Raw genomic sequence first — 115343 nt, forward strand, 5'->3', positions numbered from 1 at the left:
TTGCCGCTGGCCACGCGCCCCGACCCGAAGCTCGCCAAACTGGAGGGCTACACCTTCGAGGGCTATCGCAACGCAGACGGCACGGTGGGCACGAAGAACGTGCTGGGCATCATGACCAGCGTGCAGTGCGTGGCAGGCGTGACGGATTACGTGGTCGGCCGCATCAAGCGCGAGCTGTTGCCGCGCTTCCCCAACGTCGATGATGTGGTCGCGCTCAACCATGTGTACGGCTGCGGTGTCGCCATCAACGCGCCTGCCGCCATCGTGCCGATCCGCACGCTGCAGAACCTTGCGCTCAATCCGAACTTTGGCGGCGAGATCATGGTGATCGGCCTGGGCTGCGAAAAGCTCGTTCCGGAACGCCTTGTGCCGGAGAAGCTTGCGCCGGGCGGCCGCATTCCGATCGAAGTGGCTGGCACCGCAGATTCGCCGGTGCTGCGTCTGCAGGACGAAGCCTTCGACGGCTTCATCGGCATGACCGACGCCATCATGGAGATGGCCGAGCGCCGCCTGGAGCATCTCAACAAGCGCCAGCGGGAAACCTGCCCGGCATCCGACCTCGTGGTCGGGGTGCAGTGCGGCGGCAGCGATGCGTTCTCGGGCGTGACGGCCAATCCGGCGGTCGGCTTTGCGGCGGACCTGATCGTCCGTGCAGGCGGCACCGTGATGTTCTCGGAAGTGACCGAGGTGCGCGACGCCATCCATCTGCTCACGCCGCGCGCCATCGATGAAGACGTCGGCCGCGCGCTGCTGCGCGAGATGGCCTGGTACGACAACTATCTCAGCGGCGGCCAGACTGACCGCAGCGCCAACCCGTCGCCCGGCAACAAGAAGGGCGGGCTCTCCAACGTGGTGGAAAAAGCGCTGGGTTCGATCGTGAAGTCGGGCAGCACGCCCATCGTTGATGTGCTCGGCCCCGGTGAGAAAGTGCGTCGCAAGGGCCTAATCTTTGCGGCGACGCCCGCGAGCGATTTCGTATGCGGCACGTTGCAGCTGGCCTCCGGCATGAACCTGCAGGTGTTCACGACCGGCCGAGGCACGCCGTATGGCCTGGCCATGGCGCCGGTCATCAAGGTGTCGACACGCAAGGCGCTGTCCGAGCGCTGGCATGACCTGATCGACCTTGACGCAGGCCGCATCGCCACCGGCGAAGCGACTATTGCCGACATCGGCTGGGAACTGTTCCACCTGATTCTTGACGTGGCGAGCGGCCGCAAACAAGTCTGCGCCGACAAGCTCGGTTTGCATAACGCGCTGGCCCTGTTCAACCCCGCCCCGGTGACCTGATATGACCACTGAAATGAACCTTCAAAACGATCCGCTCGACGGCGTGACAACACGCTGCCACCGCCTGCTGCTGACTGGCGCTGCCGGCAACCTCGGCAAGGTGCTGCGCGAGCGCCTGCCCAAGTACGCCGATTCTTTGCGCTTGTCTGATATATCAAATCTCGGCGAGGCGCGAACCGGCGAGGAGATCGTGCCGTGCAACCTGGCTGATGCGAAGGCCGTCGATGCGCTCGTCGCCGGCACCGACGCCATCGTGCATTTGGGAGGCGTGTCGGTCGAGCGGCCGTTTGAAGAGATCCTGCCGGCCAACATCGCAGGCACCTACAACTTGTACGAAGCCGCGCGTCGTCATGGCGTGCGCCGCATCGTCTTCGCCAGCTCGAACCACACCATCGGTTTCTACAAGCAGGGCGAGGTGATCGACAGCACCGTGCCCACCAAGCCCGATGGCTACTACGGGCTCAGCAAGGTATTCGGCGAACAGCTCGCCAGCTTCTATTTCGATCGCTACGGCATCGAGACGGTCGCCATCCGCATCGGCTCTTCGTTTGCCGAAGCCAAGGACCGCCGCATGCTCGTCACCTGGCTCGGCTACGACGACCTGGAGCAACTCATTCGCCGCGCGTTGTTCGTGCCAAGCGTGGGTTTTACGGTTGTCTACGGCATGTCGAACAACCGCGACCATTGGTGGGACAACCGCCACGCCGCGCACCTCGGCTACCAGCCTACGCAGACGAGCGAGATCTTCCGCGCGCAAGTCGAAGCGCAACCGCCGCTGCCTGCCGATGACCCGGCAGCGCTGTACCAGGGCGGCGCGTTCGTCAAAGCCGGCCCGTTCGGAGACTGAAGCAATGGCAGTCAACGTAGAACCGGTTGTCGAGCGGATTGGCAACATGCAATGCGGTGTCGGCGAGAGCCCCGTCTGGCACGCCGGTGAGCAGGCGCTGTACTGGACGGACATCCCTGACCGCAAGCTGTGGTGCTGGAACGTCTTCTCGGGCCAGACCAACAGCTGGCCGCTGCCCGAGATGGCCGGCTGTATAGCCATGGCGCCCAACGGTTGGGCGATGGCGATGGAAACGGGCATCTTTCTCGCGCCACCGCCCAGTGCCGGCATCGCGGTTGGGCCCCTCCAGCGCCTCGCTACGGTGGCGCATGCTCGCCCCGACATGCGTTTCAACGACGGTCGCTGCGATCGCCAAGGCCGGTTTTGGGCCGGCACGATGGTGCTCGACACTTCGCTTGGTTTGCCGCTCGGCAAGCTGTATCGCTTTGATGCAGATGCCGAGCGCACTGGGCGCGTCGATGCCGTCATCGATGACCTGATCGTCCCGAACGGCCTGGCGTTCAGCCCCGATGGCAAGACGATGTATCTGTCGGATTCGCATGCAAGCCGTCAGACGGTCTGGGCTTTCGATTACGACGTTGACACCGGCACCCCGCACAACCGCCGCGTCTTCATCGACATGAACGCGCACCCCGGTCGCCCCGATGGCGCCGCCGTGGATGCAGACGGCTGCTACTGGATTTGCGGCAACGATGCGGGGTTCGTGCACCGCTTCACGCCGCACGGCCGCCTTGATCGAAGCATCGCCATTCCTACGTCCAAACCGGCCATGTGTGCATTCGGCGGCCCCGGGCTGGACACCCTGTTCGTGACGTCGATCCGCATCGGCGACGACCCGCTCTCGGGCGCCACGTTTGCAGTGCGCCCGGGCGTGACTGGATTACCAGAACCCGTCCTGCACCTCTGAAACCGAGTACGCCCCGCCCACAAAAACAACCGGGGGCTTTAGGAGACAACACATGAAACCCATCAAAGGCTTGCGCTGGTGGATCATCGGCCTCGTCCTCAGCGGCCTGATCATGAACTACCTGGCGCGCAATGCGCTGGCGGTGGCGGCGCCTGAAGTGAACAAGGTGCTGAACATCAGCACACAGCAGTACGGCTACATCGTCGCGGCATTCCAGGCGGCCTACATGGTGATGCAACCGGTGGCGGGCTACGTGCTCGACGTGTTGGGCACCAAGCTGGGTTTTGCGCTGTTTGCGGCGGCGTGGTCGGTGGTCTGTCTGCTGCACAGCACGGCGGGCGGTTGGCTGTCGCTGGCGGCGTTTCGCGCCATGCTGGGGATGACCGAGGCGGCAGGCTTCCCATCGGCGCTGCGGGCAACGGCGGAGTGGTTCCCGGCCAAGGAGCGGTCGATTGCCACGGGCTGGTTCAACATCGGCTCGTCCGTGGGCGCGGTGGTGGCGCCGCCACTGGTGGTCTGGTGCATCCTGCACGGCAACTGGCGTTTTGCCTTTGCCGTGATCGGCGGGATGGGACTGGTGTGGAGCGTGCTCTGGTTCCTGCTGTATCGCGTGCCGGCCAAGCACCATCGCTTGTCGGCGGAGGAGCGCGAGTACATCCGTGCAGGCCAGGAAACGCCCGACGACAACGCGGATGCGCCCAAGCCGTCGTGGGGCAAGATCGTCAGCGGCCGCCGCTTCTGGGGCATCGCCATCCCGCGCTTTCTCTCGGAGCCGGCGTGGCAGACGTTCAATTATTGGATTCCGCTCTACATGGCCACCGAGCGCCATATGAACCTGAAGGAGATCGCGCTGTTTGCGTGGCTGCCGTTCCTGGCGGCGGACGTTGGATGCGTGCTTGGCGGCTATCTCGCGCCGTGGTTCCAGAAGCGCTTCTCGGTGTCGCTGGTGACATCACGCAAGCTTGTGATGGTGACGGGCTGCCTGTGCATGATCGGCCCGGCCTGTATCGGTCTGGCGACGAGTCCCTACACGGCGATTGCGCTGTTCTGCGTGGGCGGCTTCGCGCACCAGACGCTTTCTGGCGCGCTGTACACGCTCACCTCCGACATGTTCGGCAAGCACGAAGTCGGCACAGCTGTCGGGCTGGCCGGCATGTCGGGCTACATGGGCGGCATGCTCTTCTCGCTGGCCGTCGGCACGCTGGCCACGACCATCGGCTACAACCCGCTGTTCGTGGCGCTGGCGGTGTTCGACATCGTGGCGGCCATCCTCGTGTGGACGATGCTCAACGATAAGCAGGCGCGCCCCGTGCCGATGCAGCCGGGTGGAACGGCACCGAGCACGGCGACTTGATTCTGCGTTTGCAGACGTGGGTCAGGCGGCCTGCTGGGCAACCTTCGGATTGAGCTTGGCCGGGCTGAGCGGGTCGAAGTCGACCCACTCGCCATTGCGCCAGCGGCCGGCGGCTTCTTCGACGTCCATGCCGCCGGCACCGGCCAGGATGCGCGCGGCTTCGGCTTCCCGGTCGGGCGTCACGCGCACCGCCAGCAGCACGCCGGAATGGCGTGTGCGCAGCGTGGCATCGGGCGGTTGAGCGGGCTGGGGCGCGTCGCGTGTGGCGACCATGGCACCCGCCAGCGAGCCGATATAGGCGCCCACCCCGGCCGCCACCACCGAAAACAGCACGGCCACGTGCAGCGCAATCAGCACCACCACACCGGCAACGGCGCCGATGGCCGCGCCAATCGCCATCCCCTTGCCGGCGCCCGCATGTGCGCGGACGGCGCCAGGGTCGGCATTGCGGTCCCCGCCAATCGGAAACGCTGCGTGCTGGCCGGACGGGTTGACGAAGAAGACGTTCACATCGTCCTCGGAAAAACGCTGGGCAAACAGCGCACGCGCGGCGTCTTCGGCGCGTTCAAACGTGTCGAAACGGGCTGCGACGATGAGCGACATGGGGCCTCCTGAGAAACGCATTTCCCATAGCGCAAGCAAGCGGGGGGCCTGCGGCCAAAGTCGACCCGAAGTTACCTAAAGCAGGTGATTGGCTGGGCAATCACGCGTCGCCATACTTGCGTCCCAAAGGCCCACTCGAGGCCGTTCCATTGCCAGACAGACGATAACGAAAACGTGGCCGCCCAGAGCAAAGGGCGGCCAGCCGATACCGCCCGGCAATCCGGCGGTCTTTTGGTACTACAACGGGAGGGTGTCATGTTCTACGGCTTTTCTGCGGTGCCGGGCGCGATCGTGCCCTATGCATACGACTGGCTGCTGGTGGGGCTGTCGTATCTCATCTCGGTGGCGGGGGCGTATGTGGGCTTGCGATGGTCAAGACGCGTGCGCAACAAGAACGGCACCCTCGACATGGACCGGCTGATCTGCGCCAGCGTGGCGCTTGGCGGCGGGGCGGTCTGGTCGATGCACTTCATCGGCATGGCGGCCTACCGGACGCCCGTCCGGATCGAGTTCGATCTCTTCATGACCATGTTGTCGCTGGTGGTGGTGATGGTCTTTGCCGCGGGCGGCCTTGTCATTGCGTCGCGCACCACGGGCAACCGCCTGCGCAACATTGCCGAGGGCGGCGTGCTGACCGGCCTGGGCGTGGCGGTGATGCATTACACCGGCATGGCCGCCGTGCACACCAACAGCAACTTCGACTGGGACATCTCCATCATCGGCGTCTCGGCGTTGATCGCGGTGGTGGTGTCGATGGTTGCGCTGTGGCTCGCCACAACCGTCAAGACACGCGGCCAGCAGTTCGGCGCGGCGCTCATCATGGGCGTGGCCGTCTGCGGCATGCACTACACGGGCATGACGGCCGGCACGATGATCTGCACGGGGCAGAGCTATTCGCCGTCGCTGTTCGCCATTGAAGGCAGCAACATCGGCTATGCCGTGTTTGCGCTGGCGGGCACCATCCTGATGATCATCCTGCTGATCGAGGCGTCGCGCAGCGCCAGCAGCGCACGCGCCACTGCCTCGGGCACGTTGCGCTGAAACGTGTTGCCAGAGCGCCCGGCTGCGTGTTTTTCGGCCGGGCGATTCTCATGGCGCTGGCGCGCCCCGCTACAATCGCGGCCTGGCATTTGTAGATGGCGTTTGAAATGGTGCTTGGCTGGTTTGGCATTTCCACCGTGTGGCTGCTGCCGCTGGTGTGGCGGTATGTGACGCGCACGCTGGCGGGGGAGCGGGACTTCCTCAAAGGCCGGGGCACCGTGCGGCTCTGGCTGGTGACGCTCGTCGCGCTGAGCGCCAGCGCCGCGCTTGAAGCCCTGACTTCTGGCGCCGATCCGCAGGACAAGGCCGGCGGTGCTGCCGGGCGCGCATTGTCGTCGCTGTTCTCTCACATGCTGGGCTGGACGGGCGCGTTCCTCCTGATGCTCGGCGTGCTGATCTGGGTCGCCCCCATGGTGTTCGGACGATCGTGGGGCCAGGTGTTCAAGCGCCGTCGCGTCGCTGATGCCGAGGCGTCTTCCGACCCGGACACCCGCCACGACGAAACCGTTGACGACGGCTTGAAGCCGACTGCGCTCGGCCTCGGCGGGGCAGGGGAGACGCGCTGGAGCGCTAATGCCGGTGCTGCACAACCGACGGTGCGTCACCGTGGCATCGAAGCGGTGTCTGCCCGCCGCCAGCCCGCATGGCAGCCACCCCCGCGCACGCGCCCCTCGCCGCCGCAGCCGGGCGAAATCTGGCCCCTGCTTGACGCAAAGAAGGGCGCACCGGCTGAAGCGCCGGCCACTGTGAAGACGCCGCCCGCACCTCCGCCCACTCCACCGCAGACGCCTGCGGCACGCCCAAAACCGCGTGCCACCATCGTCAGCAGCCCGTTCCATCAGCCGCAACTTGGTCTGCAAACGCAGGCGCCAGCGCCAGCCCCGGCACCGGCCCCGGCGGCCCCGCCGCACGCCATGCCCGCTGCCGAGCCGGTTGTCCTGCCGGAAACGACGGTGCCGGAGTTGGTGGAGGCGAAAGCCGCCGTCGCAGAAACTGCAACTGTCGACCTCGACGCCGTACGCCAAGAAGCCGAGGCGCTCCTGGCCGAACTGCGCGGCCTGATGGCGCCCGCCGTAACGCCGACGCCCGCGCAGGAGGTTGCCGAGCCGAGCGGGGAAGCGGAAGCCGAAGCCGCCCCGATTGTCGAAGCACTGCCCGAGGCGGAAGCACCGCCCGTTGCGCCGTCGATCGAGCCGGCCGCGCAGCCGGAAGTCGCGCCTGCCGTGCCTGCGCCCAAGCCGCGCATCGTCTTGCCCGCCGTGGTGGGGGAGGTGGTGTCACGCGCGGCGCCGGCCGTTGCCGCAGCGTCCGTGCCGGCGCCCGCACCCGTGCCGGCTGCGGCACCTGCCGTACCGCGCATCGTCGACTATCGCCTGCCGGGCGCCGCATTGCTGACCGCTGCAACCCCCAGCGCGGAAGCCGTCTCCGCCGAGCACCTGGAAGAGACCAGCAACCTGATCGCCCAGCGCCTGGCCGAGTTCAAGGTGCCAGTCACGGTCGTTGGCGCGTCGGCCGGGCCAGTCATCACGCGGTTCGAGGTTGACCCGGCGATTGGCGTGCGCGGCGCGCAGGTCGTCGGGCTGATGAAAGACCTGGCGCGCGCGCTGGGCGTGACGTCCATCCGCGTTGTCGAAACCATCCCCGGCAAGACGTGCATGGGCCTGGAGCTGCCCAACGCCCGCCGCGAAATGATCCGCCTGTCGGAAGTCGTGAACGCGGCGGATTTCCAGTCGCACGCGTCGCACCTCGTGCTGGCCATGGGCAAAGACATCACCGGCAACCCGGTGGTGACGGATCTCGCACGCGCCCCGCACCTGCTGGTGGCCGGCACGACGGGCTCCGGCAAGTCGGTCGCCGTCAACGCGATGATCCTGTCGATGCTGTACAAGGCCACGCCCGACGACGTGCGCATGATCATGATCGACCCGAAGATGCTGGAACTCTCGGTGTACGAGGGCATTCCGCATCTGCTCGCACCCGTGGTGACCGACATGAAGCAGGCCGCGCACGCGCTCAACTGGTGCGTGGGCGAGATGGAGAAGCGCTATCGGCTGATGTCGGCGCTGGGCGTGCGCAACCTGGCCGGCTACAACCAGAAGATCCGCGCGGCAGAACAGGCCGGCCGCAAGGTGCCGAATCCGTTCTCGCTGACGCCCGATGCGCCCGAGCCCCTCTCGACGCTGCCGATGATCGTGGTCGTCATCGACGAACTGGCCGACCTGATGATGGTGGCCGGCAAGAAGATCGAAGAGCTGATCGCGCGCCTCGCACAAAAGGCCCGTGCCGCCGGCATTCATTTGATTCTGGCGACGCAGCGGCCGTCGGTGGATGTCATCACCGGCCTGATCAAGGCGAACATTCCGACGCGCGTGGCGTTCCAGGTGTCCTCCAAGATCGACTCGCGCACGATTCTCGACCAGATGGGCGCCGAATCTCTGCTCGGCCAGGGCGACATGCTGTTCCTGCCGCCGGGGACTGGCTATCCGCAGCGCGTGCACGGCGCGTTCGTCGCCGATGAGGAAGTGCACCGCGTGGTCGAACACTGGAAGCAGTTTGGCGAGCCCGAATACGACGAAGCCATCCTCGCCGGTGATCCGGGTGAAGCCGCCGCGAGCGGCGATTTGTTCGGTGGCGAGAGCGGCGATGCAGAAGCCGATCCGCTCTACGACGAGGCCGCGGCGTTTGTGCTCAACACGCGCCGCGCGTCGATTTCCTCTGTGCAGCGGCAACTGCGCATCGGCTACAACCGTGCCGCGCGGCTCATCGAACAGATGGAAGCGGCGGGGCTGGTGTCGCCGATGGGGCGGAATGGGCAGCGTGAGGTGTTGGCGCCGGGTGGTGGGGAGTGATAGGCGGGTGTCTGCCACTCCTGAGCGGTGCGGCGCGACCGATTCATTGCGTCTTGCGGCGGACCTGAAGACCTTGGCCGACTGGCGGTTTCCCAGAAGTCCAGTCGGATATCAACGGCCGGCGCAGCTCAACTTTCGGCGGTGACGTTCAACGATTGCAGCCACGCCCCGAGCTGCACCTCGCCTTCCTCATCCAACTGTCCCGACAACACGCCATACCACTGAGCGACCGCCTCGGCCGGCAGGGTGGCCTTGAGAATCGGCAGGCTGTTTTCCAGAAAGCTCGGGAAAAACGGGATGCCGCGCATGTACAGGAAGTGCGAATCGGTGATGCGAACGTGCGCGTAGACATCGCGCAGCCAATCCAGATACGGCAATGCCTCGGCCATGTGCCCGCTCTGCGTGAGCGACGAGATGAACTGCGTGCGAGCCGTGACGCTGGACATCTCGTGCGTCTGCTTGTTGATCTCGTCGAACTTCATCAACCACGCTTCGCCGCGCTTCAGTTCGCCGCACATGACGGACGTCGTCGCCAGCTGCAGCGCGTTGTGCGCGCTGGGTTCCTGTTCGAACAACGCAAGCCAGTAAGGAAAGGCCTCGGGATAGCGGCGCATGTCCGAATAGGCGAGCGCGCATAGGCGGTTGGCGTCGGCGTGGCGATTCGCGTGGGGTGCTGCCGCGGTGATGGCCGCTTCGTACTGGCCTTGTTGGTAGGCTTCCAAGGCTGGGGCGAGTTCGGGGACGATGTCGGACGAGGTGTCGTCGTCTTTCGGCGGTGGGGGCGGGTTGGCGACTTGGTCTTTGGTGTTTCGGCCGAATAGTTTTTTTAGTATGCCCATGGTGTCTTCTCGTTGTTCGTCAGTTTGACCGCGCACTTTGATGCGACATGAGAAGCGACCTGCGCTCCCGCGTAGACGGGCAGGGCCAAGTAAAGAAGCCAGAACATCGATGACCTGCTCAGTTGCCGAGGACGAATTAACAGTGGGGTTCGACTCTATTCGTGTTCACAAAGGGGCTGCCGAGTAAATCGCCACTGATTCGTCGGAACTGTTTCCTCGGCTTGCAAGACGACGCTGGCTTGCAAGTCATGCTCGCCCGGCTCACGGCTTGTGTGCCGGAGGCGGTCGGCCACCCTTGGCGAGATGAGTCATCATGGAGCGAGCCGATGTGTTCTCCGCCACTTCGGAAAAACGTAAGTACTTCCGACTCGCTGTATCCAGGCTTTCAGATTACGGGGTAGAGAATCGCCTTCATTGTTTGCGTATAGGGCACGCCTTCTTCAATTGTTCGACCGCTGCGGCGGCTCCATTCAAACCGAAGGCGATCTTCTGCCCGTCTACCTCGGCTATCAGTTGGCCTGAAGCTTGGAACAGTGCATAGAAATGCGCCAAGTTCTTAACTTCGCCAGTTGCATACCAATCCATGTCTGACACCTCGCGGTGTGCATGCACCGTCAAGTGGCTACGGCTAGACGAGAACTTGACTTTGACGGGCTGCCCTTCCTTCTGCTGTTCTGCGTAGGTAGCAACAGTTGCTTTGAGGCGCCCGGATTCGCAGCTGACATATAGGGGCAGTCCGTCAGTTTCAGCGCCACCATAAGTGAGTGTCCCTCCTACGTAGTGCCATTCGGATAAGGCCTCGTCAGTTGCCGCAGTGGCGTTGTTGGTGAGAAGGAGCGCGGTGCAGACCAAGGTGGCCGCTGCCGTCAGTAAGGGCTTCAAATCAACTCCAATTTATGAGAATTGCCTGATTCATCTATATAGAGCGGAGCAGTCCCGTTGCCACATTGGATCCGTGCTGCAAGAACCAAAGCGACTATCTGTCTTCGCTTGATCAAGGTTGCTCGCGCCCCACACTGACGTGAACGTGGTGAATGTGAATTGAATCAGTCTTGATGAACGTCGTATTGCCTTGCATGCCAACGTTGGCATAGGTGAGTTCCCAAGGGCCGCCTAACCAACCTAATGCACCCGTTTGTCGCTGTTCGGCGAGATATCGATGAAATCTCCGTGAGAAGTCGCGTCGCAGTACTTTAGTCGGGGTATTGGTTTCCGCATCAGACGCAGTTGGTTTTGCGTCAGTTCCCTCTATCCGATGCAAGTGAATCTCGACAGTGACATCATTACCATCGCTCCCGGTAGCAACAGTTCGTAGGTGGGTGATGTCAAGTGCCAATGAGTAGCGATGCCGCGTTGAGCCAGTATGCGGTCTCCAAGCTCCAGTGCTACGGGCGTAAGTTATGTTTAGGGCCTGCATTGCCGAAAGCCACCAATCGAGTACCGACGGGTGCGTCTTTCTAAGGCACTCGTCGGCCGTCATCAGATTTGCGTCAGCGAATCCTTGCGTTTGCCGCCCCCCTTGGGTCGACATTGCCTCGAATCGGACAATTCTGTTGGTCAACTGTAGTTCGCGCGTGGCTGTTTGTCCGTCCGGGACCAGATGTTCTCCATATATTTGCTCTAGCGCGGCTCGGTTGACGCTGCCGGTAATAGAAGGGTGCGATGTTCCATAGCAAGTACTGATATCGCTCCAGAGTTGATTTTTTATGCGGTACTCACCGAGGTTCAAGGCATGCGCTGCCGAAGCGTGCGTGTTGTTTAGCGGCCCCAGACTATTGGCAGCCGCTGGATAAAGATTGGCAGGACGACCGAGCGTGTTGGGGTGCACTTGCGCCACATTGAAAGTCTGCGGTGCTCCGGACTCTGTCACCACCAATTCCATCCAAGGTTGTACTTCCCGTTGGCTCGCTTGACCGCTAGGGAGTTGGTGATACGGGATGGGAAATGTATTGCCGGCCGGTATCGTTACGTTTGGCTCCTTAACGTACAGTCGATAGCGTCCCGCACCGGGGATGGCAAATTTTGCTTCCCCGCTGGAGATATGTGTGATGCTGTTGCTGAGAACAATCCAATTCGCGTTGTTTTGCGCGTCCTGCTGTGTCAGTGTGTACGGAAGATTGGCGGCGGGCCTAGTCCCCGTTCCTTCCTGCATCTGTACGGTTACGCGCAGCCAATACCTCTGCACCAACTGCACCGTCGTTTGCAGAATATTGTTTCCGTTTGTCGCGTTCTGGACCTGCTGAGCAGGAATTTGCTGTTGCGCAGTAGCCATGTGGCGAAATCCTTAAGCCGCACCGTGCATTGCCAGCGGCATGGGGCTGGCAGTGCTATTTGCAGAAACGATCACACGCTTGCGTTGACCGTCCTCGAGATTGAAGGCGCCGATATTTTTCCAGGAGCCGTCGCCCTTCTGGATTTCAATAGAGACGCGTTGCGGTGGGCTTGCTGAAACGACCCAATCACCATGGTTATGCGTTGGTGCAGCATCGGGCGGTCGGATGCGCAGTGTGGGCAACAAGCCGTGCTCGTCGGTTGTACCGGAGAATGACTTGCTGCCTGCGGTGATACGCACGGACAAGCCTGCGATAGCTTGGCCAAAGCCGTGTTCGAAATAGAGCTCGGCACTGCCGCCGATATGGTCATGATCGTGATGATCGTCGGTTGTCATCGTGGGTGTCTTGCGTGGGCGTTAGGTGGCTAGCAACCACAACCGCTTTCTTCGATAGTCTCTTCAGAGATCGTCCAACCGCCTCGACCAATGTAAACGGTGGCATTGGCTTTGTCGCTTGTGACGACGGGGCTCTTACCGGACCGGTCTGTAATGCCTTCGGCCAGCACGGTGCCGTCTGCTCCAACGATCTTGTACGGGATGTCAGGCATGGCCTTCTCTCCGTGATCAACGAGCTGCAATTGACCTTTGAAGGGCCCTAGTTGTTGAGCAGGCAATGCCACCATCTGCGCCGCCTGCCCCCCCGGCCCCTCAAACGGATGCCCAGCCCCCTTCACCGACAGCAGCCCCGACGTCTCAAACGTCACTGCATTCCCTTCCAGTCGGATCAACGAATCCCCGCCATGCAGCACGATGTTCTGCTGCGCGAGGATCTCGACCGAATCGGCCGACGAGGTAACGGTAACGGCCTTATCTGCCAGCACAGCCAACGCATCGGTATGCGCCTGGATCGACACGGGCCCGCCTTCGGCAATCGCGCGGATGCCGTTGCGTTGCGCGAACAGGCTCACGCCCTTTGCAGCCGCGGCGGCGATGACATTGCCAGCGGCAAGGTGCCAGTCGGCCTGCGCGGTGCCGTGCAAATGCCGCCCCGCGTAGACAGTGGTCGTGGCCTGCGAAGCGAGCGCGATGCTGGAGGGCGATTCGGTCACCAGCAACGGCTGGCCGAATTTATCGACGGGCTGCTGTGAATCCTGACCGTTGACGTTGCTGGGGTACTTGCCGTCCTGCGCAGGGTCGAGCGCCTTGTCGATCGGCTCAAACGCTTCGTTGGCCGCCAAGGGCAGCGCTTGCTGGCTCGCGGCGGCATCCGACAAGCGCTGTGCCGTCTTCTGCGCGGCGGTGAGCTGCCCGCGCGCTTCATGGGCGTCGAGCAGCGTGCCGACGGCTTGCGCACGCGCGGTGGTCGAAAGCAGCAGGCCTCCGCCAGCGCGGACCACCGCCCAGGCGTCGGTGCGCAGTTCGGCGCCGGTGCCGCGCCACGTGCCGCGGTCTCCGCCCGTGGCGCCGTGCGAGGTGACATAGCCGAGGTTGAGCTGGCTGTTGGCGGTCGAACTGGCCAGGCGCGTGCGCAACTGGCCGGGATGATCGTCGACGACCCACTGGTTGTAGCCGTCACCGCCAAGACCTTGTGAATGCCAGCCGGACAGGGCTTGCCCAAGCGGCGCATCGGCAGGGGCCCACGGCAGGGCGTCCTGCGTGTTGTGCAGCTGCATGGCGATCATCGGCCGGTCGATGTCGCCGTCGATGAACGTCAGCAGGACCTGCGTGCCAGCGCGCGGCAGGTGATTGCCGCCCCAGTTCGGGCCCGCGCTGGCACTGGCCACGCGCACCCAGGCGGTGACTTGCGACCGGTCGCTGTTGGACGGATCGGAAAACGCATTGACCTCCGGCGCGCGCAGCCACGGGAAGCGCACGCGCACGCGATGGTCGCGGTCGGTTGTGAGCGGCGCGCCGTCGTCGGCAATGACCACGGCAGCCTGGCCTTCAGGCGCCGTCGGGCGGCGTCGGTAGGGCGGCACGATGGGCGCCTCGGCCGGCACGGCGACGAAACGATTGCGGTAGCTGCCCGATTCGATCTCCGTGGTGGAGAGCAACCGTGCGATGTCGGCGCCGAGGTTGTTGGCGGCTTCGTGTTCCACCTGCAGCGTGACGAACTCGCTGTGCTTGCTGTCGAAATGCTGCGCGAGCGTGAAGCGCTGGCCGGCGCCCAATTGGCGCACGCTGCCTTGGCCCTCGTAGCGCAGGTAGGCGCCTTCGTGTGCCTGCATGCGCAGTTGCGCGGCGCGGCTGGCTTCTTGCGCATTCGAATATTGATACGAGCCCGAGGCTTCAAAGCGTTCCAGCGTGGGCAGTTCGCCGCCGGGGTCGCTGGCGCTGGCTTGGGCGCTGGTCGCAGCCAGTGCCTTGTAGTCCCACGAGGCGAGCGTCACTGCATTGGTGCCCACGCTGTGCGCGTGCGAGAAACGCTCGATCGCGTCTTCGCTTTCGGTGGCGTCAACGCGATGGAAGCGGATCTGCGGCTGCGGGCAAGCCGGACGTTGCGCATCGTTGTCGAAGATGACGACGGTGTGACGCGACTGCGTGCTGCCTTGTTGTTGCTTGTCGTCGCTTTGCTCGTGCTCGATGCGGAACGACAGGCCTTCCTCGGCCAGCAGGCGCATCACGAACGCATAGTCGGTTTCGCGGTATTGGCAGCAGATCGATCGTTTGGCGCACGGCTGCGTTGTCGCAATCTTGTAATGCGCGCTGGGGTATTCGCCGAAGACGTCTTCGATGATCTCGAGTGCGGTCTTGTCCTGGTAGACGAAGCAGTCGCTGCGTGTGCGCAGGCGGTCAAGCCAGGGCACGACGCGCAGCCGGTAGCGTGCGAGGCCGCCGTCGCCGCCAAGCGATGCGCAATCCGCCACGTAACCGTGCCAAGCGCGTCGCTTGCCGTCGGCTTGCACCAGGCGCAGCGTGACTTCCTGCGAGGCCAGCTTGGCCGTGTCCAGATGCGCCGACGGGCTCAGGCAATCGATATGCAGGACGAATGAGGCCGACACCGCCTCGGTGGCGGTAAAGCGCTCCACGACGAGGTTGTCGGAAGCAAGCGCCGTCTCCAGCGTGATCTGGCGGGTCTGCTGCCCGAGCAGCGCGCCCAGGACGGCTTGTGGCACGGCGGCCGGCAGGTTGGACAAAGGCTTCATCGGAACAGCGTCGCGCTGGGGTTCGTGTTGCGGTTCAGCAGAAGGATGGGCACGCGGCCCATCGTGGCCATCACGGCAGCGAAATCGTCAGGTGCGAGAAGCGCGGCCCGAGCTTGATGACCTGCGAATAGCCTTCCAGCGTTTCGTTGGTCTTGGCGTTCAGCGTGTGCGACAGCCCGAGGAAGCCCAGCAGCCCGATCAACGCAAACACGGCGCCGAAAATCCACAGCGGCGTTTCGCGCTTGAGCATGTGCGCGACCTTGTCGGGCAGCGGCCAGTGGGGCGCAAACGCGGCGCGCTTGCCTTTGATGGCGGAAATCTCGTCGCCCAGGCGTGCAGTGAGGTAAGCCAGCTTCTCGGGCCCTTCGAGGATGTACTTGCCGCGAAAGCCCAGCAGCAGGCACATGTGGAAGACTTCCAGCGCCTGCAGGCGCGGTGCACCGTGCGCACGCAGTTCTTCGAGCTTGACGAAGAAGGTCTCGCCGGCGAGCTGTTCGCCAAACAGCACGAGCTGCAGCGGGCGGCGCTCCCAGGCCGGGCGGATCGCAAAGTTGGACGACAGGATGGTTTCGTCCACCGCGGCGCAGAACGCGTACTTGGCGTCGAACACGTCTTCGGCGGATACGTTCAGGCGCTTGGCGCCGCGGTCGAAATCGTCGAGAAAGGCGCGCACGCGCGAGAGGAAATCTTCTGCGCTGGTCGGCTGCTGGGCGTTGCGCAACTGGAACAGCATGAAGAAGCCGTCATACAGCAAGTCGAGCAGCGTGCGCGCGTGCGTGTTGGATTCACGTGCATCCGCCGCAGCGGTTGCCGGTGCCGAACCGCCAAACAGCGAAGGGGTGGAGGTAGCGCTCATGAAGTCACCGCGATCAGTTCAAGTTTGAGTTCCCGGATGCCGGCCGGGGCATAGATGGTGAGGGTCTGGGCCTGCAGCATGCGTTCGTACAGCATGCCGCGCGCTTCCACGGCGAAGTAGCACGCGCCCGGGCGCACCGGAATGGCGGGCGGCACCTGCGGCGTATAGGTGAGCGGCACGCCCGGCATGGACGACAGCACGAGCTTTTCGACGTCGTCGGGGGCGCCGACCTTGAAGCGCGCCGGAATGGCTTCCACCAGCTCGGCGGCGGGCATGTCTGCCGACACCGACAGGTAGAAGCTGGTCTGGTCGTCGATCTTGCCGGAGTCGATGCGGCCGAGGTGGAACGACGGGCGCGTCTCCTCCAGCGCAATCGCAAAGTAGCGCGTGGAGATGACGGTATCGAGCAGCTCGCGCACGATCGTGTCGAGCTTGGCAAACACGGGGCCCGGGTTGTCGTGATCGTAGGCGGGCAGGTCGGCCAGCGTGTAGCTCTTGGTGAACGTCATGAGCGCGCCGGCCAGGCGCAGCATTTCCTGGAACAGGCGCTCCGGGTGCAGGTCTGGGTGGTGATACAGATGCGACAGCGCCGCAAACGCTGCATTGGCCGTATGCAGCAGCCAGAACGACGCAATGTCGCCGGAGCGGAATTCGATGATGTTCTTGGTCGGCTCGCGGTGGAAACCGTACAGCGCGTTGACCTTGGCCTGCAGGGCGTCCAGCAGCCGGCGCAGGCGCTGATACAGCACGGCCGAGGCGTTGATTGCCATGCTGGGCGCGACAAAGTTTTCGTCCAGCTCAAAGCCGCCGGTGCCGGTGCGCCGCACGCGCACCACGGGCAGCGAGATGAACTGCTCGCGCGGTTCCGTCTCGGCAATCAGCTTGACCGACTTCTTCAGATACGTGATGGCGGCGGGCTCGGCCTCTGTATACAGGTCTGCCGTTTCCTCTTCCGTGCCGACAAAGCGCGATACCGATGCGCCTTCGATCTGCTCGCGGTAGTTGCCACCGTTGTCTTGCAGCGGATACAGCGCGATATGGAAGGTCAGCTCCGATACGCCGGCAGGGATGGCGTCAAGCACCAGCGGAGGGGGCAGCGCATCGGCCTGCGGCGCGAAGTACAGCTCGCCGTCGGGAAAGAACAGCGACAGCTCGATCACGCGCAGCACGCCGCTGGCCAGCGCATCGGTATCGAAGCGCGCATGGCGGATGCCCCACGCATACGGCTGGATGACTTGCGCAGTCGCATGCAGGCGCGACTCGTGATACGCATCCTGACGCTGGAAGTGCTGCGGGCGCAGGAATAGCCCTTCGCCCCAGAGAATCTTTGCGGAGTAACTCACGTTGGCCCTTGTTGTTCAGCTACCGCAAACCGCGGGGGAGAGCAGGTTGAGATCGGTCAGCGGTGTGGCGCCAGCCGGCGTGGTCAGCGTGCCGGAGGTCACCGTCATGGCGCAGGCGTGCAGCCCGATCACGATGCCCGACTTCTCGTTCTTCTCGGTGTTGAAGGCAAACTTCCAGCGCTGCGACGCGGGGCTGCGGAACAGCGCCACGACGCCCAGCGTGGTGGCTTCGCGCGAGACTTTCTCGGTGAAGTCGTAACGCTGGCCCGGGATCAGCGTCATCTCACGCACGTTGACGAGATCGGCGCCCAGCGTCTGCTTCTCGCGCGCCGGGTCGATGAAGGTGTCATACGGCGCCTGCAGGAAGCTGGTCGGGTCCTTCAATGAATACAGCCGCACCACCACCGCTACCGGGCGACGGTCGTTGGCGGCGTTCAGGTTGTTGCCCGCCGTCATCTTGAGCGGCACTTCGCGCGGCGGCTTCTGCGCATCGGGCACGTTCGACGATTTGAGCCCCATCGCTTCCAGCGCGCCGTTGGCCGCACCGGCCAGCACGCTTGCGCCGGTGGAGCAGGCTGCCAGCGCGACCACGCTCACGCTCACCAGCATCAGCTTGAGCGCCCCCGCGAGATGGTGCTTCAGAGACCGCTTCAGAAGGCGGCCGCAGCCCGGCTGCCTCGCCGCTTGCTCCCAAGCGGCATCGAATTTCATCATCTTCATGCCTGATTTCTGAATTACTTAATTCTCTTTGTTTGACTGCCGCTGCGCCCGTTCAGCTAAAGGAAACCGGTGAATTGTTTCGATTCCTTAATAAAGCAAATCGGAAGAATGTTTCGGTTTCTTAATAATCGAAGATCGTTGCCGGATGCGGCTCTAAGGTACTGAATACAAAGGATGTTTCGGTTCCTTAATAATCCGTTTTTGGTTGTCAACGGCAACGAGCGGAGTGTACTATTTCGCGCCAGTCGAGACCAACATTTAAGTCGCCAATTCCGGCGAATTTGATTGGGTATCGACACACCGCTTTGAAACTTTGAAGAGTCTCGCCGTGGCCAAATCCTCGTCTATTTCCGTTCTCCGTTCCTTCATCGTGCTGTCTGCTGCCGCCGCGCTGTTTGCAGGCTGCTCGACCACCAACCCCGGACCCCAAACCGACGAGGCCTTCGGCCAGAGCATGTCGGAGGCGGAAGCTGCGGCCAAGGGCGGCCAGCAGGACAAGGCGATTGATCTGTACCAGCAGATCGCCAAGCAGAACCCGACGCGCGACGAGCCGTGGGTGCGCATTGCGCAGCTCCAGTTCGGCGCAGAGAAATATCCGCAGGCCATCCTGGCTGCAGAAGAAGCCCTGCAGCGTGACAACGCCGATCGTCAGGCAAAGAGCATCCTGGCTGTGAGCGGCTTGCGCGTGGCGCGCCGTTCGCTGCAGGAGCTGCGTGCCGACAGCGCGCTGGCCGGTGACGTCAAGACCGACGCGCAGGTGCTTGCCAAGATGCTGCGCGACACGCTGGGCGAACAGGTCCTGTTCCCGGGCGAGCAGACGGCCAAGCAGCCGGTGCGCCGCCCCGCGCGTGTTGTCCGCCGTGCAGCGCCGGCCGCCGAGCACGGCACCACTGCAGCACCGGCAGCTGCTACCGGTGCTGCCAGCGGCAGCGCAGACCCGTTCGGCGCACTGCGTTAAGCACAGCGCTGGTTCGCATTCCTGGAGGAACGTGATGGCCAAGAAAGAAAGCGTACAGAAGCGTCTGCAGAAGGTGCGTCCGCCGCGCGTGCAGCTGACGTATGACGTCGAAATCGGCGACGCAATCGAGACGAAGGAACTGCCATTCGTGGTGGGCGTGGTGGCTGACCTGTCGGGCCAATCCGAAGTGCAGCAGCCCAAGCTGCGCGACCGCAAGTTCGTCAACATCGACCGCGACAACTTTGACGAAGTGATGAAGGGCGTGGAGCCGCGCGCGGCGTTCCAGGTGCCGAACACGCTGACGGAAGACGGTGGCCGCTTTGGTGTCGACCTGAAGTTCCGTTCGCTTGAGGACTTCAGCCCCGAAGCCGTTGTCGAGCAGGTCGAGCCGCTGCGCAAGCTGCTCGAAGCGCGCTCCAAGCTGGCTGACCTGCGCAACAAGATGGCGGGTAACGACAAGCTGGAAGACCTGCTGTCGGAAGTGCTGAAGAACACCGAAAACGCGAAGAAGCTGGGCGCCAAGCAAAACGGGGGCGAGGATGCTTGAGAACCAATCCGCTGCGCAAGGCGCCTCGGTTGCGGAAGAGGTGAGCCTGCTCGACAGCATCGTCGAGCAAAGCCGCGTCGCCAAGTCCGACTCCGAGCGTGAACGTGCGAAAGACATCATCGGCGAGCTGGCAAGCCAGGTGCTGAGCGGCACCGTGGTGGTGTCCGACAACCTATCGGCCACGCTCGATGCACGTGTGGCCGAGCTGGACCGGCTGATCTCGCAGCAGCTGAGCGCGATCATGCACGCGCCGGAATTCCAGAAGTTGGAATCCACCTGGCGCGGTCTGCACTACCTCGTCAAGGAAACGAGCACCGGCCAGACGATCAAGATCAAGGCGCTCAACGCGACCAAGCGCGATCTGACGAAGGACTTCAAGACCGCCATCGAGTTTGACCAGAGCGCGCTGTTCAAGAAGGTCTACGAAGAAGAATTCGGCACCTTCGGCGGGGCCCCGTTCGGCGCGCTGATCGGCGACTACGAAATCACGCGTCAGCCCGAAGACATGTACTTCATCGAGCAGATGGCGCACGTGGCTGCGGCTTCGCACGCACCGTTCATCGCCTCGTCGTCGCCGGAGCTGCTGGGCCTGGAATCGTTTGCCGACCTGGGCAAGCCGCGCGACCTGGCAAAGGTGTTCGACACGGTCGAATACGCCAAGTGGAAGTCGTTCCGTGATTCGGAAGATTCGCGCTACGTCGGTCTGACGCTGCCGCGCTTCCTGGGCCGTCTGCCGTACAACCCGAAGGACGGCACCGTGGTCGAGAGCTTCAACTTTGTTGAAGACGTCGACGGCACCGATCACAGCAAGTACCTGTGGTGCAACGCCGCCTGGGCGTTCGGCGCGCGCCTGACGGCAGCGTTTGACGACTTCGGCTGGTGCGCTGCCATCCGCGGTGTGGAAGGCGGCGGCCTGGTCGAAGACCTGCCGACGCACACCTTCAAGACCGACGACGGCGAAATCGCACTCAAGTGCCCGACCGAAATCGCCATCACCGACCGCCGCGAGAAGGAACTGAGCGACCTCGGCTTCATCCCGCTCGTGCATTGCAAGAACACGGATTACGCCGCGTTCTTCGCTGCACAGTCGGCGCAGAAGGCAAAGAAGTACGACTCCGACAGCGCAAACGCCAATGCGGTGCTGTCTGCGCAGCTGCAGTACATCTTCTCGGTATCGCGCGTGGCGCATTACCTGAAGGCGATGATGCGCGACAAGATCGGCAGCTTTGCCTCGGCCAAGAACGTTGAGACGTTCCTGAACCGCTGGATCTCGCAGTACGTGCTGCTGGACGACAACGCCACGCAAGAACAGAAGGCGCAATTCCCGCTGCGCGAGGCGTCTATCCAGGTGGCGGAAGTGCCGGGCAAGCCGGGCACGTATCGCTCGGTGGCGTTCCTGCGGCCGCACTTCCAGCTCGACGAACTGTCGATCTCGCTGCGCCTCGTGGCGGATCTGCCCAAGTCGGCCAACTCGTAATTCCTGACCGGACTCTCCCCGGGGGGGAATGTTCGGGCATAACCACCCGTTACGCTCGTTACCCGTTGCAGTACCAACAACCAATCTATTGAAGAGGGTCTCTGTATGAAGGATATCTACGTCAAGTTCGACAGCCCGGCAATCAAGGGGGAGTCGCAAGACAAGGATCACAAGGACTGGATCGAAATCAACAGCTGGTCGCAGGCCATCAGCCAACCGCGTTCGGCCACGGCTTCGACCGCCGGCGGCCACACGGCTGAGCGTTGCGAACACCGCGACATGGTCTTCACGAAGGATCTGGACGTCGTCAGCCCGCTGCTGTACCAGCACGCTTCGGGCGGCACGACCTTCGGTGAAGTGACCATCGAATTCTTCCGCGCAGATGGCGAAGGCAACCGCGTGAAGTACCTCGAAGTCAAGCTGAAGAACGCCATCCTGAGCGAAGTCGATTCGCAAGTGGTCGCGCAAGGCATCCCGACCGACACGTTCAGCCTGCGCTACGCCGCTGTGCAGTGGAAGTACACGCAGCAGAAGAGCGCCGGCGGCCAAGGCGGCAACTCGCAAGGCGCCTGGAGCCTCACCAAGAACGACAAGACCTACTCGGTTTAACGTTTGGTGTTCTCCTGATGACAAGAGCCGCAGCCGCCGTGCTGCGGCATCTTGTTTTCTAGCAGCATATGAAAGGCTTCGAACCCAGCCTGCTCGACAAGCTCTTCGACGACGAGCCGCACGCGCCCATGCCCACGGCATTGCGCCAGCTCTCGCTGGAAGAACTCAAGAGCACCGTGGCACGCGATATTGAATCCTTGCTCAACACGCGCATCGTGTTGGAAGAAGAGGATTTGCACGGCTTGCCCGAATGCAAGCGGTCGCTGCTCACGTATGGCCTGAACGATTTTTCTGGCCTGAGCCTGGCCAGTTTCTACGACCGCAACTACATCTGCCAGTCGCTCACCAAGGCGATCGAGCGGCATGAGCCGCGACTGCAGCATGTGAATGTGTCGCTGGAAATCAATGAACGCGCGACCAATGCCTTGTGCTTTGGGATCAGCGCAGTGCTGCTGGTGGGGCCCGCACGCGAGCCCGTGAGTTTTGACGCCATGCTGCAACCGTCGACGCTGCGGTATTCCGTGTCACGCGGACGCGGCTGAGACTGCACGGACCTGCACAACGCACCACCCGCAACACACTGAAGCACCCGCAGGACCGCCACCGGACCGCCACGAAGAATGGAAGAGCTGCTGCCTTATTACGAACGAGAACTGGCCTTCCTGCGCCGGTACTCGCGCGACTTCGCCGAGCGGTATCCGAAGATCGCCGGCCGCCTCGCCATGTCGGGCGACGGCTGCGACGATCCGCATGTCGAGCGGATGATCGAATCGTTTGCCTTCCTGACCGCACGTGTCAGCAAGAAGCTCGACGACGACTACCCCGAATTTACCGAGGCGCTGCTGGAGGTGCTGTATCCGCACTACCTGCGGCCCTTTCCGTCGTGCTCGGTGGCGCATTTCGATGTGCGCGGCGTGGCTGCGCAACTGAGCGCGCCGGTCACGATTGCGCGCGGCACGTTCCTCACCACACGCATGGTGCGCAAGGTCGAATGCCGCTTCCGCACCGCATACGACGTCACGTTTGCGCCGGTGCGCGTGGCCGGCGCGACGTTCGAGCGCGCAGTATCGGCGCCGGCCGCCGTGCAATTGCCCAAAGGTGCAACGGGCGCCATTGCGATCACGCTCGAATACGTGGGGGAGCGCGGCGGTTTCGAATCGCTGTCGATGGACAAGCTGCGCGTCTACATGGACGGCGAGCCATCGTTCGTGGCGGCGCTGGGCGATGCGCTGTTCCTGCACACCGCAGCCGGATACGTGGAAGCCGAGCGCGCCGGCGTCTGGAAGCGCCTGATTTCCGTGCCCTTGCACGAAGTCGGCTTTAGCGAAGACGAATCCCTGATCGATTGCCCGGCACGCTCGCATCCGGCCTATCGGCTGTTGACCGAGCACTTCAGCTTTGCCGAGAAATTCAACTTCTTCGACATCGACCTGGCCGCATTGCGACGCGGCCTGACGCCGGGTGTGCCGGTGCGCCGTCTGACGCTGCATCTGGTGCTGAAAGACGTGCGCAGCGATTCGCACGCCGCGCGCCTGCTCGAGAACCTGCAGCCTGAGCACTTGCGCCTGCATTGCACGCCCGTGGTCAATCTGTTCCAGCAGAAGGCCGATCCGATCCGCATCGAACATACGGCGAGCGCTTATCCGGTCGTGGCAGACAGCCGGCGCGCGCACGGCTTTGACATCTACTCGATCGACAACGTGCAGCTGGTGCGTGAAACCACGGCGCACGAGAAGGTCACGGAGTTCCGGCCGTTCTACTCGCTGCATCACGGCGAGGAGCCCGGCCGCGCGGGCCATTACTGGCTGGCACGCCGCAACGAGCTGATCGCGCAGCGCAGCCCGGGCTTCGAAACGGAAATCTCCATCGTCGATACGCAGTTCGACCCCGCCAGCCCGCAGACCGACACACTCAGCCTGACCGTCACCTGCACGAACCGGGACTTGCCTTCGACGCTGGCGTTTGGCCAGCCCGATGGCGATCTGTCGATGGAAGGCAGTTCCATCGCCCGCAACATCACCTTCCTGCGCAAGCCGACGCCGTCGATGCGGTTTGGAGGCGGGCGCGCGGCGCAATGGCGATTGATCTCGCTGCTGGCGCTGAACCATCTGTCGCTCGTGCAGAACGGTCTGCCGACGTTGAAAGAGATGCTGCGTCTGCACGATCTACCGCGCAACGCGATCTCTGCTCGGCAGATCGAAGGCATCGTCGCGCTCGATTACCAACCGGCGACGCAGTGGCTGGCCGGCAAGCCGTTCGCCACCTTCGTGCGCGGCCTGGAGGTTCGCCTCACGCTGGATGAAGACGCCTTTGTGGGCACCGGCATGCACCGGTTCATCCGTGTGCTGGACCACTTCTTTGGCCTGTACGTCCACATGAACAGCTTTGTGCAGTTGATTGCGGTCTCGCGCCGCACCGGCAAGGAATTGGTCAAATGCGCACCCCGCAGCGGCGAATCGATCCTGGTGTAATCCGGCGGCTGCTCCAGCAGCCGCACCGGTACCAGTTCTTCCAGGCCGTGCGTCTGCTGGAGCAGGTGTTCGCGCGCGAAGGCGGCACGGCGCCCGAGCAGGCGCTGGCCACGCGCCTGAGCTTTCGCAACACGCTGTCGCTGTCGTTCCCGCCCAGCGAACTGCAGCACATCGAGGCCGAGGGCATCACCGCCGAGATGCTTGAAACCGACGCCGCATTCATTGCCGCGCTGGAAGAGGGCGCGCTCGATTCGCTGGCGATCACGCCCACGTTCTTCGGCATGCTGGGCGGGCAGGGCGCCTTGCCCTTGCGCTACACCGAAATCGTGGCCGAGCGCGAAAGCCTCTGGCGCGACCGCGCTGCACGTGCGTTCTTCGACATCTTCTCGAACCGGGCAACGGCGCTGTTCTACCTGGCGTGGAAGAAATACCGCCTGCCGTTCCAGTACGAAGTCGACAGCAACAAGCATTACCTGCCGCTGCTGCTATCGCTGGCGGGGGCGGCAGACAAGACGCTGCGCCGCGATCTCTCCACCACGCCGGGGCCGATCCTCGACGAAGCGCTGGCCGGTTATGCCACGGCGATCCGGCATCGGCCGGTGTCTGCGGCGTACCTGCAGCGCGTGCTGTCGGATTACTTCCAGGCGCCGATGCGGGTGGAGCAGTTTGTCGGCGGGTGGTATCGCGTGCCGGCGTCGCAGTACACGCGGCTGGGCAGCACCAACAACGTGCTGGGCGCCACGGCGCTGGCCGGCGCGCGGGTGTGGCAGCGCGACCTGCGCGTGCGCCTGTGGGTCGGGCCGCTCAAGCGTGCGCAATACCGCAATTTCCTGCCGGGTGCTTCCGGCGCGCTGGCGCTGCGCAAGATGCTGACCATCCTGTGCGGCACCACGCTGGAGTTTGAAATCAAGCTGATCCTGCGCCAGCAGGACGTGACCGGCAGCACGCTGGACAACAGCAACGACGGGCGCCTGGGCTGGGACACCTTCCTGTGTTCCCGCCCCGCGCAGCAGGACCGCAGCGATGCGCAATACACCCTCGCGCCGCTGCATTGATACCGACACATTCATCGATTCTTCCGGAGCGCTGCCGCCATGGCCATCCCACTCAAAACCCTGATCGCCAAGCTGAATGCGACGAGCCGGCAAGCCGCCGAGCGCGCTGCGTCGCTGTGCATGGCGCGCGGCAATTACGAGGTCGATCTCGAACACCTGTTCCTGGCGCTGCTGGAAAACCGCCGCAGCGACTTTGCCGTGGCTGCCCGCGCCAGCGGCATCGACCTGGTCGCGCTGCAACGTGACCTGGAAGCCGAGATCGGCCGCTTCCAGACCGGCAATACGCGCACGCCGGCGTTCTCGCCGTACCTGCCGAAGCTGTTCGAGCACGGCTGGCTGATTGCGTCGCTCGACTCGCAAATCACGCGCATCCGCTCTGGCCATCTGCTGCTGGCGCTGCTGACGGAGCCCAGCCTGTCGGCGCTCGCGCAACGGGGCTCGCGCCTGTTCGGGCAGATTGAAGCCGACCGCCTGAAGCACGACTTCGATCGGCTCACCGCCGGTTCCGACGAGCAAGAGCAGGCCGTGGACATTGCCGACGACGGCGCAGACGCGACGCAAGGCGAAGGCGGCAAGCCCGCCGCGGCGCTGACGTCCACACCGGCGCTGGATCAGTTCACCGTAGACCTGACGCAATCCGCACGCGATGGCCGCATCGACCCAGTCATCGGCCGCGATGCCGAGATCCGCCAGGTGATCGACATCCTGATGCGTCGTCGCCAGAACAACCCGATCCTCACCGGCGAAGCGGGCGTAGGCAAGACCGCTGTGGTGGAAGGCCTGGCCCTGCGCGTCGCCGCCAACGATGTGCCGCCGCCGCTGCAGGGCGTGACGCTGCGCACGCTCGACATGGGCCTCCTGCAAGCAGGCGCCAGCGTCAAGGGCGAATTCGAGAACCGCCTGAAGAACGTGATCGACGAGGTGAAGAAGAGCCCGAAGCCGATCATCCTGTTCATCGACGAGGCGCACACCATCATTGGTGCAGGCGGGCAGGCCGGGCAGAACGATGCGGCCAACCTGCTCAAGCCTGCGCTTGCACGCGGCGAGCTGCGCACGATTGCGGCCACCACGTGGAGCGAATACAAGAAGTACTTTGAGAAAGATGCCGCACTGGCGCGCCGCTTCCAGGTCGTGAAGGTGGAAGAGCCCAGCGAGCCGCTGGCGGCCGCCATGCTGCGCGGCATGGCCGGGCTGATGGAGCGCCACTTTGGCGTGCGGGTGCTGGACGAGGCCATTACCGAGGCCGTGCGCTTGTCGCATCGCTATATCAGCGGCCGCCAGCTGCCGGACAAGGCCGTCAGCGTGCTGGATACGGCGTGCGCCAAGGTGGCGCTGGGCCAGAGCGCCACGCCCGGCGCCATTGAAGACGACCAGAAAACGCTTGAACGCCTGCAAGGCGAGATCAACGCGCTGGAGCGCGAGCAAAGCGCCGGTGCCGAGCACGACGCGCGCCTGAAGGCGCTGAACGAGCAGCGCACGGAGCTGGAGCAACGCGTCGCGCAGAACACCGAACGTTTGGCGCAGGAGCGCGCGCTGGTCGCTCGCATTCAGGCGCTGCGCGAGGCGCGCGAAAGCGGTACCGCCCAAGCCGGCGAGGAAGACGCATTGCCCGTGGCCGCCAACAGCGACGTCGTCTCGATCCCCAAGCGCAAGCGCGCTGCCGACAAAGCGGACGAGCAGGACGAACTGGCCACGCTGCTCGCCGAGTTGCGCGCGCTGCAGGGCGAATCGCCCATGGTCCCGCTGCAGGTGGATGGCCATGTCGTGTCGGAAATCGTCTCGGCCTGGACGGGCATTCCGCTGGGCCGCATGGTCAAGGACGAACTGCGCACGGTGCTGAACCTCAAGCCGCTGCTGGCCGCCCGCGTGATCGGGCAGGACCACGCGCTGGATGCCATCGCGCAGCGCGTGCGCACCGCCACGGCCAACCTGGAAGACCCGAACAAGCCGCGCGGCGTGTTCCTGTTTGCCGGTCCGTCGGGCGTCGGTAAAACGGAAACCGCGCTGGCACTGGCCGACATTCTCTACGGCGGTGAACGCAAGCTCATCACCATCAACATGAGCGAGTACCAGGAGGCGCACAGCGTGTCGGGCCTCAAGGGCTCGCCGCCGGGTTATGTCGGTTATGGTGAAGGCGGCGTGCTGACCGAAGCCGTGCGTCGCAACCCGTACAGCGTCGTGCTGCTCGATGAAGTGGAAAAGGCCCACCCGGACGTGCTGGAGATGTTCTTCCAGGTCTTCGACAAGGGCGAGATGGATGACGCCGAAGGCCGCCCGATCGACTTCCGCAACACCATCATCATCCTCACGTCGAATGTTGGCTCGCAGGCCATCATGCAGGCCTGCCTGAACAAGCCTGCTGAAGAACTGCCCGACACCGATGCGCTGGCAGAGCTGCTGCGCCCGACGCTCTACAAGGCGTTCAAGCCCGCATTCCTGGGGCGCATGAAGGTGGTGCCGTATTACCCGATTTCCGACGATGTGCTGGCCGAGATCATCACGCTCAAGCTGGGCCGTATCCGCGATCGCGTGGCCATCAACCACAAGGCGACGTTCCAGTGGGACAACGCGTTGGTCGAATCGGTGCTTGCACGCTGCACGGAAGTCGATGCCGGCGCCCGCGCGGTCGACCACATCCTGAACGGCACGCTGCTGCCGCAGATTGCCGAGTCGGTGTTGACGCGCATGGCCGAAGGCGGCAGCGTCGAGAAGATCAAGGTCGGCGTCGGCAAGAACGGCGAATTCAAGTACCGCATCAACTAAGTCGCTTCGCTGGAGCACATCATGGTCTCTCCGACCGAGTTGGCAAACCTGCTACGTGCGTCGTTCTCCCAAGCCGACCGGCTGCTGCGCCTGGAAACGCCGCTGGGGCCGAACGTGCTGCTGCCGGAGCAGCTGGATGCGGCCGAGCACATCGACGCAGGCGGCTTCCGGCTGGAACTTACGGCGCTGTCAGACAACGCTGACATCGATTCGGCCAAGCTGCTCGGCCAGCCCGTACGGCTGGATCTGCTGACGCAGCAGAGCCGAAGCGCGCTGCGGCCGTTCCATGGCCACGTGACGCGCTTCGAGCAGGTGGGGGCCAACGGTGGCTTGGTGCGCTATCGGTTGGTGATCGAACCGTGGCTCGCATTCCTGCGCCATCGGCAAGACAGCTTCCTGTTCCAGGACATGTCTGTCATCGAGGTGGTCGACAGCCTGTTTGGCGACTACCAGGGCCAGGGCCGCCTCGTGCCCGCCTGGCGCTGGGCGTTGCGCGACAGCTCGGTCTACACGCGCCGCAGCGTCATCACGCAATACGACGAAAGCGACTTTGATTTCGTCACGCGCCTGCTGGCCGAAGAAGGGCTCTTCTATTTCTTCGAGCACGAAGCCAAGGACGGCGATGCGCTCGGCGTACACCGCATGGTCATTGCAGATTCGAATGACGTCTTTGCCGACAACGCACAGGCGAGCATCCGCTTTGGCCGTGCAGATGCCACCGCCACGGAAGACGTGATCGACCGCTGGCAAGGCGCCCGCCGTTGGCAGACCAATGCCGTATCGATTGCCAGTTGGGACTACCGCGCCAACGCAAAGCGCACGGCGCAACTCGGCGCGCAGCAGCAAAGCAACGACGGTCCGCAACTGACGTTGCAAGACACCGATTACCCCGGTCAGTACTGGTTTGAGGACAACAACCAGGCACAGCGCGTCGCGCGGCTGATGATGGAAGCGCTGGAGCTGCGCGACAAGCAGTTCGACGGCGAAGGCACCGCCCGCACCTTGGCGACCGGCACGCGCTTCCAGTTGCTCGATCACTTCGATCATGACGATGGCGAGCAGCGCTTTGCCGTGTTGGCCGTCACGCATCAAGCACGCAACAACTTCAACGACCGCTTCGGCCAGGTACTGACCGAAACGCTAGGCGCACTGCGCGGCGGCGATGTGCTGGCCGCGGGAAGCAACAGCGGCGCGGGCGACGACGCACCGTTCTATCGCAACCACTTCACCGTCGTGCGCGACAACGTGCCCGTGCGCCCGCAGCAGAGTGATGCGCAGGGCCGTGCGCTGCATCCACGCCCGACCGTCAATGGCAGCCAGACCGCGCTGGTGGTGGGTGCGGAAGGGCCCGTGCATACCGACCGGGACCATCGCATCAAGGTGCAATTTCATTGGCAACGCGGCGCTCGGTCAGCCAGCCGCCAATCGCATCCGGCTGGCGACGATAACGCGCGCGCCAGCGTAGGCCTTGGCGCATGGGTGCGCGTGACCGCGCCCGTGGCCGGCCCGAACTGGGGCGGCGTGGCGCTGCCGCGCGTCGGCCAGGAGGTGCTGGTCGAATTCCTGCAAGGCGACATCGACCGGCCCGTCGTGGTGGGCGCCGCCTACAACGGCAGCGGCCAGACTGACGCGCAATACAACCAGAACCAGGCCGGCGCAGCCGGCGCCACCGGCAACGCGCCGGCGTGGTTTGCCGGCGACAGCAAGAGCCAGGGCGCCTACGCCCACAACGCAGTGCTGTCCGGCATCAAGACACAAGCGCTGGCTGGGAGCCAGTCGGGCTCGTCGGGTTACAACCAACTCGTCTTTGATGATTCCGCAGGGCAGGGCCGCACGCAGCTCAGCACCACGCAGGCGGCAAGCGGCCTCGTGCTCGGCCATCACAAGGAACAGATCGACAGCGCACGGCAGGCCGATCTAGGCCACGGAGCAGCGCTCGCAACCGACGACAGCGGCGCCGTGCGCGCCGGCGCCGGCCTGCTGCTCACCGCCCACAGCGCCGGCACCAGCGCATCGCTGCAGGACAGCGAAGCTGCCGCCAGCCAGATCGAAGCCGTGAGCGACCTCGCCGAATCCCTCGCCGACGCAGCGCAGAAGCAGAAAGCCGGCCTGGCCGACGAGCCCGCCGCCAAGGAGCTCCCCGCGCTCAAGCAACTGCGCCACACCACCGAAGTGCTGCGTCACACCGAAAGCGCCGGTGAAGGCGCGCAGGCCGTTGCCTACAGCGAGCCGCATCTGCAAGTCTCGGCGCCCAAAGGCATTGTCAGCACGACGCCGGCCGATGCGGTGCTGGTTGCCGGCACGCAGGCCACGTTGATCGCCAAGCAAGACACCAACGTCGCCGCGGGCGGCAATCTCTCAGTGGCGGTCGCGGAGGGGCTGAGCCTCTATGCGCACGGCAAATCGCTCGGGCAGGCCGGGGATGCGACACCGGGCATCGCCATGCATGCCGCAAGCGGCAAGGTTGGGCTTTCGAGCCTCAAGGGCGAGACCCATCTGGTGGCCGAGAAGGCCGTGACGGTCGCCTCCACGCAGGGCAATGTCACTGCGGAGGCGAAGCAGCACGTGCTCGTCAATGCGGCCGGTGCGCAGATCAAGGTGACGAATGGAACGATTGAACTGCATGCGCCTGGGATGGTGACGTTTAAGGGGGCGGGGCATCGGTTTGTGGGGCCGGGTGGGGCGGGCGGAGATAACAGCCTGGCGCAGGGCAAATTGAAGGGATGCAGTGTCCAGGAAGATAGCGCTGCCGCGAGCGGTGCGGGCTCGGTGTCGCGGTGAACGGCTTGACCCAGGACATGACGAATCGCATGTTGGCCGATCTAGCAGACGTGATGTTGAACGCCACCGCGGCAGAGAAAGCGGTTCCGGCTCACGATTACCTGGCTCGGTGCAGGGAGTTGGCGGCCGGCTATCGCATGCTGCAACAACAGGCCTCTCACGACCGTCCATTGCGCGCGTATTTGCTGCTTGACGCGTGGGAAGGTAATCCCCTTGCAGCCGATTTATCCGAACAGTGGCCTGAGACTATCACCGAGAGGGAGGCCGTTCCCGATAGCTTTTACGCGGGCCGAGAGGACGAGGCGCCTTGCCTTGTGCCGTTCCCCGACCACTTGTTGCTCGATGCAGATTCCGACAATCTGCCCCAGGCGCGCGTGCGAGACGCGCTGGCTCGTTGGCTGGAGGAGGCTAGCAAGGAGGCAGGTCAACGATTGGCGAGGCAGTACTTCTGCGCTGTCCTGTTTAGTCCAGAGTCGGCTACGCGGCTTGCCCAGCATCTTGCTCAGCTCGGATTGCAATACGTACCGCGAAGTCACACGGCAAGACTGTTTCGCTATCAGGATCCGCGTGTCATGCAACGTGTCTGGCCGACGCTGTCGACAGAGCAGCAGAACGTGTGGCTGGGACAAACGCAGGCGTGGTGGTCATTGACGCAGCCATGGGGTCCCATGCCAGATTTGTCTGCAAGAGAAGATAGCGCCTCTCCCGCGCCGACCTGGTTCAAAGCGCAGAGAAACGTTTCGTCTGATACGCAAACCGCCGTGCCCCCGCTTAACCGTCTGATGAACGCGGACCAGTGGCAGACAGCCCATTCGTCGCCGATTGGGAATCGCATATGGGCAAGGTTGGCACAGCGAGGGGTCTCGGCTCAAAAACAGCCGGACGCGGCAAGCATGACCCGGTTGTTAAGCAAGGGACAGGAGCTGGGGTTGGTGGACTCCAATCTGCAGGACTTCATCTGGTGCAGCTGGCGACCGATTCTGCAAAGCGCACGGGACAGCGCGGCCGGTTTACCGATTGATTGGGACAGCCCACGGTGGCGCGACGTGCTTGCACGTGTTTTGCAAGCGCTGCGTAACGATCCCGAAGAAGGCTTTGCCAGCCTGTTTGAAGACTACGAGCAATTTGCATGAGGAAGCATTTCCATGGCCGCTGAAAAAGTCTGTGCAACGCCGTGCAGCAACTGCGATCGCAAGGGGCTGCCTATCTTGTTCACGCGATACGCAGTTGCTTACAGCGCTCAGAAAGCAAACATGGCGTTGCTCAAACAACTGAGTCCCGCTGGGCAACTACAGGCCAAACCTGCTGGTGTTGCGATCGGAACGGCGGTTTATAACGTACGCTTGCTCCGTGCGGGCTATCTGTACGTTTACGTTGACCGAGGCCCTCTCATCTGCACCGACGATGAATGGAAGGGCTATGTGGTGCATCCACAAGGGTATCTGACCGAGTTCGATGTGTTTGTGCCCGGGAAAACGGCACCGAAGATCGCTTGTGCGCGCGACTCCAGGCAAGCGAACAACAGCATGGTGTGGATCCGAGATGCGAAGCGAGTGAAGAAGCTCTGGTATCTGTTTAGCCCAGATCCGATTGACTATGAGCATTTCAAAAACGTGATTTCTGCCAATCCTGCCGCGTACATGAAATCGTTCGATGTGGCAGGCTGGGCAAACGGCAACACGAGTCAGCCCGACACGACGCAACCAGGACTGCTCAATGGGCAAGTGGCCGAGTTTGCTGCGTTGGCGAACCCCAAGTTAATAGATGCGCTGGATCCTTTGCTGTATGGCTTGATGGGCAGTACGCCGCAGGAACGCGGCTGGGGCGATTACCAGGAGGAGGTTTCGACTCCGAAGATGACGCTGGACGGTTACGCTTCAGGTTTTGATGAAACGACTACGGTTATGCGGACTGGCCCGACTTATGAGAAGGCCCATGCAGCCCGTCTGAAGCAAATGGCTGCGTTCTTGCAGCAGAACCACGGTGCGGTAGTTGCGTGTGATGATGCGATGGGTATCACACAGGAGTTGGGCCACTTACAAGGCGAGGCGCAGACCGTCTACACAGCATGGCAGGCAAGAAGCTCTCCAGGGTTTGATAGCAGTGTCAGTAATGAATGGGTGTACCAAACGGCCATAGGTGCACAAGGCTTGCGTGATCTTGTAAAGAAAGGAGCGATCCAAAAAGCTAGCGAGCATATTGATAACTGGAACAAGATGCGGCGCCCCGCAGGGGTGTTCTATGCAGACAAGGCGACACGCGCTAGGGAGGAGGCCATTCGCGAAGCGGCGATTGCCCGCAACCAGCAGGCCGAGCGAGATCGGGCAGCCGCAGCGGGCGATGCAGAGTTCAAAGAGTTGTTTGATTCGACTTCCGCTGCAACGATTATTGCGGCCCAAGGCAGTGAGTACAACAACGTGCAGGCGTTGCGCGAGAACCTGGGGCGCGACCAGGTTGCCTGGCTCGACTCGGCGTCGCTCAAGCAAGCGATTGCGCTATATAGCCCGAAAGACACGGCAGTCAACCAGCCGGGGGGCGGTGCGGCTCTGAGTTTGGAGTTAGCGCACTGCATGAGCGGAACGGAGTCCAACAAGGCGGGCAAGGCCTGGCTCGCGAAAGTAGATCTATGGGATGACAACGTGCTCGGCAAGACGCTGTCTTTCAATAATGTGCCTTATCGCCAGCAGATGAAGGGGCTGACGCAGGAATCACCTCCTGCACAGGCTCTGCCAAATGCTGAACCAACGACAAGTCTTGCTGACGCTATCACGGACAAGTTGAAGCCATTTGCCGCCCGGGTTTCGCTGGGGGACAAGGCGCTGGGCTTCATGGAAGCTTTTCCGAATATCAGCGAGAGCGCTGCGCTGCGCAAGTTTGCTTGGCCGCTGCATATCGCGTCGCTCATGAGTGTGAAGATGATGAAGACTGTTCAAGGTCTTCCAGTCCCGCAGGTCGAGGCTAAGCTGACCAGATATCTCGTATCGCTTGGTCTAACTACACTCGGCCGGACAGCGGCCCAGTACGCCGGGACGCTGTCTCAAGCAAACCGAGACCGACTGCGAAACGCCGAACGAGGCCTTTCCAATGCAGCAAACCGGGCTGATGCCTTCAAAGCGGCTCCGAATGCGCGCGCTGCCGCGCTGGCGGGTTTGTTGGATGTGAGTTTTGCAATCATCAAGGGCACCCAATTCCAGACGAAAATGGATGTCCGAACCGGGACGGAGTTGGTCGGCAATATTCTGCAAGGTATCGGAAGCTTGGCGGATTGGAGGGCTAAGGCCTATGAGGAGACCGTATTCAAGGGAATTGAAGGTCGCAACCTGTTCGCAACGCCTGGCATGCAGGCGACATTCGATGAGTTGCAAGCCCTTCAACTCAAGGGACTAAGGCTGACGGCGTTCAAATTCCTGCTGCCCGCTGCGCTCATCTCGGCATTTTTTGATGGGATTGATGCTTGGACGTCGGGGCAACGAGGAAACTATGCAGTGATGGCGGCTCAGATCGCAAGCGTGGCTGGTACGGTTTTCACCGTTGTAAGCACTGGCGTTGCCGTTTTTGCAATAGGAAACGCCTCGTTGCTGGCGGTAGCTGCTGTACTCGGTCTGATCGGCGCGGTACTTACTGTCGTAGCGGTCATTGCAGTTCTGCTTCTCAAAGAGGACGACTGGATTACTTGGCTGCGCGACAACCCACTGAGCTTGAAGCGGAAGGGAAAAAAGCCAATACACAACAATCTAGGCGACACGCTTCAGAAGTTGGCGAACGCGCAGTCTGGAATTTAGGTGGGAAAAAATGTTTGTACGTGAAAACGCCTACGCGCGAAAAAAAAGTCGCTCCTCTGAGCAAGGTCGCAAGTACCTCAATGTTGACGGGCAACGCCAATGGCGTGTTGACGAGCCCAGCGAGGCGGAGGGCGTGAGCCTCCCGGGTAGATGCATTTTTGCGCAAAACGATGCGTACCTCGAAATATGCAATCCAGGATGGGATCTGCAGTGGCGAGCAGGCATTGGAAACTTTTTTGTCGTGATTCCAGCGTTGTTAATGATATGGTGGTGGTTTGGTTTCGCCATTTATCCATTGATATCGGATGGAGTCATTTTCTTTTTTGTGAAAACATCTTTAGGGGATGGAGACAAGGTTCTGTTGTGGATGGGGTGGCTTCTTTTCTTCCCATTGGCTATTGGATGCGGATTCTTGTTATACCTGTGGTTCTTCGTCGGCGGAATGCGCACTGCATTCTTCACGCTGGCGCGTGGAAGAATTCGATTTAATCGACTGAAAAGAAAGATATACGTATTGCGACCACGCTATTGCGGCGGCAATGTGGTGGTCGACTGGGACAAGGTCGTCGCATTGCTGAAACCCGAGGGTGTTCGACGGGGGGATAAGGAGACTGTTCAGGCGATAGCGCTATATCGCCCTCCCTCTCACGGGGGCGGAAGTGATTCCGATGAGGACGCGATCTTTGTCGGGCCGACTTTGCCGTTCAGGGATCTGCAAGCGGCTGGCATGTGGGAATACATTCGTCGCTACATGGAGGAGGGCCCTACGGTCGACCAGATTCCGCCAAACGCGCCGTCGAACTACAAGCAGATTCCGCGTTATCTGCCGCAGGAATATACGACGTACTGCGGTAAGCCCAGTTGGCGTCAGTACATCTTGGAGCAGAAGCCTGGCTTCATGGAGGCGTCTTGCCACATGATGAGCCAGATGACATGTGCGTGGCCCCGGTTTCCTAAGGAATGGGGGAGTGATTCGGGCCTGGGCGAGCCAGAAGATCACCCGGTACAAACGGGCGCTGTAATGACCGCGATGGTGTATCGGGCGCAGGGTCGCTTATCTGCAGAAGATAATCTCGAGTTCTTGCGGCGCTGGGGCACGCAGGATGCATTGAACGAGGCATTGTCTAAAGCCGTTTAGCCGTGTGCCTATGCACCTAGGATTCTGGAGGCGCGGTTGCGATGGAGGGCCGCCGAAAAGCACCGTAGCTCCTTAGCCACAAGCCGCCTACACATCCGAGCCCCCGACATGCGCCTCTGAACTGCGCATTTCAGCCGTGGACCTCACAATGCAAGTGTCAAACAGCGGCATTCCACTGCCAGAGGTCCAATATTTCGACCTCTGACAGGCATGGCCGACGGTCTGAGCCTGGCATGGGAGCCTCAATGCTGCACGTTTGGTTGCACGAAGGCGGAAAGCCGCTCTCGGAGGTCCGATGGGCCGGTTGTTTTAGAGCGGAGTGTGGACCGTTGTGCCCCGGCGGCCGTTCTTTGAGGCCGATGCACCGCTGTCGTACCGCCAAAGAAAGGGGCTCCAGGGCAACGCGGCAGGCAAAGACAGCGGACTTCGGCGCTTCACATCGGAAACGCGGGGAGCGCTGTGCCTCAGGCAAGCTCAGGCAGAGCGGAGAACGATGATGAGTGGTCAAGATGACGGGAAATGCATCGAAGCTGCAGCCGCAGAGCCCCTACTGGTATGAAGACTTGCCCGGCCCAACCGTGCCGCTCAGGTCCAGCGACAAGAATGATCAACCAAACCTCGCACTCGACCTCAATTACGTGAATGAAGACGTATTTGAGCTGTCCCGGGCGTCGTCCATCCAGCGTGGTTTTGGTCTGATGTTTGGGGTGGGCGTCTCCATCGCGTTTGTGGCCATGCTGCCGTTCATCGGCCAGATGTATCAGGAGGGCCACCCTGAAGAGTCGCCGGTCATCGCGTCGGTGCTGGCCTTGATGCTGCTCGAGCTTGCGGTTCTTTTGCTTCACCTCATCAAGAGAGGGGTCAGGACGCCACGAGACCTTCCGGTTCTGTTCGATCGAAAAAATCGGAAGGTCTTTGTTTGAGTATGTGCCCAAGGCGAATCCATTCGCCACATGGAAGACCGTGATCAAGGAGCTGGATTGGTCGCGCGTCGAAGCGGAAATTGGAAAGATCGCCGGATACAACGGCAAGACATACTCGGTGCGCTATGGGCTGATTTTGGCGCAGTGCGAAGCGAATACGACCAAGGTCCAGGATCGGATCATCGTGAAGTCTCAGGTGGCGACTCCGCTCGTGCTGCATCAGATGTGGGCGTATATCCGCTGCTTCATGAGTGAGGGGCCAAAGAACTTGCGAGACATCAGGCCGTTCCCGCGCGATATCAGTTTCCGGCGGTGCCTGCTGGAGTTCTACCCGTTGTTTGACCGGACAGAAGAAGGCGCACGGCTTCGCGCCAATATGCACGCGGTTGAGTTGGTGCTGCTGACGGCGGTTGGGATCCCGCTGTTTTGGCTGTTTCTTCCTGCGGGTATTTTCGAGTACGTCGGGCAACGCCTTGCGCCGGAACCGAAGTGGCCGGCAGAGATCGTTTCGCAAACCGGGCGACCCTCGCGCGATTGAGTTCTCTTGTGCCGGAAATGCGCCACCCGTGAAGCTCAGCGGTGCAGATGTGAGCGATGGGCCCGCCCACACATGAAGATTTAGAAACAATCCACCCAACCGCCCCAAGCCTGCGTAGCATCTCCACCGTCCGCCCCGCGCGCGCGGACGTCTCCTTCACGCACGCTGATATGAACGCACTGTCCCGCCTCGCCGCCGCTTCTGCTGGGGTCGCGTTGCTCGTCACGCCCGCATTCGCCCAGGACGACACCCCGTTGCAGGTTTCGTACCGCCAGGTGCTGACCGAATATTTCAAGGACGCGCCGACCGCGTCGAAGAAATACGACGGTCGCCGCTTGGTCTTCAAGGGTCAGGTCTATCCGCTGTCCGACGACAGCCTGAGCACGCTGGCCGTGACAGAAGACCTGAAGGTGGGCGCGCCGTTCCAGGACGATCAGCGTGACGCGCTCAAGGCGCTGTTTCCCGATCACAAGCTTGCGGCGTACAAGCCCAGCAAGGACATCACGCTGGACTGCCTGAACCGGCAGTTCGTTGGCCTGACGCTGGCGCTGGCGGATTGCCGCGTCGGCAAGCCCTGAGTTTCGTACCGCACATCGGTTTTCTTTCGCTTCAGATCATGGCCTCTCTTCCGTTTGACCAATTGCTCGCTCCGCTGCCCGGCGCTCAACCCTGCGGCGAAGACATGCTCTTCTCTGCAGAATTCGACAGCATCCAGGATGCTCGCCGGTTTGATGACCCGTCACTCGACCAGGGCGAGTGGGTCACGGAGATCAAGGAAGCCGACTGGCGCGCCGTCATCGCCGAGAGCACGTCGCTGCTGCAGAACCGCACGAAGGATTTGCGCCTGGCCGCATGGCTGGCCGAGGCGTTGTCGAAGGAGCGTGGCTTTGCCGGTCTGCGCGAGGGCTACGAATTGATCGCCGGCTTGTGCGAGCAGTTCTGGGAACACCTCTATCCGCTGCCGGAAGCCGACGATCCTGAAGCGCGTACGGGCAGCATGGCGTGGCTTGCGACGCGTTCGAGCCAGCTCATTCGCGAGGTGCCGCTGGTAGAAGCGGGCAAGGGCGGCTACAGCCTGATCGATTGGGAAGTCGCGACCAGCCTGGTCGAAGCCATCCGCCGCGATCCGGAACAGGCTGACGAGCTGTCGCGCGGAAAAATCACGCAGGAGCAGTTTGAATCCGCACGGCGCGCCACGCCGCCAGCGTTCTACAAGACGCTGCACGACGATGTGGTCGGCTGCGGCGCCGCGCTGCTGCGATTGGAGTCTGTGCTCGACGCACGGGCGGGTGATCACGCGCCGAGTTTCCGCCCCGCGCGCGAAGCCTTGCAGGCGGTGCGCGCGTTGGTGGAGCGCTTCGGTGGCAAGCCGGAGCCCAAGCCAACCGCCGTGGAAGCAAAGGGCGCTCCGCAACAGACGGCTCAGTCTGCCGCCGGCACCGTCATCGAGACGGTGGTTTCCGGCCCCATCCGCACGCGCGCCCAGGCGCTGAACCAGCTGCGCGATGTGGCCGAGTTCTTCCGCCAGACCGAGCCGCACAGCCCCGTTGCCTACCTCGCCGCACGTGCCGCGAAATGGGGCGACATGCCGCTGCACGCCTGGCTGCGCACGGTGGTCAAGGACGATGCGACGCTGTCGCAGATCGAGGAGCTGCTGGGCCTGGGCGATCCGCCCTCGGAAAGCGCCAGCTGATTCGGCTAGCTGCTCGAGCAGCCGCCGCAGCCGCTGGATCCGCAGCTACTCGAGCTGCAACTGCTGGAACCACTGCTGCTTGAACTGCAGTTGCTCGACGTGTCGCCTCCGGAGCCACCGGAACTGGCGCCGGCGGGTGGTCCCATCATCGATCGGTATCCGGCCCATGCTGTGTTGGCCAGCACGCTGGTGCCGCCAAACGCGGTCAACCAGAGCAGGTCGTGCGTCGACAAACCGGCGCGTGGCCCCTGCTGGCCGCGCTGGCGATAGACCTCAAGCGCGGCGTTGGCCCCCGCGGTGGGGCCGGCTCGGCCGACGCCGATCAGCCGCGCCGTCACGCCCCAGTACACGATGGCGAACAGCGCCATCTCGATCAGCAGCCACATCACCGGACGCTCCCGGGACAGGCCCACAAAGACCTTCATCACGCCCAGCCCCAGCGTCGCCAGCACAATGGCCCACGCAACGAGCGTCGTTCCCCGCATCGCGCCGCGGGTCCACAGCCATCCTTCGCTGCACAGCCGATCTGTCATGTCGGATGCTTCGTCGACGAGCCGATTGCGAAAGTTCGGCCACGGCGAGCGCTGCTGCGTTTGCCGGGCCAGCCATGTCCACGCGTTGACGTGGCGCTCCGGCCTTCGATCTTCGTTCGCGACCACGTAGGTGTTGCGGTCGCGTTTCCGTTTAGCCGGAGGGACCATGCGGATCGCACCCGCATCAAGCAGCGTCAACGCCGCGACCTGTGCCATTCGCGCGGCATCGCCGGTGATGAGCGCCGCCTCGGCAGGTGTCAGCTGACGCGGCACGTTGCCACCGGCGGCACCCCAGGGGTTCCGGCTGTAGGCAGCGCGATGCAGGCCCCGGATCAGCAGACACGCCATCACGCACACACCGAGATAGAACGCGAGAAAGCGCGGCCCCGAATAGCTGAGCACATCGACATCCGAGGCGACATTCGTGGTGATGGCGATGAGGATGACGGCGATCACAAGCCATACGGATGGCATGAATGAGCGCGCTGTGGATGCGGGCGGCGGCATGACCGGCTCCGGCGCATGCTGCGTGGGGACGACAGTTTCCGCCACCTTGGCTGCCTCGGGCTGCTCCGGCCTCGGCCAGACGTCGACCGGCGGCTCCTCGCCGAACGTGCGCCTGTAGCTTTCCAGTGTTTGCGCGTAATGCTGTGCGTAGGCGTCGTCTTCGTTTGGCGCGCCAATCCCCGGTGCGTGGTGCAGCGGCGCGCCCAAGACCTCGCCGCAGAACACCGTCCAATACTCTTTCGAATATTGCAGATGGAGATGCCAGGCGGCATCGATCGCCTCGGAGGGCGTGACGGGGTGCCCTGCAAACACCGCCAGATACGCGAAGCGCTTGTATTCCTCGATGACGGTCAGCGTATATAAGCGCGACCATCCTTCAGCGTCCGCCAGACGTTGGCTGAACGGCACTGGAGCATCGGGCGCGTCCGGTGAATACTCGCTCAGCCGGCGCAGGCACGCCTGGCGATCTGCGTCGGTCGGCGCTGCCTGATCTTCGTGCGTCACTTACTCGCCCGAAACTCGATCCGCCGATTGCGTGAGCGGCCTTCATCGGTGTTGTTGGCCGCCACCGGCTGATCCGGCCCCACGCCCATCGCGGTGAGCGTGCCTTGTTCGGCCCCCTTGGCGATCAGGTAGTTCTTGACCGTCTCGGCGCGTGCCTGGCTCAGGTTGAGGTTCAACGCGCGGCTGCCGGAGTTGTCGGTGTGGCCGACGATTTCGATCTTGCGGCCATTCAGGCGCGGCAGCACGGCGGCCATTTCATCGAGAATCGCGCGGCCCTTGGGCGTGAGCGTGGCACTGCCCGTTTCGAACTCGATGATGCGGTTGGCCAGCGTCTGGTCCAGCAGCCCTTGCTCAGACACCGCCGCCACACGCAGCCCATTCTTGATCGTGTAGCTCTGGCCCAGCGCGGTCGCCATGTCGCTGGTCAGTTGCTGGCGCTGCGCCTCGTTGCCGACGTCGCCATGCAGGGAGACCTGGGTGCCGTCGATGTTGAGCTGCCCGCGGTTCACCTGCTTGATGGCCGGCGACAGGATCTTCTGCACATTGGCCGACCAGTTGGGCGGCGACACCACGTTGCCGACTTCGATCTGGTCGACCACGTTGGCACTGCCGTACAGCTCGCGCAGCTTGGCCAGCACGGTCGCCTTGGTGGCTTCGTCCGGCACCATGCCGCCGGCCACGACCTGGCCGGGCACAGGCGCGGCATCGCCCGCTGCGGCATGCGCGGGCAGGGCACTTGCCACGTACGCCAGCATGGCGGCGCTCGCCAGGAGGGTTGCAGGCCGGAAGCCGCGCTTGATTGCATCCAGACCCATGTTCATTCTCCGATGAAGACTTCGCGGAAGGTATCGACCGCCACGCGCAGCGACAGCTGCGGCTGATCCAGGTAGCTCACGAACTTGGCCAAGCCGTACTCTCCGCTGACGTGCTGGTCGACCCATTCCGGATCGTCGATGTTGATGTTCTGTTCGGCATACGCCAGCGGCGACATGACGCTGTGCAACGTGCGTGACGAAGCGCCATTGAAGCCGATGACGAGCCGCTCTGCGCCGTTGATATCGCCCAGGAACAGCGACAGCTCGAAGTCCGCCCGCTGCAGGAAGCGCGACACCAGCTCCAGCCAGAAACTCGCGACCAGGCTGCGATAGAGCGGGTCTGCCGGCAGCGGCAGCGTGAGCCCTTTCTCAAGCCGCGACGAGCCATTGGCCATCACGGGTTGCAGCAGCGTGCCAAGCGCGAGCAGGGTGCGGCGCAGACGGATGTTGTGGCCCTCAGCGCGCAGCATCTGCTCAAGGCCGGCAACGGTCTGGAAGTCGATGAAATCCGAAAAACTGGCGTCGTGCGACTGCGTGCTGGTGCCGCCGGTGCCGGTCTCCACACCGTGCTGCCCTTCGGCAAGCAGGCGCAGGCCTTCGGTGGCGTCGGTGGCGGTGCCGAGCGAGAGCATCTGCTGGCCGGCGCGCGTCCACAGCCGGGCGAGCGCAATCGGGCTGCGGGCGATGAAGTTGATCGGGCGCTCGACCTCCATGGCCGCCGCCGTCAGGAACGGAAACCGGCGCGACGACAGATCGCTGCTGGCCATGAGCGTGCCCGCAATGGCGAGCTTGCTCTGCGAGCCGAGAAACGCAAACTGCACCGGCTTCCAACTGTCGTAGGTCGTCTTCCAGTCCGGGGCTTCGGCCAGCAATTCCATGCCTTGCGCCAGCCAGCGGTCCAGCGTGTCGAGCAGCTGGACGTTGTTGGCGCTTTTGACGAAATCGCCGCGCGACGGAAGCTTGCCGAAATACGAAAGCTGCAACTGGGTCTGGCTCATTGCGCCGTCCCTCCTTGCTCTTCCGTGATGTTGTGGCGTGCGGCCTGCGTGGACACGGCCGCTTGCGCCGCAGGCGGCGTGCCTGCGGGCGCTGCCGGGGCAGGCGGCGTCAGGGTGTTCTGCGGCGCCGATGCATCGGCAATCGACGTCGGCAGGCGCAAGCCGCGCAGGCCTTGGCCCTGCGGCGAATCCGATGCTGTCGTGCCGCCGGCCTGCGGGCTGCTGATGATGCGCAGGCTGATCGACACCGTCAGGTTGTCCTTCGTCCACGACAGGTCGAATGCGCCGTCCGGACGCCGCTTGCGTTGTGCCGTCGCAATCAGGCGTTCCAGGCCGAAGCGGCCCGGCTCGTTGAGCAGCTCCACCGTGCGGCCGTCAAACGTGGTGGCCGTCACGCGGGCGCCCGGGGTGCCCTGCGGATTCGGCCACACGAAGTTGGCCCACTGCGGCGGTGTGTTGCGATAGCGCAGTTGCTGCCCGTCGATCTCGATCGTGTATTCGGTGGCGCCTTGCGACGGCACCGGCAGGATCTGGAACACCGTCTGCGGCGCTGCGGCTGCGGCACCGCCAGCACCGCCGGCAGCACCGCCCGTGAGCGGCGCGATCCAGCGCGTGAAGCCCGTGGTGAACTCGGGCACAAACGCGATGCCCAGGTCGCCCCACGTCCGGGAGGCGATCATGTCGCCACGACGCACCGAAAGCGGACCGATCGTCGTGCTGGCAAACTTCGCGATCGCGCCGTCCGGGCCGAACACTTGGCCGATCTCAGCCGCGCTGGCCTCGATCTTGGCGTTGGGCGCAAACGGGTACTTGTCTGCCAGCGTGGTGGCGAACGGCTGATACACCTGCGCGTTCCAGACCTTGTTGACTTCCGTCGTGGCCGGGCGAATCGCCACCGCGTACGACTGCAGCAGCGGACGCACCAGCAGCGGACGCAGCGTCGCGCGCTCGCTGTCGGTCATGCCGGTCAGCATCTGCTCATCTACGTACTTGAGCGTGTCGGCCAGTTCGGAGCCGTTGCCGTCCAGTGTCTGCTGCATCAACTGGCGCGCACCCGGACCCGGGTCGCCCTGGTTCTTGATCTGGTTGAAGCGCGTGCGCACCTTGGAGAGCGAATCCATGTAGCCGCGCAGCAGCGACTTGTCGTCGCGCATGACGACCACGCGTGCCAGCCCCGAGAACTCCTTGCCAACCGGGCCCATCGGAATGGCGCCGGCATCGGCATTGCCTCCCACCTCCAGGTTGACGTTCACCTGCGACGGCGTCTGGCGCGCAAACAGCTGCTTGAACCAGCCGAGCACGCCGGTCTTGGCCTGCTTCAGGCCGGCGTTGAACATCGACGGGTTGTCCCACGACGTCTGCTCATACGCGGTGTCGAGCACCTTGCGGATCGGCGAGTTGGTCGGGTCGCCCAGCAGGTTCATGCCGGTGACGGCCTGATCGAAGCTGCTGAAATCCTGGATCGCCACGCCCTGCATGAAACGTTGCCATTCGCGCGCGTATTCGGTCTTGTACATCGTGACCAGCGCCTTCTGGATCTGCTCGGGGCTGCCTTCCAGCGTGAGGTCGTCACGCGCGGCAACGTTCAGCACCCAGTCCTTGGTCTGCAGTTCCTTGTTGGCCGCTTCCTTGATGGCGGGCTGCACGTAGCCCAGCCACGCTTCCTTGGTGAACGTGCCGGGCACGGCGTAGCTGCCGGCAACCAGGCCGGCACCGGTATCGCCGACGATGCGTGCGACCGTCATCGGGGCGTAGCGCGTGGAGGCGCGGGCCTTGATCTCGGCGTACGCGCGTTCGCGTGCGGGCATGCCGCGCACCACGCGGCGCAGGTTCTCACGCGTCTGGTCGACCAGCGAGAGGTTGCCTTCCAGCAGCGGCCAGTTGTCGTCGTTCACGCGGGCCAGGAAGAACGACAGGTTGCGCTCCGCCGAGCGGATCATCTGCTCGCGCGGCATGTTGCCCCGGTTGTCTTCCAGCCAGCCGCGCCAGAAACGCGTCACTTGATCGGTCAGGTGCGCGACTTCCACGTGGCGCTTGTCCGACAGCATCAGGTAGGTCTTGAGCGCGTTGTAGCCGTCTTCCACGTTGGTGGGCGAGGCATCGGTGTAGCGCTTGGCACCGGTCGACGCCGTAGCCTGGTTTGGCGCGGCAGGCGCGTTGGCCGCTGCACCCGAGGCACCCGACACGCCGCCCACGGTGGCGGTAGCCGTCGTCACGGATGTGGTCATCACCGCGCCGGTTTCCGGCGGACGCACCATCGGGGCGAGCTGATCCGGATGCGCGTTGACCTCTGCGAGGAAGGTTTCGATCGCACCGCCGACCGGCTTGAGCATGACCTGGCGCAGGCCGTTGTAGTACTCGTCGAGCAGCTTATGCTGCAGCGTGTCGCCCTGGTAGAGGCCGAGCGACAGCGCGAGGGGATGGTCGTTGCGATACCGGTCGAGCTGTTCGATCCGGTCTTGCAGAATGTCGAGTGCCTCCAGGCGGGCCTGCAGGTCCACCCGGTTCTGCTGCATCTTCACGATCTTGTCGAGGTCAGCTTGCACGTTGGCCGTCAGCGTGCGGTTGCCCATGTACGACCACGTCCAGCCGCCGAGCATCACGCCCAGCGCCAGCACCAGCGCAAAGAACGTAGCGATGCGCAGGCGCGTCTTGGCGGGGCTGGCGAACTGCCGCACGGTCTGCTTGTCGGCAAAGATCACCTTCGAGAACAGGTCGCGCAGGAAGAAGCCGTTCTTGGAGAACACCTCTCGCGTGCGTGCGGCGCCGTCGGTCGACAGGCCAAAGCGGCGCGCAATGCGCTCGGCCGACACGCTGTTGGTGGCGCCTTCCTGCAGCGCGCTGGTGAAGTAGAAGCCGCGGAACACCGGCTTGTACTGGAACGGGTTCTCATCGAACAACGTCATCAGGAACGCACGTAGCGTCGGCTTGATCGACGCAAACTCCAGCGGGAAGCTCAGCAGCCCCGGCGAGAGCTTGTTGTTCCGGTGCAGCGCGATCTGCGCCACGCTGATCTCCTTCAGCCCGTCGCACAGCTCGTCAAAGCGCTGGTCGAACACGGCGGCCACGTCGGGCTTCGAATCGGGCTCGAAGGGCAGGGTGGCACCCCAGACGCGGTCGCGCTCCTGCTTCTCGCTGTCGCCAAAGAACTCGGTGAAGCCAGTGATCAGGTCGGCCTTCGTGAACATCACGTACACCGGGGCAAATACTTCCAGGCGTTCGGTCAGTTCCTGCACGCGCTGGCGCAGGTTCTTGGCCAGGTTGATGGCGAATTCGGGGCGGTTTTGCGTGAGTTCCGACACGCTCACCGTCACGACGATGCCGTTGATGGGCGCCTTGGGGCGATAGCGCTTGAGCAGGTCGAGGAAGCCGAGCCACTCGCGGCGGTCTTCTTCGTGCACGGAGTAACGACCGGCCGTGTCAAGCAGGATGCCTTCGGTGGTGAAGAACCAGTCGCAGTTACGCGTGCCGCCGATGCCCTGGATGACCGCGCCGCCCTTGTCGGCAAACGGAAACTGCAGGCCGGAATTGAGCACGGCCGTACTTTTGCCCGCCGCCGGGTTGCCGATCACGATGTACCAGGGCAGCTCGTACAGCGCTGCGCTGCCCGACATCTGCCCGAGCTTGGAGCGCTTGATGGTCTTGACGGCTTCTGCCAGGCGCACGCGCAGGGCTTCCACTTCTTCGCGCTTGTCTGGCGTGGCGGTTTTGTCGGCAGCGGCCTGTTCCAGCACGCCTTCCAGCTTGTTGCTGGCCTGACGCGCGCGCCAGCGCTTCCAGAGATACGTCAGCAGCCACAGCGCGAGCAGCACGCCCAGCGCGATGCCGACCCAGACCAGGCCAACCTCGAAGGTCTGCGCCATCAGCAGCAGGAAGATGGTCAGCACGATCACGCCAAGAATCGATAGCGTGCGTGAGTTGGTCAGGAAGTTCAGGAAGCGTTGCATGTTGCCTTCGGCTCGGGAACAGACGGAATCGGAATCGAAATCGAAATCTGGAACAAGGTCAGGTCAGGCTGGGCACCACCGCGATGGCGCCGCGCTGCTGGATGTCGTTGGCGGTAATGGCCAGCACCGGCTTGCCGGTCTGCTGGCTCAACTGGTGCGCCACCACCACCGACAGCAGCGGGCCCGCAGCGCCTACATAGCCGCACGGCGTGCCGACGGGCAGCAGATCTGCGGCAAGGTCCAGCGCGGGGAAACGTTCGGAAAACACGCGTGCCACTTCGACGGTGCGCACGGGGTGCATGCCGGTGTCTGAAACGACGCCGGCCACGGTGATGGGTTCGGCAGCTGAACTGCCCTCGGCGGTTTCGGCCTTCTCAGCGGGCGCTGCGTCCTGCTTGGCCTTGACCGGTGCGGCGGCCAAGGTGTCGAGTACGTGGCCCACGGCGTCGCCCAGCGCCTGCAATTGCGGCTGGCCGCGATCGGGTGTCGGCGATTCCAGCCGCGCCACGCCGGCGCGCGTGATCGTGAACGCCTCCGTTGCCGCGGCGTCGCCGTCCAGCGTGGGTGGCAGCAGGCTCTGCGCCATCGTCGGCGCGCACAGCAGCACGCCCGCAGCGGCTTCGCCCGGCACGCGGCCATGCTGCCGATTGGTTTCGAACAACTGTTCATGCTGCATCAGTTGTTCGACCGCGCTGGGGCCCACCAGCGAATCCGCCACCACCACCATGCGCAGCACGCGCTCGTCGCTGGCGCGGTTGACGCCTTGCGTGGCGCGATCGAGCAACAGCAGCGCATCGGCATCGCCCTTGGCGGTGATGGGCTCCAGCGTCAAACGGTCTGCCGGCCAGATCAACGCGATGCGGCGGCGCAGCCAGCCATCGGCGGCGGCTTGATGCTGCGGTGTCCACTCGCGGGGGAGCAGTGCAGTGATGATCAGCCGCGTGGTGTCCGGCTCCGTTGTTTCCGGGGCTTGCGCAACGGCGTGTGCCGCGAGTTCTTCGGCCACCTGGCCGGCCAGCGACAGGGCGCGCAGGCGTTCGTCCAGCCAGTCGACATCCGGATGTTGCTCTGCCAGTTCGGCACGCAGGTCTTCGATGTCGATGCCTTCCACTTGCGCAGCAAAGATCGGCTGGCCGAAGCCTTGCACATCGGTCAACCCGGGTTGCGTATTGGCCTGCACGGCCTCCACCACTGAAGCGGCATCGCCGCCGGCAGGCGCACGCAGGGCGCTGGCGAGCAGCACGGCGCGCCATTGGCGCGTGGCGTCTTGCGGGTCGGCGGTTTTGGCATCGGTGCCTGTTGCGGCCGGCGTGGCCGCCGCCAGCTCGCGGCCCGCGACCACATTGGAGCGAATGCCGTCCAGCGCGCGCTTGATGACCCAATAGCCGACGATCATGCCGACCGGCAGCAACAGCAGGTAGGTCAGGATGTCGCCGGTGGTCGGCATGCGGTTGGCGGACTGCCACCACACGATGACGGCAATCCACACCACCACGAAGACAGCGAGCAGCGTCAGCCCGGACCGGAAGAGTCTTGCAACCATGTCGTGCGCGTTCAGATGCTGCCGGTGTTGCCCTGGCTGGACAGGAGCGTGGCGCCGCAGGCGGTTTTGTCGCCGTGGCGCGCCGCCTGCTTGCCGTCGATGATGACGTTCGGGTCGCCCGTCACGATGACGGTCGTACCGCCGTGGCCTGTCTTCGGGCACGTCACCTTGTCGCCCACGCAGGCGATGCCCTTGCCGCCGGTGCTTGTGTTGCCCGACGCGGTGATCACCACGCCGCCGTGGTCCGTCTTGTCACCCAGCAGGATGAAGGGCCGTGTCATTGCATGCTCCCCATGTGTCCTTTCGTCATTGCCTTGGTGCGGGCTGCTTGCCGAGCACGCCCTTGCGGCGCAGCTCGACGTGGCCCAGATCCATCATCTTCCAGCGGCCGCCCCACACGAGGCCGACCGATTCCGCTGTCTGGCCGTACAGCTCGTAGCCGCGCATCGCCCACGGGTCTTTCTCGCTGATGACCAGCTTGCCCTCGCGGAAGAACGCGCTGTCTGCCGCCAGGCCGTACTGGTGATAGCTCTGGAACGCCGTGGCCTGCGTGACATTGCTGCCCATCGCCGCCAGCTTCACTTGCCGCTCGGGGCTTCGGTAGCCTTCGAGCAGCGCCATCTCGTAACCGTGTTCGTCGCGCATGATCTTGTAGACCAGCAGCAGGCGCTGACGGAAATCCGCGTCGAGCAGGTTCCAGTCGCGGCTCGCATCGCGGATGGCCGGGCGGATCTGCTCGACTTCACGCGTGGTGAACACCTCGGGCGGCAGGGGCGGCGGCGGGATCAGCCGTTCACCGTTGAGCAATGCCGAGATGTGCGGATCCGGCTCGCGCACCTGGTCGTCATCGAACTCGAACGACTGCTGCTCGCGCAGCGCCAGCGCCAGCATGGGCGGCACCGACAGCACACCGAGCGCACCGAGCAGCAACATCCGCCGCCGTACCACGAACTGCTTGAACGCCGACACCCCGGACGTTGCGTTGTCCACCGACTCGCGCAACGACCCTGCGGAGCGCGCGCCCACCACCGCAGCCCCCGTGCTCACGCGCTGCCACTGCGCACGCAGCAACGCCGCGCAGCGCTGCCGTACCGACGGCAGCAGCAGCACGGCAGCCACCACCACCATGGCAACGAAGTAGAGAACCAGAGCGACAAAAACCATACCGACCTGCGGAGCGTGCGCGCCTACGTCAATTCATCCAGATTTATATCTGTATTTACAACGCTAAATTATTAATAAACGGTAATAATCCAGCGCCCGCTACACGGAAATATTAAGAAACGATAAAGAAAATACCGCAACCTGCGCCAATCATTTGTCTTTCAGCAAGGCCAGACTTAGAATCAGCAGCCACCACCGGAATCGGCGCTTGTTTGTAATCCATACGTTCGCCGCGCATTCTATTTCAATTCTGGACCCGTGATGAGTAATAACGGCGATTTGAAACAAGAAGGGCCTCCAACGCTCTTCAATTCTGAATCCGAGACCGATGAGGCCGGGCATACGCGCATTCTTGCGAGCCTGGAGGGCCGCGTTGCGGCCAACGGCAAGGCACCGAAAAAGTCGGGGCAGCGCTATGGCGTTGCGGCGGCGGTTGTCGTGCTGGCCGCCGGTATCGGCGCGTGGGTCCTGCTGAATCCGAGCGGCGAATCTGCGCCCGCGCAGGTGGCAGAGCAGGCCACGCCTGCAGCCGCGCAACCGGCTGCGTCCACACAAGCTGCGGCCGCGGAAGCCGCTCACACGGCCGCTGCGGCGCCGGTTGCCTCCGCGAGCGAGCCTGTGGCAGAAGCGCAGGCCGCCACCATCGTCAACGTCGCGCCGGGCGAAGACCACGCAAACGAGAAGGGCGATAAGAGCGAGAAGACGCCGGTTGCCAGCGTGCCCGCCAAAGACGCGCATGACGCAACGCCGGCCGCGCATGCCGTGGCGGCAAAGTCCGGCAGCACCACGGCCGATACCGAGGAAGGCAAGACGGCAACTGCCAAGCTCGTCGCCAAATCGACCAACACGCCATTTAAGGCGTTGCAGCAGCCGACCAAATCCAAGGCGCAATCCACTGCCAAAACTGCCAAGAACCGAAAAGGCACATTGGCGCCCGATGATCCTGATGCCGACCTGCTGGCCGCATTGCTTGCGCCACAGAATGCTGCCAATAAGGCCGCCAATTCACCCACTTACAAAGGGCAATAGCCGCCCGGCTATCCGGTTGGTCGTTTTTACAATCGGGTAATTGAGCGGAGGCAAGTGCGATGCCCGACATTGCGCTGCCTCGTAAATGCCCGCGCTGGTCTCACGAAAATCGTCCGTGATACGCCACGCGTTGCAGCACCGGACAGCGAATGGACGCCACGACCCTTCTTCAGAACCTCTTCGCACCCACGCGCCGCCTCTATACGCTTGAAGGCGAAGGGCCGCTTGCGGACCTTGCGGTGGAAGCCTGGCTTGGTCGCGAGGCGCTGTCCGATCTGTTTGAGTGGCGCGTGGTGGCCGTGAGCGCCAATGCGCGCATCGCACTCAAATCATTGCTCGGCCAGCGGGTCACGCTGGTCACGACGCTGGCCGATGGCACGCAGACCAAGCGCACGGGCCTGATTCGCCTGGCCGAGAAACTCGGTGCGGACGGCAGCCTCACGCGCTACCGCCTGACGGTGGTGCCGTGGTTCTGGCTGACCACGCAGCAGCGCCACAGCCAGGTGTTCCAGAATCGGCCGCTCGCCGACATCATTGAGCAGATGCTGTCGCCGTACGAGCCGTACGCCTCGTGGCGCTACGCGGCTGGTGCCGAAGCACGCATGAGCGAATTCGGTACACGCGCGCACATCGCCCAGTTTCGCGAGACCGACTACCACTTCGTCACGCGGCTGCTGGCCGAAGCGGGGCTCGGCTTCACCACGGTGGAAGACGACCAGGCGCACGGCGGCCACACGCTGGTGATTTTTGCCGACAGCACGCAGCTGCCGGAAGATGCGGAGTCCGCATCGGGAGGCGGTATCCGTTTCCACCGCGCGCACAGCCTGGAAGAGCGCGACGCCATCCAGCAACTCGCCTGCCACAGCCGCACGACGGTGGGCGGCGTGGCGGTGGCCGCGTGGGACCCGGAAGGCAAGCAGAACGCTCGCGCCCACGCCCCTGCACGTTTTGCCACCAGCGCGGGCAGCCCGGATGCGTATCTGTCGATCAGCCCATCGCTCGCACCGGATTCCGCCAATGCCCAGCGCATTGCCGAGCAGGTCATGGAAAGCCTGGAAGCGCGCGCGCTGTTGTTTTCAGGGCGCGGCACCGTGCGCACACTTCGCAGCGGAACGCGCCTGCAGGTAGTGGATTGCCCGCACCTGCCGCAAGACGTGGAAGGCGCCTATCCGCTGCTGATGGATCTGGTCGAGCACTGCGGCATCAACAACCTGACCGTCGATACGCACAACGCGCTCAACCAGCGTTTGGGCGGGCTCGATGCCGCGCTGGCATTCGATACGCCGCCCAGCGCGCCGGAATCCGGCCCGGGCGTTTTTGGTTTTCAGGAAGCAGAAGGCCCCGTGGATCGCAGCACGCCGACTGGCGATCTGCTCAAAGCAGCGCGGACGCACGGCTACGCTGGCCTGTTCCGCGCCAGTGACGCACGCCGGCCCTGGCGCCCGGCCGTGACTGAACCCGATTGCGGCCGTCTCTACGCGGCGCCCACCGCGCAAGGCGTACACAGCGCCATCGTGGTCGGCCCTGACGGCCAGACGCAAGCCGGCGGAGACGGCGAGCATCATGCCAGCCCCGCAGGCGAAATCCGCGTGCGCTTTCCCTGGCAACAAGGCGAGCGCGCGGATGACCGCAGCAGCCGCTGGGTGCGCGTCGCACAGCGGCAGGCCGGTTCCGGCATGGGCTGGCAATGGCTGCCGCGCATCGGGCAGGAAGTGCTCGTCAAGTTCAGCGAAGACGACATCGACCAACCCGTCGTGATCGGCTCGCTGTACAACGGCCAGGGCGAGGCCGGCATCGCGCCCACGCCGGGCGGGCAGGGCGCATCCGACCAAAGCGACGGCACAGCCCTCTACAAGCAAGGCAGCGACAGCGCCGCGAGTGCGCAAGGCAACGTGGCCGGCGGCCACAGCCCCGCCTGGCACGGCATGGGCACCGAAGCCGAAGGCCACCGCAACGCCGCCGCCCACACCGGCTTCAAGAGCGCGGAACATGGCGGCAGCGGTTACAACCACCTCGTCTTCGACGACAGCGACGGCCAGTTGCGCACGCAACTCGCCACCACGCAGCAATTCAGCCAGCTCAACCTCGGGCATCTCGTCCATCAGCAAGACAACCGGCGTGGCAGCTTTCGCGGCCAGGGCTTCGAGCTGCGCACCGATGGCCACGCCGCCGTGCGCGGCCAGGCCGGCCTGCTGCTGACCACCTACCGCGACGCCAGCAGCGGCAAAGCCGTGCCCACCGGCGACAACGCTGCCGGCATTGCGCTGATCAAGCAGGCCAAGGAATTGACGTCATCGCTCGGGCAAGGGGCGGTCACGCATCAGACCGCCGCGCTGGACACCGCCAAGAACGACGATGCCCCGTTGGCCAAGCAAGCCAAGGCGGTGGCCGGCATGGTCGACGGCAAGGCGCTCGACGCCGCCAAGCAGGACGCCAGCGCCGGCAACACGGCGACGCAAGGCAAGGTGCCGCATCAGGGCGAGGCCATCGCGCACTTGGCGGGCCGCGCGGGCCTCGTCATGGTGGCGGGGCAAGACCTGCAGCTCGCCAACGGCGAGAGCATCGCGCTGGGCAGCGGCCAGGACACCAACCTCGCCGTCGGCAAGCAGGCGCGCATGCACGCCGGCCAGGCGATCGGCGTGGCTGCAGGCTTGTCCAAGGCGGGCGACAACAACATCGGCCTGCAACTCACCGCAGGGCAAGACAACATCGACGTGCAAGCCCAGCACGACGTGCTCAAGCTGATGGCCAAGCAGGATCTGAAGCTGGTGTCGGCCAATATGAACGTGGATTTTGCGGCCGCCAAGCGCATCCGCATCGCCACGGCCGGCGGGGCGTCGATCACGCTCGAAGGTGGGAATATCACTGTGGAGTGTGCGGGGCCGATTACGTATAAGGCGGCGCAGCGGGTGTTTCAGGGGCCTCAAGGAACCAGCTATAGCTTGCCTAACTTCCCGCAGTCTCCCTTCAACCTCAAGGGCGCGTTCCCGTTTTCCTGATTCTCTTGCTCTGCTTTCATGCTGATCAGCTACCCCATTCTGGAAACGCCGCAGGCGAACGATACTGAGGAAACTGTGCTGGCTCGTATGCTAGCGCGTGCTACAAGCCCCGCCGGTCAGTACCCGGCCAATACGATCGGGCAATACAAGGTATGGCACGGTGGCTTGCACCTGGAGGCGACGAACGCCACGCCGATCCGTGCAATTGCGGATGGAATGATCGTCGCCTATCGGCAGGCGCAGGCAAGCGAGCAGTACCAAAATCAGCCGTATGACACCAGCTTCGTTTTGATCAAGCATGAGACGGAGACCGGAGAGAACACGCCCGTTGTCTTCTACTCGCTTTATATGCACCTTGCGAGCCGTGATGCATTGACGGCCGATCAAATCTCTAGCCTTCCGCAGCTTTTTCAACAGGCAGCGGCCATCGGGCCTGATGCCAAATCACCACCGGTTTCGAATGCAACGCAACGCAAGCAAGCCCGGGTCTATCGTAAAGACATCCTGGGCTATCCCGGACTTCAGTACGGACAGACTGATCGACGCGTGCACTTTGAAGTGTTCACCACGGACGAGCATCTAAGCCGATTCTGGAAGGACAGCACCACCGCAACAAATCAGACGGCAAGTGCCGATTTCTATGGCGACGCGCATTTCATAATCCCTGCGGGGAAGAGCTTTACTGACCGACATCCACGTGCCAGTCAACCGCATCGAATAGTCTTCGACCCGCACCACGATTTCCCGCTGGACCTTGGGCAGGCTGGCACTATTCTAGATCAACTTTTTGTGACCGTACGACTGGATAAAGGACGGCGTATTGCAACAACATACGCGATGAAAAACGGCGTATGTGAGCAAGTTGGCAGCCCAATTGAGCAGGCTAACTACGAATACGAGCTATTTCGACTAGCTTCCGCGCTGTATCAGGATTGTCCGAGCGTAGGCTTCGAGTGGTTGCGCTTCGGTCGAATTTTGTCCGGCGAGACAACCACTATCAACGAAAACTGGCAGTTGGTGCGCTATACCGACACTGACGTTGGGTACATAGACTTGGCGGAACCCGATATCGTTAAGCTTTCCGATGCGGATTTTCCATACTGGAAAGGGTGGGAGAAGTTCCAAGAAGGACAGCTCGCAAGCCCGACGGACGCGTTCGTTGACGACCCGCATGCATTGGCCATGATCAACGACACGATCGGTGCTGGCCAGCAAAAACTCCGGCATCTAATCGTCAAGCACCCCAGCGAATGGGATGCTACGGATTTAGCGGCTCGATACTCTAAACTCCGGCAGCAAGGAGAGGCCCTTGAATCGGATGATAGCTGGCAGTCGTTCGAGACCCATGTCCAAAAGTTAGCATTCTGGGGCCAGACTGGCGGGTTAGATCGATCGGTGTGGCATTTCCATCCGTTGGAAATTATTTATCACTTTAGGAAATGTGGCTGGCTCCATAAGTCTGAGTTGACGCAGCTTCTGCCGGTGAATTCCTTGCGAAAAGATGGTTCGGTGTGGCGATGGGAGCCCGTTCATATGTCCGGTGCGACGTTGCTTCTCGGCAATACATCCGATGCAGCAAACAGAAGACTGGCATTGAATAAAGCATTGAATAAATACTGTATTGGAACGCCTATTCGCAAGGCATGCTTTTTTGGAAATGCGACTCAGGAGACGCAGTGGTATCAAAAGTTCCACGAGGGAAGTCCATATTGGTATAAGCCTTGGGATGGCCGTGGATTTTTGCAGCTAACTCATGCGGCAAATTACTGCAAATACTGGAAGTTTAAGGGTGAGCCTGTCACGGCGCAGGTTGAGAGTACATTGGCGGCCGCCACGCAAGCAGCCAACAACAATCGACCCGTCGTGAACAATAAGAAGCAGATGACCGATCCGACGAACTCACTCAGTGATGCTAATACGCATATTCCTCAGAATGTGATAAACAATAGAAATTCTGTGGCTGAGGCGTTTGATGCTGCTAATAGTGCGGGTGCTTATTGGGTGTGGTCATCTGCATCAAAATCTGCAGATGATTTTTTGCTGAATCCGCAAAGTATAAGGCGACAAGTTAATACTGACCACGGGATCAGGTACTACTATGAAAACCAAGCATTTGGAAGTGTGGCGGGAACTGTGAATACGGGTTCCCCGTCCAGCTCGTATTCTGCAATCTGGGGGGTCCAGGCGCGCTTCCAAGCATTTTCTAACGCTCAAGTAGTGCTATTGGATACCCCAGTGTTTGAACACACTGATGGTGTTGTTCGGGATATACCTCAGGGTTTCGAGCGGAGAGAAGTGGAATGAGCTATGTAAGTGTGCGTGCATTCGTATTCGCAATCATTGGGTTGTCGCTTCATATCTCCTGTAAAGCTCAATCCGACGTCACGGTGGGAAACGCTCCAGGAGAGGTGTTGACGGTAAGCGGACCCCTTGCTCCCAAGGTTGACTTAGGCCCTTGCAAATTTTCCATCAGGCTTTCGCAGGGTCAGATGGTGATTTTCAACGATCCGGATTTGATTATTTATTACTCCTCCTTCAGTAAGGGAGGGGAGGCATATTTATCTCAGGCCCAGACTAGTTTTGGGTCATCTTGGGGTTTTGAAAAAAAAGGATCCTATAGAGACAAATGGATGGGCTTCATGTGTGAAAGCTCAGGGAATTTCTCCAAGCTCATGTCTGGTGGCGATGGTTATCAACAGTTGGAGAGTACGCCGGCTTTGGATGACATTCGTCAAGGCAATGATCTAAGGTGTCCTGCAACGCTTACTGCAGGAAAGTGGGTTCCTCGACCGAATCTTAAAAAAAGCCAGGATTTCTTGTTCAAGGAAATCTCAGGAGAGGGTTGGTCGGGTTTTTTAATTGGATACAAGGCATCCAAGAAATCCAAGTCAATAACCTCGCTGAGATTCTGTGCGATAAGTGAAAGCCACGTTTTGATGGGCGCATCCGAGAACGGCGATCACCCGCTCGCGCTGACTAACCATTTTTTTTATGAGTTAGGCGATTCGCTATCCACGATCCGGTTCGCAGATAAATAGGGGCTACGCGCAGATGCGGAACTGCGCAAGAGATTTTCTGGAACTCAATGCTCGCGAGAGTAGCCCCCCTGCTCTGCAGGCTTGGGCATGTAGTTTTTTTCGAACTCTCCGTGGCGCTGTTTATTGCGAAAGTTGAAAAATAGTCGTGTCCAAAACCATAAAACTATCCCACTCTCTCAAATGAACCTGCAATACAAAATCGCCGTAGCCCTCCTCACCACCGCCTGGATGACCGCAGGCATCTGCGCCCAGCACACCTCCACCGTGCCGGCATCAGGCAATGCCCCGCAAAACGGAATCAAGAAGGCCGTGCACGCAAAGAAGCACGGCAAGCGGGCCAAGGTCACCCGCGCGCGCAAGGGTGCTCCGGTGGCGAGCGATGGCGATGCAGAAGTGCTCGCTCAAGTGCTGGGATCGGATAGCAAGAATCCGTTGTGGGGAAAGCCGCAGCAGTAACCAAGCGGATGGCCGCGGCGGACGCGCCCTCAGGGCGCCCTTAGCCCCCCGTCCGCTGCTTCTGCAATATCGCCAACTGCGTCGTCAGGTAATTGCTCGTATTCGTCATACTCGCCACCACCTTCGACAGCGCATTGAACTGCGCGTAGTACAGCGCCTGCTTGGCGTCGAGCTGCTTCTGCATCAGATCGATCTGCTTGCCGAGCGAGGTGATGGAGCTGTTGAGTGCGTCGCTGGCGTTCTGCACCATGCCGTTGTTCGACAGCAAGTTGCCCGACACGGTGTGCAGTTGGGCCGCGTAGCCGCGCTGCACGGTGACGGTGCCGCGGTCCCCCAATGCACCGCCCGTCACTTGCACCCTCAGGCCATCCACAGCCGTACCGCTGGCGCCGTACAGGTTCTGGCCCGAACCCGTGGCGGCGGCGCCGTTGATGGTTCCTTGTACATCGCGTCCGGCCGTGGCCGTTGGGCTGCCGCCCAGCAGCGACGCGGCGCCATTCCCTGACACCGACACCGTCGATACCGAGCCGTATTGCTTGTCGGTCAACGTCAGCACGCCGTTGGCATCGGTACCGATGGCGACTTCCACCTTGGCTCTCTGCAGGTCGGGCGAGGCGTTGATCTGGCTCTGGATCTGCGCAGCCAGGCTCGACGCGGTGTAGCTGCCGGCCGGCACCTGGATGTTGGTCGTGATGCCGCTGAGCGTGACCGACAGGCTGTCGTTCACGCCGCTCTGAATGGTCGTATTGGCCGCCGCCGAGCCCTTGAGCGAACCCTGCGTTGCCAGCTGGGTCACGTTGATGGCATAGCTGCCGGCTTGCGTGGTCGTTGAAAACGAAGAGACCTTCAGCAGCGAATCCGTCGCCGTGCCCGTGCCGGCAAACAGCGCCGCCACCTGGCTGGGCGATTTCTTGAGCGCGGCGGTGAGCTTCGCGTCGTCAATCGACAGCGTGCCTTCCTTGTCCATCGTCACGCCAATGCTGCCCAGCGACTGGAACGCGCCGTTGCCGATGCCCTGGCCGAGCACGTCGGTCAGCTGGTTGATCATCGCCTTTGTGCTGACGTCGCCGGCCAGTGCGCCGTTGTTGGCCGGATTGGCGGTGTCGAACTTGGTCAGCGCGTTCAGCTGGATGCGCAGCGCGTTGTACGCCTTGACGAAGTTGAGCACCGACTGGCTGGCCTGGCCGGCGTCGCTGCCGACCGTGACCGTCGTGCTGCCCGTCTTGGCCAGCGTGAACGAGGTGCCATCTACCACGTCCGTCAGCGTATTGGTGGCGCTTTGCACGTTGATGCCGTTGACGGTGGCCATGGCGTTGCGGCCCGTCGCGACCTCCGTCATGTTCTGCGTGCCGGCCGGATCGTGGCTCAGCAGGGATTGCAGTGTCGAGTCGCCCGAGACGGCAATCTTCATTTCCGAATTGGCGCCGCCTGCGGTGGACGTCAGCACCAGCCGGTAGGGCGAATCGCTGCCGTCGTTGACGATGCTGGCCGAGACACCCACGTTGGCGTTGTTGATCGCGTCGCGGATGCCGGCGAGCGTGTTGTTCGACGGGTCGATGGTGATCGAGCCGCCGGCCTGGTTCCCGTTCTGCGTGAAGGTGGCGCCGGTGTATTTGCCGTTGGCAAAGCTGCCGCCCGAGACGCTGCCGAATGAAAAGGTGAGCGTGGTGGGCGTGCCGCCGCCGATGGGCGTCTTGCTCGACGTCTGCCCGGCGGCCGACAGTACCTGCGCCTGCGCAAGCTGCGTCACGTTGACTTGATACGTGCCGGCCGGCGCCGTGTTGGACAGCGAAGCCGTGAGGATCGAGGTGTCGTGTCCGCTGGCCTTGTTGCCGGTAAACGTGTCCGGGTTGTTCAGGGCGGCCATCGCCGTCTGGAAGGTCGACAGCGCGCTTTTGAGCGAGCCGACCGCCGACAACTGCGTCTGAAACGCCTTCTGCTGCGTCTGCCGCAGCGTCATGCCCTTGCTCTCCGCCTGCATCAGCTTCGTAACAAGGTTGTTGACGTCGATGTTCGTTCCGATGCCCGGAATGGAAATCGGCGGAACGTAGTTGTTGCTCGTGGAGGAGGTGGCCATGGTCGGACGCGCGCAAACGCTTTCTTCACAATCTCCACAATGTGACGGCAGCGCAGCCCGGTTCTTTAGGGCAAACCCTGCTTGGGCAGGCTTTTTGTCCGGGTTTGCTCAGGAAAGCGAAAGAATTGCCGACGCCACACGACGCGGCGCGCAGCGCCGGCGGTCTCCACCACGGTGAAGACCGCCGCGCCACGTCAGACCGTCGCGCCTTCCTTGCTCGGATCGACCTGCTTGCCGCGCGCGAGCACCGGCACCAATGCAGCGCCGGTATGGCTGGCGGCCACCCGCGTCAACGCCTCCGGCCCGCAAGCCGCGACGATCGTGCCGCCTTCGTCGCCGCCTTCGGGGCCGAGATCGAGAATCCAGTCCGCCTCGGCAATCACGTCGAGGTCGTGCTCGATCACGATCACGCTGTGGCCGCCGTCTGCCAGCCGATGCAGCACGCGAATCAGCTTGGCCACGTCGGCCATGTGCAGACCCACGGTCGGCTCGTCCAGGACGTACAGCGTGTGGGGCGCTTTCTGGCCGCGGCGGGTCACGTCGTCGCGCACCTTGGACAACTCGGTGACAAGCTTGATGCGCTGCGCCTCGCCGCCGGACAGCGTGGGCGAGGGCTGGCCCAGCGTCAGGTAGCCGAGGCCAACGTCCTTCATCAACTGCAGCGGGTGGGCGATGCTGTTCATCGCACCGAAAAATTCAACCGCTTCGTCGATCTCCATGGTCAGCACATCGCCGATGTTCTTGCCGCGCCAGGTGACGGCCAGCGTTTCTGCATTGAAGCGCTGACCGTGGCAGACGTCGCAGCCAACCTTGACGTCGGGCAGGAAGCTCATGGCGATGGTGCGCACGCCCTGGCCTTCACAGGCAGGGCAGCGGCCGTCGCCGGTGTTGAACGAGAAGCGCGACGCGGTGTAGCCGCGTGCGCGCGCCTCGAGCGTGTCGGCAAAGAGCTTGCGGATGGTGTCCCACACGCCGATGTACGTGGCCGGGCAGGAGCGCGGCGTCTTGCCGATCGGCGTCTGGTCGACTTCCAGCACGCGGTCGATGGTTTCCCAGCCGGTGACGTTGTCGCAGCCGTGCCAGTCGTGTTTGACGTCGAGCTTGCGCGGCATCTTCGCCTCAGGCGTCTCAGCCTGCGCGGCCTTGCGTGCACGGCGCGTTGCCGGCGAAGACAGCACCGAACGGCCAACCGCATCGAGCAGATTCGTCATCAACACATCGCGCGCCAGCGTCGATTTGCCCGAGCCTGACACCCCCGTAATCGCCACCAGACGCGACAGTGGCATCGTCGCGGTCACGTTGCGCAGGTTGTGCAGCTTGGCACCGTGCACCGTCAGCCATTGCTCCGGCACGGCCTGCTTGCCGGCATGCGGCGCAATCACCTGGCGGCGCGGCTGCAGCGGGTGCTCGATCGGCTGCGACAGGAATCGGCCCGTGAGCGAGTCGGGCTGGGCTGCCAGGTCTGCCACGCCGCCTTGCGCGACGAGCGTGCCGCCGCGCTTGCCGGCGCCCGGGCCGATATCGATGATGTGGTCGGCGCGGCGGATGGTGTCTTCATCGTGCTCGACCACCACCAGCGTGTTGCCCTTGTCGCCCAGCTTGCGCAATGCGTCCAACAGGATCTGGTTGTCGCGCGGGTGCAGGCCGATGGTCGGCTCATCCAGCACGTAGCAGACGCCCTGCAGGTTGCTGCCGAGTTGCGCCGCCAGACGGATACGCTGCGCTTCACCGCCGGACAGGCTGGGCGCGGCGCGGTCCAGGCTCAGGTAGCCCAGGCCGACTTCCTCCAGGAACGACAGGCGGCTGTGAATCTCGGCCACCACGTCGCGGGCGATGTCGGCGTCGCGCCCGGTCAGGTCCAGGCCCTCGACCCAGCGGCGGGTCTGGCTGACCGTCCACTGCGCAATGTCGACGATGGGCTTGTCGGCAAAGGTCACCGCGCGGGCCGTCGGGTTCAGGCGCGTGCCGTGGCAGTCCGGGCAGGGCAGGTCGGTCATGCCTTCCGGATCGACTTCCTCCGACGGCAGCGTCTGCTCGCGGCCGCGATCGTCACCGCCGAGGACGGTGTCGTCAAACGCGGCACGCTGCTCGCGCGTGAGCGCCAACCCGGTGCCGACGCAGCTCGGACACCAGCCGTGCTTGCTGTTGTACGAGAACATGCGCGGATCCAGCTCGGGGTAGCTGGTGCCACAGGTCGAGCACGCCCGCTTGGTCGAAAACACCTTCACGTTGCCGACGTGCGCCGTGCCGCCGTTGTGCATGGCGTGTTGCAGGCCATCGAGCGGCGCGAGCACGTGCATGATGCCCTTGCCGTATTCCAGCGCCTGTTCCAGCAGCGCACGCAGCGCGGCTTCGTTTTCCGGCGAGACAACGATGTCGCCCACGGGCAGTTCCAGCGTGTGCTCGCGGAAGCGGTCCAGGCGCGGCCATGGGTCGACGCTCAAGAATTCGCCGTCGACGCGCAGGTGCGTATAGCCGCGCGCCTTGGCCCATTTGGCCAGGTCGGTGTAGACGCCCTTGCGGTTGACGACCAGCGGCGCGAGCAGGCCGATGTGCTGGCCGCGATGGTCGCGCATGAGCTGGGCGAAGATCGCCTCCGGGCTTTGCGCCGACACCGGTGTGCCGTCGTGGATGCAATGCTGCACGCCCAGCTTCACGTACAGCAGGCGCAGGAAGTGCCACACCTCGGACGTCGTCGCCACGGTGCTCTTGCGGCCGCCGCGCGACAGGCGCTGCTCGATGGCCACGGTGGGCGGAATGCCGTACACGGCATCGACTTCGGGCCGCCCCGCGGGCTGCACGATCGAACGCGCATACGCATTGAGCGATTCAAGATAGCGACGCTGCCCTTCGTGGAAGAGGATGTCGAACGCCAGCGTCGACTTGCCCGAACCCGACACGCCCGTCACCACGTTGAACTTGCCGTGCGGAATATCGACGTTCAGGCCCTTGAGGTTGTGCTCGTGTGCGTGGACGATGCGCACGACGTTTTCGCCCTGGACTTCCGCCAGCGCCGCACGCTTGGCGCGGCGCTCGGCCAGTGCTGTCTGCAGCGGTACGCCTTCGATGGCTTCCGGCTGGCCGACGCTGGCTTCGTATTGCTTGAGCGCGGCGCCGGTGTGCGATGCAGCGCAGTCTTTGACCTGCGCAGGCGTGCCGGCGCAGACCAGCAGGCCGCCGGCGTCGCCGCCTTCAGGGCCGAGGTCGATGATCCAATCTGCCGCACGCACCACGTCGAGGTTGTGTTCGATCACGATCAGCGAATGCCCGGCGTCGAGCAGCTTGCCGAACGCGCGCATCAGCTTGGCGATGTCGTCAAAGTGCAGGCCGGTGGTCGGCTCGTCGAACATGAACAGGCGGCCGGCGTTGGCGGGCACGTCCTGCTTCACGCGCTTGCGCGCCGCGGCCTGTGCGGCCTGTGCGGCTTCGGCCAGGAAGCCCGCCAGCTTCAGGCGTTGCGCCTCGCCGCCGGAGAGCGTCGGCACCGGCTGGCCAAGCTTCACGTACTCCAGGCCAACGTCGACGATCGGTTGCAGCACGCGCAGCACGTCGGCGTCTTCGGCGAACACGCTGGCCGCTTCGCTCACCGTCAGTTCCAGCACATCGGCCACCGACAATGCGCGGCCGCCACGCGGCAGCTTCACTTCCAGGATTTCGGCGCGATAGCGCGTGCCGTCGCAATCCGGGCAGCGCAGGTAGATGTCGGAGAGGAACTGCATCTCGACGTGCTCGAAGCCCGAGCCGCCGCAGGTCGGGCAACGGCCGTCGCCCGAGTTGAAGCTGAACGTGCCGGCCGTGTAGCCGCGCTGCAGCGCCATCGGTGCCTTGGCGAACAGCTTGCGGATTTCATCGAACGCGCCAACGTAGCTGGCCGGGTTCGAACGCGCGGTCTTGCCGATCGGGGATTGGTCGACGAACACCACGTCACTGATCTGATCGGCACCGCGCAAGGCGCGGAATGCGCCGGGCGATTCCGTTGCCTTGCCGAAGTGCCGCGCCAGCGCGGGGTGCAGCACGTCCTGGATCAACGTCGATTTGCCCGAGCCGGACACGCCGGTCACGCACACCAGGCGCTGCAGCGGAATCTCGACCGTGACATCGCGCAGGTTGTGTTCCGACGCGCCTTCGAGCACCAGCCGCGGCGTGGCGTCGTTGACGGGGCGTGCCTGCCAGTCGGTCGCGTCGGCCACGCGGCGCTGACCCGACAGATACGCGCCCGTGAGTGTGTCCGCCTGGCGGATCGACGCCGGCGTGCCGTCGAAGACGATGTTGCCGCCGCGCTCGCCCGGGCCGGGGCCCATGTCGATCAGGCGGTCGGCGGCCAGCATCACCGAAGGGTCGTGCTCGACCACCACCAGCGTGTTGCCTGCGTCGCGCAGGCGCTGCATGGCTTGGACAATCCGGTCCAGATCGCGCGGGTGCAGGCCGATGCTGGGTTCATCCAGCACGAACAGCGTGTTGACGAGCGATGTGCCGAGCGCCGTGGTCAGGTTGATCCGCTGCACTTCACCGCCCGACAGCGTGCGGCTCTGGCGGTCGAGCGTCAGATAACCGATGCCGACGTCGCACAGATACGCGAGGCGCGTGCGCACCTCGTCCAGCAGCAGCTTGAGCGCGTCGTCGAGCAGCGTGGAGGGCAGCGTCAGTTCATCGAAGAAACGGCGGATGCGCTCGATCGGCAGCAGCATCAGGTCGTGCACGGTCAGCCCGGGCAAGGCTTCGAGCTGGGCGCGGCTCCAGGCCACGCCGCGCGGCATGAAGCGGTGTTCGGGCGCGAGCACGGCGTCGGCGTTTTCCTTGGTGCCGAGGCGCCATTGCATCGATTCGGTTTTCAGTCGTGCACCGCCGCAGGTTTCGCAGGTCGTGTAGCTGCGGTACTTGGAGAGCAGCACGCGGATGTGCATCTTGTACGCCTTCGACTCCAGGTAGTCGAAGAAGCGGCGCACGCCGTACCACTGCTTGTTCCAGCCGCCACGCTTGAAGGCCGGGTCGCCATTGATGACCCAGTTGCGCTGGGCTTCGGTCATCTCCGCCCACGGCGTGCCGCGCGGGATGTCGGCTGCGGCGGCGTAGCGCATCAGGTCGTCCTGGCACTCCTTCCAGGCCGGCGTCTGCATCGGCTTGATGGCGCCGTCGCGCAGCGTCTTGCGCTCGTCCGGAATCACCAGCCCCAGATCGACGCCGATGACGCGGCCGAAACCGCGGCAGGCATCGCACGCGCCGTAGGCGGAATTGAACGAGAAGAGCGCCGGCTGCGGGTCTGCGTAGCGCAGGTCGCTTTCGGGGCAGTGCAGGCCGGTGGAAAAGCGCCAGATCGTGGGTTCCGCGCCCTCATCGGCCGGCAAGACGTAGACGCTGACGCGCCCGCCGCCGCGCTTGAGCGACGACTCGATGGCCTCCAGCGCGCGGGCACGCTCGGTGCCCTGCAAGCGGAAGCGGTCGGCCACCACGTCCAGCAGCTTGCGCTTGCCCGTGGACGATTCGACCACACGCTCGGCCTGCACGCGCGTATAGCCGCTGACCGACAGCCACTGCGTGACTTCTTCGGGGCTCGTATTGGCGGGCAACTCGACGGGAAACGTCACCACCAGGCGCGGATCGCCCTCGCGCGTGCGCGAAAGCAGCTCGTCGTAGATGGTTTCCGGCGTGTCGTGCCGCACCGGCAGCGCGGTTTCGCGGTCGAACAGCTGGGCGGCGCGCGCAAACAGCAGCTTCAGGTGATCGTTCAGTTCCGTCATCGTGCCGACCGTCGAGCGCGAACTGCGCACGGGGTTCGTCTGGTCGATGGCGATGGCGGGCGGCACGCCTTCAACGTGCTCGACCTGCGGCCGGTCCATGCGGTCGAGGAACTGGCGCGCGTAGGCGCTGAAAGTCTCGACGTAGCGGCGCTGGCCTTCGGCGTAGAGCGTGTCGAAAACGAGGCTGGACTTGCCGGACCCCGACGGGCCCGTCACGACGGTCATTTCGCCCGTGCGCAGGTCCAGATCGAGGTTTTTGAGATTGTGCTGACGGGCTCCGCGCAGGCGAATGACACCGGAGGACATGGAGGGCGTTCCTTGGAGCTTGGAGGTAAGGGGGAATGCCGGCGCGGGTGAACCTATGGCAGCTGCGTCGGCAATCAGAATTCGAGCCGTAAACTGTAGCGGATTATGAAGATCCGGTTCGTCTACGAAACGGGTCGCGGGCGGGAGCGTAACGCAGGGCTCCTGACAGCGTTTTGTCAGGAGGTTTCAGCGGAGCAGGAAAAAAGAGTGGGGTGACGCTTGTATCACCCCCGCGGCTGGGCGGTCAGCCGACCTCGCGCCCGTAGGAAGCCTGGTTGGCTGGCAGGTCGAAGCCCGTGGGGCCGGGCTTGCGGGGCACAAAACGATGGTGCTCGACCACGCCACCCTTGACGATCACGACGGTCTCTTCGGGAATCTCGGCCCAAGCGCCGGGCAGGTCGACAAGCGGCTCGGACAGCACAAGAAACGCGCCGTCCCCGGCGTCTTCAATCGCAGCGCTGTCAGGATAGAGCTGGTGCAGGTGCTTGAAAGACGTGCTGTGGAAGAGCGAGCGCGATTCACCCTCGCTGGAATAGCGCGCGGCCACGATCTGGACACCGTCCGTTGCGCAGACCGTCATATTCAGTGGGTATTCGACGCCGTGCCGGCGGCCGATGTCTTCGATCAGCCCGACCATCTGTTCCAGGGCGCCGCGCGGGTCGCGATCGAGCCCGAACGACAGCGCCAGGAAAAACATGATCTCGGAGTCGGTCGAGCCCTCGATCCAGCGGAACAGCTCCGGCGCCACTTCCATCATCAGCGCGCGGCGCAGCATTGGATATTCTCGGATGAGCCCGTTGTGCGCAAAAAGCCACCGGCCGTAGCGGAACGGATGGCAGTTCGTTTCCTGCGCCGGGGTGTCGGTGGCCGCGCGCACGTGGGCGATGAACATCGACGAGCGGATGGCGCGAGCGGCTTCACGCAGGTTGGTGTCGTTCCACGCGGGGTGCAGGCAGCGGTATCGGAAGGGCACTTCAGAGTAGCGGCCGTACCAGCCTATGCCGAAACCGTCGCCGTTGGTGGTCGTCTCGCCGCCGAGGCGGGAGCGCAGACTCTGGTCGATCAACGAGTGCCGCGGCCGGAACAGCACTGTCTCCATCTGAATGGGATTGCCTGAATACGCCAGCCAGCGACACATGATGCATTGCCTATAGAGATGCCTTGAAAGGTGAGTCTATGCAATGCGTTTGCGAATGCACAAGAAAATCCCAACCCTTATCGGGCGAGGGTCTCGACGGATTTGCGGCCTTGACGGCGAGGTTTTTTACCATTTTCGTGGCCCGTGTCGCGCGCGATATGCAACTGGCAAATCCGCACGAGCGCGGTGCAGCCGGCTACTGCGGGGACGATGCGCACTTGCCGGTGAGCGGCTGCGCATGTCCCAAACGTGCTCGTTGCGGGCCGGGATGAGCAAGTTCGGCATGACAGCACTGTCGTCAAAACGCATCACCGTGGCCAACGGCGCGGGTCCGCCGTCGTGTTGAGTGCCTCATCCGGTCGGCGGGTGGGATTGCCGTGTCGTTGCGCAGGGAAAGGCCGCCGAGTGCCCCAGAACACACACGGGGCCACGGCCGATGAAGCCGGCTTTATTCCTCGACCTCGCTGCGCACCATCAACACCGGCTTGTTGGTCTTGCGCACCACGCCTTCGGCCACGCTGCCGAGCACCAGATGCTTGAGCCCGCGCCGGCCGTGCGTGCCGAGCACGATCAGGTCCGTCGCCGTCTCGTTGGCTTCCGCGACGATCGTTGCGGAGATCTGCCCTGGCGCGATGGATTTTTCGAGCAGCTTGGTCGAATGCTTGACGCCCGCCGCGTCGAGCTTTTTCGAGACCTCGGCAAGCGTGTCGCGGCCGTAGTTGACGACCTGCTTGGCGTAGGCAATCGAGTCCGCGCCGACCATGTCGAAGGTGATGTCGCTGCTATCGGCAACGAAGAGGGCTTCGACCTCCGCGCCCGTCGCCTTGCTGACCACAATCGCCTGGTGCAGCGCGAGGTAGGAGGCATGGCTGCCGTCGATGGCGAGCAGGATTCGCTGATACATGGTGGTCTCCAAGGCGTTGCGCAGTACGGCACCGCGTGTAATCAGCGTAGACAGCGTGGCGGCGGGGCGGTTGATGCGCGTCAAAGGTCTTTCGACGCCACCTGCAGGACGGCAGCGCCCGCCACGCGCCCCGCGCGGAGGTCTTCCAAGGCGGTGTCGGCGTCTTGCAGCGGATAGGGCGTGACGTGAACCTGCAACGGGATGTCCGCTGCCACGCGCATAAGCGCGAGCCCGTCCGCCCGCGTCAGGTTTGCCACGGAGACCAGCTTGCGTTCTTCCCATAGCCACCGGTACGGAAATGCCGGGATGTCGCTCATGTGAATGCCGCCGCAAACCACCGCGCCGCCCTTGACCACGGCCTGCAGCGCCTGCGGCACCAGCGCGCCGATCGGCGCGAAGATCAGCGCGGCGTCGAGCGGTTCCGGTGCGGCGTCGTCGCTCGCGCCTGCCCACTTGGCACCGGTGTCCCGCGCAAGTTGCTGGGCCGCTGCGTCGCCGGCGCGGGTGAAGGCGAAGACTTCGCGTTGCTCTGCCACGGCAATCTGCGTGATGAGGTGGGCCGCCGCGCCAAAGCCGTAGATGCCGATCCTGCGCGCATCGCCTGCCATGCGCAGTGTGCGGTAGCCGATCAGCCCCGCGCAGAGCAGCGGCGCGGCGTGGGCATCGTCGTACCGCGCGGGAATCGGCAGGCAATATCGCGCGTCGCAGACGACGTATTGCGCATAGCCGCCGTCGCGCGTGTAACCGGTGAAGACGGGGTGGTCGCACAGGTTTTCGCGCCCGTGCAGGCAGTACGGGCAGGCGCCGCATGTCCAGCCGAGCCACGGCACGCCGACGCGCTCGCCTGGGGCGGGGGCTGTCACGCCATCGCCGCACGACTCGACGATGCCGACAATTTCGTGACCGGGGATGAGCGATGGTTTCGGCGCGGTCAATTCGCCGTCCACGATATGCAGGTCGGTACGGCAGACACCACACACCGATACCGCGATCCGGACTTCGCCGGGCCCTGGCGTGGGCATCGGCACGTCACGCCAGATCAATGGCGTTCCCGCGCGTTCCATCACCATGGCCTGCATCGATTCAGACATCGCTGTCTCCGAGGTTGGCGTGTCTGGTCAGTATGGATGCGTGCCCCTGAACTTCGTACCGCCAGTCGACCGTCCACTGCGCCAGATCAATCGGAATGCGCTGCCGCGCGCAATACTGAACGGGTGCGAGCAACGGCCATCGGTGTCCACGCAATGTCTTCGCTGCTGTCTTTCTCGGTTGCCTTGGGCGTGGGGCTGGCGATCGGCCTTGAGCGCGAGCGCAGCCATGCCGACCGCGCGGAGTTGCCGGCGGGCATGCGAACGTTTGCGATCGCGGCGCTGGCGGGTGCCATTGCCGCAAGTTTGCCGATGCCCCTGGCCGTGCCGGCGGTGTTGCTGACGGTCGCGGTGTTGGCGGCGCTCGGATATCACCATTCGGCCAATGTCGATCCGGGCGTGACGACGGAACTCGCGCTTGTGGCAACCACGCTGTTGGGCGCCTATGCCGTGAGCGAGCCCGAAATGACGGCAGGCCTCGGCACGGTCCTCCTAGTTCTGCTCTATGCCAAAGCGGGTTTGCATCGGTTTGCCCGTACGGTCATCACCCAGCGCGAGCTGGCCGATCTGCTGATTCTTGCCGTGGCGGCATTGCTGATCTGGCCCGCGGTTCCCGACCGGAACATGGGGCCGCTGAACGCCTGGAACCCGCATACGCTGTGGCTGGTCGTGCTGCTCGTCATGCTGACCGGCAACGCGGGGCATTTTGCGGCGCGATGGTTTGGCGAGCGCATCGGCTTGCCGCTGGCTGGCTTGTTCAGCGGGTTTGCATCGAGCGTGGCTACGACGACGGCCATGGCTGCACGCGTGCGCAAACATCACGGCTCCGTTGACGGCGCGGCTGCCGGAGCGCTGCTGTCCAATGTCGCCACGCTGGTGCAGATGCTGCTGCTGATTGCCGCCATCAACATCGACTTGCTGCAGCTTCTTGCGGCCCCGCTGGTGGCGGGCATCACCGTGACCGTGGCATGGTCCGCTCTCTGGATATGGCGGGACAACACGCCACGTCAGGATGCGCAGGACAGTTCAGCGTCCTCCATTAACTGGCGTGTCGCGATCGGTTTTGCATTGTGGACGGCGGCTTTGCTGCTGGCTGCGGCCGTTGCGCGCACCTGGTTCGGGACAGCGGCGGTGGCGGCTGTCACCGTGTTGGGTGCGTTTGCCGATGTGCATGCCGCAACCGCGTCCATCGCAACGCAGCTGGCTGGACAGACGCTGCAAAGGTCGACGGCTGGCGAGCTGGTGATGCTCGCGCTGACGGCCAACACGCTCTCGAAGGCCGTTGTGACCCTTGGCGGAGGTCACGCTTTTGCCGGCAAGGTCACGGTCGGCTTGCTGAGCATGCTTGCGCTCAGCTGGGCGGCATTCTGGTTTGTCGCCTAGTCAATCCCGACCAATGCCCAGCATCCAATAGAGCGGGCACATGCGGATCAACCCCGTCACCAGAGGGATCAACCCCACCCAGCCCACCCACGCGGGGACCTTGCCAAAAAACGCCAGCAGGATCATGGCGAGGCCGATCAAGATGCGGACGGCACGGTCCGCGGCTCCAACATTGGTGAACATGGCAGGGCTCCTGAAAACGGTGGAAAGACGATTTAGAGCGTCAGGTTGAGCGGCGCATGCTGGCGTGACCCGGTAACGTTGTCGCGCCCCAGGATGCCGGCCAGCAAGGTCCATTCGCCGCCCATTGCGCGGATGGTGTCGTCCAGGCTCAGCATGCCCACCAGCCGTTGCTGACGATCGACCACCGCCAGGCGGTGCAGGCCGTGGCTCAGCATTGCGCGCAAGGCTTCGCTGATCATCGCGTCGTCGTGGATGGTCAGAAGGCCGCGCGTCATGACTTCGGAGACGGGGGTTTCGCTGCAATCGCTGTGGCTGGCAATGCCGTGCACCACCATGTCGCGGTCCGTGACGATGCCGACCACGCGCGAACCTCCAGCCGTGTGTTCGGTGACAAGCAGCGCACGGGCGCTTTCGTCACGCATCAAACGCGCGGCCTGTTGCAGCGTTGCCGTTGCCCGGATGTGGACGATGCGGTGGGAGCAAATCTCGTCGATCCTCATGCTGAACTCCGATGCGCGTACGTTTTCACTATAAGAACGGGCCGGTGTCAGAAGTTGATCCCGCACAAGGTGCCGTGAGCTTTCCGTGACTGCCCCAAGATGGGCAGCGGTTAGCGGACGAGTCTATCGAGCGGTGCGCTTCGCTCATTGAGGCAGATCAAGTGCCATTGGCGGCCGATCTGGCGAGCCAAACGCTGATGTAAATCAAGGGGCGATCCGCCGGGTGGTCCAACATGGAATTCAGCAACCCCGCTTGGGGAAGACGACGGATTCGATGGAGGCACATCATGTACGACAGGATTCTGGTAGCGGTGGATGGCAGCCCGACCGCAGATCGGGCGCTGGACGAAGCCATCCAGCTTGCACAAAAGCTCGGCTCCGAGCTGGTGATCGCGCACATCATCGACAACTCGTATCTGATGTACGACGTCGGCTATGTCGATGTGGGCGCCTTTACCGAGGCGTTGGTCAAACAGGGCAACCAAATCGTTGCCGACGCGCGTGCCAAGGCCGAAAAGGCCGGTGTGCACGTCCACAGCGTGGTGGTCGACGATCCCATCGGAACCTTCGATATCGGCACGGCGATTGAACAGGCTGCCCACAACGTCGGTGCTCAAGCTCTGGTGCTGGGCACGCACGGGCGACGCGGCTTTCGCCGGCTGTTCCTGGGCAGCGTTGCCGAGAGCGTTGTGCGCATGAGCACACTGCCGGTGCTGCTGGTTCGTGCGGTGTCGACAGAAACACGGCAAGCGGCGACGGAACCGCTGAGCAATGCCGTCATCGCCTAGCTCGCGCCTCCTCTCTGACACGACACCGGAATCCGACCATGACCTACGCCAGCGTGATGGTGCATCTGGACCGCAGCGAACGCGCCATGCACCGCCTCAACCTTGCGGCCCTGTATGCGCGGGCACACAACGCCAAACTTGTCGGCATCTACGCGAGCTTTGCGCCCAGCATCAGTTGGTTTTACATGATGGAAAACGCTGCGCGCTATCTGGAGGAAGACCGCATCCGGCGCGACAGCATCCGGGATGCCGTACACGCGCGCTTTCGCCTGGCGATCGAAGGGCTTCCGGTGGAAACCGAGTGGCGCGCAGTGGAGGGCGACCCCGTGGCGCTCGCGCTGCGCGAAGCGCGGGAGGCCGACCTCCTGGTGGTCGGACAACGAAACCACGATGAACCGGACGAATTTGTCGCCGGCGACTTTGTGGAAACGCTGATCCTGGAGTCAGGCCGCCCGGTGCTGGTTGTGCCGTACGCCGGCAGTTTCACGACATTGCCCAAGCGCGTTCTGGTGGCCTGGAGCGGTGGTCGCGAATCGGCCCGGGCGTTGCATGACGCCATACCCATCATGGCAGGCGCGAACGCACACGTGCTGCAGATCACCAGCACCCAGCCTAAGCACTGGGCCGAAGAAACCACGGTGGGGCAAGTCGCGCGTGCGCTGAACGCGCGCGGCATTCATGCCACGGTGGAAGAGACCGACTGCGCAGATTCCGACACCGCCATCGGCGAGTTGCTGCTCTCGCGAGCGGCCGACTTCAACGCCGACCTGATCGTCATGGGCGCCTACGGGCACAGCCGCCTGCGCGAACTCGTGCTCGGCGGGGTGACGCGCACGCTGCTCAAGACGATGACCGTGCCGGTGCTGATGTCGCACTGAATGAGTCTGGGGGCCGATCGGACATCAGGAGATCACCAATGAAGAACGATATCCAGCTCAAGCACGATGTCGAAGAAGAACTGCAGTGGGATCCGGCAGTGGATGCCAGCTGCTTTGCAGTGAAAGCCAAGGACGGCGTCGTCACGCTTTCCGGCAGCGTCGATACGTTTGCAGACAAGCACGCGGCGGAAGAGGCTGTCCGACGTGTCGGCGGTGTGACTGCGCTTGTTGTGCACGTGGATGTGCGCATGCCGCCGGACATGCAGCGCCCGGACGATGAGGTGGCGCAGGCCATCAGCAGTGCGTTGCATTGGAATGTATCGGTGCCGTCGGAGTCCGTGCGGATCACCGTCGAAAACGGGGCCGTGACGCTGCGTGGTGAGGTTGACCAGGACTTCCAGCGCCGCGCCGCGCTCGACACCGTGCGCCGAGTGCGCGGCGTGACGTCGGTGGCCAACGCACTCACATTGCGTGCAGCCGCCGGGCCGGCGGATCTGAGCAATCGCATTGCCAAGGCGCTGCAACGCCTGGCCGCGGTGGACGCCTCGCGGCTCAATGTTTCCGTGGCCGACGGGACGGTGACCTTGTACGGGCCGCTGCGCAACCTCAACGAATGCCGCGCCGCCCGAGAGGCCGCGTGGGACGCACCGGGCGTGCGCGCCGTCGTCGATCAGATGTGGGTGGGGTCCTAAAAGCAATCCAATCCGCCCGTTCCACTGCTTTCGAGATCCCTGGAGTACGAGATGGAAAAGAAGCTGATTGTGTATTACTCGCGCACCGGTACGGCACGTCAGGTGGCCGAGCAGATGGCGGCGCAGAGCGGATGGCAGCTTGCCGAGGTGACGGACGAGCACCCGCGCGCCGGCTTTCTCGGAGACGCGCGTTGTGTGATCGAAACGGTATTTCATGCGCGCGCCAAATATCGCTATGAAGGCCCGCCGCTCGATGATGTCGAACACGTGGTCGTAATCGCGCCCATCTGGATGGGCCACTTGGCTTCGCCTATGCGGGACTTTCTGGCTGACCAACTGCCGGGGTCCACGCACCTGTCCGTGATCTGCGTCATGGCGGCGCGCGGGGCCTTCCGTGCAGTTGAAGAAATCATGCGCATCACCGCCACCATTCCTGCGCCAGTGCTGGCGCTGTTCCAGCGCGACGTGCAGAGCGGGTTGTCGCAGGAGGAGATCGCAGGCTTTATCGACCAGGTAAAGACCGCCGGCCGGTGGGAGCAATCGAGGCAGCGCCCGGCGTGGCTTTCGCCGTCGGAAGCCTGACGATCGAAGGAGATTGGGCATGAGCCGCTTTACCGAGGCGCAATGGAAACGGCTGAGGAGCTTGCTCGACGAGCAGGAAGCGCGCGTGCGGCGCCAGTTGTCCACGCTCGGGGCCGGTGGCATGCCGGCGCCGCGCGAGGCGCCGCTGGAAAACGCCGATCTTGCCGATGAAGAAGCAGCGGACCAGGCGAACGACGTCATGCTCGCCCGTTACCGAAGCGAACTTGAGCAATTGGACACGGCACGCGAGCGTATGCAGCAGCACAGCTACGGCATCTGCGCCGATTGCGGCGAAGCGATTCCGTTTTTACGCCTGCAAGCCCAGCCGACCGCCGTGTGCTGTTTGTCGTGTCAAACAGCGCGCGAGCGCCGCTGGGCATAGCGCGGCGACTCTATCAAGCAGGAGCGAGCTATGAAAAGCGATCTGGGTATCAAGCAGGACGTGAACGACGAACTGCTCTGGGAGCCTGCGGTGGATGCCGCAGCAATTGGTGTGGAGGTGGACAACGGCGTCGTGACGCTGACCGGCCACGTGCGCAGCTACATGGAAAAGCTCGCGGCCGAACACGCAGCTGAGCGCGTTGCCGGCGTGCGCGGTGTCGTGCAGAAAATCGAAGTCCGCCTGCCGGGCACACACACGGACGCAGACGTTGCCCAGGCTGCCCGTGACGCGCTGGAATGGCAGGCCACGCTGCCGTCCAACCGCATCGAAGTGCTGGTCGAAAACGGCTGGGTGACGCTCTCGGGCGAAGTCGATTGGCCCTACCAGAGCGAACAGGCTGCGCATGCGGTGGGCTCGCTGCGCGGTGTCGCCGGGCTGATCAACCGGCTGCAGATCAAGGCGCGCGTGCAGCCGGTCAATGTTGCCGAGCAGATTGGCGCAGCGCTCAAGCGGCATGCCGCGCGTGAAGCCGAGCACATCCGCGTCACCGTCCAGGGTGGCACGGTCACACTTAGCGGTCACATTGGTTCAGCATCGGAGCGGCGCGCGGCCAAGGGCGCGGCATGGTCTGCACCCGGCGTGACGCAAGTCATCGATCATCTCCAGATCGCGCCTTGAGGCCGGCTTTTTGAGGCGGGCTGAGCGATCAAAGCTCCGTCAGCGCCGCCTTGTCGGTCAGTTCGATGTTCTTGCCGCTGACGACGATCCAGCCTTCGCGCTGGAACCGCGACAGGGCACGGCTGACCGTCTCCAGCTGCATGCCGAGGTAGCTGCCGATTTCCTCGCGCGTCATGCGCAGCGTGAAGCTCGAAGCGGAGTAGCCGCGGTCCTGCATGCGCGTGGAGAGGTTCAGCAGGAAGGTGGCCACGCGCGCTTCCGCACTCAGCCCAGCGAGCAACAGCATGAGGCCCGATTCGCGCACGATCTCTTCGGCCATCAATTGGTGCAGGCGATGTTGCAGTGGGCGGATGTCCTGGCACAGGTCTTCAATGCAGTGGAAGGGCATGGAGCAGACCGTGCTGTCTTCCAGAGCGATTGCGTCGCAGGTGTGGCGATCGGCGGCAATGCCGTCGAGGCCCAGCGTTTCGCCGGCAAGTTGAAAGCCGGTGACGTGGCTGGCGCCATTGGGATGCGACACCACGGTTTTGAACGATCCCGAACGGATGGCGTACAGCGCATGAAAGCTGTCACCCGCGCGGAAAAGAGCTTCTCCCCTGGCGACCTTGCGCCAGGTGTGCACCATCTGGTCGAGCTGATTGCGTTGCGCCGACGGCACAGCGTTCGCGATGCAGGCCCAGTGCGTCATGCAGTTGGCGCACTGGCTGCTGGGAATCAGTGGCGTCGTCGGCCGCGCCTGTGTCGCGTCACGGACGAGCCTCAGCGTGGGAAGCGAGGCCGGATGACGGGTTTCGACGGGGGCGGGCGACTCTATCGTGCGGGGAATCATGGGGCGGCTCCGGAAGGCGTCTGTGGTATTTGAACCACGCATCCTCGGTGAGGTGGTGGTGATCCGGCCACTGCGCTCCATCAACGCCCGGTGTCCGTAAGCTCAGTATCGGAGGCGCGGCGCTTGCGCGAAATCAGGCACCGCTGAGATGTCCGTCGGCATTGGCCCGGCCCTTGTCAGGGTTTCCTGACAGCGGCGGCAGGCATTTCTGGGGGGCGCCTCCATCACATAGCTAGTATCTGCCGCCCCGGGAATGGGCTATGTTGGTTGCATCCCAGCCCATTTTTGGTGTTCGGTGGCGGAGCAAGACACGCAATCCTCGAAGGCAGCGCACAGGCGCCTGCCGCAGTTGCAATCCACCTCTGCCGAACTCGTGGTGGGGGTACTCGCCATCGTGTTGCTCGCCGCGACGGTGGCACGGCTGGCCGTTGTTCTCCCGGCTGGGGATGGTGCGTTCGTCTTGCTGGCCGCGGCGAGCGTTGCTGCGGTGGTCGCGCTGATGTTCTACGGGCTGCGACTGCGTAAGCTGCGAGCGGCCGTCGCGCGCGACCTCACTCACCTTGAAAAGAGCGAAGCCCGGCTGGCCGGCATCATCCGCTCGTCCATGGAAGCGATCATTTCCGTGGATGACGCCCAGCGCATCGTGCTGTTCAATCCGATGGCGGAAACGCTGTTCGGTTGTTCAGCCCGACATGCCATCGGCCGCCCGCTGTCGGACTTTATTCCCGAGCGGTTTCGCGGCGCGCACGAAGCGCACGTCCGGCGCTTCGGCGTGACGGGCGTATCGGAGCGCCAGATGGGCAAGCAGCGTCCGCTGTTTGCGCTGCATAGCGATGGGCGCGAATTCCCGATCGAAGCGTCGATTTCACAGATCGAGGTGAATGGCGGCAAGCTGTTCACAGTCATGTTGCGCGACACCACCGAGCGTGTCCGTGCAGAGGCCGCGCTGCGTCGCTCACAGGAAGAGCTGCAGCATCTGTCGGATAGCGTCCTGGCGACGCGGGAAGAGGAGCGCCATCGCATCGCCCGAGAGCTGCACGACGACCTGGGTCAGCGCCTGAGCGCGCTGAAGATGGACATTTCCCTGCTGGCTGCGGACCTGCAGGCCGCACGCAGCGACCAGACCCTGATCGACCAGACGCAGGCGATGCAACGGGTGATCGACGAGACCATTGCTGCCGTGCGGCAGATTTCCGCCGATCTTCGGCCGCCGTTACTCGACGAGTTGGGGCTTGTGCCCTCTATCGAGTGGATGGCCAAGAATTTTCGCCAGCGCTTTGGCCTGGTCGTCAATGTGCATGCGCAAGAGGTGGCGATGAATGAGCGCGCCGCCATCTCCGTCTTCCGGATCGTGCAGGAGGCGCTCAACAATGTCGTGCGCCACGCCGACGCTACGCGCGTTGAAATTGAGTTTTCGCAGCAAGGCGACTTGCTGGAACTGTCCATCCAAGACAACGGGCATGGCTGGAGCGGGGCGCCGCCCGCCGTGGGTGAGCGCAAGCCGCTGGGCTTGTTGGGCATTCGCGAGCGGGCCCGCTTACTGGGCGGCCAGGCAATGACCTCGCACGCGCCTGGTGGCGGATTTCGTTTGAGCGTACGTTTCCCCGCCGTTCACAAAGCCCCCGAGGAGGCCCGGACATGATTCGTGTGATGATCGCCGACGATCATGCCGTGATGCGCGATGGTGTGCGTCACATCCTGGAGCGTGCGGGAAATTTCGAAGTTGCGTGTGAAGCCTCCGACGGCACGCAGGTCGTGCAACTGGTGCGAGAGCATCAACCGCAGGTGATCGTGCTCGACCTTTCGATGCCTGGGCGCAGCGGGCTGGAGCTGCTCCGTCAGCTGCATGACGATCACCCCAGGGTGCGCGTGCTCGTGCTCACCATGCATGCCGAAGAACAATACGTGGCACGCGCCTTTCGTGCGGGTGCGGCCGGTTATCTCACCAAGGAAAGCGCTGCCACCGAACTCGTCACCGCGCTGCAGAAGGTGGCGAATGGCGGCACGTACGTCAGCCCGCCCATGGCAGAGAAGCTTGCGCACAGCCTGGGCGAGCCCAGTGAGGAGGCGGCGCACACGCGCCTGTCCGACCGCGAGATGGAGGTCTATCGCCGGCTTGTGCGGGGTGAGCCGTTGACTGAGATCGCCACCAGCCTGTGCGTGAGCGCCAAAACCATCAGCACCTACAAGATGCGGCTGATGGACAAGCTGCAGCTTTCCAGCGAAGCCGCGCTGGTGCGTTACGCGATACGTCATCGCCTGTTTTCCGACGACGATACGCTGTAGCGCAGTCCCCGCGGGAGCCATCCCGACCCGGCGACACCTCAAAGCCAACTGCCCCCGCAGTCGCTGGTCCCTCCAATGGCTGGATGACAGGGACCGTTGAGTTGCATCAAGCCTGGATGTCTGCGCTGCGCTCTAATGGTTTGCACATCCCATGCGGTTGCTCGTCATCCTCCATGCGCACCACACCCGTGCCGCCTTCCCGCTCGCTTGAGCACGACCTATCGAAGTGGTCGGCCCTTGCCTCGCAAGACGTGCTTGACAGGCTCCAGACCGAGATCCATGGGCTGACGCAGGAAGCTGCCGCGCAGCGCTTGCGTGAATATGGGCTCAACCGCGTGGCCAACGGTCATCACGAGAGTGTGCTGGCCGAGTTGTTTCGTCGTTCGATCAATCCGCTGAATCTGCTGCTCATTTCGCTGGCGGCCGTTTCTGCGGTGTTGGGCGATGTGCGGGCGGCGGTGCTGATTGCCGTCATGGTGGTGCTGAGCGTTGTGCTGGGCTTCCTGCAGGAGCATCGCTCGAACCGCGCCGCGGAAGCACTGCGCCGCATGGTCCACACAACGGCGACGGTCAGGCGCATCGGTGCAGGCGGCGCTGAGGCCGGCCAGGAAATCCCCATCGAGCAGTTGGTGCCGGGCGATATCGTTCAGCTGTCCGCCGGTGACATGGTGCCGGCGGATTTGAGGCTGCTCGGCGCCAAGGACGTGTTCGTCAACCAGTCGGCTCTGACCGGCGAGGCCATGCCGCAGGAGAAGCATGCGGAGCCCTCCGATAGCCACGCTGCAGCGGATTTCGATCAGCCTAACCTGTGCTTCATGGGCAGCGCCGTGGTGAGCGGCTACGCCACCGGCGTGGTCCTGACCACCGGGCGCCGGACGGCATTCGGTCATGTGGCCAACCTGATTGCCGCGTAACGCGTGCAGACCAGTTTTGATCGCGGCATTACGCGGTTCACCTGGCTGATGCTCACGCTGATCCTGGTGATGGCGCCTACCGTTTTCGTCATCAACGGCCTGACCAAGGGCAACTGGTTCGAGGCGCTGTTGTTTGCGGTGGCCGTGGCCGTCGGCCTGACGCCAGAGATGCTGCCGATGATCGTCACGGTCAATCTGGCGAAGGGCGCCATCGCCCTGTCGCGCAAGAAGGTCATCGTCAAGCGGCTCAATGCCATCCAGAACTTTGGTGCGATGGACGTGCTGTGCACCGACAAGACGGGCACGCTCACGCAAGACCGCATCATCCTCAAGCATCACCTGGATTTGCGTGGCGAAGAGTCCGACCTGGTGCTGGAGTATGCGTTCCTGAACAGCTTCTATCAGTCGGGCCTGAAGAACCTGCTGGACGTGGCCGTGCTCAAGCACGTGGAGCTGGAGCAGCGCCTGGATGTGCATGCGCGTTTTCAGAAGATCGATGAGCTGCCGTTTGACTTCGAGCGCAGGCGCATGTCGGTGGTGCTGGCGCGTGACGACGGCACGCACGTGCTCATCTGCAAGGGCGCAGTGGAAGAAGTGCTGGCTGCCAGTACTCGTTACGTCAGCGGTGACGATGCGGGCCCGCTCGAGGCAAGCCACCTGGAAGATACGCGGCGACTGGCGGAGGGCCTGAACGCCGACGGCTTCCGTGCCGTGGCTGTCGCATACAGGGAAATGCCGGCTGAGCAAAGCGAGTACGCCGTGCGAGACGAGTCCGGGTTGACCTTGCTGGGGTTTATCGCCTTTCTGGACCCACCGCGTGAGACGGCCGCGCCCGCCATTGCCGCCTTGAAGGCCAGCGGCGTGGCGGTCAAGATCCTGACGGGTGACAACGCCATTGTTGCGCGCAAGATCTGTCGCGAGGTTGGCCTCGCTGTTGAGCCGGTGGTACTTGGCACCGAATTGGCCGCCATGTCACCAGACCAGATGGCCGACATCGCCGAGCGTGCGTCGGTTTTCGCCAAGGTGTCGCCTGCGCAGAAAGCGGCCATTGTCGAGGCGCTGCACCGCAGGGGCCATGTGGTGGGCTTCATGGGCGACGGCATCAACGACGGGCCCGCGCTCAAGGCAGCCGATGTCGGTATCTCCGTGGATAGCGCGGTCGATATCGCCAAGGAGTCCGCCGACATCATCCTGCTGGAGAAAAGCCTGGCCGTGCTTGGGGAGGGCGTGACGGAAGGGCGCAAGGTATTCGGCAACATCGTCAAGTACATCAAGATGGGCGCCAGTTCGAATTTCGGAAACATGTTCAGCGTGCTGGGCGCCAGCCTGTTTCTGCCATTCCTGCCGATGGCGCCGGTGCAGGTGCTGCTCAACAACCTGCTTTACGACTTCTCGCAAACCGCCATCCCGACTGACAACGTGGACGACGACTACCTCGTCAAGCCACGACGGTGGGAGATCGGCAGCATCCTGAAGTTCATGCTGTACATGGGGCCCGTCAGTTCGCTGTTTGATTTCGCGACCTATGCGCTGCTACTGGGCATCTTCCACGCGTGGGGCAACCCGGCGCTGCTCCAGTCGGGGTGGTTCGTTGAATCGCTCCTCACGCAGACACTCATCATCCATATCATCCGCACGGGCAAGGTGCCCTTCGTGCAAAGCCGGGCAAGTACCGCGCTGGTGCTGACGAGCATCGCCATTGCCGGCGTGGGTGTTGCCATGCCGTTGACGCCAGCCGGCGCGCTGTTCGGCTTTGTGCCACTGCCAGCGGCCTACTGGCCCTGCCTGGCAGCGATCGTGTTGGCTTATGGTTTGTCCGCTTACGTGATGAAAGCCTGGTACGTGCGCAGATACGGTCTTGACTGACTGTGAGGCGAATCGGAGCGGGGGAAGGGGCTGACGGCCGTGTCAGCCGGCCCGGCGTTCGGTGTGCGGGCCGGTGCCCAACGCTGCACGCACTTCCGCATCCTCGACCTGGGGAAAGTCGGCGTAATACATACCCACCGCGTGGAAACCCTTCGGCGCGTAAAGGCAGACGACTTCATCGGCCAAGGGGCGAATGTCTTCCAGGCTGTCAGGTGCCGCCACGGGCACTGCGCAGATGAGGTGCTGCCGATGGCGCTGCCGAATGGCGTGAAGTGCAGCCTTCATGGAAGCCCCGGTTGCCAGCCCATCGTCCACCACGATCACAATGCGTCCCTCCACGTCATACGGGCCGCGGTTCGGGGTATAGAGCGCGCGGCGCCGGCGGATCACATCCATCTGTTCAGCGCTTTCCTGTTCGAGGTAGGTCGTATCTGCACCAATGCGCGCTGCATACGGCGCGATGTAGGTCCAACCGCCTTCTTCCACGGAGCCGACTGCCAGTTCGGGGTTGAACGGCGCGCCCAGCTTACGAACCAGCACCACATCGAGCTGACCGTCGAGCGCAGTGGCGATGAGCGCGCCCATGGGTACCGCGCCTCTTGGAATCGCCAGCACCAACGGGTGCATGCCCCTGTATTTTTCCAGCGCCTGCGCCAGCATGCGCGCAGCATCCAGTCGATCTGTGAAACGCACGGCGCTACCTCGCGTGGTGGTGGATTTGGACGGTGGCGCCGAGATGGCGCACAAACCATGCACGCGCCAACTCGGCAACGTGTTCAAGGGCGCCGGCTTCTTCAAAAAGGTGTGTTGCGCCGGGCACCGTCTCCAGCGCTGTCTCGCAACGCATCTGACTCAGCGCCTGCCGGTTGAGATCGAGCACGTCCAGATCGGCGGCCCCGACGATCAGGAGGGTCGGGCAGGTGAGTTTGCTCAGCGCACGTTGGCCGGCAAGATCGGGGCGACCGCCGCGACTGACGACCGCTTCGATCGGATAAGTGTCGTCCGGCTCGGCTGCTGCCAGGATGGCAGCCGCGGCTCCCGTGCTCGCGCCAAAGTAGCCGAGGCGCAGCCCGCGTTTGCGCGCGATGTCGCCCACCGCGTGTGTGGCCGTATGCAGGCGCTGCGCCAGAAGGCCGATGTCGAATCGGCACGACGCGTGTGACGCCTCATCGGCGCTCAAGAGGTCGAACAGCAGCGTGCCCAGCCCGGCTGCGTGGAGCTGATCGGCAACGTATCGGTTGCGCGGGCTCAGCCGTGAACTGCCGCTGCCATGCGCAAAGATCACCAGGCCGGTGGCGTTGCCGGGGCAGGTCAGCGTGCCCTCCAGCACGGCTTCGTCCGCCACGATGTCCATGCTGAGGGAAAGCGGCGGGGCGTTCATGGCGAGGGCTTCCTATGCCGGTCGATCAGGCAACCTGTTCCGCCTTTGCCTTTGCAGAACGTGCGAGTCCTGTCTTCCTGGCTTCGGAGTCGGGCAGGGCCATGAGGTTGAAGCTGTCAAAGAAGGCCTTCAACGAATCGGACGATGCCGCGAACAACTGAGACGAAGAGGTTTGCCCTTCCGACTGCTGCATTTGCTGCGTCCACTCCGTCAGCCGACGCAAATAGGCGGCCTGCAGCTTGTTCGTAAACTCGGCCCACGTCTTCAGCGCCGTCGCACTGTGACTCGATTGCATCTTCATGAAGAGGCTTTGCGCAGACGCTAGCGATGTCCAGTCATGCGTTCCGCTCAGTTCATGTTCCAGTTCACGCACATCTTCCAGCGCAGCCTCGGCCAGCTTCAGCCGGAAGTGAGCCAGGTCGATTTGCGATTCGAGCATGAAGCTGGCGGTGCGGCTCATATCGCGCAGCACGGCGCACGCCACATTGCAGGTCATATCAGCAGGTTGTTGCATGACGTTCTCCAGTGGGGTCTTGGCGGACGGGTGAGCAGGACCGCCGAATGAGGAATCCATCTGCAGCGTAGGCGTTCTGTGGTCGTATGCGTTGATATGACGCAAATGGGTGGCCGCCGCGGGAACACCTTCGCTGGCACCGCTTCGTTTCAAGGCACTTATTGCCTGAGCCAGCGGCTCCGAAACAGTGTTACTGACTACCTCGGATGGTCTGCACCACTTTGCAGATGTCGTCGGGGATGACATGTGTGCGCTCCTCCACGTTGAGGGGCTCTTGTGTGGCGATCTGTGTATCCAGCACGTGCAGGTCTGCTTCGGACGCGTCGCGCCCGTCGCGCATGCGATTGCGGATGCGCGCACGCAGCGTGTCGACATCGGCCACGCAGTCGGCGATGGCTAAGGCAACGCCCAAGCGCCGGCCCAGCGAAAAGAAGCGTCTGCGCTGGTGCTCAGCCAGGAACGTGGCATCGGCAATCATCGGGAAACCGGCGCATGCACCGAGTTTGCAGATGGCCGCCAGACGTCGATAAGTACGCTCGACCGCACGCGGCAGGTAGCGATCGGCAGCGGCGACATGCCGGCTGCGTTGACGTTCGACGTCGGAGCGCACGCGGATCATCTGTTCTGTTTGGGCAAGCTGTGCAGCCCGGGTTGATTTTCCGCTGCCTGAAAGGCCATGCATGAGAAGGATGCAGGCCTCGTTTCGGCTGAGCAGTTCGTGAGACAGATTGAGCATGCGACGTGCCTCGGCCCGGGGCTTGGCGGCCAGATCCGGGGCGCCGTCCAGCTGATGGGCGCGTTCGAGCAGGACACGAGCCCGCACGAGTGCGCGCATCGACGCGTAGAAGGGCAGAACTGCCAACCCGCCGTAGTCGCCGCATCGTTCAAGGTAGCGGTTGATGAGTCGATACGCCAGCCCGTCCAGACCTGCGGCGAGCAAATCCATGAACAGAAACGCGGTGTCGTACATGGTGTCGATCCACCGCAGCGACGGCGAGAATTCGAGACAGTCGAACGGCGTCGGTTGCCCGTCGATGAGCACGATGTTGCCCAGGTGCAGATCGCCGTGGCATTCGCGGACGTGGCGGCTGCGCCGGCGTGACGCGAATGCCGCTTCCAGGCGATCGGCCTCCTGACGAAGCTGCGATACCGTGGCTTCCGCCAGTGTCGGGGCAGTGCTCAACGCGATGACTCCCGCTGCGCAGTCTTCAAGCGTGCGCCGAATGCTTGAGGGCGTTCCATCATCCGAACTCGAGCTGGCAACAGGCGCGGTTGCGTGGAAATCTGCGATCAGGTCGGCCAGCGCGTCGATTTCCTTCGGGCCAAGTCGGCCGTCATGTGCCACTGCGCTCAGTACGTCCTGCTGGGAAAAGCGGCGCATGCAGACCGCGTACTCACAAGGCGCGCCTTGGCCGTTGACGCGGATGGCGCCAGTGGCCGGATCGAGCGAAATCGGCACCACGCCAACGTATAGCGTGGGGGCGAGGCGACGGTTGAGACGGCACTCTTCCTCGCAATCGATCTGCCGCGCACGAAGCGTCGAAAAGTCGACGAAATCGAGCGTGACCGGCTTGCGCACCTTGTACGCAAATTCACCGGCCAAAAAGACCCACGACAAATGGGTTTCGATCATTTGCAGATCCGCAGCGGGATGCGGATACGCCGCGGCGTCAAGCATGCGGCTGACAAACGCTTCTTCTGCCTGCGTGCTTGCAAGGATAGTGGCTTGTTCGGCCATACGCGGGTTTCATCTCCGGACACTGAAGATCAATATCGCGCGGTTGCTGCCATGCGCCCTGACGTAGATCAACGTCGGCGCAGGGCGGTTGCCTGGCATGGAGTCATCGTCTTCGTTGGGGACTCCCGTGGTCACCTGCGGCCCCGTTGATCTGCCGCAAGGCGCTCCGCCACCGCCGTGCCACGATGAATGTGCTCACCCCAAGATACCGGGGGCCAATCATCAGGAGGCAGTCATGAGTCAACTCAAGCGTTATGACCCGTTCGCCATTGAGCCGGTCGGCGACATCTTCCAAGGGCTGCTGCGCTCGTTTCGCGGCGGGATGGACGGGGCGCTACCGTTCAAGGTGGACGTGACGGAGTCGGACAAGGCCTACAACGTGGTCGCAGAAATCCCGGGCGCGAAGAAGGAAGACATCGACGTGACGGTCGATCGCGGCACGGTCATGATCTCGGCCAAGGTGGAGCGCAACTCCGAAGAGAAGGAAGGCGAACGCATCATCCGCAGCGAGCGCTACAGCGGCGCCATGCAGCGCATGTTCACGCTGGACGCGGCTGTCGATGAAAGCAAGGTCGATGCGACGTACGAGAACGGGCTGCTGCGCGTAACGCTGCCCAAGAAGGAAGCGTCGCCGCAGCAGCGCGTGACGATTCGCTGAGCGTCAGGGGCGATCGCATGCGGCTGCAATTTCTCGGCGCGACCGACACGGTGACGGGCTCCAAGTACGTGCTTGAGACCGGCGGGCGCCGGGTCATGGTCGACTGCGGGCTCTTCCAGGGCTACAAGTCGCTGCGTCTGCGCAACTGGGACAAGCTCGCCGTCAACCCGCACCACATCGACGCGGTTGTACTGACGCATGCCCATATCGACCACAGCGGCTACCTGCCGCTGCTCGTGCGCAATGGTTTTCATGGCCCGGTCTATTGCACGAAGGGCACCGCCGAACTGTGCAACATCCTGCTGCCTGACAGCGCCCGGCTTGCGCAGGAGGATGCGCAGTACGCGAATGCCGAAGGGTTCTCGCGTCATCATCCGGCCTTGCCCCTCTACGACGAAAAGGACGCCGCCAGGGCGTTACACCGGCTGCATCCCGTCGCCTATGGCGAGCGGTTTCCCGTTGCTGAGGGCGTGGAAGCCGAGTTCCACCGTGCAGGGCACATCATCGGTGCGGCCACGGCGACATTGTTCGCGGAGGGCCGTCGCGTCGTTTTTTCCGGCGACCTCGGGCGGCAGATCGACCCCGTCATGCGCCCACCCGAGCCCATTGCCGAGGCCGATACCCTGCTGGTTGAATCCACCTATGGCGATCGCGTGCATCCGGAAGGCGACCCGCTCGATGCGCTCCAGCAGGTTGTGCAGCGAACCATCGGGCAGGGCGGCACGCTGCTGATTCCCGCCTTTGCGGTCGGGCGTACGCAGGCGCTTCTGTATTGCCTGTACGTGCTGATTCGCGAACGTCGGATTCCGCATGTGCCGATCTACCTCGACAGCCCGATGGCCGAACTGGCGACCGAGGTGTTTGCGCGCCATGTCGACGATCTGCATATCGGCGCCTCCGACTGTCAGGCGGCGTGTGCGTTGGCCGTTCCGGTGCAGAGCCCTGAACAGTCCAGACATCTGGGCAGCGATCGCGCGCCCAAGATCATTCTTGCGGCAAGCGGCATGGCCACGGGTGGGCGGGTGCTGCATCACCTGAAGAGCTTTGGCGGGGGTAAGCGCAACGCCATCCTGATGTCGGGCTTCCAGGCGGCCGGCACGCGGGGCGCTGCGCTGCTGGCTGGTCAACGGGCGTTGCGCGTGCACGGACGCGAGGTCGCCATCCGCGCCTCGGTCGAGCAGATCCAGAACCTGTCCGCCCATGCGGACGCCAATGAACTGATGGCCTGGCTGCGCGGCTTTACGCGACCGCCACGGCAGACCTTCATCGTGCATGGCGAGCCGGCCGCCAGCGACGCCTTGCGCCAGCGCATCGAGCACGAACTGCAGTGGCCCGTTCGGATGCCTGAGTATCGCCAGTCCTACGATCTGGAGGCCACATGACTGCCCCGGCCGTCGGCCTGGACCCGCAGCGTGTGCTGATTGCCATGCCGGGCTGCGAGGCCGCCACCATGCGACTCGCCATCCCGCTGAGCGCGGAACTGGGGCATGCCGCCGTGACGCACTTTCCGGACGGTGAATCGTACGTGCGGCTTTACACGCCCGTGCACGGCGCAGAGGTTGCCATTGTCTGCACGCTCGATCATCCCGACGAAAAGCTGTTGCCGCTGCTCTGGCTGGCCATTGCCGCACGCCAGGGCGGAGCGCGCCGCGTTGGCCTGATTGCGCCGTACCTGCCGTATATGCGGCAGGACGTCGTCTTCAACGCAGGCGAGATTCGCGCTGCCGAGCACTTTGCCGCTTTGCTGAATCCGGCGTTCAACTGGCTTGTCACGGTCGACCCGCATCTGCATCGCCTCGCGCATCTGTCGGATGTCTATCGCATACCCACGGTCGCCGTGCAAGCCGCGCCAGCGATTGCCGCATGGATCCAGACCCATGTACAGGCGCCGTTCCTGATCGGGCCCGACGATGAAAGCCGCCAGTGGGTCCAGCATGTGGCTGGCATTTGCAAGGCACCATGGGCAGCATTGGCCAAGACGCGGCACAGTGCGTGGCACGTGGAGATTACTGAAGTGCCGACCATTCCGGCGGGGTATGTACCGGTCCTCGTCGACGACATCATCTCGACCGGCCGCACGATGCTCGCCGCGGCAGCGTTGTTGCAGCGTGCCGGTCAGCGTCAGCCAATCTGCGTAGGCGTGCATGCCGTGTTTGCCGCCGACGCGTACAGCCGCCTGTGCGCTGCCAGCGCAGATGTCGTCACGTGCGACACCATTCCGCACCCTTCGAACCAGGTCGCGCTGACAGAGCCGCTGGTCGACGCCGTTTCACGCATGTTTGATCTACCCCTGCCTTCGAACAAGCCGATGCTTGTTTGACCGGGGCGTTTTCGTATCTGGAGGCCATCATGAAACAGATCCGGTTCCTGCCTGACGAGCCGACCTACTGCGCAGCGGGGCCGCGTCTGCAATGCCGCGCCTCGGTCGATGGCAACTCCGCAAGCTACGCGATCACGGCTGAAGCGCTCGAAGATCATTTCGGCGCGCGCTCCTGCCGCTCTGACGATCTGCTCAGCGCATTCCAGGTGCACCGCGGTGACATTGAAGAAGTCGCACGCATGCTGTTCGAGCAAACGGGGTCGAAAGAGATCACGCTTCACAGCGGGCACTTCCGCTTTGCCGGCTGACGTACCTGCCATGAGCACCGTTTCCGTGCCGTCTCTGGACGCACCCCTTGCGCCGCAGGGGTGTCTCAGGTTCAAGGCGCTTGGCATTGATACGTGGCAGGAGCACGTCATCTACATGCATCCGGACAGCGCTGTTTGCCGGTCGGAGGGTTTTGCCGCGCAGGCCCGTGTGGAAGTGCAGATCGGGCAGCGATCAGCCATCGCAACGCTGAACCTCGTGGGATCGGGTCTGCTGGAGAAGCATGAGGTGAGCCTGTCTGCCAGCGCGGTCGATGCGTTGATGGCGCGACCCGGGGATGAAGTCTGTGTCAGGCATGCGCCGTCGCTCGAATCGCTGCGGGCCCTGCGGGCGAAGATCTACGGCGCGCATCTGGATGCCAAGCAATTGCAGGACATCGTGGCGGACATTTCGCACGAGCGCTATGCCGATGTCCATATCGCAGCCTTCCTGAGTGCGTGCTCATCCGGCCGAATGACCATCAAGGAGACCATCGACCTCACACAGGCGATGGTCGACGCGGGCGAGCGCCTGCAGTGGGATCGCGCCGTCGTGGCAGACAAGCACTGCGTGGGCGGGTTGCCCGGCAACCGCACCAGCCCCATCGTGGTGGCCATCTGCGCGGCGGCGGGGCTGCTGCTGCCCAAAACGTCATCACGCGCCATCACCTCGCCGGCAGGCACCGCAGACATGATGGAAACGCTCACCCGCGTCAACCTGAGTGCTGCAGAGCTGCGAAGCGTTGTGGGGCAGGTCGGCGCATCGCTCGCGTGGGGCGGCGCGTTGAGCCTCAGCCCCGCGGACGACGTCTTGATTCGCGTGGAAAGGGCGCTCGATGTCGACAGCGATGCACAGCTTGTGGCGTCCATTCTCTCCAAGAAGATCGCGGCCGGGTCCACCCATGTGTTGATCGACGTGCCCGTCGGCCCAACGGCCAAAGTCCGCAGTGTCGAAGACCTCGAACGCCTGGAGATGTTGCTCAAGCGAGTGGCCCAGGCGTTTGATGTGCAGGTGTTGATGGTGCGCACGGATGGCGCTCAACCGGTTGGCCGCGGAATCGGCCCTGCGCTGGAAGCAAGAGACGTCCTGGCGGTGCTGCAGCGCTCTCCGACTGCGCCATTCGACTTGCGGGAACGGTCTTTATTGCTTGCCGGCGCGTTGCTGGAATTCTGCGGCGCAGGCATTGCCGGAACGGGGCTCGACATGGCAACCGGCCTGCTCGACAGCGGCGCTGCATGGCGCAAGTTCGAAGCGATCTGCGAGGCGCAGGGCGGCTTGCGCATCCCCGGAGAAGCCGTGTTCCGCCGCGACGTGGTTGCCGAACAAAATGGCATCGTCACCAACATCGACAACCGCCACCTGGCCCGCATCGCAAAGCTTGCGGGCGCACCGATGCGTCAAGTCGCGGGCGTGCAGATGCATGTGCGGCTGCGGGATCAGGTGAGTGTGGGGCAGCCGCTATTCACGATTCATGCGCAGGCCTCGGGCGAGCTGGAGTATTCGTCGGCATATGCCTTGGCGCATGCTGCCGTGGATTTGTCTCCGATGGGAATCAGTTGATCTTGATTGCACACCGTTGGTGGTTCGGCGCCGTCAAATGCAAGGCACATTGCGTTACAATCCGCGCATGCCACGTGCGACTGCAAGCCTCTCGCTTCGGGCAATGCTGTTATTGACCATCGTGTTGATGCAGCTGCTCAGCCCGCTTCTGCACGGCCATCTCGGAACACCGAAACAATTTGGCCTGCACGTGCACACCGCACTTCCTGCTGCGGTTGATTCTCATTTCTCGTCCATCTCGTTTGCCCATCGGCCTTCCGCTGAAACGTCGGCCACGACCGATCTGCATGACTGGGCATTGACGAGTCAGGAACCCTTCGAAGTGGATGTCGAGCCCGCCATGGGCCCAGCGGAACTCGCCGCCTTTCTTTGGGCAGCGGCGGCGGCTGGCGTTTCCGCGCTGACGTTCCTCCTCCTTGCGGCGCTTGCTCGCGCCGCTGCATTGCGTCCCGCCTATCGGCCAACGCCCGTTCGAGCGCGCTGGCGGGATCGCATCAACCGGCCACCTCCGTCCCAAGCACCTCCGCTGCAGTCCTGATCCGTACCCGGTTGACGGCCGGCGTGCGCGTGGCTCCGCAGCTTGTTGACTTGCAACAAGCCCTTCGTGTCTGCATTGGCGATGATGAATGTGTCAAAAGCGCTGTCTTTTGCTGCATTGCGCCCGCCTAACGCTACGCGGCGATAGCCACACCGCTTTCCACTGGCCATCCACTGCAAGCGTTTGTCGCTCGCGTCGCATGCAGACGCTGAGCGACGGTTGATCTTTAGGTTGCTCCGCGTACGCGTGGCAACCAGGGGTGGCGCCCGCAGCGCTGCCTCCGAGGATTGGAGTCAGGCATGTCTTTCAAACGAATCTTCACCGCCAGTGCGTGTGTCGCGCTGATCGTGTGCCCGCTCGGGCAGGCCGTTGCCCAAGCAGGTGCCCAGGCGGTGCCGCTGTCTGCGGAGCAGGCGCGCTCGCTTGGCGTGCGCTTCAGCCCGGTCGGCAGTGCTTCCGGGCTGGAGGTGGGTACGCACGCGCGCGTCGTCTTCAAGCCGGATGCGCAATATGTGGTGGCGGCGCCGTACGGGGGCATGGTGCCCCGGGTGTTGGTGTCGGTCGGGCAAACCGTTCGCACGGGCCAGCCGCTGGCGGGTTTTGTGAGTCCGCAACTCTTCGAAACGAGCCGCGCACTTACGGAAGCCAATTCGCAGGCGCGGCTCGCACAGCAGTCGCTTGCGCGCGACAAGGCCCTCTACGACGACGGCATCATCGCGGCAAGCCGCTGGCAGGCAACGCAGGCGCGGGCTGCTGAGGCCGGCGCCATGGTCAAGGCGCGCAGGGCGGAATTGGCTTCCGCAGGCATCGCATTCAGCGGTGCGGGCGGTGAGGCGCAACTGGTTGCGAGCCGTGGCGGTGTCGTGTCCGAAGTGAACGCCGTTCCGGGCGCGCGAGTGGAAGCGGCGGCACCGCTTTTCAGGATCGTCGATCCGGCTGCCCTTGAACTGGACTTGCTCGTCGGACGCGATATACCGGTGCCGGCCCCAGGCGATCGCGTGGAGGTCGCGCAACGCGGCGCGGGCGGCACCGTCATTGGCGTCGCGCCTTCCGGTGATGGCACAGCGGGCGTGCGGGTACGCGCATCGCTGGAGCGACGTGGCGATCTGCGTGCCGGAGAGAGTGTCAACGTCACGCTCAAGCTCAGGGGCCAGGCCAGCGCGAACGCTCCCGGGCTGCTGCGCGTGCCTGTGGCCGCGCTGGTCTATGTGCGCGGCGTGCCGGGTGTGTTCGTCGCGACCGATAAGGGCTTCCGCTTCCAGGACGTCGCCGTCGCCAGTACGGACGACGCCATCGCCGTCGTTCGTGCCAACCTCCCTGCCGGTGCGCGCGTAGCGGGGGCAGGTGTCGGCGCCCTCAAGGGCTTGCTCGCGGGAGAGCAGTGATGTTGCCCCGCCTGATTGAGTTTTCGTTGCGCCAGCGCGTGCTGGTGCTGATCGCGGCTGGCGTGCTGGCAGTGGCCTGCGTCTGGGCGTATCTGAACCTGCCGATCGACGCGTTTCCCGATATCTCGCCGACGCAGGTCAAGGTCGTGCTGAAGGCGCCGGGCATGACCCCCGAGGAGGTTGAGCAGCGGGTCTCGACGCCGATCGAGCAGGAGCTGCTCGGCCTGCCGCACAAGACAATCGTGCGCTCGGTGTCCAAATACGGCATCAGCGATGTGACGGTCGATTTTGAAGAGGGGGTGGACGTTTACTGGGCACGCCAGCAGGTGTCGGAACGCCTGGCCGGCCTGGCGCGCGATCTGCCGTCGACTGCCGTGGGCGGCCTGGCGCCCATCACCACTCCGCTGGGCGAGATGTTCATGTTCACGGTGGAGGGCGATGGCTATTCGCTGGCCGAACGGCGCCGTGTGCTGGACTGGGTGATCCGGCCGGCGCTGCGCACCGTCGCGGGCGTGGCCGACGTTAACGCGCTCGGCGGCGAGGTGCGCAGCTATGAGGTGACACCCGACCCGGCCCGGCTGCGCGCACGCGGCGTCACGCTCGAACAATTGCGTCAGGCGCTGGACGCCAACAATCGCAACGACGGAGCAGGGCGGCTGGACCGCGGAGACGAACATTGGGTCGTGCGCGTAGAAGGTGGAGTGCGCGGGCTCGATGATCTACGCGCGATTGTCGTGGTGCCGGCACAGAGCCTGTCTTCCCCCCCAGCAGTTACGGTGGGCGATGTTGCGACCGTGCGACTGGGCGAAGCCACCCGCAACGGCGCCGTCAGCAAAGACGGCAATGGCGAGGCGGTTGAAGGGCTGGTGCTGGGCCTGCGCGGCAGCGATGCGCGCAAGCTCGTGGAGGCGGTGCAGGAGCGGCTGGACACGTTAGGGCCCCAGTTGCCGAAAGGCATGTCGACCCACGTGTTCTACAACCGCGGCGAGCTGGTCACCCGTGCGGCGAATACCGTGGTCCGCGCGTTGATTGAAGCCAGCGTGCTGGTCGTCATCACGCTGTACCTGTTCCTGGGTGGCGTGCGGGCGGCGCTGGTCGTGGCGGCCACGCTGCCGCTGTCGATGCTGGCAACGTTCCTGCTGATGCGCTATGTGGGCCTGACGGCCAACCTGATGAGCCTCGGTGGCCTGGCCATTGCGCTGGGCATGCTTGTGGACGCCGCTGTCGTCGTGGTCGAGAACATCGAGACGGCCATGGCGCGTGCGCAAGACCACAAGACAGATCCGGCGTTGCGCGGCGCGGTCATCCGCCATGCAGTGGCCACGGTAGCGGTACCGATGCTGTCGGGCGTGTCGATCATTGCCATCGTGTTTCTGCCGCTACTGTCGTTGCAGGGCCTGGAAGGCAAACTCTTCGGCCCGGTGGCGCTGACCATCGTGCTGGCGCTGGCCTCGTCCGTGGTGATTGCGTTTACGGTGGTTCCCGCGCTTGCTTCGTTGCTCTTGCTGGCGCATGCAGACGAGCCGCCCTGGCTGATGCGCAAGGTCGCGAGCGGCTTTGCGCGACTGCAGGCATGGACGACAACGCATCGCCGCGCGGTGTTCAGTCTGGCCGGGGTGGCGCTCGCGCTGGCCGTGGTGCTGTACATGTCGGTCGGCAAGACGTTCATGCCGACGATGGATGAGGGCGATCTGATCGTCCAATTGCAGAAAGCGCCGTCCGTTTCCCTCGCGGCGTCGCTCGACATCGACCAACGTGTGCAGCAGGCGCTCCTCAAGGAGGTGCCGGAAATCCGGTCGATCGTCGCGCGTTCGGGCTCGGATGATCTTGGCCTGGACCCGATGGGCCTGAATGAAACCGATACGTTCCTGGTACTCAAGCCCAAGGACCAGTGGCGCGGCAGCAAGGAAGACATCGCGATGGCGATCCGGCGTGTGATGGAGCGGTTTCCCGGCGTCATCTACGGCTTCACGCAGCCCATTGAGATGCGTGTCTCGGAGATGCTGACCGGCACACGAGGCGACGTTGCCATCAAGCTGTTTGGCAGCGACCTTGCCGCCATTGACGCAGCTGCGCAGGCCATCGCGGCGAAGGTCCGCACCATTCCGGGCGCGGCGGAGGTGATTGCGCCCAGCAACAGCGGCGTGCAGTACCTCAAGGTATCGCTGGACCGCGCTGCAGTGGGCCAGGCCGGCTTCTCCGGCGATGCCCTGCAGGCACAACTGCGCGCGCTGATCGAGGGTGACCGGATTGGCGTGGTGCCTGAGGGCATCGTCCGCACGCCGCTGATCTTGCGTGGTGGAGCCGGCTTGCGACAGGCCCCCGAGAACCTGACCAGCCTTCTGGTAACGGCGCCCGACGGCAAGGTATGGCCGCTCACGTCCCTCGCGCGCATCGAACGCGTGGACGGCCCCGTGCGCATCAACCACGAAGACGGCGCCCGGTTTGCCGTAATCCAGGCCAATGTCGACGGTCGGGACCTCGCAGGTTTCGTGCAGGAAGCCCAGGCAGCGGTCGGTGGCATTGGCACCTTGCCGAAAGGGCTGCGCGTGGTGTGGGGCGGTCAGTTCGAGAACCAGCAACGCGCCGCGGCGCGCCTTGCGCTGGTGGTTCCCCTGGCCCTGGGCGCGATCTTCCTATTGTTGATGCTGACGTTCCGCTCGGTGCGGCAGGCCGTGCTCGTGGTCGCCAACATTCCGTTCGCGCTCGTGGGCGGCATTGCGGCGCTCCGGATATCGGGCGAGTACCTCTCGGTGCCGGCATCCGTCGGCTTCATCGCGTTGCTCGGGATCGCCGTGCTCAACGGCGTGGTGCTGGTGTCGCACTTCAACACGCTGCTGGAGTCTGGCATTGGCATGGCGCAAGCCGTGCGCAACGGCGTACGAGACCGCCTGCGGCCTGTCCTGATGACGGCCTGCATCACGGCGCTGGGGATGATTCCGCTGCTGCTGGCCAGCGGGCCGGGGTCAGAAATTCAGCGGCCGCTGGCGATTGTCGTATCGGGCGGACTCATCTCTTCGACCGCGCTGACGCTGCTTCTTCTGCCCCTGCTGTTTGAACGTTTTGGGTTGCCTCGGCCGCGTGCGGCCGCCGGGCAGGGAGATTCACAATGAGGTTGGAACTGTTTCGCATCGTATTGGCGGGAGCGGGCGCGATGCTGCTGTGGAGTGCCGCGGCGCAAGCGCAATGGCAAGGTTCGCCGAGCTATCTACCCGCCGAGAGCGCCGTGCGCGAGGCCGTCGCGCAGTCGCCCGACGTGCTGGCGGCAGAGGCCCGCCGCGATGCCGTACTGGCCCGCGCTGAGGGCATCCGCGTCGGCACGGCGGAAACGGTGGTGCGTGCCATTGGCCAGGGCCGACAGGTGCGCGACCCTTCCGAGCGCCATGCCGAAGGGCAGATTGCCGTGGAACGGCCATTGCGGCTATGGGGCAAAGCGCAAGCCGACGGACAGCTTGCCGATGCGGCTGCCGAGGCCGGCCAGCTTGCCGTCAAGGACGCGCGCCATGAGGCATCGCGGCAGGTTCTCGCCTTGTGGTTTGCAGCCGTGCGTGCAGGTCAGGCACGCCAAGCGGCGCAGGAGAATGCCAAGGCGGCCACCGATCTGGCGACGCTGACGGCCCGCCGGGTGCAACTGGGTGATGCCTCTCGCCTGGAGGCTGAGCTGGCCGCAGCCGACCGCGCGCGCATGCAGGCCGCGCTGGCGACCGCCGAGGCGGCGGAGCGGACAGCGCTGGCGGAGCTGCAAGCCCGGTTTCCGGGACTCGGCCATCTCGCGTTGAGCGCCGATGCCGGACTCGCAGCGTTGCCGCGCGACCCACAGGATCCGCCAGATCGATTACGTGTCCAGTACATCCAGGACAGTCACGAATACCGGCTTGCCATGGCAGAAGAGGCGCAGGCGCAGCAGATGGCCAAGCGTGCCGATCTGGACCGTCGGCCCGACCCGACTGTCGGCATGTTCGTTACGGTGGAACGCGGCGGCGCCGAACGCATCATGGGCGTGAGCGTTGCCATGCCGATCGGTTCGGCGCATCGGCGCTCAGCGGCAGTGGCGGCCGCTGCCGATGCAGAAACGGCGGCACGGCGCAGGCTGGGTGCGGAGCGGCGGCTGGGTGCCGAATTCGATGTTCTCTACGGCAACTTGCAAGGCAAGCGGGCCAGCGCGCAAGCGCAGATGGAAGCGGCCACGCTGCAAAAGAGCGCTTCCGACAGGGCTACCCGTGCGTATCGCGCAGGGGAGTCGGGCTTGACCGAGCTATTGGCCGCGCGCCGCAGTCTGGCCGAGGCGCAACTGGCCGAGCGGCTTGCCCGCGTCGACCTGCTGGAAGCCGACAGCCGCCTTCAACTCGATCTGCATCGGATGTGGGATTTCGACGATTGACCTGCAACCGCTTGACCGCCCACTCAACACATTCTGGATAACGCTATGCAAACCGAACTGAAATATTCGCCCACGATGCGCGCGCTCCACTGGCTGGTGGTCCTGGCGGTGTCGATCGCCGTCGTGGCCATCGAGATCATGGATTTCTTCCCGAAAGGCAGTGCCGAGCGCGCAGCGCTATTTATTGTTCACCAGACAGCGGGGCTCTCCGTGCTCGCCTTGATGGTGTTGCGCCTGTTGGCCCGGGTGGCCACGCAGGCCCCGCCACCGGTTCCGGGCACACCGCTAGTGCAGCTTGCGGCGCGACTCACGCATGGCGTGCTCTACGTCCTGATGGTCGGGATGCCCGTTCTGGGCCTGTTGGCACTGGCTTGGGGCGGCAAGCCGATTCAACCGTTCGGGCTGAATCTGCCGCTGGCGCTTACGCAAGACAAGACCCTGGCGCACTGGTCCAAGGAAATTCATGAGTCAGGCGCCACGCTCGTCTATATCGCGGTCGGGCTGCACGCCGCTGCGGCGCTCTGGCACGAGTTCATCCTGAAGGATCGGCTGCTGCGCCGCATGCTGTAGCCAACATGGGCATGAGCACATGAAGACCGCCCTGACAACGAGCCCCACGATGCACTCCACGCGCCTGCTCGCCAACGTTGCGTTGCTTGCCGTGTCAGCGCTGACCTTGGCGGCGGGGTTATGGGCGCGGTATGTCGGTGCCGATGCGCTGGCGCAGCAACTCTGGCTGATCGGCGTGGTGCCGAACTGGGTCGCGCTGGTCGCCGCGATTGTTCGCTCACTGATGCGACGGCAGGCCGGCGTGGATGTGCTGGCGGTGATGTCGATCAGCTTTGCGCTCCTGTCTGGCGAGGTGCTGGTCGCTGCGGTCATTGCGTTGATGCTCGCGACGGGCCGCACGTTGGAAGACTTCGCCCAGGCGCGCGCACAGCGCGAGATGACCGCGTTGCTCGGCCACGCGCCCAAGCGGGCGAATCGCTTCGACGACGGTCAGTGGCGCCAAGTCAGTCTGGAGGCGGTCCAAGCCGGTGACCGGTTGCTGGTGCGGCACGGCGAAGTCGTACCGGTGGACGGTACGCTGTCCGAGCCCGCCGATCTCGATGAATCCACGTTGACCGGAGAATCGCTCACCCGCCATCGGTGGGCCGCAGATGCCATTTGCAGCGGCGTGCTCAATGTGGGCGCCGCTTTCGAAATGATCGCGAGCGCGTCAGCCGAGAAGAGCACGTTTGCCGGCGTTGTCCGCCTGGTCGGTGCGGCGCAGTCAGAGCGCAGCCCTTCGGTGAGGCTGGCTGACCGATACGCCTTTGCCTTTGGCGGCGTCGCCATTCTTCTGGCCGGGGCAAGCTGGATCCTCACGGGCGATTCGGCGCGTTGTCTTGCCGTGCTCGTTGTCGCCACGCCGTGTCCGTTGATCCTTGCGGTGCCGGTCGCCATCGTTTCCGGGTTGTCGCGTTGCGCCAAACGGGGCGTACTCGCCAAAGGCGGCAGCGCGCTGGAGCGACTGGCATTGGCCGACACGCTGTTCTTCGACAAAACGGGCACGCTGACCAGCGGATATGCACGATTGGTCGATGTTGAATGCGCACCGGAGTACGCGTCCGATGTTGTGCTTGGGCTGGCCGGTTCACTCGCGCAGGCGTCGAATCACGTTACGGCAGAAGCCGTCGCCAAGGCCGCGCGCGAGCAGGGCGCCACGCTGCGATTGCCAAGCGCGGTTGTCGAAAGTCCCGGAGCGGGCGTCTGCGGCCGCGTTGAAGGGCATGTCGTTGCCATCGGCGCGTTGCCTTATGTCTTGGGTTCAGCCGCCGTGCCGGCCTGGGTGGAAGCGTTCGTCAAGCGCGTGAGCTATGCCGGTGCGTCGGCCGTCTTTGTCGGCGTAGACGGGGCACTGGTGGGCGCATTGCAGTTGATCGACCGCGTTCGCCTAGAGGCCCCTCGTGCGCTGCGCCTCCTGCGCCGAGAGGGCATCGTCCGGCAGGCGATGTTGACTGGCGATCGACCAGACGTTGCGGAATCGGTCGGATCCATGCTGGGGGTGACGGAGATCTATGCGTCGTTGTCGCCGGCGGCCAAGCTCGCAGCGATTCGGGATGCCCGCGTAAACGGCACAGTCATCATGGTCGGTGACGGCGTCAACGATGCACCTGCGCTGGCTGCGGCAGACATTGGCGTGGCCATGGGTGCGCGCGGCGCGGCCGCCTCTTCGGAGGCTGCAGACGTTGTCTTGCTGGTGGACCGCCTGGACCGGCTCGTTGATGCGGTCCGGATCGCGCACCGCACACGCCGCATCGCGCTGCAGAGCGTGATGATCGGCATGTCGTTGTCGCTGGCGGCCATGGTTGTGGCAGCACTGGGCCATCTACCGCCGTTGGCGGGCGCACTGCTGCAGGAAGTGATTGATGTATTGGCAATCGCCAACGCGTTACGCGCGCTGTTGCCCAATCAAGCTGGAGCGGCCCGTTCAATGATCTCTGCAGACGTCGAACGTCTGAAGGCCGAACACGCCGAGCTAGAGCCCATTCTCAGCCGCATCCGCGTCGTTGCAGACGCGCTGCCCCATATGGCCGGCGCAGCGGCAAAAGCCGCGCTGCTATCGCTCAACCAATCGTTGGCCGACGTCCTGCTGCCGCATGAGCGCCGTGACGACACCCAGCTGTACCCGGACGTCGCGCGCCTGCTCGGCGGAGACGACCCGATGGCGGCAATGAGCGCCATGCATCGCGAGATATTCCGCGTGACGAACCTGTTGGATCGCATCGTGGCGGATGTTTCCCCCGACGGACCCGATGCCGCCGTCACACAAGAGTTGCAACGCCTGCTGTATGGCCTCGATGCCATCTTGCGGCTGCATTGCGCACAAGAAGACGAACTGTTCCACGTGCTGGGTCGAGAGGCCTGAACGCCATGACAAACCTGCTCGCGTTGTTTGCGACCCTCTTTTTGCTGAACGTGATGCCGGCCTTCGCCCCGCCGACGTGGATGGTCATGTCATGGGTTGGCTTCTCTCGGCCCGATGCGAATCCAGCGCTTCTTGCAGGCGTGGCTGCCTGCGCGGCAACCCTCGGCCGCCTGGTCCTTGCGCGGCTGTCCTGCACGCTGGTACGCAACCGCTGGATGCGCGAGGCGGATCGTCAGAACATCGATGTGGTGCGCGCGTGGTTGGAAGACCGCAAGGGTATGACGGTCGGCCTGATGCTTGCCTACGCGTTTAGCCCCTTCCCATCCAACTACATCTTCATTGCGTACGGTTTGACCGGGATGCGGCTATGGCTGATCGGCGTTCCGTTCTTCATCGGCCGCTGGATCAGCTACCTGACCTGGACGCACATTGCCCAGGTCGGCGCCCGGTATCTGGATGCGGAGGCGGAGATCGACGGGGCGTATATGGGCGTGTATTTCGTCGTGTCGCAGGTGGCGTTTCTTACGCTCGTTTATGGGTTCGCCAAAGTGGATTGGGGACACTTCTTGCAAACGAAGCGGCTGCGCTGGCGGCGCCTGCGGGGCCTCGAATCGGCGTCCGAAGAGACGAGCGCACCGGCAAAGAGATGAATTTGGCTCTGACGCCTTTGCCTGGTGCTCAGGCAACAGTGTCATTTTTACCGTCGCCTGTACGCCACGTTTGTACACAACGAATGTATTTAGATAAATACATTTGAACTCGGCGCTGATACATTGGCTTTGAGAGCTCGCTCTCCCCACGGTCTTGAAGGCGGTCCACCTCTCTCCGGACCGCCTTTATTTTTTCCGTGGGACGGTGCCTGGGCAGGAAAATTGCGCATCTGGAGGTATGTCATGCAGATTCACGCCAACCATGCCTTTTGCACGGGACAGCCGATCGAGCCCTGCCGGCGCCACCAACGCGCGGTCGTCCGACCGTTTTCTCGAATGCGCCCAGGAATGTGAGCGCCTGGCGTTGTCCCCGCGCGTCCCGCCCCGCATCGCCGCCGTGGCGCGCGAGTGCAGCCATTTCTGCTACATGGCCGCCGCGCTGCCGGGTGTCGAAACCGAGCATTCCTCGTACTTCATCTATCGCAGTTGCATGGAGCACTGCGCGGGCTTGGCGTTCGCCTGTGCCGGCTTGAGCGGGGCGGCGCAGTGTGCCGAACTGTGCTGTGAGTGCGAGGCGCTTTGCCATGAACGCTGTGGCCGCGCGGTTTTGTGAAACCCGGTGCCGTCTGCATGGGACGCCCCTTCCTGACGTTGCGCCTGCAGTAAAAGGTGCGGCCGCGTTTGCTGCACCCTACAATGCCTTGGCTGGCAACCTGCCGGCTTCCACTTGGCGGCTCCAATGCAACTGCCCTACGGCGTATTAAAGGTCCTTCCTGAACCGTATATCGTCGTAGACGAGCGGCTCTTCATCGTGTTCGCCAATACAGCGGCGCGCGACATGCTCATGCTCCCGCATCAAGAGGGGCGGGCGCTCGATCTGCGGACGGATGCGCTCGATGCCGTTTCGGCCGCCATGCATCGCGCTTCACCGCAAACGATTGAATTCGATGGGCCGGGCGGCGCCCGCTTCCAGGCGGAGGTCCTGCCTGAAGGCGAAGAGGCGACGCCCCGCCGCGCGATCATTCGTTTCCACCGCGTTATCGACAACGTCGAGCACCCCCGTAGCGAGACACACGACGCCTTTCAAGACGAGGCGATGCTGCGCATGGCGGTTGAGGCAGCAGAGATCGGGACGTTCTATTGCCCGATGCCGCTGCACAAGATCGTCTGGAATGCGAAGTGCAAAGAGCATTTCTGGCTCCCGGCCGATGCCGATGTCGATATCGACGTCTTCTACGCACGGCTTCACCCTGACGACGTTGCACATACGCGCGAGGCGGTTGAAGCGGCGGTGTATCGCGCCATGCCGTACGACATCGAATACCGGACGCTGTCGCCATCGGGCGATGTGCGATGGCTGCGGGCGATGGGCCGCACGCGGTATTCCGAATCGGGCGACCCCGTTCAGTTTGACGGCATCACGATCGACATCACCAAGCAGAAATTGGTGGAAAAGGAGCGGGACCGGCTCCTGGAGCATGAGCGGCTGCGCCGGCAGGAAGCCCAAACCGCAAGCTCGCTCAAAGACGCGTTGATCGCGACGGTTTCGCACGAACTGCGCACGCCGCTGAACGCAATCAAGGCGTGGACCGAGGTGCTGGCCGCCAAAGCGGCTGACCCTGAGGCCGTCATGCGATGCGTCGAGGTGCTGCATCGAAACATCGATGCGCAGGCGCGGCTGGTGGACGATCTGCTGGATGTCAATCGCGCGGCAACCGACAAGCTGGTCATTGAACGTGAGCCGCTGCGGATCGAGAACATTGTCTCGGCGGAGGTCCAAAGCTGGATGCCGATCGCGCAACGCAAGCAGATCGAGTTGCGCTACCGGCTGGAAGCCGGCGGCCCCGTGGTGGGCGACGCGGTGCGTCTGCGCCAGATCATCTCCAACGTGCTCAGCAACGCCATGCGCTACACGCCTGCAGGCGGGCACATCGACGTTGCCGTCACCGTGGACGGACCGCTCGTTAAAGTCGCCATGTCCGACAGCGGCAAAGGCATCCCGCCGGAGAAACTCGAAACGATCTTTGAGCCATTTGCGCAGCTGGGCGCGTCGCGTCCCAGCGATCATGGCGGCTTGGGTCTCGGGCTTGCCATCGCCCGCAAACTGGCCACGCTGCATGGCGGCACGTTGACGGCGACCAGCGCGGGCGAAGGGAAGGGCGCCACGTTCGCCCTGGCGTTGCCGCTGGAGGCCGTGACCGCAGCGACGATCGGCACGATTGACGCCGGCGCGAGGAATCCACCGGAAGACGTGCCGGTTGCTGCGGCGTTGTTGGCGGCGCCGCTCGCCGCTGTATCCGTGTCGTGATGCTTCCCGCGGCGAAGCGGCATGGATTGCCGCCGGGCCGCAATAAGTGAATCAAAGGCGTGCCGACATGTACTGCTCACGCACGGCCAAGCCAGCGTAAGGAAGATTGCTGGCCGTGACGATTGCAAGGTAATCGGCAAACCGATACTGCAAACGTGCTGTCTGCAGTGGCGACCCGCTCAATGCCTGCGGTGATGCATCACCCACCGCCGACGTTGGCATACCGAGCGCATTGCGCAACGCATCTGTCGCGCCGTTCCAGGCAGCAGTTGTGTCGCTGGCAGTCATACCGCGCCGGTAGACGTCTATGCCGATGAGGCGGCCGGCTGGACCGAAGCTGAGCCACAACTCACTGACGGGCGGACCGGCCAGACCCAGCTTATTGGCATCGACGCCGCGGCAGCGAAGATAGCTGTAGCCGTGCTTGACGTCATCGCACGCAACGCCGTTTTCGTGTGCCCAGCGGGCGGCCTCCTCGGCTGTCGTGCCATCCAGCACGAACCCGCCCGGGACCGGGCGCGCCGGTGCGGACCGATCCGCGCGCAAGTGCGCCAGTCCGCTTGCACGCAGCGCGCTGACTTGCTCGGCCGTGGTCTGGTCGACGGGGCAGGGGACGCCAAGCATCGCCAGCACGGGGCGGGCCGCCTTCAAATGCATCGCCCCGACGAGACCGATCGCCACCGCAAGCGCGGCAACACTGGGCACGGCATAGCGTTGCAGTCGGCGTTGCGGGCTCATTGGCAGTTCTGGGCGGTGTTAGGGCCCAGGTACTTAGGCATCGGCGACACGATGGACGACTTCAGACCGGTCAGCACAGGAGCCACACGAGAGATGTACCCGTCCGGAACGCCATCGGTCTTCATGACAGCCGCGGCGTCGGTGATGAACTGGTCGAATACGCAGCCCGGGATGCCGACGTCGGAGTGTGCCGTCGCCATGTCCTCACACATGATGGTGGCGCCGTCCGCCGAGACTTTTCCTGGATAGCTGAACGGGCCGCCAAACAGCGCCTTGAACTGGAGGTTCAGGCAAGCCTTCAGGCGTCCCACCGTATCGTGCCCGGGTTGGCCGATGTTGGCGAAGTACGGCGCTTCTTTGGGATCCGCCAGCAAACCGGACACCGCGTCGTCGACCACCTTTGAAATGGCTGCCGGTGCGCTGGCGTCTCCGCCAAGCCCCGCCCACATGTCGGCGTTTTGCGGAAACTGTGCCGTCGCCGCCGTCGATGCCATCGACATGGGTGCATCGTCGCCGCCTCCGCATGCACTCAGCGTCGCGGTGGTCAGCGTCAAAGCCAATAGCAGTGCTCGCTTCATCGTCAATCTCCTTGGGCCGGATAGGGATCGGGCGCTGTGTGGCTTGCCTCACGCGCTACGCAGCGCTGGATTCATATACGGTGGCGATGCGTGATCGGATGCAGTCGGAACCGAGGAGATATGTACGGGAGCAGAGACGAATCTCAACGCAGTTTCAACTCATCTTGGGGATAGCGCGTGCAGTCTAGGAGCGAGTAGCTTTCAGCGGTCAAGCTGCACCTAGACGCGACTTGGCGCCAACACCAATATGTCGCGTAATTTGTGTTATGTAAAATGAAAGAACACCTCCGCGCAACGCTGTGGCGGCCTCCTTCGTCCTGCTCCTTCGGCTGCTCCTTCGGCAATCACACTCGTCACTGCAGCTTGCATCGAACTGCATGCCGTGCCGCCACCCACTCCTCATTCGTCGGCTCGACCGCCACGCGAACCCGGCTCGCTGAACTGGAAATGATTGCGGCATGGGCTTGGTTGGCCGCTTCATCCAGCTCGGCACCCAAGTAACCCAGTGCGCCGACAACGCGTTCGCGCAGTACCGCGTTGTGTTCGCCAATCCCAGCCGTGAACACCAGGAAATCCAGGCCGCCAAGTACCGCCACCAGTGCGCCGATCTCGCGGACGATACGGCGCACGTAGAGCGCCAGCGCTGCCTGCGCGCGCGGGTGATCGGCTTCGTGCGAAATGAGTTCGCGCGGGTCGGAAGACAATCCTGACACGCCAAGCAGACCCGATTCGTGATACAGCACGTGTCCGACCTGTGCCGGGGAAAGATGCTCCGTCTCCATCATGTAAAGCACAGCACCCGGATCGAGCGAGCCACATCGCGTGCCCATCATCAGGCCCTCGAGCGCTGAAAACCCCATCGTGGTGGCCACGCTCTTCAGCTCGTGCATTGCGCACAGGCTGGCGCCGCTGCCGAGGTGCGCGACGATGGTTCGCCCGCGGGCGATATCGCCGTGCCGTTCTGGCAAGGCGATCGACATGTACTCGTACGACAGCCCATGAAAGCCATAACGCCGCAGGCCGCGTTCCCATGCCGAGTAAGGCAACGGCAGCATTGTTTCGACCTGTGGCAGCGTGCGGTGGAACGCGGTATCGAAGCAGGCGACTTGCGGCACGTCAGGCAAGTCCGACAGAAGCGCCTCGATGGCTTCCAGTGCAAACGGTTGATGCAGCGGCGCCAGCGGAATATAGGTGCGCAGATCGGAAAGCACCTCGGCATCCACGCATACCGGCGCAAAGTACTTGGCGCCGCCGTGCACCACCCGATGCGCCACGGCCATCAGCCGGCGGCCGTCCAGCCTTTGCTCGACACGTCGGCGAATGTGCACGAGCGCGGCGTGATACGGCTGTGCAGCGTCAAGCTCCACCGCCTGTGTCGGCGCGCCTGCCTCAGTTGCGGTGGGGTGTGCAGTGCCGATCCCCTCCACTTTTCCGTTCCACATGGGCACGCGCGGCAACGGGTCCAAGGTGGCATCGAACAACGCAAACTTGATGCTCGACGAGCCGCAGTTCAGTACGACGATGCAATCGTTCATGGTGGTAAGTTGCGGTAGCGGTGGGCCAGCAATGTGGCAAGGGCGCACGACGCAATGCGCGATTCACGCGAGTCGGCACGGCTGGTCAACACAATGGGCACGCGGGCGCCGAGCACAATGCCCGCGCTGGCGGCCCCGCCCAGGTATTCCAACTGTTTGGCGAGCATGTTGCCGCTTTCGAGATCGGGCACCACGAGCACATCGGCCTGCCCTGCCACTTCCGAGACGATGCCCTTGATGCGCGCGGCAGCGGCGGATACTGCGTTATCGAAGGCCAATGGCCCGTCCAGCACCCCACCCTCAATCTGGCCGCGGTCCGCCATCTTGCACAGCGCAGCCGCATCGAGCGTGGCCGGCATGCGTGGGTTCACCGTCTCCACCGCCGCAAGGATCGCCACCCGGGGGCGTTCCACGCCAATCGCATGAGCTAGATCGATGGCGTTGCGCACGATGTCCGCCTTCTGATCGAGGGTCGGCGTGATGTTGATCGCCGCATCCGTCACGATAAACGGGCGCGGGTACGCGGGCGACTGCATGAGGAAGCAATGGCTGATCCGGCGCTTCGTACGCAGCCCTGCCTCTTCGCGCACAACTGCCGCCATCAATTCATCGGTATGCAGGCTGCCTTTCATGAGCGCCTCTGCCCTGCCCTGCGTGACAAGCTCCACGGCGCGCGTGGCAGCGGCGCTGCTGTGGGGCACGTCTTCAATCTCGATGCCGCGGAGGTCCAGGCCGGCTTCGGCGGCTACGCGCATCAGCTTGGCATGCGGCGCGACGAGACAAGGCACGATCAGCCCTTCAGCGCGCGCGTCCATCACGGCCGACAGGCTCAGCACATCGCACGGATGAACGACAGCCATGTGAATCGCACCCATAGGCCGCACATGGTCGAGCAGCCGGTGGATACCGTCACTGCCGGTGGTGATGCGCACATCCGGCAGTGTGGTCCGCGGACGCTCGATCCGCTCGGTGGGCGCGATGACCTCCGCCTCGCCCGCGATGGCCACCGTGCCGCTGTCGTTCGTACACGTGCATGCCAGCTTGACCCGCTTTCTCTCTTCCTCCTTGCTGACCACCGTCACGCGGATGGTCAACGTGTCGCCCACGCGCACCGGCGCCAGGAATTGCAGCGTCTGCCCAAGGTAGATCGTTCCTGGGCCCGGCAAACGGGTCCCGAGCAAGGCGGAAATCAGCGCCCCGCCCAGCATGCCGTGGGCAATCACGCCATGAAAGCGCGTGGATGCGGCAAATTCGGGGTCCAGGTGCTGCGGGTTGACGTCCCCAGACAGCACGGCAAAGAGCTGGATATCTTCCGCCGTGAGGGTGCGCAGAATGGCCACGGTGTCGCCAACCGCAATTTCGTCAAAGGTGCGATTGCGCACCACGCTGAGGTCGCTGCCCGGCAGGAGCGCCGGCGGCGCAGGCAGATGATCGGGGCTCATGTGCGCTCGTCAGGAAGCTTTGCGGAGTTGTCCGTTGCCCTTGCCGGGGGCACGCAGAAGATTCGGGTTCGACGGCTCGCTTGCGAAGCGGACCATTGCATCGCTCGGCACGCCCCACGTCGACAGCATGCCCTGCAGCGCTGTGTGGATCGGCATGGCATTGCCGGCCGTGCTCAGGGCGCGAACGGAAGCCTGCTGCCATTCCAGCATGACGCGCTGGTAATCCGCCACGAAGCTCGACTGGTTCGAGATGGCGGTCTGCAGCACCCCTTGCAGCACATCCATGGCGCGCTGGCTGCCCTGCCAGAAAACGTTCGGCAGCAGTGCTGCAAACGCGTTCCACTCCTCGACGTTTTGCAGGTCGGCGAGCGCAGATTCCGTGCGGGCCACGTCTGCGGCAAGCAGGTCGGCGCCGAGTTCATACCAGCGCTGTCGCGTTGCCTTGAGCAGACCCAACGTCTGCAGTCCGAATGCAATCTGCGCCTTTTGAAGCGCGAGAGGAACGTTGGCGGGTGTATCCATGTTGGCTCCTTAAGCCATCTGGCTGATGGTTTGGCGAAAGCGTGTCAATGATGCGAGAAACAGCACGGTGCCGATGACGCAGATGGCCAGACACTGCGGCCACACGACGTCCAGCCCCGCCCCTCGATAGAGAATGGCCTGCGACGCCGATACAAAATGCGTGGTCGGCGCGGCGAGCATGATGTCTCGCACCACACCGGGCATGCTCTCGCGCGGTGTGGTGCCGCCGGAAAGCAACTGCAGCGGCAGCAGCACCAGAACCAGCAGCATGCCGAACTGCGGCATGGACCGCGCCACCGTCGCGAGAAAGATCCCCATGGACGTCGTAGCAAACAGATGCAGCGTGGCCACCAGCATGAACAGCAGGATCGAGCCTTCGATCGGGACATGCAGCGCGCCTTGCACCACGAACACCAGCGCCACGAGCGCGGCGAGCACCACCACCAGCCCCATCGACCAGACCTTGGACACCATGATTTCGAACGGCGTGACAGGCATCACCAGCAGGTGCTCGATCGTGCCGTGCTCGCGTTCGCGGATCAGCGCCGCGCCCGTCAGGATGATCGACAGCATGGTCACGTTATTGATGATCTCCATCAACGAGCCGAACCACGTCTGCTCCAGGTTGGGGTTGAAGCGCGTGCGCAGCACCAGGTCGACCGGCGTGGCAGGCGCGGCGCGGTGGCGCTGCAGGAACGTGTTCACCTCGCCCGAGACGATCTGCTGGATGTAGCCGTTGCCGGTGAAGGCCTGGCTCATACGCGTGGCGTCAATATTGAGTTGGATTGAGGGTGCGCGTCCGGCCAGCACGTCGCGCTGGAAATTGGGCGGGATGTCCAGGACGAACGTGTAGCGGCCGCTGTCCATGCCTGGGTCCACCTCCGTGAGCGGAATCAGCGCCGGCGTGCGGAAATGCGGCGGATAGAAGCTCGAGACAATGCGCGCCGACAACGGCGAGCTGTCTTCATCGACGATGGCGATCGAGGCATTGTGCAGGCTCTCTGGCATGGCGGTGGCGGCCACGTAGATCGACAGCGTGAAGGTGTAGACGATCAGCACGAGCATCATCGGGTCGCGCAGCAGGCTTCGCAATTCCTTGATGCCCAGCCGGAAAATGTTGCTCAGGCGGGCGGTGCGGCGATCGGTCTGAAGACTCGGCATGGTGTGACGCTCCTACCGATCCTGCTTGCGCAGCATCAGCAAGGTGGCGCCCAGGATGAATGGCACCGCCGCCAGCAGCGGCCAGAAGGCGCTGCCCAGCGCGCCCACATCCAGCGCCTTGCTGAACACGCCGCGGCTGATCGTCAGGAAATGCGTGGCCGGATACACGCGCCCGATCACAGCGCCCGCCCCTTCCAGCGACGACACCGGATTGAGCAGTCCTGCAAACTGCACGCACGGAATGATCGTGCCGATCATGGTGACAAACATGGCCGCAATCTGGCTTTGCGTGAAGGTGGAGGCAAACAACCCGAAACCCGTCGAGCACGTCACGAAAATTAGCGCCCCCAGCGCGAGCGTCGCAAAGCTGCCCTTGATGGGCACACCGAACACCGTCACCGCCAGCAGCGCCAGCAAGAAGAAGTTCAGCATGGCGAGCACGATGTACGGCGCCTGCTTGCCGAGCACGAATTCCGCACGCGTGACCGGCGTCACGTAGAAATTGATGATGGAGCCCAGCTCCTTTTCTCGCACCACCGACAACGCCGCCAGCATGGCGGGAATCATCATCAGCAGCATTGGAATCACGGCGGGCACCATGGCAGGCAGGCTTTTCACGTCGGGGTTATAGCGATAGCGCGTTTCGATGCTGCTGGGCGCCGCCGGGCGCACGCCCAGCCGGTGCACGGCCGCATCTGCCAGCCAGAGCTGGTGGATGGCCTGCACGTAACCGCGCACGGTTTCCGCGCGGGTGGGCATGGCGCCGTCCACCCAGGCACCGATCTGCACGGCCGTGCCTCGCTCCACGTCGCGCGCAAAGCCAGGCGGAATTTCGATTGCCAGCGACAGCTCGCCGTTGCGCATGCGGCGGTCCAACTCAGCGTAGTCGCGAATCGGGGGTTTTTCGATGAAATAACGGGAGCCGGCCAGGTTGAGCGTGTAGTCGTGTGAAAGCACGGTCTGGTCGCGGTCGAGCACGGCGTAGGTCAGGTTCTCCACATCGAGGCTGATGCCGTATCCGATGATGAACATCAGGATGGCCGTGCCCAGCAGCGCCAGCGTGGCGCGCACGCGGTCGCGGCGCAGTTCCAGGGCCTCACGCAGCGAGTAGCTCATCGCACGCGCCAGACTGAAGCGGCGCCCGGCCGACATGTCGGTAGGCGCACGGCTTGGCGCCGCGCGCTCCGGCAGCGGCGCGGCAACCTCGTCGGCACCCGCAGACGCTTCGGCCGCCTCCTGCAGATAAGCGATGAACGCTTGCTCCAGCGTCTCTGTACCCCGGGCACGCACCAGCGCGGCGGGCGCATCGCTCACCAGCACGCGGCCCGCATGCATGAGCGAGATGCGGTCGCATCGCTCGGCCTCGTTCATGAAATGCGTGGAGATGAAGATGGTCACGCGATCCCGCCGCGCGAGGTCGATCATCAGGCGCCAGAACATGTCGCGGGCGACCGGGTCCACGCCGGAGGTCGGCTCGTCCAGGATCAGCAACTCGGGCTTGTGCACCATCGCCACGGCCAGTGAGAGGCGCTGCCGCATGCCCAGCGGCACGCTCTGGGGCAGGCTGTCGGCCGCCTCCTGCAGCCCGAAGCGGGTCAGCATCTCAGCCACACGCGACTGCACTTCCGGCTCGGGCACCTGGAACAGGCGCGCATGCAGGACAAGGTTCTGGCGCACCGTCAACTCGCCATACAGCGAGAACGCCTGCGACATGTAGCCCACGCGGCGGCGTGTGTCGATGTCCTTCGGGTCGACCGGATGGCCGAACAGCCATGCCTGCCCTTCGCTGGCAGGCAGCAGGCCGGTGAGCATCTTCATGGTGGTCGATTTTCCGCAGCCGTTGGAGCCGAGAAAACCGAAGATCTCTCCACGACGGATGCGGAAGTCGACGTGATCGACGGCAACGAAGTCGCCGAAGCGCATGGCCAGGCCGCTCGCCTGCACAGCCACATCGTCTTCTGCACCGGCCACCAGGGGTGGCACCACCACGGCCTGATGGCCCTGCCGGCGCGTTGGCGGCAACAGCGCGATGAAGGCGGCCTCAAGCGAATCGGCACCGGCGCGGCTGCGCAGCTCGGCCGGCGTGCCGGTGGCGAGCACCTGCCCGGCGTCCATGGCGACAAGCCAGTCGAAGCGCTCGGCCTCTTCCATGTACGCGGTGGCCACGATCACGCTCATGCCGGGGCGTGCGACGCGAATACTGGCAATCAGGTCCCAGAACTGCCTGCGCGAAAGCGGGTCGACGCCCGTGGTCGGTTCATCGAGGATCAGCAGATCCGGGTCGTGGATCAGCGCGCAGCACAACGCCAGCTTCTGTTTCATGCCGCCCGAGAGCTTGCCTGCAGGCCGTGAGAGAAACGCCCGCAGGCCGGTGCTGGCCGTGAGTGCATCAATGCGGCGGCGGCGCTCCGCTGCATCGTGGCCGAACAGGCGCCCGAAGAACTGCAGGTTCTCTTCGATCGACAACGTGGGATACAGGTTGCGCCCCAACCCTTGCGGCATGTAGGCGATGCGTGGGCCGACGGCGGCGCGCGCCCGGCGGTCGGCCATGTCGCTGCCCAGCACATGGACGGAGCCCTCCTGCAGGGCCCGGGCACCCGCCACCAGAGACAGCAGGCTGGACTTGCCAACGCCGTCCGGGCCGATCAACCCGACCATGCGGCCGGCGGGCAGGTCGAGCGTGACGCCATCCAGCGCGAGTGTCTTGCGGTAGCGCAGGCGCACGCCGGCCAGGCTGGCCACCGGCGCCGCCGGGCGCGCGTCAGGCGAGGCGCATGGGTCGGCAGAGGCGGTCACTGCGGAACCTTGATCGCTAGGCTGGCCGGCCATTCGGCTTGCGCGTCGAGCTTGAGCCACGCCACGCCGGGCAAGCCGGTCTTCACCAGCTTCAGGTGCTTGCGCAGCAGATCGCGATCGATCTGCGCCTTGACGCGGAACATCAGCTTCTGGCGCTCGCTGGCCGTTTCCACGGTCTTGGGCGTGAATTGCGCGGTGCTGGCGACAAACGACACGCGCGCCGGAATGACATATTGCGGCGCTGCGTCGAGCACGATACGCACCTCGCTGCCCATGGCGATGCGGCCCGCGTCCGTCTCCGGCACGAAGAAAATCATGTAGACGTCGGACAGATCGACGAGATTGAGCAGCCGCCCGCCGCCGGCCAGGACCTCGCCGGGCTGGGCGATGCGGTATTGCACGCGGGCATCGCGCGGCGCCGTCAGGGCGCTGTCATCGATATCGGCCTTGATGCGCAGTACGGTGGCGTCTGCCGCCTTGACGGTGGCACCGGCGCCGGCCACCTGTGTACGCGCGGCCAATACGGCTGCCTGCGCCGCCTCGGCTTGCGCGCGGGCCGCCACCAGCGCGGCCTTGGCGCTGCGCACGCGGGCGCGGTCGTCGTCCAGCTCCTGCATCGACGATGCCCCTTCGTGCGACAGCGTCTCGGAACGCGCCAGCCGGCGCTGCGCGGCGTCGAGGTCGCTCTCACGCAGAGCAATTTGCGCGAGAGCCGCTTGCCTATCGGCTTCTCGCACGGCCACCTGCGCCTGTGCGCTCGCCACGGCAGAGACCGATTGCTGCTGCCGCGCCAGAGCCTCGTCGCGCTGCGCTTCCAGCGTCTGCACCTGCATGTGTGCAAGCGGCTGCCCTGCCGTCACGAAGTCGCCCTCGTCCACCAGGATGTCCTGCACGCGGCCGGGGAGCTTGGTTGCCACGTCGATTTCGGTGGCTTCGATGCGGCCGTTGCCGCTCACAAAGCCCTTGCCGGGCCCTTCTTGCCTTAAAGCCTTCCACGCGAACGCCGCTCCGGCTGCCACCAGGGCGGCCGCCAGCAGCGCAATCCATCGTTGTTGGGGAGTCGTCGTCATGGTGTTGTTCGGCCCGATACGCGCGGGGCCGGCGTCAGGCTCAGAGGATGGGGTTGCGGATCGGTTGCGGATTCGACGGCCTGCGTGCCACCGCCCAGTGCCGCATACAGACCAACGCGGCTGGAGAGAAGCGCGCGACGCATTTGCACCAGTTGCTGCTGCGCGGCCAGCAGATCGCGCTGGGCGTCGAGCACCTCCAGGAACGTCGATGCTCCCGCGTCGAAGCGCAGTTGCGACAGCCGCGCCCGTTCGGTCTGCGCGGCCAATGCGGCCTGTGCAATGTCGAGCTGTTCGGCCAGCCACCTGCGTGCCGACAGCGCGTCGGACACGTCGCGGAATGCGCCTTGTACGGTCTTTTCGTAGGCGGCCACGGCGAGGTCTCGGCGGGCTTCTGCCAGGTCGAGGTTGCTGCGCAGCTTCCCACCTTCAAACAGCGGCAGGCTGATGCTCGGCGCAAACACCCAGGCGCGTGTGCCGGGTGCGAACAGATTGCCCAGTTCGGGGCCGACGGTGCCGTAAGCGCCCGTCAGCGCGACGCGCGGAAAGAACGCCGCCCGTGCCGCGCCGATGCTGGCGTGCGCAGCCCGCAGCCGATGCTCCGCAGCTGCAATGTCCGGGCGCTGCGTCAGCAGATCGGAAGGCAGACCGGCGCGCAGCTCGGCCAGCATGTGGCGCTCGTCAAGCGGCTCGGCAACCGGTGGCAAGTCGATGGGCTTGCCGACAAGCACGGCCAAGCCGTGCGCTTGAACGTCGCGCGCCTGCCGTAGTTGCGTCAGCAGCGCCTGCGCCTGGGTCAGCAGGGTCTCGACCTGCGTTTGGTTCAACCGTGAAGTGGCCCCGACCGCCACCCGGCGCGAGAAGATGCGCAGTGTCTCGGTGCGGCTGTCTACGGTCTGCTGGGCCAGCGTGATCCGCTCGTCCAGTTCACGCAGGACCAGGTAGCTGTGGGCCACCTGTGCGATCAGCCCAAGCGCGACCGCGCGGCGCGCTGCGTCGGAAGCTACGTAGCTCTCCAGAGCGGCGTCGTTGAGGTTGCGCACGCGCCCCCAGAAATCGATCTCCCAGCTGGAGACACCCGCCCCAACCTGGTACTGGGTGACACGCATCGGCATGCCGAATGGGCTGACGTCTGCCGGAATGCTCAGGCGGCTGATGCCGGCCTGCGCGTCGAGGTGCGGAAAAGACTCCGAGCGCTGGATGCCAAACGCGGCACGCGCCTCTTCCACGCGCAGCACGGCAGTGCGCAAGTCACGGTTGTTCTCCAGCGCTTGGGCGATCAGGGCCTGCAGGCGCGTGTCCGTAAAGTACGCCTGCCAGCCCGTGGCGGCGGCCGACAGGCCGTCCGTGCCGTCGTCGGTGTCGTAGTGCTGGGCTACAGGCAACGCGGGCGCCTCGTAAGGCGGCGCCATCGAGATGCAAGCCGACAGGGCCAGCAATGCGGCGGCCGCCATCGCCGCCGTGCGCGTGCCTGCGTACCTGCCATCTTGCAGGCGTTGTTTCTCCACACGCATCTATTTCTCCAGCACGTAGGTGCCGGGCGCGTCGGCCAATGGCGGCGATCCTGGAACGCCCATCTTCGGCGGCTTCACCACTGCCGAGCCCGATGCATGCGCAACGAGCCATGCATGCCACGCCGGCCACCAAGAGCCGTCTGTGGCCGGTGCCGAGGCCAGCCAGTCATCCGGCGCCGCCGATGTCTCGCCTGCATGGCGTGTCTGCATCTGGAACCGTCGATGCGAGTTGGTCGGCGGGCTGACGATGCCGGCGTTATGGCCGCCGCTGGTCAACACGAACGTCAGCTCAGCTTCGGTCAGGTGATGCAGCTTGTAGACGGAGCGCCAGGGTGCAACGTGGTCGGTCAGCGTGCCCACCACAAAGATGGGCAAATCGATATCGTTGAGCGCCACGGGCTTGCCGTTGACGGGGTAGTGGCCCTCGCTCAGGTCGTCGTTCAGGAACAGGTGCCGCAGGTACTGGCTGTGCATGCGCGCGGGCATGCGCGTGGCATCGGCGTTCCAGGCCATCAGGTCGTTCATGGGCGCACGGTCGCCCAGCAGGTATTCGCCCACCAAGCGCGACCACAGCAAGTCGTACGAGCGCAGCATCTGGAAGGCACCGGCCATCTGGCTGGCGCGCAGATAGCCAGTCTGGTCCATCTGTGCTTCAAGCAGGCTGACCTGGGCCTCGTCGATGAACAGCCCCAGTTCGCCCGGCTCGCAGAAGTCTGTCTGCGCGGCAAACAGCGTCATGGACGCCAGCCGCGCATCGCCATCGCGCGCCATGGCCGCTGCGGCAATGGCCAATAGCGTGCCCCCAAGGCAGTAGCCGGTCGCATGTACGCGCTGGCCCGGCACGATGGCATTGACGGCATCGAGCGCGGCAAAGACGCCGAGCTTGAGGTAGTCGTCCATGTCGAGGGCGCGATCCGCCTCGTCAGGGTTCTTCCAGGAGATGCAGAACACGGTATGGCCCTGCTCGACCAGATAGCGGATCAGCGAGTTTTGCGGCGACAGATCGAGGATGTAGTACTTCATGATCCAGGCCGGCACGATCAGGATGGGCTCGGCCTGGACCTTGCCCGTGGCCGGCGTGTACTGGATCAGCTCGATGAGACGGTTGAGCAGGACCACCTTGCCGGGCGTGATGGCCACGTCGCGGCCCACCATAAAGCGTTCGGTACCGGCAGCGGGCGCGCCGCTCATGGAGCGCTCCAGATCGTCAAGCGCATTGAGCGCGCCGCGCACAAGATTGGTGCCGTGCTGTTCAAAGGTCCGGCGCAGGACAATCGGATTGGTTGCCAATTGATTGCCCGGCGACATCATGTCGAGCCACTGACGCGCAGCAAAGGCGACCACGTCCTCATGATGTTTGGCGACTCCCCACACGCCGCGCGTTGCGGCCTCCCACCATTGTTCTGTCAAGAGGAAGGCCTGATGCAGCACGTTGAACGGCCATAAGCGCCACTCGTCGGCAGAGAAACGACGGTCGCGGGCGGGCGGCTGGACGCAAAGACACGCGTTCTGGGGCCCGGATGCCATGCAGTTCCGGATGTAACCATCGAGTTGTTGGGCCTGCGTCAGCGCCAAACGGTACAGATCCAGCTGCTTGCCGGGCGAGACGGCCAGATGCAGCGCCCAGTCGAGCAGCGCCAGTTGCATCGATGCAAGCGACAGCGAATTGGAGGCGCGGGCCAGCGCGGCGTGAAACGGTAGGTCGATCTGCTCTGCAGTCGGCGGAGACGGCACGGGGGCGGTGCGCATGGTCGAGGCGTCAAACGATTGCGAAATATGCAATCCATTAGATGCCAGGGGCTAAGGCCCGGACTTGACGCACCTCAAACTGGGACAAGAGGGCCGACTCTAGGTGGTTTCACAGAAACGACATCTGTGCCCTCGATCTTTGAGACAAACGGGAGCCGTTGCCCGCTCTCTCGCAGGCTCCCCAGGCCTGATACCTCTGGTCGCTACCGACGCACAGGCTCCCCCCGCATATCAGCCGACCCGCCCGAACCTGCAGCAGCACCCGTCCCCGGCAACCCATCGCTGCCACCAGAGCCTCGCGATCCTGCAGCCGTGGCGGCGCCATCGGAGGTAGACGCTTTCGGCGCGGATGCAGGCTGTGCACCGGGACGCCGAGGCACATTCCCGGTCGCCTTCCGTTGGACCGCGGCTCGTCCATCCGGCGACGTCGAATGCGTCTGGGCTGGCTGGGCGAACGACAAGCCGCTTCCGAGTCCGAACAGAAACAGCAGCCCTGCTGCCGCGTTTATCTGCACTTTCCTCACGCGTTCCATGCTGAGCCTCCGTCGTCTTCCGTGTTGGAAAGCAGTGGACATGCCACCGGCTTCGGCCCGCAGTCACGATTCTTGCTGCCCGGCTTGCTCTTCTGCGCGCTTTTGCGCTGCGTCTCCACCGCGAAGCCCCAAGACACGGAGTGTCCTATGCACGACGACTTCAAGCCGGCCCGACGCCGTTTGCTCAAGGCCCTGGGGATCACGCTGCCTGCCTCGACAACCGTATTTGCCGTGGCGCAAAGCCCGCCGGCGCGCACACCGGCGCCCCCGCCTGGAATGACGAGCGCGCCGCATCCGACGGCCGCCGCAGGCGCAAGCGCACCCGAACCCGTCAGTCTTTTCTTCAATGCCGATGAAAAAGCGGCCGTCGATGCGATCGTCGCGCGGCTGATTCCGGCAGACGAACTCGGGCCTGGTGCGAAAGAGGCTGGCGTCACGGTGTTTCTGGATCGACAACTGGCGGGCAGTTTCGGCAGCGGCGCGAACTTTTATCGCCATGGCCCCTTCCAGCAAGGCACACCGGAACAGGGCTATCAGCTGGCGCTGACACCGGCGGAATGCTACCGCCTCGGGCTGGCGGCATTGGACCGCGTCTGTGCAAGCCGTTATGGCGGAAAGCGATTCGCCCAGCTCGATGCAGCAACGCAGGATGCGGTGCTCAGCGACGCTGAAGCCGGCAAGCTTGAGATGGACGCCGTGCCGAGCGCGGTGTTCTTCCAGATGCTGCTGGACGGCGCTGTCGAGGGCTATTTCTCCGACCCGCTCTACGGCGGCAATCGCGACATGGTGGGCTGGAAGCTGGTTGGTTTTCCGGGTGCGATGGCCAGTTTTGCCAATGACATCGAGCGCCACAATCAGCCCTACACGCGCGCGCCTGTTTCGATTGCCACGGCACACCCGCACGACATGGCAACAGCGCCACCGCGCTCGGAAGCCCAACCGATTGCCTTCGTCGCGCTTGCAAGTAACGAGGTATGCCGCAGCCGCACGGGCACCGATCACGGAGGCGGCGAATGAAGACATTGCCTCCCGTGGATGCCGTGATCATCGGCGGCGGCTGGACCGGCGCCATCATCGGCAAGGAGTTGGCGGCACATGGCTCGCGTGTGGTGGTGATGGAGCGTGGGCAGCCCCGCTGGCCGTCGCCCGATTTTCAGGCGCCGGCAATCCACGACGAACTGAAATACACGCGCCGGCATGCGCTGCACCAGGACACGTCGACCGAGACCTTCACCTTCCGCAACCGCAGCGACCAGGTGGCCTTGCCGATGCGCCGCTGGCAGTTCGCCTATCCGGCCACGCATCTGGGCGGCGCCGGCAACCACTGGTCCGGCGCCTATTACCGATTCGACCCAACCGACCTCAAGCTGCGCAGCCACTATCGCCAGCGCTATGGCGACCGCATCTTCGACGCCAACCTCACCGCCCAGGACTGGCCTCTCACCTACGACGAGCTGGAACCGTATTACGACCGCTTCGACTACCTGATCGGCGCGTCGGGTTTTGCCGGCAAC

The 115343-nt window shown here is 64.0% G+C and carries 90 protein-coding genes and 1 pseudogene (2 of these 91 cut by a window edge); 53 read left to right on the forward strand and 38 right to left on the reverse strand.

The features are described from left to right. The 4 genes in view from garD to N511_RS0108570 are tightly spaced (at most 52 nt apart) and all read left to right on the forward strand, a layout consistent with a single transcriptional unit that may run on beyond the window. A protein-coding gene (gene garD / locus N511_RS0108555; RefSeq protein WP_027678913.1) for a galactarate dehydratase crosses the window boundary here: on the forward strand, positions 1-1287 show its 3' portion. Its footprint begins 315 nt before the window's first position; the window shows 1287 of its 1602 coding nt (coding positions 316-1602); its start codon lies beyond the left edge, outside the window; it ends in the stop codon at positions 1285-1287. 1 nt (position 1288) lies between these two features. Then, a complete protein-coding gene (locus N511_RS0108560) occupies positions 1289-2134 on the forward strand; it encodes an NAD-dependent epimerase/dehydratase family protein (RefSeq protein ID WP_027678914.1) in 846 nt (281 codons plus the stop codon). A 4-nt stretch (positions 2135-2138) separates the two neighbouring features. Next, positions 2139-3041 (forward strand): SMP-30/gluconolactonase/LRE family protein, encoded by a 903-nt coding sequence (locus N511_RS0108565; RefSeq protein ID WP_027678915.1) that lies wholly within the window; start codon positions 2139-2141, stop codon positions 3039-3041. Between the two features lie 52 nt (positions 3042-3093). Beyond that, positions 3094-4395 (forward strand): MFS transporter, encoded by a 1302-nt coding sequence (locus N511_RS0108570; protein WP_027678916.1) that lies wholly within the window; start codon positions 3094-3096, stop codon positions 4393-4395. Positions 4396-4416: 21 nt separating this feature from the next. Here the strand turns inward: N511_RS0108570 and N511_RS0108575 are convergent, their stop codons facing one another. Then, entirely contained in the window at positions 4417-4998 is a 582-nt protein-coding gene (locus N511_RS0108575; protein ID WP_027678917.1) for a hypothetical protein, read from the reverse strand. Between the two features lie 255 nt (positions 4999-5253). Between N511_RS0108575 and N511_RS0108580 the strand changes: the two genes are divergently transcribed. Both N511_RS0108580 and N511_RS0108585 read left to right on the forward strand, forming a co-directional pair. Then, positions 5254-6039, forward strand: a complete 786-nt coding sequence (locus N511_RS0108580; protein ID WP_027678918.1) for an MHYT domain-containing protein — start codon at positions 5254-5256, stop codon at positions 6037-6039. Positions 6040-6134: 95 nt separating this feature from the next. Then, positions 6135-8888 carry an FtsK/SpoIIIE family DNA translocase gene (locus N511_RS0108585; protein ID WP_027678919.1) on the forward strand — a complete coding sequence of 918 codons (2754 nt, stop codon included), beginning with the start codon at positions 6135-6137 and terminating at the stop codon, positions 8886-8888. Positions 8889-9016: 128 nt separating this feature from the next. Here the strand turns inward: N511_RS0108585 and N511_RS0108590 are convergent, their stop codons facing one another. The 8 genes from N511_RS0108590 to tssJ all read right to left on the reverse strand — a co-directional run bounded on the left by N511_RS0108590 (position 9017) and on the right by tssJ (position 17953). Then, positions 9017-9727: a hypothetical protein gene (locus N511_RS0108590; protein WP_027678920.1), complete on the reverse strand. Its 711-nt coding sequence runs from the start codon at positions 9725-9727 to the stop codon at positions 9017-9019. Positions 9728-10138: 411 nt separating this feature from the next. Beyond that, complete coding sequence (locus tag N511_RS23865; protein WP_051530855.1) at positions 10139-10609, reverse strand: hypothetical protein; 471 nt, start codon at positions 10607-10609, stop codon at positions 10139-10141. 112 nt (positions 10610-10721) lie between these two features. Beyond that, entirely contained in the window at positions 10722-11999 is a 1278-nt protein-coding gene (locus tag N511_RS25220; protein ID WP_155954032.1) for a hypothetical protein, read from the reverse strand. Between the two features lie 12 nt (positions 12000-12011). Further along, on the reverse strand, positions 12012-12395 hold the full coding sequence (locus N511_RS0108600; RefSeq protein ID WP_027678921.1) for a hypothetical protein: 384 nt from the start codon (positions 12393-12395) through the stop codon (positions 12012-12014). A 29-nt stretch (positions 12396-12424) separates the two neighbouring features. Continuing rightward, positions 12425-15145, reverse strand: coding sequence for a type VI secretion system Vgr family protein (locus tag N511_RS23870; RefSeq protein WP_051530856.1), 2721 nt, complete (start codon positions 15143-15145; stop codon positions 12425-12427). A 70-nt stretch (positions 15146-15215) separates the two neighbouring features. Then, the gene (icmH, locus tag N511_RS0108610; protein WP_027678922.1) at positions 15216-16001 is read right to left on the reverse strand and encodes a type IVB secretion system protein IcmH/DotU; all 786 of its coding nucleotides are present in this window, start codon (positions 15999-16001) and stop codon (positions 15216-15218) included. Further along, the gene (gene tssK / locus N511_RS0108615) at positions 15998-17344 is read right to left on the reverse strand and encodes a type VI secretion system baseplate subunit TssK (protein WP_027678923.1); all 1347 of its coding nucleotides are present in this window, start codon (positions 17342-17344) and stop codon (positions 15998-16000) included. Before tssK ends, icmH begins: the two co-directional genes overlap by 4 nt. A 15-nt stretch (positions 17345-17359) precedes the next feature. Next, positions 17360-17953 (reverse strand): type VI secretion system lipoprotein TssJ, encoded by a 594-nt coding sequence (gene tssJ, locus N511_RS0108620; RefSeq protein ID WP_231479625.1) that lies wholly within the window; start codon positions 17951-17953, stop codon positions 17360-17362. Positions 17954-18392: 439 nt separating this feature from the next. Here tssJ and N511_RS0108625 point away from each other — a divergent pair, with 439 nt between their 5' ends. The 16 genes from N511_RS0108625 (at position 18393) to tssA (ending at position 38799) form a co-directional block, all read left to right on the forward strand. After that, positions 18393-19022 (forward strand): hypothetical protein, encoded by a 630-nt coding sequence (locus N511_RS0108625; protein WP_037026711.1) that lies wholly within the window; start codon positions 18393-18395, stop codon positions 19020-19022. 34 nt (positions 19023-19056) lie between these two features. Beyond that, positions 19057-19569 (forward strand): type VI secretion system contractile sheath small subunit, encoded by a 513-nt coding sequence (gene tssB, locus N511_RS0108630; RefSeq protein ID WP_009241817.1) that lies wholly within the window; start codon positions 19057-19059, stop codon positions 19567-19569. Continuing rightward, complete coding sequence (gene tssC, locus N511_RS0108635) at positions 19562-21046, forward strand: type VI secretion system contractile sheath large subunit (RefSeq protein ID WP_027678926.1); 1485 nt, start codon at positions 19562-19564, stop codon at positions 21044-21046. Before tssB ends, tssC begins: the two co-directional genes overlap by 8 nt. A 105-nt stretch (positions 21047-21151) precedes the next feature. Next, complete coding sequence (locus N511_RS0108640; protein WP_009241815.1) at positions 21152-21655, forward strand: Hcp family type VI secretion system effector; 504 nt, start codon at positions 21152-21154, stop codon at positions 21653-21655. A 68-nt stretch (positions 21656-21723) separates the two neighbouring features. After that, positions 21724-22197, forward strand: a complete 474-nt coding sequence (tssE, locus tag N511_RS0108645; RefSeq protein ID WP_009241814.1) for a type VI secretion system baseplate subunit TssE — start codon at positions 21724-21726, stop codon at positions 22195-22197. A 78-nt stretch (positions 22198-22275) separates the two neighbouring features. Next, entirely contained in the window at positions 22276-24126 is a 1851-nt protein-coding gene (tssF, locus tag N511_RS0108650; protein WP_027678927.1) for a type VI secretion system baseplate subunit TssF, read from the forward strand. Next, positions 24090-25181 carry a type VI secretion system baseplate subunit TssG gene (gene tssG / locus N511_RS0108655; RefSeq protein ID WP_027678928.1) on the forward strand — a complete coding sequence of 364 codons (1092 nt, stop codon included), beginning with the start codon at positions 24090-24092 and terminating at the stop codon, positions 25179-25181. The genes tssF and tssG overlap by 37 nt, the downstream gene beginning before the upstream one ends. 39 nt (positions 25182-25220) lie before the next feature. Beyond that, complete coding sequence (gene tssH, locus N511_RS0108660; protein ID WP_027678929.1) at positions 25221-27944, forward strand: type VI secretion system ATPase TssH; 2724 nt, start codon at positions 25221-25223, stop codon at positions 27942-27944. Positions 27945-27965: 21 nt separating this feature from the next. Next, entirely contained in the window at positions 27966-30725 is a 2760-nt protein-coding gene (locus N511_RS0108665; RefSeq protein WP_027678930.1) for a type VI secretion system Vgr family protein, read from the forward strand. Beyond that, a complete protein-coding gene (locus N511_RS0108670) occupies positions 30722-31858 on the forward strand; it encodes a DUF4123 domain-containing protein (RefSeq protein ID WP_027678931.1) in 1137 nt (378 codons plus the stop codon). Before N511_RS0108665 ends, N511_RS0108670 begins: the two co-directional genes overlap by 4 nt. A 12-nt stretch (positions 31859-31870) precedes the next feature. Beyond that, the gene (locus N511_RS0108675) at positions 31871-34507 is read left to right on the forward strand and encodes a T6SS effector BTH_I2691 family protein (protein ID WP_027678932.1); all 2637 of its coding nucleotides are present in this window, start codon (positions 31871-31873) and stop codon (positions 34505-34507) included. A gap of 367 nt (positions 34508-34874) precedes the next feature. Continuing rightward, positions 34875-35645 (forward strand): DUF6708 domain-containing protein, encoded by a 771-nt coding sequence (locus N511_RS0108680; RefSeq protein ID WP_442965437.1) that lies wholly within the window; start codon positions 34875-34877, stop codon positions 35643-35645. 500 nt (positions 35646-36145) lie between these two features. Continuing rightward, complete coding sequence (locus N511_RS0108685) at positions 36146-36568, forward strand: hypothetical protein (RefSeq protein WP_155954033.1); 423 nt, start codon at positions 36146-36148, stop codon at positions 36566-36568. Positions 36569-36608: 40 nt separating this feature from the next. Further along, positions 36609-37106 carry a DUF6708 domain-containing protein gene (locus N511_RS0108690; RefSeq protein WP_155954034.1) on the forward strand — a complete coding sequence of 166 codons (498 nt, stop codon included), beginning with the start codon at positions 36609-36611 and terminating at the stop codon, positions 37104-37106. A gap of 170 nt (positions 37107-37276) precedes the next feature. Next, entirely contained in the window at positions 37277-37684 is a 408-nt protein-coding gene (locus tag N511_RS0108695; RefSeq protein ID WP_027678936.1) for a hypothetical protein, read from the forward strand. A gap of 38 nt (positions 37685-37722) precedes the next feature. Next, positions 37723-38799 carry a type VI secretion system protein TssA gene (gene tssA, locus N511_RS0108700; protein WP_027678937.1) on the forward strand — a complete coding sequence of 359 codons (1077 nt, stop codon included), beginning with the start codon at positions 37723-37725 and terminating at the stop codon, positions 38797-38799. Between the two features lie 5 nt (positions 38800-38804). Here tssA and N511_RS0108705 read toward each other — a convergent pair whose 3' ends face one another. From N511_RS0108705 to N511_RS0108735, 7 genes are read right to left on the reverse strand one after another with little or no spacing between them, the layout of a single operon-like run. Then, entirely contained in the window at positions 38805-40343 is a 1539-nt protein-coding gene (locus N511_RS0108705) for a TIGR04222 domain-containing membrane protein (protein ID WP_027678938.1), read from the reverse strand. Beyond that, positions 40340-41158 (reverse strand): OmpA family protein, encoded by an 819-nt coding sequence (locus N511_RS0108710; RefSeq protein ID WP_037026558.1) that lies wholly within the window; start codon positions 41156-41158, stop codon positions 40340-40342. The genes N511_RS0108705 and N511_RS0108710 overlap by 4 nt, the downstream gene beginning before the upstream one ends. Positions 41159-41160: 2 nt before the next feature. After that, positions 41161-42156 carry a type VI secretion system-associated protein TagF gene (gene tagF / locus N511_RS0108715; protein ID WP_027678940.1) on the reverse strand — a complete coding sequence of 332 codons (996 nt, stop codon included), beginning with the start codon at positions 42154-42156 and terminating at the stop codon, positions 41161-41163. Continuing rightward, positions 42153-46103 carry a type VI secretion system membrane subunit TssM gene (tssM, locus tag N511_RS0108720; RefSeq protein ID WP_027678941.1) on the reverse strand — a complete coding sequence of 1317 codons (3951 nt, stop codon included), beginning with the start codon at positions 46101-46103 and terminating at the stop codon, positions 42153-42155. Before tssM ends, tagF begins: the two co-directional genes overlap by 4 nt. Positions 46104-46161: 58 nt before the next feature. Further along, on the reverse strand, positions 46162-47646 hold the full coding sequence (locus N511_RS0108725; protein ID WP_027678942.1) for a hypothetical protein: 1485 nt from the start codon (positions 47644-47646) through the stop codon (positions 46162-46164). 11 nt (positions 47647-47657) lie between these two features. Further along, positions 47658-47927 (reverse strand): PAAR domain-containing protein, encoded by a 270-nt coding sequence (locus N511_RS0108730; RefSeq protein WP_027678943.1) that lies wholly within the window; start codon positions 47925-47927, stop codon positions 47658-47660. A 25-nt stretch (positions 47928-47952) separates the two neighbouring features. After that, positions 47953-48810 carry a M15 family metallopeptidase gene (locus N511_RS0108735; RefSeq protein WP_027678944.1) on the reverse strand — a complete coding sequence of 286 codons (858 nt, stop codon included), beginning with the start codon at positions 48808-48810 and terminating at the stop codon, positions 47953-47955. Positions 48811-49071: 261 nt separating this feature from the next. On the opposite strand from N511_RS0108735, the gene N511_RS0108740 reads away from it, so the two are divergent. From N511_RS0108740 to N511_RS0108755, 5 genes are all read left to right on the forward strand, one after another. After that, the gene (locus tag N511_RS0108740) at positions 49072-49839 is read left to right on the forward strand and encodes a hypothetical protein (protein ID WP_027678945.1); all 768 of its coding nucleotides are present in this window, start codon (positions 49072-49074) and stop codon (positions 49837-49839) included. A gap of 149 nt (positions 49840-49988) precedes the next feature. After that, complete coding sequence (locus N511_RS0108745; RefSeq protein ID WP_027678946.1) at positions 49989-52838, forward strand: type VI secretion system Vgr family protein; 2850 nt, start codon at positions 49989-49991, stop codon at positions 52836-52838. An 18-nt stretch (positions 52839-52856) separates the two neighbouring features. Then, complete coding sequence (locus tag N511_RS23875) at positions 52857-55142, forward strand: M23 family metallopeptidase (protein WP_051530858.1); 2286 nt, start codon at positions 52857-52859, stop codon at positions 55140-55142. Continuing rightward, positions 55139-55876 (forward strand): hypothetical protein, encoded by a 738-nt coding sequence (locus N511_RS25225; RefSeq protein WP_155954035.1) that lies wholly within the window; start codon positions 55139-55141, stop codon positions 55874-55876. Before N511_RS23875 ends, N511_RS25225 begins: the two co-directional genes overlap by 4 nt. 180 nt (positions 55877-56056) lie before the next feature. After that, positions 56057-56332 carry a hypothetical protein gene (locus tag N511_RS0108755; protein ID WP_027678947.1) on the forward strand — a complete coding sequence of 92 codons (276 nt, stop codon included), beginning with the start codon at positions 56057-56059 and terminating at the stop codon, positions 56330-56332. Positions 56333-56372: 40 nt separating this feature from the next. On the opposite strand, the gene fliD is transcribed toward N511_RS0108755, so the two are convergent. The 5 genes from fliD to N511_RS0108780 all read right to left on the reverse strand — a co-directional run bounded on the left by fliD (position 56373) and on the right by N511_RS0108780 (position 67586). Then, positions 56373-58409, reverse strand: coding sequence for a flagellar filament capping protein FliD (gene fliD, locus N511_RS0108760; RefSeq protein WP_027678948.1), 2037 nt, complete (start codon positions 58407-58409; stop codon positions 56373-56375). Between the two features lie 194 nt (positions 58410-58603). After that, positions 58604-64453: an excinuclease ABC subunit UvrA gene (gene uvrA / locus N511_RS0108765; RefSeq protein ID WP_027678949.1), complete on the reverse strand. Its 5850-nt coding sequence runs from the start codon at positions 64451-64453 to the stop codon at positions 58604-58606. 244 nt (positions 64454-64697) lie between these two features. Beyond that, positions 64698-65591, reverse strand: coding sequence for a class II glutamine amidotransferase (locus tag N511_RS0108770; RefSeq protein ID WP_027678950.1), 894 nt, complete (start codon positions 65589-65591; stop codon positions 64698-64700). 448 nt (positions 65592-66039) lie between these two features. Then, complete coding sequence (locus N511_RS0108775) at positions 66040-66495, reverse strand: universal stress protein (RefSeq protein WP_027678951.1); 456 nt, start codon at positions 66493-66495, stop codon at positions 66040-66042. An 80-nt stretch (positions 66496-66575) separates the two neighbouring features. Then, on the reverse strand, positions 66576-67586 hold the full coding sequence (locus N511_RS0108780; RefSeq protein ID WP_027678952.1) for a zinc-dependent alcohol dehydrogenase family protein: 1011 nt from the start codon (positions 67584-67586) through the stop codon (positions 66576-66578). Between the two features lie 153 nt (positions 67587-67739). Between N511_RS0108780 and N511_RS0108785 the strand changes: the two genes are divergently transcribed. Beyond that, on the forward strand, positions 67740-68966 hold the full coding sequence (locus tag N511_RS0108785) for an MgtC/SapB family protein (protein WP_027678953.1): 1227 nt from the start codon (positions 67740-67742) through the stop codon (positions 68964-68966). Here N511_RS0108785 and N511_RS0108790 read toward each other — a convergent pair whose 3' ends face one another. Further along, the gene (locus N511_RS0108790; RefSeq protein ID WP_027678954.1) at positions 68967-69149 is read right to left on the reverse strand and encodes a YgaP family membrane protein; all 183 of its coding nucleotides are present in this window, start codon (positions 69147-69149) and stop codon (positions 68967-68969) included. A 32-nt stretch (positions 69150-69181) separates the two neighbouring features. Next, positions 69182-69649 carry a CBS domain-containing protein gene (locus tag N511_RS0108795; protein ID WP_027678955.1) on the reverse strand — a complete coding sequence of 156 codons (468 nt, stop codon included), beginning with the start codon at positions 69647-69649 and terminating at the stop codon, positions 69182-69184. A gap of 287 nt (positions 69650-69936) precedes the next feature. Between N511_RS0108795 and N511_RS0108800 the strand changes: the two genes are divergently transcribed. The 6 genes from N511_RS0108800 to N511_RS0108825 are packed head-to-tail and all read left to right on the forward strand — an operon-like array spanning position 69937 to position 73649. After that, positions 69937-70437: a universal stress protein gene (locus N511_RS0108800; RefSeq protein ID WP_027678956.1), complete on the forward strand. Its 501-nt coding sequence runs from the start codon at positions 69937-69939 to the stop codon at positions 70435-70437. 38 nt (positions 70438-70475) lie between these two features. Next, a complete protein-coding gene (locus N511_RS0108805) occupies positions 70476-71315 on the forward strand; it encodes a universal stress protein (protein WP_027678957.1) in 840 nt (279 codons plus the stop codon). A gap of 38 nt (positions 71316-71353) precedes the next feature. Beyond that, positions 71354-72007 carry a BON domain-containing protein gene (locus N511_RS0108810; protein ID WP_027678958.1) on the forward strand — a complete coding sequence of 218 codons (654 nt, stop codon included), beginning with the start codon at positions 71354-71356 and terminating at the stop codon, positions 72005-72007. Positions 72008-72058: 51 nt separating this feature from the next. Beyond that, positions 72059-72589, forward strand: a complete 531-nt coding sequence (locus N511_RS0108815) for a flavodoxin family protein (protein ID WP_027678959.1) — start codon at positions 72059-72061, stop codon at positions 72587-72589. Positions 72590-72608: 19 nt separating this feature from the next. Then, the gene (locus N511_RS0108820; RefSeq protein WP_027678960.1) at positions 72609-72971 is read left to right on the forward strand and encodes a TraR/DksA family transcriptional regulator; all 363 of its coding nucleotides are present in this window, start codon (positions 72609-72611) and stop codon (positions 72969-72971) included. A 30-nt stretch (positions 72972-73001) separates the two neighbouring features. Then, a complete protein-coding gene (locus N511_RS0108825) occupies positions 73002-73649 on the forward strand; it encodes a BON domain-containing protein (RefSeq protein WP_027678961.1) in 648 nt (215 codons plus the stop codon). 28 nt (positions 73650-73677) lie between these two features. On the opposite strand, the gene N511_RS0108830 is transcribed toward N511_RS0108825, so the two are convergent. Beyond that, a complete protein-coding gene (locus N511_RS0108830; RefSeq protein ID WP_027678962.1) occupies positions 73678-74478 on the reverse strand; it encodes a helix-turn-helix domain-containing protein in 801 nt (266 codons plus the stop codon). A gap of 253 nt (positions 74479-74731) precedes the next feature. On the opposite strand from N511_RS0108830, the gene N511_RS0108835 reads away from it, so the two are divergent. The 3 genes and pseudogenes from N511_RS0108835 (at position 74732) to mgtA (ending at position 79544) form a co-directional block, all read left to right on the forward strand. After that, complete coding sequence (locus N511_RS0108835; RefSeq protein ID WP_027678963.1) at positions 74732-76120, forward strand: PAS domain-containing sensor histidine kinase; 1389 nt, start codon at positions 74732-74734, stop codon at positions 76118-76120. Further along, a complete protein-coding gene (locus N511_RS0108840) occupies positions 76117-76764 on the forward strand; it encodes a response regulator (protein ID WP_027678964.1) in 648 nt (215 codons plus the stop codon). Before N511_RS0108835 ends, N511_RS0108840 begins: the two co-directional genes overlap by 4 nt. A gap of 173 nt (positions 76765-76937) precedes the next feature. Continuing rightward, positions 76938-79544 (forward strand): annotated as a pseudogene (gene mgtA, locus N511_RS23880) (magnesium-translocating P-type ATPase). A gap of 42 nt (positions 79545-79586) precedes the next feature. Here mgtA and N511_RS0108850 read toward each other — a convergent pair. Genes N511_RS0108850 through N511_RS0108865 form a run of 4 tightly spaced genes read right to left on the reverse strand, consistent with a single transcriptional unit; the run spans position 79587 to position 83177 of the window. Beyond that, the gene (locus tag N511_RS0108850; RefSeq protein ID WP_027678965.1) at positions 79587-80237 is read right to left on the reverse strand and encodes a phosphoribosyltransferase; all 651 of its coding nucleotides are present in this window, start codon (positions 80235-80237) and stop codon (positions 79587-79589) included. A 4-nt stretch (positions 80238-80241) separates the two neighbouring features. Then, complete coding sequence (locus N511_RS0108855) at positions 80242-80925, reverse strand: dienelactone hydrolase family protein (RefSeq protein WP_027678966.1); 684 nt, start codon at positions 80923-80925, stop codon at positions 80242-80244. A 25-nt stretch (positions 80926-80950) separates the two neighbouring features. After that, positions 80951-81685: a hypothetical protein gene (locus N511_RS0108860; protein WP_231479637.1), complete on the reverse strand. Its 735-nt coding sequence runs from the start codon at positions 81683-81685 to the stop codon at positions 80951-80953. Continuing rightward, positions 81630-83177, reverse strand: a complete 1548-nt coding sequence (locus N511_RS0108865; protein ID WP_027678968.1) for a bifunctional aminoglycoside phosphotransferase/ATP-binding protein — start codon at positions 83175-83177, stop codon at positions 81630-81632. The genes N511_RS0108860 and N511_RS0108865 overlap by 56 nt, the downstream gene beginning before the upstream one ends. A gap of 235 nt (positions 83178-83412) precedes the next feature. On the opposite strand from N511_RS0108865, the gene N511_RS0108870 reads away from it, so the two are divergent. The 14 genes from N511_RS0108870 to N511_RS24555 all read left to right on the forward strand — a co-directional run bounded on the left by N511_RS0108870 (position 83413) and on the right by N511_RS24555 (position 100194). Continuing rightward, the gene (locus N511_RS0108870; RefSeq protein WP_027678969.1) at positions 83413-83835 is read left to right on the forward strand and encodes an Hsp20/alpha crystallin family protein; all 423 of its coding nucleotides are present in this window, start codon (positions 83413-83415) and stop codon (positions 83833-83835) included. Between the two features lie 17 nt (positions 83836-83852). Next, the gene (locus tag N511_RS0108875) at positions 83853-85217 is read left to right on the forward strand and encodes an MBL fold metallo-hydrolase RNA specificity domain-containing protein (protein WP_027678970.1); all 1365 of its coding nucleotides are present in this window, start codon (positions 83853-83855) and stop codon (positions 85215-85217) included. Then, on the forward strand, positions 85214-86155 hold the full coding sequence (locus tag N511_RS0108880; RefSeq protein WP_027678971.1) for a ribose-phosphate pyrophosphokinase: 942 nt from the start codon (positions 85214-85216) through the stop codon (positions 86153-86155). The genes N511_RS0108875 and N511_RS0108880 overlap by 4 nt, the downstream gene beginning before the upstream one ends. A 29-nt stretch (positions 86156-86184) precedes the next feature. After that, a complete protein-coding gene (locus N511_RS0108885; protein WP_027678972.1) occupies positions 86185-86463 on the forward strand; it encodes a DUF1488 domain-containing protein in 279 nt (92 codons plus the stop codon). Between the two features lie 10 nt (positions 86464-86473). Continuing rightward, positions 86474-88021 (forward strand): thymidine phosphorylase family protein, encoded by a 1548-nt coding sequence (locus N511_RS0108890; protein ID WP_027678973.1) that lies wholly within the window; start codon positions 86474-86476, stop codon positions 88019-88021. A 37-nt stretch (positions 88022-88058) separates the two neighbouring features. After that, the gene (locus N511_RS24875) at positions 88059-88559 is read left to right on the forward strand and encodes a hypothetical protein (protein WP_231479599.1); all 501 of its coding nucleotides are present in this window, start codon (positions 88059-88061) and stop codon (positions 88557-88559) included. Between the two features lie 299 nt (positions 88560-88858). Continuing rightward, positions 88859-89944: an efflux RND transporter periplasmic adaptor subunit gene (locus tag N511_RS0108895; RefSeq protein WP_027678974.1), complete on the forward strand. Its 1086-nt coding sequence runs from the start codon at positions 88859-88861 to the stop codon at positions 89942-89944. Further along, positions 89944-93057, forward strand: a complete 3114-nt coding sequence (locus tag N511_RS0108900; RefSeq protein WP_027678975.1) for an efflux RND transporter permease subunit — start codon at positions 89944-89946, stop codon at positions 93055-93057. The genes N511_RS0108895 and N511_RS0108900 overlap by 1 nt, the downstream gene beginning before the upstream one ends. Then, a complete protein-coding gene (locus tag N511_RS0108905) occupies positions 93054-94325 on the forward strand; it encodes a TolC family protein (RefSeq protein ID WP_027678976.1) in 1272 nt (423 codons plus the stop codon). Before N511_RS0108900 ends, N511_RS0108905 begins: the two co-directional genes overlap by 4 nt. A 45-nt stretch (positions 94326-94370) precedes the next feature. Beyond that, a complete protein-coding gene (locus N511_RS0108910) occupies positions 94371-94895 on the forward strand; it encodes a cytochrome b (RefSeq protein ID WP_027678977.1) in 525 nt (174 codons plus the stop codon). Positions 94896-94944: 49 nt separating this feature from the next. Beyond that, positions 94945-97236 (forward strand): heavy metal translocating P-type ATPase, encoded by a 2292-nt coding sequence (locus N511_RS0108915; RefSeq protein ID WP_027678978.1) that lies wholly within the window; start codon positions 94945-94947, stop codon positions 97234-97236. A gap of 5 nt (positions 97237-97241) precedes the next feature. Then, a complete protein-coding gene (locus N511_RS0108920; RefSeq protein ID WP_027678979.1) occupies positions 97242-97886 on the forward strand; it encodes a hypothetical protein in 645 nt (214 codons plus the stop codon). A 262-nt stretch (positions 97887-98148) separates the two neighbouring features. Beyond that, positions 98149-98499, forward strand: coding sequence for a hypothetical protein (locus tag N511_RS0108925; protein WP_027678980.1), 351 nt, complete (start codon positions 98149-98151; stop codon positions 98497-98499). Positions 98500-98625: 126 nt separating this feature from the next. Beyond that, positions 98626-100194 (forward strand): sensor histidine kinase, encoded by a 1569-nt coding sequence (locus tag N511_RS24555; RefSeq protein ID WP_051530859.1) that lies wholly within the window; start codon positions 98626-98628, stop codon positions 100192-100194. A 51-nt stretch (positions 100195-100245) separates the two neighbouring features. Here the strand turns inward: N511_RS24555 and N511_RS0108935 are convergent, their stop codons facing one another. From N511_RS0108935 to N511_RS0108980, 10 genes are all read right to left on the reverse strand, one after another. Then, positions 100246-100932 carry a hypothetical protein gene (locus N511_RS0108935; RefSeq protein WP_027678981.1) on the reverse strand — a complete coding sequence of 229 codons (687 nt, stop codon included), beginning with the start codon at positions 100930-100932 and terminating at the stop codon, positions 100246-100248. Beyond that, positions 100929-101510, reverse strand: coding sequence for a hypothetical protein (locus N511_RS0108940; RefSeq protein WP_027678982.1), 582 nt, complete (start codon positions 101508-101510; stop codon positions 100929-100931). The genes N511_RS0108935 and N511_RS0108940 overlap by 4 nt, the downstream gene beginning before the upstream one ends. Positions 101511-101863: 353 nt before the next feature. Continuing rightward, on the reverse strand, positions 101864-103045 hold the full coding sequence (locus N511_RS0108945) for an acetate/propionate family kinase (RefSeq protein WP_027678983.1): 1182 nt from the start codon (positions 103043-103045) through the stop codon (positions 101864-101866). Beyond that, the gene (locus tag N511_RS0108950; RefSeq protein WP_027678984.1) at positions 103042-104487 is read right to left on the reverse strand and encodes a bifunctional enoyl-CoA hydratase/phosphate acetyltransferase; all 1446 of its coding nucleotides are present in this window, start codon (positions 104485-104487) and stop codon (positions 103042-103044) included. The genes N511_RS0108945 and N511_RS0108950 overlap by 4 nt, the downstream gene beginning before the upstream one ends. Before the next feature lie 9 nt (positions 104488-104496). Then, positions 104497-105009, reverse strand: coding sequence for a hypothetical protein (locus N511_RS0108955; protein WP_027678985.1), 513 nt, complete (start codon positions 105007-105009; stop codon positions 104497-104499). 9 nt (positions 105010-105018) lie between these two features. After that, complete coding sequence (locus N511_RS0108960) at positions 105019-106170, reverse strand: ABC transporter permease (protein ID WP_051530860.1); 1152 nt, start codon at positions 106168-106170, stop codon at positions 105019-105021. A gap of 12 nt (positions 106171-106182) precedes the next feature. Further along, positions 106183-108999: a ribosome-associated ATPase/putative transporter RbbA gene (rbbA, locus tag N511_RS0108965; protein ID WP_081785337.1), complete on the reverse strand. Its 2817-nt coding sequence runs from the start codon at positions 108997-108999 to the stop codon at positions 106183-106185. Next, the gene (locus tag N511_RS0108970) at positions 108963-110036 is read right to left on the reverse strand and encodes an HlyD family secretion protein (protein ID WP_027678988.1); all 1074 of its coding nucleotides are present in this window, start codon (positions 110034-110036) and stop codon (positions 108963-108965) included. Before N511_RS0108970 ends, rbbA begins: the two co-directional genes overlap by 37 nt. Continuing rightward, positions 110033-111547, reverse strand: a complete 1515-nt coding sequence (locus tag N511_RS23890; RefSeq protein ID WP_081785338.1) for an efflux transporter outer membrane subunit — start codon at positions 111545-111547, stop codon at positions 110033-110035. Before N511_RS23890 ends, N511_RS0108970 begins: the two co-directional genes overlap by 4 nt. Beyond that, the gene (locus N511_RS0108980) at positions 111548-113296 is read right to left on the reverse strand and encodes a PHA/PHB synthase family protein (RefSeq protein WP_027678989.1); all 1749 of its coding nucleotides are present in this window, start codon (positions 113294-113296) and stop codon (positions 111548-111550) included. A gap of 398 nt (positions 113297-113694) precedes the next feature. Here N511_RS0108980 and N511_RS23895 point away from each other — a divergent pair, with 398 nt between their 5' ends. Beyond that, positions 113695-114846, forward strand: a complete 1152-nt coding sequence (locus tag N511_RS23895) for a gluconate 2-dehydrogenase subunit 3 family protein (RefSeq protein WP_231479600.1) — start codon at positions 113695-113697, stop codon at positions 114844-114846. Next, positions 114843-115343, forward strand: partial view of a GMC family oxidoreductase gene (locus tag N511_RS0108990; protein ID WP_027678990.1) — the 5' end (the start) only. 1266 nt of this gene lie beyond the right edge of the window; the window shows 501 of its 1767 coding nt (coding positions 1-501); its start codon is at positions 114843-114845; the stop codon falls past the right edge of the window. The genes N511_RS23895 and N511_RS0108990 overlap by 4 nt, the downstream gene beginning before the upstream one ends.

The sequence above is a fragment of the Ralstonia sp. UNC404CL21Col genome (genome assembly GCF_000620465.1).
Taxonomy (GTDB): domain Bacteria; phylum Pseudomonadota; class Gammaproteobacteria; order Burkholderiales; family Burkholderiaceae; genus Ralstonia; species Ralstonia flatus.

What these genes read in the sequence shown, in the direction of transcription:
- N511_RS0108665 (WP_027678930.1), top strand. Translation starts at nt 27,966, where the DNA reads ATGGTCTCTCCGACCGAGTTGGCAAACCTGCTACGTGCGTCGTTCTCC.
- N511_RS0108805 (WP_027678957.1), top strand. Translation starts at nt 70,476, where the DNA reads ATGACCTACGCCAGCGTGATGGTGCATCTGGACCGCAGCGAACGCGCC.
- N511_RS0108795 (WP_027678955.1), bottom strand. Translation starts at nt 69,649, where the DNA reads ATGAGGATCGACGAGATTTGCTCCCACCGCATCGTCCACATCCGGGCA.
- N511_RS0108865 (WP_027678968.1), bottom strand. Translation starts at nt 83,177, where the DNA reads ATGGCCGAACAAGCCACTATCCTTGCAAGCACGCAGGCAGAAGAAGCG.
- tagF (WP_027678940.1), bottom strand. Translation starts at nt 42,156, where the DNA reads ATGAGCCAGACCCAGTTGCAGCTTTCGTATTTCGGCAAGCTTCCGTCG.
- N511_RS0108925 (WP_027678980.1), top strand. Translation starts at nt 98,149, where the DNA reads ATGCCTTTTGCACGGGACAGCCGATCGAGCCCTGCCGGCGCCACCAAC.
- tssB (WP_009241817.1), top strand. Translation starts at nt 19,057, where the DNA reads ATGGCCAAGAAAGAAAGCGTACAGAAGCGTCTGCAGAAGGTGCGTCCG.
- N511_RS0108855 (WP_027678966.1), bottom strand. Translation starts at nt 80,925, where the DNA reads ATGAACGCCCCGCCGCTTTCCCTCAGCATGGACATCGTGGCGGACGAA.
- N511_RS0108590 (WP_027678920.1), bottom strand. Translation starts at nt 9,727, where the DNA reads ATGGGCATACTAAAAAAACTATTCGGCCGAAACACCAAAGACCAAGTC.
- N511_RS0108895 (WP_027678974.1), top strand. Translation starts at nt 88,859, where the DNA reads ATGTCTTTCAAACGAATCTTCACCGCCAGTGCGTGTGTCGCGCTGATC.
- N511_RS25225 (WP_155954035.1), top strand. Translation starts at nt 55,139, where the DNA reads ATGAGCTATGTAAGTGTGCGTGCATTCGTATTCGCAATCATTGGGTTG.
- N511_RS0108740 (WP_027678945.1), top strand. Translation starts at nt 49,072, where the DNA reads ATGAGTAATAACGGCGATTTGAAACAAGAAGGGCCTCCAACGCTCTTC.
- N511_RS0108640 (WP_009241815.1), top strand. Translation starts at nt 21,152, where the DNA reads ATGAAGGATATCTACGTCAAGTTCGACAGCCCGGCAATCAAGGGGGAG.
- N511_RS0108810 (WP_027678958.1), top strand. Translation starts at nt 71,354, where the DNA reads ATGAAGAACGATATCCAGCTCAAGCACGATGTCGAAGAAGAACTGCAG.
- N511_RS0108770 (WP_027678950.1), bottom strand. Translation starts at nt 65,591, where the DNA reads ATGTGTCGCTGGCTGGCGTATTCAGGCAATCCCATTCAGATGGAGACA.
- N511_RS0108840 (WP_027678964.1), top strand. Translation starts at nt 76,117, where the DNA reads ATGATTCGTGTGATGATCGCCGACGATCATGCCGTGATGCGCGATGGT.
- N511_RS0108790 (WP_027678954.1), bottom strand. Translation starts at nt 69,149, where the DNA reads ATGTTCACCAATGTTGGAGCCGCGGACCGTGCCGTCCGCATCTTGATC.
- N511_RS0108680 (WP_442965437.1), top strand. Translation starts at nt 34,875, where the DNA reads ATGGGGTGGCTTCTTTTCTTCCCATTGGCTATTGGATGCGGATTCTTG.
- N511_RS0108575 (WP_027678917.1), bottom strand. Translation starts at nt 4,998, where the DNA reads ATGTCGCTCATCGTCGCAGCCCGTTTCGACACGTTTGAACGCGCCGAA.
- N511_RS0108775 (WP_027678951.1), bottom strand. Translation starts at nt 66,495, where the DNA reads ATGTATCAGCGAATCCTGCTCGCCATCGACGGCAGCCATGCCTCCTAC.
- uvrA (WP_027678949.1), bottom strand. Translation starts at nt 64,453, where the DNA reads ATGTCCTCCGGTGTCATTCGCCTGCGCGGAGCCCGTCAGCACAATCTC.
- tssJ (WP_231479625.1), bottom strand. Translation starts at nt 17,953, where the DNA reads ATGCTGGTGAGCGTGAGCGTGGTCGCGCTGGCAGCCTGCTCCACCGGC.
- N511_RS0108905 (WP_027678976.1), top strand. Translation starts at nt 93,054, where the DNA reads ATGAGGTTGGAACTGTTTCGCATCGTATTGGCGGGAGCGGGCGCGATG.
- tssC (WP_027678926.1), top strand. Translation starts at nt 19,562, where the DNA reads ATGCTTGAGAACCAATCCGCTGCGCAAGGCGCCTCGGTTGCGGAAGAG.
- N511_RS0108585 (WP_027678919.1), top strand. Translation starts at nt 6,135, where the DNA reads ATGGCGTTTGAAATGGTGCTTGGCTGGTTTGGCATTTCCACCGTGTGG.
- N511_RS0108755 (WP_027678947.1), top strand. Translation starts at nt 56,057, where the DNA reads ATGAACCTGCAATACAAAATCGCCGTAGCCCTCCTCACCACCGCCTGG.
- N511_RS0108820 (WP_027678960.1), top strand. Translation starts at nt 72,609, where the DNA reads ATGAGCCGCTTTACCGAGGCGCAATGGAAACGGCTGAGGAGCTTGCTC.
- N511_RS0108675 (WP_027678932.1), top strand. Translation starts at nt 31,871, where the DNA reads ATGGCCGCTGAAAAAGTCTGTGCAACGCCGTGCAGCAACTGCGATCGC.
- icmH (WP_027678922.1), bottom strand. Translation starts at nt 16,001, where the DNA reads ATGAGCGCTACCTCCACCCCTTCGCTGTTTGGCGGTTCGGCACCGGCA.
- N511_RS0108875 (WP_027678970.1), top strand. Translation starts at nt 83,853, where the DNA reads ATGCGGCTGCAATTTCTCGGCGCGACCGACACGGTGACGGGCTCCAAG.
- tssA (WP_027678937.1), top strand. Translation starts at nt 37,723, where the DNA reads ATGGCCTCTCTTCCGTTTGACCAATTGCTCGCTCCGCTGCCCGGCGCT.
- N511_RS0108600 (WP_027678921.1), bottom strand. Translation starts at nt 12,395, where the DNA reads ATGACAACCGACGATCATCACGATCATGACCATATCGGCGGCAGTGCC.
- tssH (WP_027678929.1), top strand. Translation starts at nt 25,221, where the DNA reads ATGGCCATCCCACTCAAAACCCTGATCGCCAAGCTGAATGCGACGAGC.
- N511_RS0108710 (WP_037026558.1), bottom strand. Translation starts at nt 41,158, where the DNA reads ATGGGTCTGGATGCAATCAAGCGCGGCTTCCGGCCTGCAACCCTCCTG.
- N511_RS23870 (WP_051530856.1), bottom strand. Translation starts at nt 15,145, where the DNA reads ATGAAGCCTTTGTCCAACCTGCCGGCCGCCGTGCCACAAGCCGTCCTG.
- N511_RS0108890 (WP_027678973.1), top strand. Translation starts at nt 86,474, where the DNA reads ATGAGCACCGTTTCCGTGCCGTCTCTGGACGCACCCCTTGCGCCGCAG.
- N511_RS0108830 (WP_027678962.1), bottom strand. Translation starts at nt 74,478, where the DNA reads ATGATTCCCCGCACGATAGAGTCGCCCGCCCCCGTCGAAACCCGTCAT.
- N511_RS0108860 (WP_231479637.1), bottom strand. Translation starts at nt 81,685, where the DNA reads ATGTCATCCCCGACGACATCTGCAAAGTGGTGCAGACCATCCGAGGTA.
- N511_RS0108955 (WP_027678985.1), bottom strand. Translation starts at nt 105,009, where the DNA reads ATGGATACACCCGCCAACGTTCCTCTCGCGCTTCAAAAGGCGCAGATT.
- N511_RS0108745 (WP_027678946.1), top strand. Translation starts at nt 49,989, where the DNA reads ATGGACGCCACGACCCTTCTTCAGAACCTCTTCGCACCCACGCGCCGC.
- N511_RS0108940 (WP_027678982.1), bottom strand. Translation starts at nt 101,510, where the DNA reads ATGAAGCGAGCACTGCTATTGGCTTTGACGCTGACCACCGCGACGCTG.
- N511_RS0108570 (WP_027678916.1), top strand. Translation starts at nt 3,094, where the DNA reads ATGAAACCCATCAAAGGCTTGCGCTGGTGGATCATCGGCCTCGTCCTC.
- N511_RS0108960 (WP_051530860.1), bottom strand. Translation starts at nt 106,170, where the DNA reads ATGCCGAGTCTTCAGACCGATCGCCGCACCGCCCGCCTGAGCAACATT.
- N511_RS24875 (WP_231479599.1), top strand. Translation starts at nt 88,059, where the DNA reads ATGCAAGGCACATTGCGTTACAATCCGCGCATGCCACGTGCGACTGCA.
- N511_RS0108560 (WP_027678914.1), top strand. Translation starts at nt 1,289, where the DNA reads ATGACCACTGAAATGAACCTTCAAAACGATCCGCTCGACGGCGTGACA.
- N511_RS0108785 (WP_027678953.1), top strand. Translation starts at nt 67,740, where the DNA reads ATGTCTTCGCTGCTGTCTTTCTCGGTTGCCTTGGGCGTGGGGCTGGCG.
- N511_RS0108945 (WP_027678983.1), bottom strand. Translation starts at nt 103,045, where the DNA reads ATGAACGATTGCATCGTCGTACTGAACTGCGGCTCGTCGAGCATCAAG.
- N511_RS0108870 (WP_027678969.1), top strand. Translation starts at nt 83,413, where the DNA reads ATGAGTCAACTCAAGCGTTATGACCCGTTCGCCATTGAGCCGGTCGGC.
- N511_RS0108980 (WP_027678989.1), bottom strand. Translation starts at nt 113,296, where the DNA reads ATGCGCACCGCCCCCGTGCCGTCTCCGCCGACTGCAGAGCAGATCGAC.
- N511_RS0108695 (WP_027678936.1), top strand. Translation starts at nt 37,277, where the DNA reads ATGAACGCACTGTCCCGCCTCGCCGCCGCTTCTGCTGGGGTCGCGTTG.
- N511_RS0108580 (WP_027678918.1), top strand. Translation starts at nt 5,254, where the DNA reads ATGTTCTACGGCTTTTCTGCGGTGCCGGGCGCGATCGTGCCCTATGCA.
- N511_RS0108885 (WP_027678972.1), top strand. Translation starts at nt 86,185, where the DNA reads ATGAAACAGATCCGGTTCCTGCCTGACGAGCCGACCTACTGCGCAGCG.
- N511_RS0108565 (WP_027678915.1), top strand. Translation starts at nt 2,139, where the DNA reads ATGGCAGTCAACGTAGAACCGGTTGTCGAGCGGATTGGCAACATGCAA.
- N511_RS23875 (WP_051530858.1), top strand. Translation starts at nt 52,857, where the DNA reads ATGCTGATCAGCTACCCCATTCTGGAAACGCCGCAGGCGAACGATACT.
- N511_RS0108735 (WP_027678944.1), bottom strand. Translation starts at nt 48,810, where the DNA reads ATGGTTTTTGTCGCTCTGGTTCTCTACTTCGTTGCCATGGTGGTGGTG.
- N511_RS0108725 (WP_027678942.1), bottom strand. Translation starts at nt 47,646, where the DNA reads ATGGTTGCAAGACTCTTCCGGTCCGGGCTGACGCTGCTCGCTGTCTTC.
- N511_RS0108950 (WP_027678984.1), bottom strand. Translation starts at nt 104,487, where the DNA reads ATGAGCCCCGATCATCTGCCTGCGCCGCCGGCGCTCCTGCCGGGCAGC.
- N511_RS0108915 (WP_027678978.1), top strand. Translation starts at nt 94,945, where the DNA reads ATGCACTCCACGCGCCTGCTCGCCAACGTTGCGTTGCTTGCCGTGTCA.
- N511_RS24555 (WP_051530859.1), top strand. Translation starts at nt 98,626, where the DNA reads ATGCAACTGCCCTACGGCGTATTAAAGGTCCTTCCTGAACCGTATATC.
- N511_RS0108800 (WP_027678956.1), top strand. Translation starts at nt 69,937, where the DNA reads ATGTACGACAGGATTCTGGTAGCGGTGGATGGCAGCCCGACCGCAGAT.
- tssM (WP_027678941.1), bottom strand. Translation starts at nt 46,103, where the DNA reads ATGCAACGCTTCCTGAACTTCCTGACCAACTCACGCACGCTATCGATT.
- N511_RS25220 (WP_155954032.1), bottom strand. Translation starts at nt 11,999, where the DNA reads ATGGCTACTGCGCAACAGCAAATTCCTGCTCAGCAGGTCCAGAACGCG.
- N511_RS0108780 (WP_027678952.1), bottom strand. Translation starts at nt 67,586, where the DNA reads ATGTCTGAATCGATGCAGGCCATGGTGATGGAACGCGCGGGAACGCCA.
- rbbA (WP_081785337.1), bottom strand. Translation starts at nt 108,999, where the DNA reads ATGGCCGGCCAGCCTAGCGATCAAGGTTCCGCAGTGACCGCCTCTGCC.
- N511_RS0108900 (WP_027678975.1), top strand. Translation starts at nt 89,944, where the DNA reads ATGTTGCCCCGCCTGATTGAGTTTTCGTTGCGCCAGCGCGTGCTGGTG.
- N511_RS0108970 (WP_027678988.1), bottom strand. Translation starts at nt 110,036, where the DNA reads ATGACGACGACTCCCCAACAACGATGGATTGCGCTGCTGGCGGCCGCC.
- N511_RS0108835 (WP_027678963.1), top strand. Translation starts at nt 74,732, where the DNA reads ATGGGCTATGTTGGTTGCATCCCAGCCCATTTTTGGTGTTCGGTGGCG.
- tssF (WP_027678927.1), top strand. Translation starts at nt 22,276, where the DNA reads ATGGAAGAGCTGCTGCCTTATTACGAACGAGAACTGGCCTTCCTGCGC.
- tssG (WP_027678928.1), top strand. Translation starts at nt 24,090, where the DNA reads ATGCGCACCCCGCAGCGGCGAATCGATCCTGGTGTAATCCGGCGGCTG.
- N511_RS0108880 (WP_027678971.1), top strand. Translation starts at nt 85,214, where the DNA reads ATGACTGCCCCGGCCGTCGGCCTGGACCCGCAGCGTGTGCTGATTGCC.
- tssE (WP_009241814.1), top strand. Translation starts at nt 21,724, where the DNA reads ATGAAAGGCTTCGAACCCAGCCTGCTCGACAAGCTCTTCGACGACGAG.
- N511_RS0108730 (WP_027678943.1), bottom strand. Translation starts at nt 47,927, where the DNA reads ATGACACGGCCCTTCATCCTGCTGGGTGACAAGACGGACCACGGCGGC.
- N511_RS0108935 (WP_027678981.1), bottom strand. Translation starts at nt 100,932, where the DNA reads ATGAGCCCGCAACGCCGACTGCAACGCTATGCCGTGCCCAGTGTTGCC.
- N511_RS0108815 (WP_027678959.1), top strand. Translation starts at nt 72,059, where the DNA reads ATGGAAAAGAAGCTGATTGTGTATTACTCGCGCACCGGTACGGCACGT.
- N511_RS0108910 (WP_027678977.1), top strand. Translation starts at nt 94,371, where the DNA reads ATGCAAACCGAACTGAAATATTCGCCCACGATGCGCGCGCTCCACTGG.
- fliD (WP_027678948.1), bottom strand. Translation starts at nt 58,409, where the DNA reads ATGGCCACCTCCTCCACGAGCAACAACTACGTTCCGCCGATTTCCATT.
- N511_RS0108825 (WP_027678961.1), top strand. Translation starts at nt 73,002, where the DNA reads ATGAAAAGCGATCTGGGTATCAAGCAGGACGTGAACGACGAACTGCTC.
- N511_RS23890 (WP_081785338.1), bottom strand. Translation starts at nt 111,547, where the DNA reads ATGCGTGTGGAGAAACAACGCCTGCAAGATGGCAGGTACGCAGGCACG.
- N511_RS0108920 (WP_027678979.1), top strand. Translation starts at nt 97,242, where the DNA reads ATGACAAACCTGCTCGCGTTGTTTGCGACCCTCTTTTTGCTGAACGTG.